85 protein-coding genes and 1 pseudogene are annotated in these 106,028 nt (G+C 73.1%); 55 read left to right on the forward strand and 31 right to left on the reverse strand.

Translation table 11 applies throughout. The annotated features are described in order from the left end of the window. Positions 1–131 precede the first annotated feature (131 nt). The 4 genes from ACFWNV_RS03035 to ACFWNV_RS03050 form a co-directional block, all read right to left on the reverse strand. Positions 132–1,946, reverse strand: a complete 1,815-nt coding sequence (locus tag ACFWNV_RS03035; RefSeq protein WP_383939601.1) for an IPT/TIG domain-containing protein — start codon at positions 1,944–1,946, stop codon at positions 132–134. Positions 1,947–2,285: 339 nt separating this feature from the next. Then, positions 2,286–3,014 (reverse strand): SOS response-associated peptidase, encoded by a 729-nt coding sequence (locus tag ACFWNV_RS03040; protein ID WP_383939604.1) that lies wholly within the window; start codon positions 3,012–3,014, stop codon positions 2,286–2,288. Between the two features lie 129 nt (positions 3,015–3,143). Further along, entirely contained in the window at positions 3,144–6,173 is a 3,030-nt protein-coding gene (locus ACFWNV_RS03045; protein ID WP_383939606.1) for an SGNH hydrolase domain-containing protein, read from the reverse strand. Between the two features lie 17 nt (positions 6,174–6,190). Further along, positions 6,191–7,951 carry a glycosyltransferase family 2 protein gene (locus ACFWNV_RS03050; RefSeq protein WP_383939609.1) on the reverse strand — a complete coding sequence of 587 codons (1,761 nt, stop codon included), beginning with the start codon at positions 7,949–7,951 and terminating at the stop codon, positions 6,191–6,193. A gap of 314 nt (positions 7,952–8,265) precedes the next feature. Between ACFWNV_RS03050 and ACFWNV_RS03055 the strand changes: the two genes are divergently transcribed. After that, positions 8,266–8,838 (forward strand): hypothetical protein, encoded by a 573-nt coding sequence (locus ACFWNV_RS03055; protein ID WP_383939611.1) that lies wholly within the window; start codon positions 8,266–8,268, stop codon positions 8,836–8,838. Positions 8,839–8,970: 132 nt separating this feature from the next. On the opposite strand, the gene ACFWNV_RS03060 is transcribed toward ACFWNV_RS03055, so the two are convergent. Beyond that, the gene (locus ACFWNV_RS03060) at positions 8,971–10,323 is read right to left on the reverse strand and encodes an ROK family protein (protein ID WP_383939614.1); all 1,353 of its coding nucleotides are present in this window, start codon (positions 10,321–10,323) and stop codon (positions 8,971–8,973) included. A 178-nt stretch (positions 10,324–10,501) separates the two neighbouring features. On the opposite strand from ACFWNV_RS03060, the gene ACFWNV_RS03065 reads away from it, so the two are divergent. Both ACFWNV_RS03065 and ACFWNV_RS03070 read left to right on the forward strand, forming a co-directional pair. Continuing rightward, positions 10,502–12,511 (forward strand): hypothetical protein, encoded by a 2,010-nt coding sequence (locus ACFWNV_RS03065; RefSeq protein ID WP_383939616.1) that lies wholly within the window; start codon positions 10,502–10,504, stop codon positions 12,509–12,511. A 146-nt stretch (positions 12,512–12,657) separates the two neighbouring features. Next, positions 12,658–16,065, forward strand: a complete 3,408-nt coding sequence (locus ACFWNV_RS03070; RefSeq protein WP_383939619.1) for an endo-alpha-N-acetylgalactosaminidase family protein — start codon at positions 12,658–12,660, stop codon at positions 16,063–16,065. Between the two features lie 86 nt (positions 16,066–16,151). Here the strand turns inward: ACFWNV_RS03070 and ACFWNV_RS03075 are convergent, their stop codons facing one another. Beyond that, positions 16,152–19,064 (reverse strand): collagenase, encoded by a 2,913-nt coding sequence (locus tag ACFWNV_RS03075; RefSeq protein ID WP_383939622.1) that lies wholly within the window; start codon positions 19,062–19,064, stop codon positions 16,152–16,154. Between the two features lie 505 nt (positions 19,065–19,569). Beyond that, positions 19,570–20,292: an SDR family oxidoreductase gene (locus ACFWNV_RS03080; protein WP_383939624.1), complete on the reverse strand. Its 723-nt coding sequence runs from the start codon at positions 20,290–20,292 to the stop codon at positions 19,570–19,572. 189 nt (positions 20,293–20,481) lie between these two features. On the opposite strand from ACFWNV_RS03080, the gene ACFWNV_RS03085 reads away from it, so the two are divergent. Further along, positions 20,482–21,705, forward strand: coding sequence for a serine hydrolase domain-containing protein (locus ACFWNV_RS03085; protein WP_383939627.1), 1,224 nt, complete (start codon positions 20,482–20,484; stop codon positions 21,703–21,705). A 49-nt stretch (positions 21,706–21,754) separates the two neighbouring features. Then, positions 21,755–22,624, forward strand: a complete 870-nt coding sequence (locus tag ACFWNV_RS03090; protein WP_383939630.1) for an alpha/beta hydrolase family protein — start codon at positions 21,755–21,757, stop codon at positions 22,622–22,624. Positions 22,625–22,743: 119 nt separating this feature from the next. Here the strand turns inward: ACFWNV_RS03090 and ACFWNV_RS03095 are convergent, their stop codons facing one another. Next, positions 22,744–23,397 (reverse strand): TOPRIM nucleotidyl transferase/hydrolase domain-containing protein, encoded by a 654-nt coding sequence (locus ACFWNV_RS03095; protein WP_383939634.1) that lies wholly within the window; start codon positions 23,395–23,397, stop codon positions 22,744–22,746. A 245-nt stretch (positions 23,398–23,642) separates the two neighbouring features. Here ACFWNV_RS03095 and ACFWNV_RS03100 point away from each other — a divergent pair, with 245 nt between their 5' ends. From ACFWNV_RS03100 to ACFWNV_RS03110, 3 genes are read left to right on the forward strand one after another with little or no spacing between them, the layout of a single operon-like run. Next, the gene (locus tag ACFWNV_RS03100; protein WP_383939637.1) at positions 23,643–25,325 is read left to right on the forward strand and encodes an FAD-dependent oxidoreductase; all 1,683 of its coding nucleotides are present in this window, start codon (positions 23,643–23,645) and stop codon (positions 25,323–25,325) included. Positions 25,326–25,336: 11 nt separating this feature from the next. Beyond that, a complete protein-coding gene (locus ACFWNV_RS03105; protein WP_383939843.1) occupies positions 25,337–26,851 on the forward strand; it encodes an ATP-binding protein in 1,515 nt (504 codons plus the stop codon). After that, a complete protein-coding gene (locus tag ACFWNV_RS03110; RefSeq protein ID WP_383939640.1) occupies positions 26,848–27,201 on the forward strand; it encodes a UBP-type zinc finger domain-containing protein in 354 nt (117 codons plus the stop codon). Before ACFWNV_RS03105 ends, ACFWNV_RS03110 begins: the two co-directional genes overlap by 4 nt. A 23-nt stretch (positions 27,202–27,224) precedes the next feature. Here ACFWNV_RS03110 and cynS read toward each other — a convergent pair whose 3' ends face one another. Both cynS and ACFWNV_RS03120 read right to left on the reverse strand, forming a co-directional pair. Further along, positions 27,225–27,695, reverse strand: coding sequence for a cyanase (gene cynS, locus ACFWNV_RS03115; RefSeq protein ID WP_383939643.1), 471 nt, complete (start codon positions 27,693–27,695; stop codon positions 27,225–27,227). A gap of 118 nt (positions 27,696–27,813) precedes the next feature. Further along, complete coding sequence (locus ACFWNV_RS03120) at positions 27,814–28,413, reverse strand: carbonic anhydrase (RefSeq protein WP_383939646.1); 600 nt, start codon at positions 28,411–28,413, stop codon at positions 27,814–27,816. Between the two features lie 123 nt (positions 28,414–28,536). On the opposite strand from ACFWNV_RS03120, the gene cynR reads away from it, so the two are divergent. Continuing rightward, complete coding sequence (gene cynR, locus ACFWNV_RS03125; RefSeq protein WP_383939649.1) at positions 28,537–29,448, forward strand: transcriptional regulator CynR; 912 nt, start codon at positions 28,537–28,539, stop codon at positions 29,446–29,448. Here the strand turns inward: cynR and ACFWNV_RS03130 are convergent. The 3 genes and pseudogenes from ACFWNV_RS03130 to ACFWNV_RS03140 form a co-directional block, all read right to left on the reverse strand. Beyond that, positions 29,433–30,434 (reverse strand): helix-turn-helix domain-containing protein, encoded by a 1,002-nt coding sequence (locus ACFWNV_RS03130; RefSeq protein ID WP_383939652.1) that lies wholly within the window; start codon positions 30,432–30,434, stop codon positions 29,433–29,435. The two genes, cynR and ACFWNV_RS03130, sit on opposite strands and share 16 nt — an antisense overlap. 830 nt (positions 30,435–31,264) lie before the next feature. Further along, positions 31,265–32,452 (reverse strand): low temperature requirement protein A, encoded by a 1,188-nt coding sequence (locus ACFWNV_RS03135; protein WP_383939655.1) that lies wholly within the window; start codon positions 32,450–32,452, stop codon positions 31,265–31,267. Positions 32,453–32,573: 121 nt separating this feature from the next. Then, positions 32,574–32,819: pseudogene (locus tag ACFWNV_RS03140) on the reverse strand (zinc-binding dehydrogenase); the annotation flags it as partial. 291 nt (positions 32,820–33,110) lie between these two features. Between ACFWNV_RS03140 and ACFWNV_RS03145 the strand changes: the two are divergent. From ACFWNV_RS03145 to ACFWNV_RS03160, 4 genes are all read left to right on the forward strand, one after another. Further along, complete coding sequence (locus ACFWNV_RS03145) at positions 33,111–34,379, forward strand: threonine/serine exporter ThrE family protein (RefSeq protein WP_383939658.1); 1,269 nt, start codon at positions 33,111–33,113, stop codon at positions 34,377–34,379. Between the two features lie 111 nt (positions 34,380–34,490). Further along, complete coding sequence (locus tag ACFWNV_RS03150; RefSeq protein WP_383939661.1) at positions 34,491–35,507, forward strand: Dyp-type peroxidase; 1,017 nt, start codon at positions 34,491–34,493, stop codon at positions 35,505–35,507. A 230-nt stretch (positions 35,508–35,737) separates the two neighbouring features. Then, a complete protein-coding gene (locus tag ACFWNV_RS03155) occupies positions 35,738–36,463 on the forward strand; it encodes a DUF4232 domain-containing protein (RefSeq protein WP_383939664.1) in 726 nt (241 codons plus the stop codon). Between the two features lie 106 nt (positions 36,464–36,569). Next, entirely contained in the window at positions 36,570–38,129 is a 1,560-nt protein-coding gene (locus ACFWNV_RS03160) for a serine/threonine-protein kinase (protein ID WP_383939667.1), read from the forward strand. Here ACFWNV_RS03160 and ACFWNV_RS03165 read toward each other — a convergent pair. Then, positions 38,126–38,551, reverse strand: a complete 426-nt coding sequence (locus ACFWNV_RS03165) for a DUF2809 domain-containing protein (protein ID WP_383939669.1) — start codon at positions 38,549–38,551, stop codon at positions 38,126–38,128. The genes ACFWNV_RS03160 and ACFWNV_RS03165 overlap by 4 nt on opposite strands. Positions 38,552–38,739: 188 nt before the next feature. On the opposite strand from ACFWNV_RS03165, the gene ACFWNV_RS03170 reads away from it, so the two are divergent. The 4 genes from ACFWNV_RS03170 (at position 38,740) to ACFWNV_RS03185 (ending at position 43,444) form a co-directional block, all read left to right on the forward strand. Then, the gene (locus ACFWNV_RS03170; RefSeq protein WP_383939671.1) at positions 38,740–39,405 is read left to right on the forward strand and encodes a lysophospholipid acyltransferase family protein; all 666 of its coding nucleotides are present in this window, start codon (positions 38,740–38,742) and stop codon (positions 39,403–39,405) included. Positions 39,406–39,791: 386 nt separating this feature from the next. Next, complete coding sequence (locus ACFWNV_RS03175; RefSeq protein WP_383939674.1) at positions 39,792–41,168, forward strand: M1 family metallopeptidase; 1,377 nt, start codon at positions 39,792–39,794, stop codon at positions 41,166–41,168. A gap of 62 nt (positions 41,169–41,230) precedes the next feature. Next, complete coding sequence (locus ACFWNV_RS03180; RefSeq protein ID WP_383939676.1) at positions 41,231–41,770, forward strand: 2'-5' RNA ligase family protein; 540 nt, start codon at positions 41,231–41,233, stop codon at positions 41,768–41,770. Between the two features lie 111 nt (positions 41,771–41,881). Next, positions 41,882–43,444, forward strand: a complete 1,563-nt coding sequence (locus ACFWNV_RS03185; RefSeq protein ID WP_383939679.1) for a multicopper oxidase family protein — start codon at positions 41,882–41,884, stop codon at positions 43,442–43,444. Between the two features lie 92 nt (positions 43,445–43,536). On the opposite strand, the gene ACFWNV_RS03190 is transcribed toward ACFWNV_RS03185, so the two are convergent. After that, positions 43,537–44,661: an FAD-dependent oxidoreductase gene (locus ACFWNV_RS03190; protein WP_383939682.1), complete on the reverse strand. Its 1,125-nt coding sequence runs from the start codon at positions 44,659–44,661 to the stop codon at positions 43,537–43,539. Positions 44,662–44,697: 36 nt separating this feature from the next. After that, positions 44,698–46,287 carry an MDR family MFS transporter gene (locus ACFWNV_RS03195; RefSeq protein WP_383939686.1) on the reverse strand — a complete coding sequence of 530 codons (1,590 nt, stop codon included), beginning with the start codon at positions 46,285–46,287 and terminating at the stop codon, positions 44,698–44,700. Positions 46,288–46,551: 264 nt separating this feature from the next. On the opposite strand from ACFWNV_RS03195, the gene ACFWNV_RS03200 reads away from it, so the two are divergent. Then, positions 46,552–47,109 (forward strand): hypothetical protein, encoded by a 558-nt coding sequence (locus tag ACFWNV_RS03200; protein WP_383939689.1) that lies wholly within the window; start codon positions 46,552–46,554, stop codon positions 47,107–47,109. Positions 47,110–47,263: 154 nt separating this feature from the next. Next, positions 47,264–47,656 (forward strand): YciI family protein, encoded by a 393-nt coding sequence (locus ACFWNV_RS03205; protein WP_383939692.1) that lies wholly within the window; start codon positions 47,264–47,266, stop codon positions 47,654–47,656. A 59-nt stretch (positions 47,657–47,715) separates the two neighbouring features. Here the strand turns inward: ACFWNV_RS03205 and ACFWNV_RS03210 are convergent, their stop codons facing one another. Continuing rightward, complete coding sequence (locus ACFWNV_RS03210) at positions 47,716–48,693, reverse strand: alpha/beta fold hydrolase (protein ID WP_383939695.1); 978 nt, start codon at positions 48,691–48,693, stop codon at positions 47,716–47,718. A 63-nt stretch (positions 48,694–48,756) separates the two neighbouring features. Then, complete coding sequence (locus ACFWNV_RS03215) at positions 48,757–49,797, reverse strand: VWA domain-containing protein (protein WP_383939698.1); 1,041 nt, start codon at positions 49,795–49,797, stop codon at positions 48,757–48,759. Between the two features lie 258 nt (positions 49,798–50,055). On the opposite strand from ACFWNV_RS03215, the gene ACFWNV_RS03220 reads away from it, so the two are divergent. Next, the gene (locus tag ACFWNV_RS03220) at positions 50,056–50,301 is read left to right on the forward strand and encodes a hypothetical protein (RefSeq protein WP_383939701.1); all 246 of its coding nucleotides are present in this window, start codon (positions 50,056–50,058) and stop codon (positions 50,299–50,301) included. Between the two features lie 73 nt (positions 50,302–50,374). Here the strand turns inward: ACFWNV_RS03220 and ACFWNV_RS03225 are convergent, their stop codons facing one another. Next, a complete protein-coding gene (locus tag ACFWNV_RS03225; protein WP_383939704.1) occupies positions 50,375–51,754 on the reverse strand; it encodes an MFS transporter in 1,380 nt (459 codons plus the stop codon). Positions 51,755–51,846: 92 nt separating this feature from the next. Then, a complete protein-coding gene (locus tag ACFWNV_RS03230; protein WP_383939706.1) occupies positions 51,847–52,827 on the reverse strand; it encodes a hypothetical protein in 981 nt (326 codons plus the stop codon). Between the two features lie 344 nt (positions 52,828–53,171). Here ACFWNV_RS03230 and ACFWNV_RS03235 point away from each other — a divergent pair, with 344 nt between their 5' ends. Further along, the gene (locus ACFWNV_RS03235; RefSeq protein WP_383939709.1) at positions 53,172–54,326 is read left to right on the forward strand and encodes a terpene synthase family protein; all 1,155 of its coding nucleotides are present in this window, start codon (positions 53,172–53,174) and stop codon (positions 54,324–54,326) included. Between the two features lie 11 nt (positions 54,327–54,337). Here ACFWNV_RS03235 and ACFWNV_RS03240 read toward each other — a convergent pair whose 3' ends face one another. Beyond that, positions 54,338–54,949: a GPP34 family phosphoprotein gene (locus tag ACFWNV_RS03240; RefSeq protein ID WP_383939712.1), complete on the reverse strand. Its 612-nt coding sequence runs from the start codon at positions 54,947–54,949 to the stop codon at positions 54,338–54,340. A 187-nt stretch (positions 54,950–55,136) separates the two neighbouring features. Here ACFWNV_RS03240 and ACFWNV_RS03245 point away from each other — a divergent pair, with 187 nt between their 5' ends. Together ACFWNV_RS03245 and ACFWNV_RS03250 are read left to right on the forward strand one after the other, a co-directional pair. Continuing rightward, positions 55,137–55,874 carry a helix-turn-helix transcriptional regulator gene (locus ACFWNV_RS03245; RefSeq protein WP_383939715.1) on the forward strand — a complete coding sequence of 246 codons (738 nt, stop codon included), beginning with the start codon at positions 55,137–55,139 and terminating at the stop codon, positions 55,872–55,874. A gap of 31 nt (positions 55,875–55,905) precedes the next feature. Beyond that, a complete protein-coding gene (locus ACFWNV_RS03250; RefSeq protein WP_383939718.1) occupies positions 55,906–56,469 on the forward strand; it encodes a DUF3291 domain-containing protein in 564 nt (187 codons plus the stop codon). A gap of 655 nt (positions 56,470–57,124) precedes the next feature. Here the strand turns inward: ACFWNV_RS03250 and ACFWNV_RS03255 are convergent. After that, positions 57,125–58,153, reverse strand: coding sequence for a saccharopine dehydrogenase family protein (locus ACFWNV_RS03255; protein ID WP_383939721.1), 1,029 nt, complete (start codon positions 58,151–58,153; stop codon positions 57,125–57,127). Between the two features lie 161 nt (positions 58,154–58,314). Here ACFWNV_RS03255 and ACFWNV_RS03260 point away from each other — a divergent pair, with 161 nt between their 5' ends. Further along, positions 58,315–59,277, forward strand: coding sequence for a helix-turn-helix domain-containing protein (locus ACFWNV_RS03260; protein ID WP_383939724.1), 963 nt, complete (start codon positions 58,315–58,317; stop codon positions 59,275–59,277). A 142-nt stretch (positions 59,278–59,419) separates the two neighbouring features. After that, positions 59,420–61,078 (forward strand): glycoside hydrolase family 13 protein, encoded by a 1,659-nt coding sequence (locus ACFWNV_RS03265; RefSeq protein WP_383939727.1) that lies wholly within the window; start codon positions 59,420–59,422, stop codon positions 61,076–61,078. Between the two features lie 40 nt (positions 61,079–61,118). On the opposite strand, the gene ACFWNV_RS03270 is transcribed toward ACFWNV_RS03265, so the two are convergent. After that, positions 61,119–62,486: an MFS transporter gene (locus ACFWNV_RS03270; RefSeq protein WP_383939730.1), complete on the reverse strand. Its 1,368-nt coding sequence runs from the start codon at positions 62,484–62,486 to the stop codon at positions 61,119–61,121. A 313-nt stretch (positions 62,487–62,799) separates the two neighbouring features. Then, positions 62,800–63,444 (reverse strand): TetR/AcrR family transcriptional regulator, encoded by a 645-nt coding sequence (locus tag ACFWNV_RS03275; RefSeq protein ID WP_383939733.1) that lies wholly within the window; start codon positions 63,442–63,444, stop codon positions 62,800–62,802. Between the two features lie 98 nt (positions 63,445–63,542). On the opposite strand from ACFWNV_RS03275, the gene ACFWNV_RS03280 reads away from it, so the two are divergent. Beyond that, on the forward strand, positions 63,543–64,604 hold the full coding sequence (locus tag ACFWNV_RS03280; RefSeq protein ID WP_383939736.1) for an oxygenase MpaB family protein: 1,062 nt from the start codon (positions 63,543–63,545) through the stop codon (positions 64,602–64,604). A gap of 51 nt (positions 64,605–64,655) precedes the next feature. On the opposite strand, the gene ACFWNV_RS03285 is transcribed toward ACFWNV_RS03280, so the two are convergent. Beyond that, on the reverse strand, positions 64,656–65,195 hold the full coding sequence (locus ACFWNV_RS03285; RefSeq protein ID WP_383939739.1) for an EF-hand domain-containing protein: 540 nt from the start codon (positions 65,193–65,195) through the stop codon (positions 64,656–64,658). A gap of 89 nt (positions 65,196–65,284) precedes the next feature. Then, a complete protein-coding gene (locus ACFWNV_RS03290; protein ID WP_383939742.1) occupies positions 65,285–66,187 on the reverse strand; it encodes an NAD-dependent protein deacetylase in 903 nt (300 codons plus the stop codon). 125 nt (positions 66,188–66,312) lie between these two features. Here ACFWNV_RS03290 and ACFWNV_RS03295 point away from each other — a divergent pair, with 125 nt between their 5' ends. Next, positions 66,313–67,365 carry a redoxin domain-containing protein gene (locus ACFWNV_RS03295; RefSeq protein ID WP_383939745.1) on the forward strand — a complete coding sequence of 351 codons (1,053 nt, stop codon included), beginning with the start codon at positions 66,313–66,315 and terminating at the stop codon, positions 67,363–67,365. Further along, on the forward strand, positions 67,362–67,994 hold the full coding sequence (locus ACFWNV_RS03300; protein WP_383939748.1) for a TetR/AcrR family transcriptional regulator: 633 nt from the start codon (positions 67,362–67,364) through the stop codon (positions 67,992–67,994). Before ACFWNV_RS03295 ends, ACFWNV_RS03300 begins: the two co-directional genes overlap by 4 nt. A 22-nt stretch (positions 67,995–68,016) precedes the next feature. Here the strand turns inward: ACFWNV_RS03300 and ACFWNV_RS03305 are convergent, their stop codons facing one another. Next, positions 68,017–69,051, reverse strand: coding sequence for an aldo/keto reductase (locus tag ACFWNV_RS03305; RefSeq protein ID WP_383939751.1), 1,035 nt, complete (start codon positions 69,049–69,051; stop codon positions 68,017–68,019). 135 nt (positions 69,052–69,186) lie between these two features. Here ACFWNV_RS03305 and ACFWNV_RS03310 point away from each other — a divergent pair, with 135 nt between their 5' ends. From ACFWNV_RS03310 to ACFWNV_RS03320, 3 genes are all read left to right on the forward strand, one after another. Continuing rightward, positions 69,187–69,849 (forward strand): TetR/AcrR family transcriptional regulator, encoded by a 663-nt coding sequence (locus tag ACFWNV_RS03310; RefSeq protein ID WP_383939846.1) that lies wholly within the window; start codon positions 69,187–69,189, stop codon positions 69,847–69,849. Between the two features lie 262 nt (positions 69,850–70,111). Continuing rightward, positions 70,112–70,843 carry a hypothetical protein gene (locus ACFWNV_RS03315; protein ID WP_383939754.1) on the forward strand — a complete coding sequence of 244 codons (732 nt, stop codon included), beginning with the start codon at positions 70,112–70,114 and terminating at the stop codon, positions 70,841–70,843. A 118-nt stretch (positions 70,844–70,961) separates the two neighbouring features. Next, entirely contained in the window at positions 70,962–72,944 is a 1,983-nt protein-coding gene (locus ACFWNV_RS03320) for a DUF2264 domain-containing protein (RefSeq protein WP_383939757.1), read from the forward strand. Positions 72,945–73,009: 65 nt separating this feature from the next. Here the strand turns inward: ACFWNV_RS03320 and ACFWNV_RS03325 are convergent, their stop codons facing one another. Further along, positions 73,010–74,461 carry an amidase gene (locus ACFWNV_RS03325; protein ID WP_383939760.1) on the reverse strand — a complete coding sequence of 484 codons (1,452 nt, stop codon included), beginning with the start codon at positions 74,459–74,461 and terminating at the stop codon, positions 73,010–73,012. 381 nt (positions 74,462–74,842) lie between these two features. On the opposite strand from ACFWNV_RS03325, the gene ACFWNV_RS03330 reads away from it, so the two are divergent. From ACFWNV_RS03330 to ACFWNV_RS03350, 5 genes are all read left to right on the forward strand, one after another. Continuing rightward, complete coding sequence (locus tag ACFWNV_RS03330; protein WP_383939762.1) at positions 74,843–75,505, forward strand: deoxynucleoside kinase; 663 nt, start codon at positions 74,843–74,845, stop codon at positions 75,503–75,505. Positions 75,506–75,585: 80 nt separating this feature from the next. Then, complete coding sequence (locus tag ACFWNV_RS03335; RefSeq protein ID WP_383939765.1) at positions 75,586–77,106, forward strand: peptide MFS transporter; 1,521 nt, start codon at positions 75,586–75,588, stop codon at positions 77,104–77,106. A gap of 98 nt (positions 77,107–77,204) precedes the next feature. Beyond that, positions 77,205–79,403: an FUSC family protein gene (locus ACFWNV_RS03340; RefSeq protein ID WP_383939768.1), complete on the forward strand. Its 2,199-nt coding sequence runs from the start codon at positions 77,205–77,207 to the stop codon at positions 79,401–79,403. A gap of 103 nt (positions 79,404–79,506) precedes the next feature. Next, complete coding sequence (locus tag ACFWNV_RS03345) at positions 79,507–80,517, forward strand: questin oxidase family protein (protein ID WP_383939771.1); 1,011 nt, start codon at positions 79,507–79,509, stop codon at positions 80,515–80,517. Positions 80,518–80,590: 73 nt separating this feature from the next. Continuing rightward, positions 80,591–81,142 (forward strand): GNAT family N-acetyltransferase, encoded by a 552-nt coding sequence (locus ACFWNV_RS03350; protein ID WP_383939774.1) that lies wholly within the window; start codon positions 80,591–80,593, stop codon positions 81,140–81,142. A 49-nt stretch (positions 81,143–81,191) separates the two neighbouring features. On the opposite strand, the gene ACFWNV_RS03355 is transcribed toward ACFWNV_RS03350, so the two are convergent. Together ACFWNV_RS03355 and ACFWNV_RS03360 are read right to left on the reverse strand one after the other, a co-directional pair. Continuing rightward, positions 81,192–81,662, reverse strand: coding sequence for a hypothetical protein (locus ACFWNV_RS03355; protein ID WP_383939776.1), 471 nt, complete (start codon positions 81,660–81,662; stop codon positions 81,192–81,194). A gap of 230 nt (positions 81,663–81,892) precedes the next feature. Continuing rightward, positions 81,893–82,615 carry a dienelactone hydrolase family protein gene (locus ACFWNV_RS03360; protein WP_383939779.1) on the reverse strand — a complete coding sequence of 241 codons (723 nt, stop codon included), beginning with the start codon at positions 82,613–82,615 and terminating at the stop codon, positions 81,893–81,895. 277 nt (positions 82,616–82,892) lie between these two features. Between ACFWNV_RS03360 and ACFWNV_RS03365 the strand changes: the two genes are divergently transcribed. The 6 genes from ACFWNV_RS03365 (at position 82,893) to ACFWNV_RS03390 (ending at position 92,472) form a co-directional block, all read left to right on the forward strand. Then, on the forward strand, positions 82,893–84,308 hold the full coding sequence (locus ACFWNV_RS03365; protein ID WP_383939782.1) for an SWIM zinc finger family protein: 1,416 nt from the start codon (positions 82,893–82,895) through the stop codon (positions 84,306–84,308). Further along, complete coding sequence (locus tag ACFWNV_RS03370; protein ID WP_383939785.1) at positions 84,305–86,962, forward strand: DUF6493 family protein; 2,658 nt, start codon at positions 84,305–84,307, stop codon at positions 86,960–86,962. The genes ACFWNV_RS03365 and ACFWNV_RS03370 overlap by 4 nt, the downstream gene beginning before the upstream one ends. 43 nt (positions 86,963–87,005) lie before the next feature. After that, on the forward strand, positions 87,006–87,128 hold the full coding sequence (locus ACFWNV_RS03375) for a hypothetical protein (protein WP_383939788.1): 123 nt from the start codon (positions 87,006–87,008) through the stop codon (positions 87,126–87,128). A 628-nt stretch (positions 87,129–87,756) separates the two neighbouring features. Beyond that, positions 87,757–89,313 (forward strand): DUF4331 domain-containing protein, encoded by a 1,557-nt coding sequence (locus ACFWNV_RS03380; RefSeq protein WP_383939791.1) that lies wholly within the window; start codon positions 87,757–87,759, stop codon positions 89,311–89,313. A gap of 85 nt (positions 89,314–89,398) precedes the next feature. Further along, the gene (locus ACFWNV_RS03385) at positions 89,399–90,766 is read left to right on the forward strand and encodes a tetratricopeptide repeat protein (RefSeq protein ID WP_383939794.1); all 1,368 of its coding nucleotides are present in this window, start codon (positions 89,399–89,401) and stop codon (positions 90,764–90,766) included. Then, a complete protein-coding gene (locus ACFWNV_RS03390) occupies positions 90,763–92,472 on the forward strand; it encodes a sulfite exporter TauE/SafE family protein (RefSeq protein ID WP_383939797.1) in 1,710 nt (569 codons plus the stop codon). The genes ACFWNV_RS03385 and ACFWNV_RS03390 overlap by 4 nt, the downstream gene beginning before the upstream one ends. 235 nt (positions 92,473–92,707) lie before the next feature. Here the strand turns inward: ACFWNV_RS03390 and ACFWNV_RS03395 are convergent, their stop codons facing one another. Then, entirely contained in the window at positions 92,708–93,577 is an 870-nt protein-coding gene (locus ACFWNV_RS03395) for a DUF4394 domain-containing protein (protein ID WP_383939800.1), read from the reverse strand. Between the two features lie 237 nt (positions 93,578–93,814). On the opposite strand from ACFWNV_RS03395, the gene ACFWNV_RS03400 reads away from it, so the two are divergent. The 13 genes from ACFWNV_RS03400 (at position 93,815) to ACFWNV_RS03460 (ending at position 105,981) form a co-directional block, all read left to right on the forward strand. Then, a complete protein-coding gene (locus tag ACFWNV_RS03400) occupies positions 93,815–94,255 on the forward strand; it encodes a MarR family winged helix-turn-helix transcriptional regulator (protein WP_383939802.1) in 441 nt (146 codons plus the stop codon). Positions 94,256–94,466: 211 nt separating this feature from the next. After that, positions 94,467–96,575, forward strand: coding sequence for an MMPL family transporter (locus ACFWNV_RS03405; protein ID WP_383939805.1), 2,109 nt, complete (start codon positions 94,467–94,469; stop codon positions 96,573–96,575). A gap of 85 nt (positions 96,576–96,660) precedes the next feature. Further along, positions 96,661–97,536, forward strand: a complete 876-nt coding sequence (locus tag ACFWNV_RS03410) for an oxygenase MpaB family protein (RefSeq protein WP_383939807.1) — start codon at positions 96,661–96,663, stop codon at positions 97,534–97,536. A 73-nt stretch (positions 97,537–97,609) separates the two neighbouring features. Next, positions 97,610–98,050 (forward strand): hypothetical protein, encoded by a 441-nt coding sequence (locus ACFWNV_RS03415; RefSeq protein WP_383939810.1) that lies wholly within the window; start codon positions 97,610–97,612, stop codon positions 98,048–98,050. Between the two features lie 154 nt (positions 98,051–98,204). Further along, positions 98,205–98,819, forward strand: coding sequence for a TetR/AcrR family transcriptional regulator (locus ACFWNV_RS03420; protein WP_383939813.1), 615 nt, complete (start codon positions 98,205–98,207; stop codon positions 98,817–98,819). Beyond that, entirely contained in the window at positions 98,816–99,727 is a 912-nt protein-coding gene (locus ACFWNV_RS03425; RefSeq protein WP_383939815.1) for an SDR family oxidoreductase, read from the forward strand. The genes ACFWNV_RS03420 and ACFWNV_RS03425 overlap by 4 nt, the downstream gene beginning before the upstream one ends. Before the next feature lie 207 nt (positions 99,728–99,934). After that, entirely contained in the window at positions 99,935–100,153 is a 219-nt protein-coding gene (locus ACFWNV_RS03430) for a DUF6243 family protein (protein ID WP_383939818.1), read from the forward strand. 187 nt (positions 100,154–100,340) lie between these two features. Beyond that, positions 100,341–101,102 (forward strand): response regulator, encoded by a 762-nt coding sequence (locus ACFWNV_RS03435; RefSeq protein ID WP_383939821.1) that lies wholly within the window; start codon positions 100,341–100,343, stop codon positions 101,100–101,102. After that, the gene (locus ACFWNV_RS03440) at positions 101,099–103,408 is read left to right on the forward strand and encodes a sensor histidine kinase (protein WP_383939824.1); all 2,310 of its coding nucleotides are present in this window, start codon (positions 101,099–101,101) and stop codon (positions 103,406–103,408) included. The genes ACFWNV_RS03435 and ACFWNV_RS03440 overlap by 4 nt, the downstream gene beginning before the upstream one ends. Positions 103,409–103,547: 139 nt before the next feature. Beyond that, on the forward strand, positions 103,548–104,579 hold the full coding sequence (locus ACFWNV_RS03445; protein WP_383939827.1) for a GTPase family protein: 1,032 nt from the start codon (positions 103,548–103,550) through the stop codon (positions 104,577–104,579). After that, the gene (locus ACFWNV_RS03450) at positions 104,576–104,899 is read left to right on the forward strand and encodes a hypothetical protein (RefSeq protein WP_383939830.1); all 324 of its coding nucleotides are present in this window, start codon (positions 104,576–104,578) and stop codon (positions 104,897–104,899) included. Before ACFWNV_RS03445 ends, ACFWNV_RS03450 begins: the two co-directional genes overlap by 4 nt. Continuing rightward, the gene (locus ACFWNV_RS03455; RefSeq protein ID WP_383939833.1) at positions 104,896–105,321 is read left to right on the forward strand and encodes a hypothetical protein; all 426 of its coding nucleotides are present in this window, start codon (positions 104,896–104,898) and stop codon (positions 105,319–105,321) included. The genes ACFWNV_RS03450 and ACFWNV_RS03455 overlap by 4 nt, the downstream gene beginning before the upstream one ends. Positions 105,322–105,528: 207 nt before the next feature. Continuing rightward, positions 105,529–105,981, forward strand: coding sequence for a hypothetical protein (locus ACFWNV_RS03460; RefSeq protein WP_383939837.1), 453 nt, complete (start codon positions 105,529–105,531; stop codon positions 105,979–105,981). The last annotated feature ends 47 nt before the right edge of the window (positions 105,982–106,028 follow it).

Below are 106,028 nucleotides of genomic sequence, written 5' to 3' on the forward strand. Positions count from 1 at the left end.
CCGCGGCTTTGTTAATACCACACTCCCTGCCCCCCCGCGCCCCCCCGCACCGCCGGCCCCCCTCGTGACGAGGCGGGCCGGCGGCAATCACGGGTGCGGGACGCCCCGTTGGCGGGGACGTCCCGGGGGGATCAGGGGCAGGTGGCCAGGAGGATGGAGACCACCGTGCAACTGGCGGTCGCGCTGTCGTTGAGCGGGTTGGGGTCGGTCGGCGCGGACGCCGTACGGGTGGCGGAGACCGTGACGCGCCCCAGCGAGAGCAGGCCCAGCGGTACCCGGAACGTCTTGCTGGCGGTGGCGCCGTTGGCGATCGTCCCGTAGGCGCAGGTCACCGTGGACCCGGCGGACGTGCAGCCCGGGGACAGGGTGTTGGCGGACGCGCCCGCCGGCAGGCTCGCGGTGAGCGTGGCCGAAGTGACGGTACCGGGACCGGTGTTGCGGGCGGTCAGGGTGTAGGTGAGGTAGGGGACCAGCAGGCTGAAGCCGGGCTGTGCGGTCAGGTCCACGTCGAGGTCGGCGGGCGGGATCTGGTACGTGTACCGGCCCGCGCCGGTCACGGCGCTGGTGCCGCCGGGCGTGGTGACCTGTACGTCCACCGGGCCCGCGGAGTGGGCGGGCGCGGTGGCGGTGCAGGCCGTGGGGGTGCAGGAGAGATGGGTGCCCGGGTTGCCGGCCCCGAAGACGATCGCGGTGGCGCCGTCCAGGCCCGTGCCGCCGACGGTGACGACCGTACCGCCGTCCGTCGTGCCGGTGGAGGGGCTGAGCGAGGTCACCACGGGGACGGGGACGTAGGTGTAGCGGCCGGCGGGGGACGGGTCGCTGGTGCCGCCGGGGGTGGTCGCCCGGACGTCCACGGTCCCGGTCCCGGCCGGAGCGGTCGCGGTGCACGAGGTCGCGGTGCACGTGACGCCGGTGGCGGGGTTGCCCGCGCCGAAGGTGAGGACGGCTCCGGTCAGGTTGGTGCCGGTGACCGTCACGGCCGTACCGCCGGCCGCGGGTCCGGCGGCCGGGCCGACGGCCGTGACCGTGGGCGGGAGCGTGAAGGCGAACACGATGCGCCCGTCACCGGAGTTGGCCCCGTCCGCCAGGGTGACGGCGGAACCGGGGACCGTCCCGGAGACCAGGCTGGACCCCCCGCCGCCACCTCCTCCGCCACCGCCGGTGGAGCCGTATCTGCCGCCGGCCCCGCCCCGGCCGCCGCCGCCGTAGCCGGCGCCGCCGCGGCCGCCGCCGCCCGTGGGGCTGAACACGCCCTGGCCGGAGGCGCCGCCTGAGCCGTTCGGGTAGGCGCCCGCGGAGCCGTTCGGGCCCTCGTTGTCCGCGCCGTTCCCGCCCGTCCCGCCGGCTCCGCCGGCCGTGTCGGTGCCCGGGCCGCCGCCGGTCCCGCCTTCGGCGTCGGGGACCAGGCCGTTGCCGTTGGCTCCGGCCCGGCCGCTGTCACCGCCCGCCGCTCCCCGGTAGGCGGGCGAGCCTATGCCGGCCCCGCCCGCCCCGCCGCCCGAACCGGCTGTCAGCAGCGGCACGTTGGTGTCGGTGGTCACCGCGACCAGGGCGCCGCCGAATCCCGGCACGCCGAACTGCGCGCTCGGCGTTCCGTTGGCGCCGCGCCGGCCGACGGTCACGGCGAAGACCTGCCCGGGCGCGGCGGGGAGCGTCGCGACGAGGTGCGCGCCCTTGCCCCCGGCGGTGCCGTCCGCGGCGTTCCCGCCCCCGGCGCCGTCCAGGGTGACCACGCCACTGGAGACGCCCTCGGGCACGGTGACGCTTCCGGAACCCCCCGCCGTGCAAGTGATCGTCGTCGTGGCACCCACCAGGACCGGGGCGCCGCACACCCCCTCCGCCGATGCCGGGGGCGCCAGCACCGTCAGACCGCCCGCGGCCAGCGCCGAGGACGCGGCCACCGCCAGCAGGCGTCGCCGCCACTGGGCGCGCGGACCATGTAACACAGCAGTCGAAGACATCGAAGTCTCCCCCTCTCGCCTCCGCCCGGCAGCGGCCGGAGTCGCATACTCCCGGGAAGCCGCGGCCGGACGCTCCCGTACGACGAACCGGTACGCGGTGTCGTCCGGCGGTGCCGCCCGTTCGCCGGTATTCCAGGGGCCGTTGGAAGGACGGCGGCCCAGTGATACCGGCGGAAGCATCGCAGTGGCCGGGGCGCGACGGGCACCAAATGCCGGATCGTCCCGCCAAACCGTTGGAAACCCCGAAATCAGCCACCGCACTCGTACGAATTTCCGAGAGGATGCGGGGTTGAGGTGTCGGCTTGTCGGGGTCCCGGCGTGTCGTCAGCCGGTGGGATCGACGAGATGGGCGCCGTTGTTGCGGACGTTGTTGACGGCGGTGGAGACCGGGGTCACCGCGAGCCGCCCGCCCGCGGGGGTGTGGAGCAGGGCGCGCAGGTCCGTGGTGTCCTGGTGCGCGGGGTCGAGCCAGGCCTCGTAGTCGCCGGGATCGAGCGCGAGCGGCATGCGGGGATGGATGCGGCCCGCCGCGTCGGTGGCCTCGGTGGTGATGATCGTGGCCGTGGTGAGCCAGGCTTCCGGGTCGTCCCGGTCGGCGACGGCGGGGTCGCGCCAGAACTCGTACAGACCGGCCATGGCCATCACCGAGCCGGTCTCGGGCCGGATGAAGTAGGGCTGCTTGTAGGCCTTGGCCGTACCGGTGGCGGGTACGGCCACCCACTCGAAGAAACCGTCCGCGGGCAGCAGGCACCGGCGCTTGGCCAGGGCCCGCCGGTACGCGGGCTTCTCGTGCACGGTCTCCACCCGCGCGTTGATCATCCGCGACCCCACGGCGGGGTCCTTGGCCCAGGACGGCACCAGACCCCACCGCACCGGACGCAGCTGCCGCCCGAGCTCGCCGGTGTCCCGGTCGGCGCGCTCCAGCACCGCCCACACCTCGTCGGTGGGCGCGACGTTCCACGAGGGCCCCAGCTCCCGGCCGGGATCGAGCCGGGCATCGAAGAGTCCTGCGAGGTCCTGCGGCGCGCGGGAGGAGGCGTATCGACCACACATGCCTCCACTGTCCCACCCTTCGGGGGCGGGGCGGGGCAGAGCCCGCCGATCCGGGGCGGTGCGCGACGGAGAGCCGGCGGAGTGCCGGCGGAGTGCCGTCCTTCCGCGGCTTCGGCGGGGACTGACACCTCACCCCCGGGTGGAGACCGTCACCCGGTCCACCCGCATGGGGTGGCCCGGTTCGGTGTCCGGGCCCGGGGCCGCGCCGTCGGCCAGGGGGAGGCCGCCGCCGATGGCCACGTTGAGGATCAGGAACAGGCCGTGGTCCACCGCCCGCTTCCACGTGTCCGGGTCCATCTGCGAGGCGGCCACCCGGTGGTGCACGCGGCCGTCCAGGTACCAGCGCACCTCCTCGGCGCCGGGGGAGCGGTCGACCTCGACGGCGTACGCGTGGAAGCCCGTACGGCAGTCACCGCACGGTTGCGGGCCCGATCCCAGGCCTGCCGGTTCCCGGCACGGGCCGCCTTCGAGGACGCCGCAGTGCATGGTCGCGAACACGCTGTCCCGGCCGTTGACCGATTCCATGATGTCGAGCTCCCCGACGCCCGGCCAGCCGGTGTACCCGTCGCGCAGCGGGGCCCCGAGGGTCCAGAACGCCGGCCAGTAGCCGGCCGCCTTGGCTCCGGTCACCCCGGGCAGGGCGATCGCGGCCTCGATCCGCAGGGTCCCGCCGGCCGGGGCCGCGAAGTCGGAGCGCCGGGTCTCGATGCGGCCCGAGCTCCACGCGCCGCCGGTGCGGGTGGGGACGATCTCCAGTGCGCCCTTGCCGTCGAGGCGGACGTTGTCGGTGGAGTCGGTCATCGTCTCGATCTCGCCCGTCCCCCACTGGGGGGCGGGGCATCCCGGATAGCAAGTCCCGGTGTCGTGCAGCCAGTTCACGGAGGAGGGAGGGCTGCCCGCGGGGCCGTCGAACTCGTCCCGGAACACCTCGGTCCACCCGGCCGGCCGCGCATCCCCGGACGCCGGCGGCGCGGCCCCCGCCCCGCCGGCGGCGGGCAGCGACCCGGACTCCGTGAGCAGCCGCTCCAGCCGCCGGGTCAGCACGACGACCGCCGCATTGGTCAGGTGGGCGTCGTCCCGGTAGAGCAGGATGCGGTCCAGTACGGCCGGGCAGGTCGGCCCGTCGCCCGGGCACAGGACCGGGTTCACGCTCACGGCGCGCACGCCGGGCAGGTCGCCGGCGGCGATCCGGCGGGCCAGCGGATCGGGCTGCCGGGAGCTCGCACGGCTGAACGCGCAGGCGTCGGGCTCCTCGGGGCTGCCGGAGACGCACGCGGGGACGTCCGTACCAGGTACCGGGGTGTCCTCGATGTAGACGATCGGCGCACCGATCGCCCGCAGGGGTTCGAGGGTCTTCTCCCAGCCCTCGGCGAGCAGTCCGGAATCAGCGGTGTAGCGGTTGAGGGAGGAGATCACGATGAGCCGGGGCTTCGGCTGCTGCCGCAGCCGCTCCAGGCTGTCGGCGCGCCAGGTGTCGCACTCCCGGTAGGCGCGGCCGAGCTGGGGACTGTCCACGGCGAGCTGCGGCAAGGGGCAGCCCTGCTTCACCAACTCCTGTAGCGCCCAGCCCCGTTGCGAGGCCAGGGCCAGCGCCGCGGAGAACCACTGGCCGGCGTGCGAATCGCCGAGCAGCACGATCCGGTCCGGGCTGTCCACCGCGCCGAACAGGCAGTCCGGGCTGCGGGTCACGGCCGGGGCCACCTCGCAGTCCCCGTCCGGCGGGAAGTCCCCCCGCGCCTGCGCGGGGGCGGGTACGACCGGCCCCGCCCCCAGCGGCGCGGAGCCCGTACGGGCGAGCAGGTGCGGGCCTGAATCGGCGCCCGGGGGCAGACCGGCGAGGCGTACGGGCGTCGCCGGACCCAGCAGGTTCAGCGTCGTGGTGCCCACCACCAGCGCGAGCACCACGGGCAGGACCACGGCGGTGATGCCCACCGACAGTCCGCGGCGGGGGAATTCGGAGACGGTGCGGCTGCGGCGCAGCGGCTGCTCGACCCACCGCATGGTGGCGTAGGCGGGCAGGGCGGCGGCCAGGGTGAGCGCGGCCTTCACCGGCCAGTCCTGCGGGCCGAAGCGGGCCTCGGCGAGGACGAGCACCGGCCAGTGCCACAGGTACAGGGTGTACGAGAGCCGTCCGACGGCCCGGGGAACGCGGCCCGCGAGCAGCCGGCCGATGCCGAAGCTGCCCGGCGTGCTGCGCTCGCCCCGGCCGGGGATCGCGGCGAGGATGACGGCGGCCGCCCCCAGGGTCGGGACCAGGGCCGCGTAGCCGGGGTAGGGAGTGGCCTCGTCGTATGCCAGGGCGCTCCAGACGATGGCCGCGCCCCCGGCCCAGCCGCACAGCAGCCGCAGCGGGCGCGGGCCGCGCATGAGGTGCCAGGGCAGCAGGGCCACCAGTGCGCCGACACCGAACTGCCAGACCCGCGAGGGCGTGGCGAGGTACGCGAGGGAGGCCGACTGCTCCGTCCAGAGCAGGGACAGCGCGAACGAGGCGAGCACCAGCGGTACGGCGGCCAGGGCCACGGCGGAGCGCACGGCGCGCCCGCGGCGCACGGCCCGGGCCGTACCGAGCACGATCAGCGCGAGCAGGGGCGCCCACACGAGGTAGTACTGCTCCTCGACGGCGAGGGACCAGAAGTGCAGCAGCGGGCTCTGCTCGTGCCCGGCGGCGAGGTAGTCGGTCCGCTGTGCGACGAACCGCCAGTTGGCGGCGGAGAGGGCCGCCGCGACCACGTCCTGCTCCAGGTCGGCGCGGCGCAGCGGGACGGTCAGCCAGGCCCCGGCCAGGGCCACCGCGGCGAGGACGACGGCGGCGGACGGCAGGAGCCGGCGGGCCCGCCGGGAGAAGAAGTCCAGGAGCCGGATCCGGCCGGTGGTGATCGCCTCACGGGCGAGCAGGCCGGTGATGAGGTAGCCGGAGACGACGAAGAAGACGTCCACGCCGACGAACCCGCCCGCGAGCCCCGGAACCCCGGCGTGGAAGGCGAGGACCGCGAGGACGGCGACGGCGCGCAGCCCCTCGATGTCGGGACGGAACGCGGACCGGTGCGGGCTGGGCCCGGACTCGCCCCCGGAGGGCGCCGCGGAGGACCGGGTGCGGGGCGGCGCGGAGGGCGGGACGGGGACGGGAGCGGGGAGAGGGGCTGGGACGGGGGAGTGCATGGTGTTCGTGGAGCCTTTCAACTCAGCCAGGGAAGCATGGGGTTGACCCACCCGGATGCCACCAGGCCGGTGAGCAGGAGCACCGCCGAGGCGGCGAGGGTCTCGGGCCAGCGGCGCGGCAGCACCCCGCTGGGGGAGCGGCCGGCGAAGGCCCGTACGAGGCTGCGGGCGCGGGCGCGCCCCCCGGCCGGAGCCGCTCCGGCCGCGGCCGAGCCGTCCCGGGCGGTGCTGCGCCGGAGGTCCCGGGAAGCCGCCGCCGGGCGCAGCTCGGAGAACAGGTCCCGGACGAGGGGGCCGTTGATCTGGCACTGGACGAGGAAGTAGAGCAGCAGGCCCCAGTTGGGCTCCCAGCCGTTGCGGACCACGGCCAGCGCCAGGCCCGCCGCGGCGGCGCCGTTGGAGAGGACCAGCCAGACCAGGGAGACGCCCACCACCCGGCGGGCCATGCCGCCGGAACGGGCGGGGCCGCGGGTGCCGGTGGGCACCCAGTCGGCGCTGCGGCCGCGCAGGGTGTGCAGGAAGGCGGTGGCGGCGGCGACGCTCGTGAGGACGTTGGCCCGGATCACCTCCACCCGCCAGCGCGTCCGGCTGATCCGCGGCAGCAGCACGTGCCAGAGCCACAGCGGGGCGAGCAGCGGCAGGACGTGCCAGGGCCGGATGTCGTCCGGGTACCAGAACATCATCACCAGCGGCGGCAGCGGCGCCGCGAAGGTGTTCACGGCGGCGGCCAGGTAGCCGACGACGCCCTCGTAGAAGCACAGCCGCATCCGCCAGGGCGCGCCCATCTTGCGCAGCACGGGCGAGGTGAGCAGGTGCAGGTTGCCCATCGCCCACCGGTACTGCTGGTTGACGAAGGAGGTGACCTCGTCGGGGGAGGTGCCCTTGGCGACCAGCACCGGTACGTACAGGGTGCGGAACCCCTGCGCGTGCAGGGCGAGGCCGGTGTAGAGGTCCTCGCTGTGGTCGAGGCGGGCGAAGCCGCCCGCCAGGTCGATCGCGGCGCGCCGGTAGACGGCGTTGCTGCCGCAGCAGATGGCGGCGTCGCTGGCGTCCCGCGACGGCTGGATCCAGCGGAAGAACCACTCCTGGGCGGAGCCCGCGGCCCGCTGGATCCAGCCCATGCTCCCGTCGGTGTCGAAGCACTGCGGGCTCTGCACGATCCCCACGGCCGGGTCGGCCAGATAGGGCACGAGATGGCGCAGGAAGTCCGGCCGGGGCGCGAAGTCGGCGTCGAGGATGGCGATGTACTCGGCGCTGCTCAGTGTCAGGGCGTGATTGAGGTTCCCGGCCTTCTTCAGGTGCCCCCGGTCCGGCCGTACGACGTACTCGTACCCGTACGAGGCCGCCAGCGCGGCGACTTCGGGACGGTCGGCGTCGTCCAGGACCCAAGTGGTCAGCGCCCCGGGCCAGTCGACGGCCGACACCGCGCGGTAGGCGTTGTCCAGGACCGGCAGCGGCTCGCCACAGGTCGGCAAGTACAGGTCCACACCGGGCAGTCGGGCGGGCTGCCAGGCGCGGACGAGCACCTCGTGCGAGGGCCGGGTCAGTCTGCGCTGGCGCAGGCTGTTCACCGAGGAGAGGACGAGGGCGACGAGGTTGAGCCCGAGGACGGCGAGGAAGGCCCACAGGGCCGGAGTGCGCAGCGCGAAGGTGAACATGGTCGCCGCGGTGAAGACGAAGGCGAGGCTCGTGCTGATGAGGACCCAGCGCCGTTGCGGGCCGAAGTACCAGTAGAGCTCCTCGTCGGACGGAGGTTGCGGAAGATGATGAAAGGTCATAAAGCCCCCCACGGCTGTTTATGCGCCCGTTTCAGATGGCCACCATAGCGCCAGAGGTATAGACCATTTGTTTCTGCACGACCAACACGGGTAATCGGCCACGGGATTGGCGCATCTCGACCGGTCTAGACCTTTGTCTCGGTCATTCCATCGGCAGCGCCGCCTACCGCCGGGAAGATGCAGGTCACGGGGGAGTGAACAGACACCGAAGACTTGCGTGACCGGGCGGCCGCACGTCGCCCTCCCCGTAGGCCTTCCTCCTCGGCCTCCCCTTCGGCCTCCCCCGCGCGGCCCCAACCGGCTACGCTCTGCCCGTGCTTGAGGATCCGGACAGGGGAAGTGCGTACGATCCGCCCGAGTGGCACGCGCCGCCGAGGATGGTCGGTGGACACGTCGCGGGACCGGTGGTCATCGCCCGGACGGACGGGGTCGTGGTGGTGGCCCGGCACGTCCTGGCCTACCCGGCCGGGCTGGAGATCGAGATGGAAGCCCACGCGCGCGGCCCCTCTTCGCCTCCTGACCCGCCCCCTGACCCGCCGCAGCCTCCCGGCGGCCCGGTGTTCGACCCCGCGGACCTCACCGGACCCGCCTGGCCGTCCTTCCGCCTCCGGCTCGGTGACGGCGCTGTCGTGGAGCAGGACGACGAGACCGGACTGCGGGACGGGCGCGGCCCGGTGATGGTCGTCAGTGGGTACGAGGGCTCCTGGGGCGGCCCGGAGGGCGGCGGGGACGTACGCATGACGCTGTGGATCTGGCCGCTGCCGCCGCCGGACCCGCTCACGGTGTCGTGCGCCTGGCCGGAACGCGGACTGCGGGACGCCGCGCTGGTCCTGGACGGGGATGCGGTGCGCGCCGCGGCCCTCCTGGCCCGGCCGTTCTGGACCTGAGGGGCGCGAGACGCTGCCGGGTGCACGAGACGCCGCCGGGTGTGCGAGACGCTGCCGGTCGCACATTGCCTGAGGCGCCTGTGACCCGGTGCGTGAGCCGCCGCCCGTGCCGCGGGCGGAACCCGGGGGGTCTCAGGCCCCCTTGGCCATCGCCACCGTGTGGGCCGGGTCCTCGTACACCGGGTCGAGGGCCAGGAGGGCCCCGCCGCGGGCCGGAGCGGTGAAGCCGAGGGTGGACAGGAGGAGGCGGCAGCCGCCCGTGTCCGGGGCCATCACCCGTTCGGCCATCAGCCGCTCCACCCGCGGGGCCAGCCGGTCGCCGAAGTAGGTGAAGTAGCCGCCGAGCACCACCGCGCGCGGGTTCAGGACGTCCGCCAGCAGCGCCAGCCCGAGGCCGAGACCGTCGGCGACCCGGTCCAGGGCCTCCAGGGTGCGGGCGTCCCCGGCGGCCGCCCGGCCCTGGAGATCCGTCAGCCGGGCCTCCAGGTCGAGGGAGGGGTCGTGGACCGGATCCCCGGGGGCGGCGGCGTGCCGCAGCAGGGCCGTGAGCCCGACCATGGTCTCCCAGCAGCCCCGGCGCCCACAGGCGCAGAGCGCGCCGCCCGGGTCTAGCGGCATGTGGCCGATCTCCCCGGCGAACCCGGCGGCGCCCCGGTGGAGCCGGCCGCCGCTGATGATGCCGCCGCCCACGCCCGTCTCGCCGGTGACGTAGATGAGGTCGTGGATGCCGGCCGCGGAGGCCTCCAGGTACTCGGCCACCGCGCCGAGCTTGGCGTCGTTCTCCAGGCGCACCGGGGGAGCCCCGCGCCCCAGCCGGGCGCGGATCCCGCTGACCGCCCGGACGTCGTGCCAGCCGATGTTCGCGGCGTAGACCACGGTTCCCGCGGCGATGTCGACGACTCCGGGGGCGGCGACGGTGACCCCGGCCGTGCCGATCGCGGCGGCGTCGAGCACGTCGAGGGCCTCGCGGACCAGTCCGGCGGCGCAGTCCAGAACGGCCTCGGGGCCGGCGCCGCGGACGTCCATGGCGACCCGCCGCTCGAAGACGGTGTCCCCGCCCAGGGTCAGGGCGACGGCGGCCAGGTAGTCGACGTTGATCTCCAGCCCGATCCCGCACAGCGCGCGGCCGTCGATCCGGACGCTCTGGCCGGGACGGCCGACCGAGCCGTCCCGCTCGGCGTCCCCCTCCCGGATCAGGCCGAGTTCGATGAGCTCGGTGACCAGGCCGGTGACCGTCGGCCTCGGCAGCCCCGCGTCATCGGCGATCCGCGCGCGCGACCGCGGCCCGGCGTCGCGCAGGAGGCGCAGCACGAGGCCGAGGTTGGCCCGGCGGATGGAGGCCCTCCCGGCGGGCCGGGCCGGGCCGTTGATCACGACGGGGCCGAGGCCTGCGTCACCGCGTCCGCCTGCGTCACCGCCCCCGCGGCCGTCACCGCGCCCGCCGTCGTCGCCGCTGCGCTGCATGCTTCGCGGATCAGTCCTCACCGGTACTCCTCACTGCCGTCCCCGAGAGTCTGCCACCCGTGGGCCCGGGCCCCGTCTCCCCGTTCCGGAGCGGATCCGGCACGCGGGGTTGACGGGACCCTCATTAATTCAGATCCTAACCAAACTAATTGCTCGGCGGTGAGTCCGGCCGCGAGACCACGGTGAGGAGGCCGACGGCGTGAGCGCCCGGTACCACCTGAGGTTCCAGATCCATCCGTACGAAGGCACCGACGCCGTCGCGGCCACGGCGGCCGAACTGGCCAAGACCTGCACCGGCGCGGGCGTGGCCGAAGTGGTGCTGCTCCTCGGGGCCGAGGAGCATTTCACCGGACACCTCTCCGGCCCCGAAGAGGACCTCTGGTACGAAGCGGCCGCTCTCGCGCGGGAGATCCTCCTCGGCGCCGGCCTGGAGGTGAGCCTCAACCCCTGGGTGACCACCGGCCACGCCGACCGGGGCCGGTGCGACGCCCACGGCTTCGCCCCGATGGTCTCCCCGACCGGGCAGGTCTCCGCGGCCCAGGCCTCCTTCGCCTGCCCGCGCTGGCGCGCCTGGCTGACCGGGCACTACGGGCGCTTCGCCGAGCTGGGCTTCCGCGTGCTGTGGCTGGAGGACGACTTCCGCTTCCACAACCACGCCCCGCTGGACTGGGGCGGCGGCTTCGAACCCCTCATGCTGGACCGGCTGGCCGCCCTGACCGGACGCCCGGTCCCGCGACCGGAGCTGGTCGCCGCACTCACCGCCCCCGGACCCCCGCACCCGCTGCGCGCCCTGTGGCAGCAGGTCTGGCGGACCGCGCAGCAGGAGGTGGCCGCGCAGGTGGCCGCCGAGGTGCACCGCCGCTCGGGCGGCCGCTCGCGCACCGGGCTGATGAGCTCGGGCCTGGACGCCGCCTCCGTGGAGGGCCGGGACTGGGGCGCCCTCTTCGGGGCGCTGGCCCCCGGAGGCCGCGCCGTGCACCGCCCGCACTTCGCCCCGTACGCGGACGCGCCGGGCCGCGAGCTCGCCCGGCAGCTGTGGATGCCGGAACTGCAGCGCTCCCTGCGCCCGGAGTTCGTCGAGAGCGAGCCGGAGATCGAGAACTGGCCGCACACCGCCTGGTCCAAATCCGATGTCCAGACCTGGTCGGAGATGGTCGCCGCCCAGCTCTCCGGGGCCGACGCCCTCCTCCTCAACCTGCACCCCCTGCACGGAGCGCACCCCGCCCGCCACCCCCGGATCACCGAACTCCTGCGCCGCGCCCGGCCCGCACTCGACCTCGTCCACCGGCAGCACCCCCGCGGGCAGCGCACCCTCGGCGTCGGCCTGCCCTTCGCCCAGGACGCCGCGGCCCACGTACGGGCGCACGGCGGAGACCTGACCGAGCTGGCCGTCGACCCGGGCCCGGCAGCCGAGTTCCTGCTGCGCTACGGGGTACCCGTGACGGCGGAACCCGCCCCGGTCCAGGCCCTGTTCGGCCCGTCGGCCTGGGCCTTCGACGATCCGGCCGTACGGGACCTGCTGGCCGGGGGCCTGCTGCTCGACGGGACCGCCGCGGAGATCCTGCACCGGCGCGGCTTCGGCCCCCTCATCGGGCTGGCCGGGGCCGAACCGGTGCACCGCGAGGCCCCGGCCACCCCCGGCGAGCCGGGCCCGTACGCCACCGAGCACCTGTGCCCCGCCGCGGGCGAGGACCTCGCGGGGCTCCTCCTCAGCGTCAACACCCAACCCGCCCTGACCCGGCTCCGGGAGGCGCCCGGGGCGCAGCGGTGGAGCGAGGTCCGCACCCCGGACGGCCGCGCCTGGGGGGCCGGCCGCACCGTCTTCACCAACGCCCTCGGCGGACGCGTCGCCGTCCTCGCCGCGACCGAGCCCCACACCCTTCCGGCCGACGACCACGCGCAGCTGCTGCTGCACCGCACGGTCCGCTTCCTGGAGGGGGACGCGGCCCGGCTGCCCCTGGTGAGCGGCGGCCCGTACCTGATCCCGCACCTCTCGCACGCCGACGGCGTCACCACCCTCACCGTGGCCAACGGCTGCCAGGACCCCGCCCGGCCCGCGGTGGACCTGCCGGGTCTCCCGGGCACGGTCACGGCCACCGTTCTGGCGCCCCTCGCCGAGCCCCGCCCGGCGGGCACCGGCCGGCAGGGTCACACCCTGCGCCTGGACCCCGAACTGCCGCACCGGGGCTGGGCCGTCCTGCGCTGGTGACCCCGGGCCCGGCCCCGGCCGGGCCCCTTCCCGCCCCCTCGCAAGGCTCCGTACCGCCGCGCGAGGACCCGTACAGCGCCCCCCGCAAGGCCCCGTACCGCCCGCCCCGCTAGGACCTCGTACCGGACCCGCCACCAGGGAGCCCCATGAGACCGCTCCGCCCCACGTCCCTCCTCTGCGCCGCCGTCCTGGGCCTCGGCACCACGCTGATGGCCGGTACCGCGCCGGCCACCGCCACCGCCGCCGGGACCGTCACCATCGCCTCACCCGCCCTCGCCGTCCAGGTCGACACCGCCTTCCCCCGGGTCGTCCAGTACACCGACCAGGCCACCGGCGCCGTCCTCTACGGCAACGAGGACCCCCTCACCCAGGTCAGCCTCAACGGCTCCGCGCAGACCCCGACCGTGACCAGCAGCGTCGCCGCCGACCACGTCGACTACACGATGGCCTTCGCCAACGGGGACACCGTCAAGGCCACCCTCTCCGTCAGCGGCAGCGCCCTCACCTTCGCCGTCACCTCGATCGCCGACAGCGCCGTACCGGTCACCTCGCTGTCGATCCCGCAGCACAACCTCGTCTCGGTGCGCAGCTCCCAGCCCGGGGCCGCCGTCGAGACCACCCGGATGAACACCAACACCACCGGCACCGGGGACACCTTCACCCCCCTCACCTCCACCGCGGCCGCGGACACCGCCCCGCAGGGCGCCATGTACGCGATCCTCAACACCGGCTCCCTCGCCGCCTCGATCGCCACGAACTCGTACTACGACAGCCCCTCCGGCCAGAACGCGGCCGACAGCGGCCGGATCCAGAAGCAGACGGTGGCCAAGTCCGGCTACCGGCGGGCCGGTCTGTGGAGCGGGGACTGGCTGCACCGGGCCGCCGGAGCGCCGGGCACCGAACCGCTGCCGTACGCCAAGGTGGTGGTGACGGGCGACCGCAACGCCGACACCACCGTCGACTGGCAGGACGGAGCCATCGCCTTCCGCTCGATCATGACCAGCCCCCAGGGCTGGCAGGACACCGCCCGCCGCGTGGTGCAGCGCATCCCGTACAACTTCGCCTCCCAGGCCACGCACCCCTTCCTCCAGACCCTGGACGAGACCAAGCGCGTGGCCCGGGCCACGGACGGGCTCGGCCAGTTCGTCCTGCTCAAGGGCTACGGCTCGGAGGGCCACGACTCGGCCCACCCCGACTACGGGCTGGTCGGCACCCGGCAGGGCGGCGCCGCCGACCTGAACACCCTCATCGCGGCGGGCGCCGGCTACAACGCCGACATCGGCGTCCACATCAACGACACCGAGGCCTACCCGGTCGCCCGCAGCTTCGACCCGGCGCTCCTCAACAACGGCGGCGCCGACAAGGGATGGGACTACCTCGACCAGTCCTACCACCTGAACTACCGGCTCGACGGAACCAGCGGCAAGCGCCTGGCCCGCCTCCAGGAGCTCAAGGCGGTCGCCCCGGACCTGAAGTTCCTCTACGTGGACACCTGGTACGGCGACGGCTACACCTCCCAGGCCCTGGCCCGCGAGATCAACGGCCTCGGCTACCAGCTCACCACCGAGTTCCCCGACAAGTTCGAGGACCAGTCCCTCTGGTCGCACTGGGCCAACGACCTCAACTACGGCGGCAGCAACTACAAGGGCGTCAACTCCCAGGTGGCGCGCTTCATCCGCAACCAGCAGCGCGACGACTGGATCGCCGGAGACCCGCTCCTCGGCGGCGGCACCCTGACCGCCTACGAGGGCTGGCAGGGCACCAAGGACTTCACCAACTTCCTCACCACCACCTTCACCACCAACCTGCCCACCAAGTACCTCCAGGGCTTCACCATCCGCAAGTGGGCGGCGAACCGCATCGACTTCGACGGCGGGGTCAGCGCCACCCTGAGCGGCACCACCCGCACCATCAGCAAGGACGGCCACCCCGTCCTGATCGGCGACACCTACCTGCTGCCCTGGAACCAGGGCGGCGAGTCGAAGCTCTACCACTGGAGCGGTACGGGCGGCGCCTCCACCTGGAACGTGCCCGCGTCGTGGGCACAGAACGGCACCGCCAAGCTGTACCGGCTCACGGACCAGGGACGGGTCCTGGTCGGCGACCTCCCGGTGACCGCCGGCAAGGTCACCCTGACGGCCACCGCCAAGACCCCTTACGTGGTCTACCCGTCGGCCGCCCCCGCGCAGGCGGATGCCGGCTTCGGCGAGGGCGGCCCGGTCCGGGACCCCGGATTCACCTCCGGCGACCTCTCGAAGTGGACGGTCACCGGCTCCGCGTCCGTCACCCGCAACGCGGTCGGCCAGTCCCAGCTGACCATCGGGCAGGGCGCCACCACCGTCGCGCAGCAGCTCAACGGACTGACACCCGGAACGTACGCGGCGAGCGCGTACGTCTCCACCGCCACCGGACGCACGGCCACCCTGGCCGTGGCCCCGGCCGGCGCCGCCGAGCAGAGCGCGTACGCCACGAGCTCCCCGTACCGCAACAACGTCGGGGCGGACGAGAAGAACGGCAGCACCATGCAGCGGATGCGGGTGCTGTTCGACGTCCCGGCGGGACAGTCCACCGCCACTCTGGCCCTGCGCGCCGACGGCGCGGCGGGAACGGCCGCCTTCGACGACGTGCGCGTGGTGCGCACGGCCCGCAGCCCGCAGGGCGGCCACACCTTCGCGGAGGACTTCGAGAACGTCGACTCCGGCTGGTACCCCTTCGTCGTCGGCCCGGCCGGCGGCAGCACGGCTGACCCGCGCACGCACATCGCCCAGCGCAACGCCCCGTACACGCAGGCCGGCTGGAACGGCAAGCTGATCGACGACGTGCTCTCGGGCGCCAACTCCCTGAAATCCCACGAGGAACGGCCGGGGCTGCTCTACCAGACCATCCCGCAGACCCTGCGCTTCGAACCGGGCCACCAGTACAAGGTGACCTTCGCGTACCAGCAGTCGGTGGCCGGGGACTACGCCTTCACCCTCGGCGCCGGCACGGGCCAGGTCTCCTCCGATACGTTGCCGCAGGCCCGGACCACGAACACCTTCACCAAGACCTTCACGGCCGGGGTGGACGCCTGGATCGGCATGCGCAAGCTCACGGCGGAGACCTCCGACAGCGACCGGGACCTGGTGGTCGACGACCTCACCGTCGACGACCTCGGGGCCACGCTCTCGCCCGACCTGGCCCTGAACCGGCCGACCACGGCCTCCTCGGTCCAGTCGGCGGACTACCCGGCCACGGCCGCCACCGACGGCAGCCCCACCAGCCGCTGGTCCTCGGCCTTCGCCGCCGACCCGCAGTGGATCCAGGTCGACCTCGGCTCCGTCAAGAACGTGAACCGGGTGGTCCTCAACTGGGAGGTCGCCTACGGCAGGGCCTACAAGGTCCAGCTGTCGGACGACGGCACCACCTGGCGGGACGCGTACTCCACCACCACCAGCGACGGGGGGACGGACGAACTGACCGGGCTGAACGGCAGCGGACGCTACCTCCGGGTGACCGGCACCCAGCGGGCCACCGGCTACGGCTACTCGCTGTGGGCGGTCGAGGCGTACTCCTGACGGCGTCCGGTCCGCACGGCACGGAACCGGCCCCCATCCCCGCGAAGGGGGTGGGGGCCGGTTCGGTGTGGCGTTCGGGCTCGGGATCAGAAGCGGCTGGTGACCGTGGCTCCCGCGAAGACCTTGGCGGCGTGGAGGCTGATGTAGACGTAGCCGGCCGGGGGGTTCTTGATGGTGAGGGTTTCGGTGTTGGCGGCCTTGACGGAGCGGGCCGTGTAGTTGCTGGTGGTGGCCCAGGAGTCGGGGCTGTAGTAGAGGTCGGCGTTGCCGGTGCCGCCCGAGACGGAGATCTGGAGCGAGGTCGTGCCCGCCGGGACGTCCACGTAGAAGTGGCGGTAGTCGCCCGCGGCGGCGGCCACGCCCGAGCGCAGGCAGTTCTCGCCCAGCACCCGGGTGTCGGCGGCGACGCACTCGACCGGCGGCGGCAGGAGCCGGGCGGAGACGGTGGCTCCGGCGAAGGCCTTGGCGGCGTGGAGGCTGATGTAGACGTAGCCGGCCGGGGGGTTGTCGATGGTGAGGGTTTCGGCGTTGCCGGCCTTGACCGAGCGGGCGGTGTAGTTGGTGGTGGTGGCCCAGGAGGTGGGGCTGTAGTAGAGGTTGGCGTTGCCGGTGCCGCCCGAGACGGAGATCTTGAGCGAGGTCGTGCCCGCCGGGACGTTCAGGTAGAAGTAGCGGTAGTCGCCCACCGCGGCCGAGACGCCGGAGCGCAGGCAGCCGTCGCCCAGTACCCGGACGTCCGGGTCGGTGCACTCGGCGGGCCCGGAGGTGCCCACCGTCACGGCCTTGCTGGTGGTGGCGGTGGCGCCCTTGTTGTCAGTGACGGTGAGGGTCACGGTGTAGGTGCCGGCCGAGGCATAGGTCTTGGACGGGTTGGCGGCGGTGGAACCGGCACCCCCGTCACCGAAGTTCCACGAGCGCGAGGCGATCGTGCCGTCAGCGTCGGTGGAGGTGTCGGTGAAGCTGACCGCGAGGGCGTTCACCGCGGTGGTGAACCCGGCCACCGGGGCCTGGTTGGCCGGCGGGTTGGTGGTGCCGCCGCAGTCTCCGCCGGCGCACTTGGCCAGCCAGGCGGCGAAGTCCGCGTCGTAGCGGGTCCCGATGGTCGAGGTGAGCAGGGTGCGGGCGGCCGCCCAGTTGCCGGTGCGGTAATGGCCGAGCAGCGTGGCCACGTCCTGCGGGTGCGACTGCAGCAGGTAGCGGACCGCCAGGTAGCCCCACTGGTAGACGCGGGTGGAGTCGGAGTTGTCGTAGGTGGTGTCGAACAGCGTGCTGAGCTTGTAGGTGTTCTTGCCCGCCTCGGTGACGGCGCGGTCGTAGGTGACGCCCCGGTACGAGTACGAGATGTACTCCGCGAAGCCCTCGACCCACATCACGGTCGGGGTGGTCATGCCGGCGTCGAAGTCGCCGAACATGTCGAACCGGCCGTCGAGGTAGTGGGTGTACTCGTGGTTGAGGTTCCAGATCTGGAACTCCGGGCGGACCCACTCCGCCTCGTAGGCGATGAAGCGCGGCTGGTTCCCGGCGACCGACGGGTCGCCCTCCAGGTACATGCCGCCGTTGTCGGTGCTGATCCCGAAGATGACGCCGGCGTAGGTCTGGTAGTCGGCGCTGGAGTCGAAGGCCACCACCTCGAGCGTGGTGTTCTTGTCGTTCGCGACCGGGCCGCCGTCCTTGACCACGTTGTGGAAGAAGGCGTCCTGGTTGGCGAGGCTGGTGCAGCTCGCGGCGAGCTCCGCGGTGTTCATCTGCTGGGCGACGATGCGCAGGCTCGGGCTGCAGGTGTGATTGACCGTCAGGACGGCGGCACGCACCCGGGCCGACAGGTCACAGGTCCCGTAGGAGGAGCAGTTGGCCGCGTCGTACTCGGAGGTCATCTCGGCGAGCGGCACCCAGAGGGAGGCGGTCCGGCCGGTGATGGAGGTGCGGTCGAGCAGCTGCTTCACGAGCGGCCGGACGGTCGGCTGGAGCGCGGAGTGCTGGAGGAAACGGCCCAGTTCCCGTGCGGCGTTGGCAGTCAGGTAGGCCTTGTCCGTGCCGAGCAGGTTGTCGTGGGCGACGGCGAAGTCGCGCAGCACGGTCAGGATGCTCGGGTCGGCCTGTACCGCGGGCAGGAACTCGTCGGTCTGGTGGCCGCGGAACAGCACGGTGTAGGCGTTGTTGACCGCCGCGACCATCGACCAGGAGCTGTCGTACGAGGAGTTGTAGCCGGTCAGCAGACGCTTGACCACGGAGAGGTAGCGGGCGTTCTCCTGGGAGCTGTCGATCAGGATGACGGCCTCGGACAGGGTCGAGCCGTTGGCCTCGGTCACGTCGGCCGCGCGCGGAGCGGCGAAGAAGGTGTCCAGGGCGCCCTGGATGGAGCTCTTCAGGGCCGGGCCGTAGGAGCCGACGGTGGACTCGTTGTACCACTGCACGTAATAGCCGGCGCGCAGGAAGAGCACGAGCTGCCCGGTCTTGGAGCTGTTGTCGCCGGGGTAGCTCGCGGCGGAGGTGCGCAGGGCATCGGCCACCGAGACCATCTGCGCCTCGCGGAAGGCGGCCTTCGCGTCGTTGCCCTTGAGCAGGAACAGCGAGTTCACGCAGTCCATCTCGGAGGCCTTGATCTGCTGCACCAGCGCGGCGCCGGTCTTCGACGTGAAGTCCGCGACGTTGCAGGCCGCGGCCAGTGCCTCGGCGGCGGCAGCGGCGCCGGGCGTCAACTTGACCTTGGCCGAACGCTGTTCGGTGCGCGCAGGCTCCTTGGCTGCCCGGAGCGGAACGCGCTCGGACAGGTTCGCGTCCGGGCGCGACGCGTGCTCGGCCCGGAGGGCCGCAACGGCGGCGGCCTCGGTCGAGGGTTGCGGGGCGGCGCCCGTCTTGAAGACCGGCGCGGGGGTGGCGGGTTTCGGTTCGCCGGCGAAGGCCTGGCCGGCGGGGGCGAGCAGCGTCAGGCCCAGACTGCAGGCCAGTGCGGCTATCAGGGGCCGGGTGCGGCCCTTCGTGGTGGGGGTACTTCGCATGAGGGGTGGGCCTCCGAGCCGGTCTGCGGCCGCGCTGGCGACGCGGCGAGTGTGAGTGCGGACCGTGACGTCGACGGGAGTTGGTCGGGAGGTCAACTCTGTCGTGTACACGGCTATGCAGTGTGCGATGTAACATGGCACACATCACATGGCCCTGAAAATCCCCTGGGGGGAACTTTTCGGCAACAGCCCGCCCGCCAGGGCCGGATCCGGCAAGGTGTCCATCCGGTTCGCCCGGTCTCGTCCGTTTCGCCGCCGGGAGGCCGTTGGCTCCGTGGGAGCGGCGGTGGCTCCGTGGGGGCGGGCGCTGTTGACGCGGCGTCGGCGGGGCCGGCCCGCGGCCGGGGCTGCCGTACTGGTGCACCGGAGTGTGCGGAGGTGTCGTTCAGGTCTCCGCCGGAAACATCACGGGACCGGCGCGAAGCCGGCCCCGGTCACCTGCTCAGCTCGCCGGACGGAGCCCCACCCCCGGGGAGCTCCGCCGTGCGGCCGTGGGGCGGCCGGGTCAGGCCTCCTGGCCCGTCGAGGCGAGGACGATCTCGCGGATGGTCACGTTCGGCGGCTGCCGGTAGGCGTAGGCGATGGCCTCGGCCACGGCGCGGGGATCCAGAGCCCCGCCGGCGGACTTCTTCCAGACCTCGTAGTCGCTCTTGATCCGCTCGTCGCTCGTGTGGGAGAGCAGCTCGGTCTCCACGGCCCCCGGGGCGATGGTCACCACGCGCACGCCGGAGGAGGCCACTTCCTCGCGGAGGTTCTCCGACATCGCGTGCACGGCGAACTTCGTTCCCACGTAGGCGACGTGGTTCGGGAAGGTCTTGCGCCCGGCCACCGAGCCGACGTTCACGATCGTGCCCCCGCCCCGGGCGATCATGCCGGGCAGGACGGCCCGGGTGGCGTAGAGCAGCCCCTTGACGTTCAGGTCGATCATCCGCTCCCACTCCTCCACGGGCTGGTCCTCGATCCGGCCGAGCAGCATGGAGCCGGCGTTGTTCACCAGGCCGTCCACGGGGCCGAACCGCTCCTCGCCGTCACGGACCGCCGCCTCGACCGCCGCCCGGTCGGTGACGTCGACCTTCCGGCAGAGGGTGTCCGGCAGCCCGAGCTCCTCCAGCAGCTCCAGGCGGCGCGCCAGCAGCAGCAGGGGGTGGCCCTCGGAGGAGAGCAGGCGCGCGGTGGCGGCGCCGATGCCGGAACTGGCACCGGTGATGGCGACCAGGGGCTTCGTCATGGGAACTTCGTCCTTTCCTGATGACTACAGGCGAATCGCGTGAATGAGATGAATCGTGCCGTTTTGCGAATACCCAGGAGAGCACCCCCGGGCCCTCCCCACGCGCAAGCCCACGCGCCCGGCCACGCCACGTCGAACGGGCCCGGCCACCGCATGCGGCGTACTCCGGCCGGCGCCATACTGGGCTGCGTGAGGCGTACTCGTACGGTCTTGCTGTGCATCGCCGGTCTGATGGGCGCGGCCCTCCCGGCGGGGACGGCCGCGGGGACGGCCGCGGGCCTGGAGCCGGCCGCCGCACCCCCGGGGGCCTGCGTGAAATCCCCCGGCCCCGCCCGGGGCGACGCGCTGAAGGTCCTCACCATCGCGCAGCAGGCCCAGAAGGAGTTCGGCCTGAACTCCGTGGTCCTGCGGGTGTCCTCCGGCGACGGCGAGGTGCTCACCACGGCCCTCGGTGAATCGATGACGGGCGTCCCGGCCGAGCCGGCCATGCGGTTCCGCACGGGGTCCGTGGCCATCGTCTACATGGGCGCCGTACTGCTCCAGCTCGTCGACGAGGGCAAGGCCTCCCTCGACGACCCGGTGTCCCGCTGGCTGCCGGACGTGCCGCACGGCTCGGAGATCACCCTGCGCATGCTGGGCAGTTCGACGTCCGGCCTGCACGACTACGTCACCGACCCGGCGTTCCTCGCCGAGCTGGAGGCCAAGCCGTTCCGTGCGTGGACGGCGGCCGAGGTCATCGGCATCGCCACGGACAAGCCGCTCCTCTACGAGCCGGGCACCAACTGGAGCTACTCGCACGCCAACTTCAACCTGCTCGGCGAGGCCCTGGAGAAGATCAGCGGCCTCCCGCTGGACCGGCTGCTGAAGGAGCGCGTGTACGCGCCGCTCGGCCTGACCGGCACCAGCAACCAGTCCACCCCGCAGATCCCGGAACCGGTCCTGCACGCCTTCACCTCGGAGCGCGGCACCTACGAGGAGTCCACCTTCTGGAACCCCTCCTGGACCACCACGCCCGGTGCGGTCCTCGTCCAGAACATCTGCGACCTGGACCGCTCCGCGCGCGCCATCGGGACCGGGCAGCTGCTGTCCGCGAAGTCCTTCAAGACCCAGCTCGATCCGGGCACCATCGGCCTCGGCCACCCGACGACCTCCTGCCCGGACACCGTCTGCCTCCTGACCAACACGGCGGCCCACCACTTCGGCCTCGGCGTGATCGTCGTCAACGACTGGATCCTGACGAACCCGTCCTTCTCCGGGTACGCGGCCATCCAGGCCTACCTGCCGTCGGAGAAGCTCGCCCTCTCCGTCACCGTCACCCAAGGCCCCAAGAGCCCCGCGGGCAACTCGGCCCAGACCATAGCCGAACGCATCTCCGCGGCCCTCGCCCCCGGACACGAGCTGAAGATGCGCTGAGCCACCGGGGCTTGGGGTTGGCCCGGCACCGGATCGCTACGATGCCGCCATGATCCTCTCCGCGCCAGAGCCGCTCATACGGGTCCTGTACGACGCGTCCCGTCCGGACCTGCGCGACGCGTCCCGTCCGCGACCGGTCCGCCTCTACGTCTGGGAGCCGAGCCGTACGGAGCCGGACGCCCCCGCCCCGCTCGTCTTCGTCTCGCACGGCACCGGCGGCTCGGGCAGCGAGATGCGGTGGCTGGCGGACCCCCTGCACGCCGCGGGATTCCGGGTGGTGGCCCTCGACCACCACGGCAACAACTTCGTCGACGGCTACGAGCCGGAGGGCTTCCTCCACGTCTGGGAGCGCCCCCGGGACATCTCCTTCGCCCTCGACGTGCTCGCCGGGGAACAGCCCCTCGGCCCGGTCGGCGTGGCGGGCTTCTCCATCGGCGGCTACACGGCCGCTGCGCTCGCCGGAGCCCGCGTCGATCCGCGGATCCTGTGGGCCGTGCTGACGGGCGAGCTGCCGCTGCCGGAGATTCCCGAGTTCCCCGGCGTACTGGAGGCCCTGCGCGCGAAGTACCCGCAGGAGGAGGCCGCGCGGCGCACCCTGGAGGGCGCCGGGGGAGACCTGTCGGATCCCAGGATCCGGGCCGTCTTCCAGGTGGCCCCGGGAGTCGGCTCCCTCGTGACCCGGGAGAGCCTGGAAGCCGTGACGGTTCCGGTCTCCATCCGCTGGGCCGGAGCGGACACGATCACCCCGTACGAAGCCGACACGCGGCCCTACCTGGAGGGCATCCCCACCGCGACCGGCCGCTCGATCGGTGTGGCCGTCGTGCACGACGACTTCTTCGCCCCGGAGCCCGCAGACCCGACCGCCAAGGTCCGGGCCGGCGAGGAGGCCGCCGCCTTCTTCCTGGAACAGCTCGTCTGACCGCTTCCTGGAGCAGATGGTCTGACCCGCTTCCTGGAGCAGATGGTCTGACCCGCTTCCTGGAACAGCTCGTCTGACCCGGTCCGCCGCCGCCCGCGGACGCTGCCGGACCGGGTGGGTCACAGGCTCGCGAACAGGCCGTCGAGCGGCTCCGGCACCTGACCGGGGCCGAGGGCCTCGACGAGGACCCGGCCGTAGCGGATCTTGCGGCCCTTCTTCGTGCCGAGGAAGCGCCGCACCTGCTGCTGCGCCGCGCGGCCCTGCTGTGCGGGCTGGCGCAGGAAGGTCTGCAGGGCCCGGTGGTCCCCCTCCTCCCGGACGAGCTCCTCCACCCGGGGCACGCCCAGCGCACGGATGAGCTCGTCCTCCAGATCCGCCGCGCAGACGAAGAACCCCTGCGGCCGCGCACCGGCCCGCTCCCAGCCGCGCACGTAGAAGCCGCACTCCGCCTCGTCGCACAACCCCGTGAGACGCAGCCCCAGCCCCCGCGGCCCGAGGAACCCGGCGAAGCGCGCGACGCTCATCGCGCCGCCCATCGGCAGGACGCAGACCCCCTCGGCGGCCAGGTCCCGGCCGCGCCGCGCCGCCAGCGCGTCTACCGCTTCGGCGTCGCTCGCCCCTTCGAGGAGCACGACGGTCCGTACGGGCAGCCGCACGGCCAGCTCGCGCGCCACGGCCGCCGCTTCCCCCGCGACCCCCACGTCACCGAGCCCACCCGCGTCACCGGCCGCCCACGCGGTCACCGCATCCCCGAACGCCGCCATGTCTCCCATGGGGGCGAGTCTGGTCCCCTTCCCGCCGGCGCGGTACACATTTTTCCCCCGGGGAGGCCGCCCGCCTGCGGGGACCGCCCGCCGAGACCACCGGCATCCCACGCCCACGCCCCCGCACCGCCCCCGCACCGTGCACCCTCCGCCCGTCCGCGCGGACCCGGACGATCGACCCTAGGATGGACGGGAACCGGGCGCGGGCGGCCCGCCGCGACGCCGCCAGTCCAGCCCGCCCGGGTGGGAGAGCCATGACAGAGGCCGTCGTCACCGACACGGCGAGGACCGTGATCCTGACCGTGGACGACGATCCGGGAGTGTCCCGGGCCATCGCCCGCGACCTGCGACGACGCTACGGCTCCGGCTACCGGATCGTGCGGGCCGAGTCCGGGGAATCCGCACTGGAGGCCCTGCGCGAGCTGAAGCTCCGCGGCGACCTCGTGGCCGTGATCCTCGCCGACTACCGCATGCCGCAGATGAACGGCATCGAGTTCCTCGAAGAGGCCCTCACCATCTACCCGGGCGCGCGCCGCGTCCTGCTGACCGCCTACGCCGACACCAACGCGGCGATCGACGCGATCAACGTCGTCGACCTCGACCACTACCTCCTCAAACCGTGGGACCCGCCCGAGGAGAAGCTCTACCCGGTCGTCGACGACCTCCTCACCGCCTGGCGCACCGGCGACCACCGGCCCGTGCCCGCCACCAAAGTGGTCGGACACCGCTGGTCGGCCCCCTCGTCGGCCGTGCGGGAGTTCCTCGCCCGCAACCAGGTCCCGTACCGCTGGTACTCCTGCGAGGAACCGGAGGGACAGCGACTGCTGCGTGCCGCAGGCGCCGACGGACAGCGGCTGCCCGTGGTGATCACCCCCGGCGGCAGCGTGCTGATCGAACCGGACGCACCCGACCTCGCCGCCCACGTCGGACTCGCGACCACCCCGACCGCCGAGTTCTACGACCTCGTCGTGATCGGCGGCGGCCCGGCCGGCCTCGGCTCCGCGCTGTACGGGGCCTCCGAGGGGCTGCGCACCGTACTGGTCGAGCGCTCGGCGACCGGCGGACAGGCGGGGCAGAGCTCCCGCATCGAGAACTACCTCGGCTTCCCGGACGGGGTCTCGGGCGCCCAGCTCACCGAACGGGCCCGCCGCCAGGCCGGCCGGTTCGGCGCCGAGATCCTCACCGCACGCGAGGTCACCGGACTGGAGGTGAACGGCGCGGCGCGCCTCGTCCGCTTCTCCGACGGCTCGGCGATCGGCGCCCGGAGCATCATCCTGGCGACCGGAGTCTCCTACCGGCAGCTCGTCGCCCCGGGCTGCGACGGCCTCACCGGCCGCGGCGTCTACTACGGCTCCTCCCTCACCGAGGCCACCTCCTGCCTGGAACAGGACGTGTACATCGTCGGCGGCGCCAACTCCGCCGGACAGGCGGCCATGTACCTCGCCCGCGGCGCCAAGTCGGTGACGCTCCTGGTCCGCGGGGAATCGCTGGCCGCGTCCATGTCGTACTACCTGATCCAGCAGATCGAAGCGATGCCGAACATCACGGTGCGCACCCGCACCACCGTCGAATCGGCGCACGGAGACGGCCACCTGGAGCAGCTCACGCTGCGCGACGTGGACACCGGCGCGACCGAACTAGTCGACACCCAGTGGATGTTCGTGTTCATCGGCGCGGCCCCGCTCACCGACTGGCTGGACGGTACGGTGCTGCGCGACGACCACGGCTTCATCCTCGCCGGACCGGACCTCACCCCGGACGGGCGCCCGCCGGCCGTATGGGAGCTGGACCGGCCGCCCTACCACCTGGAGACCAGCGTGCCCGGAGTCTTCGTAGCGGGCGACGCGCGCGCCCGGTCGGCGAAGCGGGTCGCGTCCGCCGTCGGAGAGGGAGCCATGGCCGTGATGCTCGTCCACCGGTACCTGGAGGAGTCGTGAGCGGGCAGGCGATGCCGTGCTCCCCGCAGGAGATCGGCTCGCTCTTCCTGTTCGAGAAGCTCACCCCGGAGCAGCTCGGGCGGCTGTGCGCCGAAGGGTGCGTGGAGCGGTTCGACACCGGCCCCGTCTACACCGAGGGCGACCCCGCGACCTGCTTCTACGTGATGATCGAGGGAACCGTGGTCCTGTCCCGCCGGGTCGGCGGCGACGAGGTGGAGGTCGGCCGGACCTCCCAGCGCGGGGTGTACGCGGGAGCCATGCAGGCCTACCTGGGCGACCGCGTCCCCCAGACGTACAACAACTCGATGCGGGTGACCGAACCGACCCGGTTCTTCGTCCTGCCCGCCCAGTCCTTCTCGGACGTCATGCGGGAATGGTTCCCCATGGCCGCGCACCTGCTCGAAGGGCTGTTCTTCGGCTCCCGGAGCACCCAGCAGGCCATCGGCCAGCGCGAACGGCTCCTCGCCCTAGGCTCCTTGTCCGCCGGGCTCACCCACGAGCTCAACAACCCGGCCGCGGCAGCCGTCCGGGCCACCGCCACCCTGCGCGAACGCGTCGGCAAGATGCGGCACAAGCTGGCCCACATCTCCCAGGGCAACTACCCCCGGGAGGCGATCGCCGAGCTCATCGAGATCCAGGAACGCACCGTCGAACGGGTGGCGAAGGCGCCGGCGTTGAGTCCTCTGGAGGCCTCCGACCGGGAGGACGAACTCGCCGACTGGCTGGAGGACCACGGCGTCCCCGAGGGCTGGCGGATCGCACCCGTCTTCGTCCAGGCCGGCCTGGACACGGACTGGCTGGAGCACGTCGCGGCGAGCGTGGCCGAGGACCTCCTGCCCAGCGCCATCGGCTGGCTCAACTACACCGTGGAAACAGAACTGTTGATGGACGAGATCGACGACTCCACCACCCGCATCTCCCACCTCGTGGACGCCGCGAAGCAGTACTCGCAGCTCGACCGCGCCCCGCACCGGGTCGTTGACGTCCACGAACTCCTCGACAGCACCCTGCTGATGCTCTCCGGGAAGATCGGCCCCCGGATCCGGGTGGTCAAGGAGTACGACCGCTCCGTGCCCGAGGTACCGGCCTACCCCGCGGAACTCAACCAGGTGTGGACCAACCTCATCGACAACGCGGTCTTCGCCATCGGGAGCACCGGCCGCGAGGGCACGCTGACCGTCCGCACGGCCCGGTCGGGCGACCGGCTCCTCGTGGAGTTCCGCGATACGGGGCCCGGCATTCCGGCCGAGATCCGCAGCCGCATCTTCGACCCCTTCTTCACCACCAAACCCGTCGGCGAGGGCACCGGTCTCGGCCTGGACATCTCCTGGCGGATCGTCGTCAACAAGCACCACGGAAGCCTCCAGGTGGAATCCGCCCCGGGCGACACCCGCTTCCAGGTACTGCTCCCGCTGACCGCACCGGAGTCCGACCCCGGTCCCGATTCCGACCCGGATCACGGCCCCGGCACCGATGCCGGTACCGACCCCGCAATCGATCCCGAGCCCTCCGAGGAGCCCGCATGACCGCCATCGACGGAGTCGACCCGAGCGTCCCGCCCAGCGGCAGCGGCTGCGTCGATTGCGACGCCGCGGGCGGCTGGTGGTTCCACCTGCGGCGCTGCGCCCAGTGCGGCCACATCGGCTGCTGCGACTCCTCGCCCGGGCAGCACGCCACCGCGCACTGGAAGTCCACCGGCCATCCCCTGGTGCAGAGCTACGAACCGGGGGAGGACTGGTTCTGGGACTACGCGGCGAACGAGCTGTACGAGTCCGGCCCCGAGCTGGCCCCGCCGTCCGGCCACCCGGCCGACCAGCCGGCCCCGGGCCCGTCCGACCGGCTCCCCGAGGACTGGAGCCGACGGCTCCACCGCTGATCCGCGCAGCCCGGGGGGCTACATCAGAAGGGCTTGGTCGGCAGGTACTTGCCGTCCAGGGTGATGACCGCGCGCTCGCCGCCTTCGGGGTCGGCGACCTTCTGCACATCGAGCTTGAAGTTGATCGCGGAGACGATGCCGTCGCCGAGCTGCTCGTGCACCAGCGCCTTCAGGGTGGTGCCGTAGACCTGGAGCATCTCGTAGAAGCGGTAGATCGTCGGGTCGGTGGGGACACCGCCGGGGACCGAGCCGCGGGTCGGGATGGTCTGCAGCAGCAGCGCGTCGTCGGCGTCCAGCCCCAGCAGGGCGGCCACGGCTTCCGCCGAGGCCCGCGGCAGCGGGTGCTGGCCGAGGACGGCCGCGGTGACGAAGGCGACCGACAGGCCGGCGGCGTCCGCGATCCGCTGCCAGGTCAGGTCCTCGCGGATCTTGGCGTCCACGGCCTTGACGGCCAGGGCCTGACGGGCGGAGTTGTCGAACTGGGCGTGCACCATGAGAGGGCTTCCTTCCGGGGTGAGCCGCTCACCCCGATGGGGGTGGGGCGAGCGGCGGATGTCGTGTGTGTGGGTACTGCGGGTCGGGGCGGGTCGGGGACCCGAGGGGTGGCGGCGGTCAGGCCGCCGGGGAGGCGGGCCGGGCGGAGCCGAGTTCCTCGACGCCCCCGGCCCCGATGTCGTAGACCCAGCCGCGCAGGGTCAGCGACCCTGCGGCCAGGGCGCGGGCCACCGACGGATGGGTGGCCAGGTTCGCCAGCTGCGCGAGCACGTTCTCCCGTACCAGGGCATCGACGCGCTGCGCGTCCTGCGCACCCCCGGTACGAGCGAGCGAGGCGTCCGCTTGGCGCAGCCAGCCGGCGACCGCCGGGGCGGCGCTGAGGTCGTGCCGCTCGGCCAGAGCCGTCATCGCACCGCAGGCGGAGTGCCCGCACACCACGATCTCGCTCACGCCCAGGACCGCGACGGCGTACTCGATGCTCGCCGCCACCCCGTCCGTGCCGGGGGCGTGGGCGGGCACGAGGTTCCCGGCGGTACGGACGACGAACAGCTCGCCCGGCTCGCTCTGGGTGATCAGCTCCGGCACCACCCGGGCATCGGAGCAGCTGATGAACAGGGTGCGCGGCCGGTGGGCCGTCGCCAGCCGGGCGAACAGCTCCGCCTTGGCCGGGTAGACCTCTCGACGGAACTGCGCGACGCCCTCGATGAGGTCGTGCATGGTCACTCCCTTCGCTCACTGCCGACCCGTGGGGCCGACGAGATCCACCATGCACGACCTGCACCTATAGCGTCCAAGACGCATTACTCATCCCTCCTATAGATGCCATCTATACTTGCTTCCATGGCCCTGGAACTACGTCACCTGCGCTACCTGCTCGCCGTCGCCGAGCACGCCGGATTCACCCGCGCCGCCGAAGAACTGCGCATCTCCCAGCCGACCCTGTCCCAGCAGATCAAGCAGCTCGAGCACACCGTCGGCGTCCAGCTCCTGGACCGGACCGGCCGCAGCGGCGTCCGCCTCACCGACGCCGGCGAGACCTACGCCCGGTACGCCCGCCGGGCCCTGCGCGACCTCGCCGCCGCGGAACGCGCCGTCCACGACCTCGCGGACCTCTCCCGGGGGCACCTGCGGCTGGCCGTGACGCCCACCTTCACCGCCTACCTGGTCGGACCGCTGGCGGCAGAGCTCCACGCCCGCCACCCCGGCATCACCCTGGACGTCAAGGACATGGCCCAGGACCGCATCGAAGCCGGTCTGCTCGCCGACGAACTCGACCTGGGAGTCGCCTTCGACGGTCCGCACCTGCCCGGCATCTCCGCGACCCCGCTGTACGCCGAGACCCTCAGCCTCGTCACCGCCGCCGCCGCGGTCCCGGCCGCCGGCCCACTCCCACCCCTGCCCGTGGCGGCGTTGGCGGACCGTCAACTAGCGCTGCTGAGCGGGGATTTCGCCACCCGAGGACACATCGACGCCTACCTGGCCGGCCAACGGGTACGGCCGCGCATCGCCGTTGAGGCCAATTCGGTCCAGACCCTCACCGAAATCGTCCGGCGCACCGACCTCGCGACCGTCCTGCCCGACGCGGTCACGGAGGACCACCCGCACCTCGCCCCGCTCGCCCTCGAACCGCCCCTGCCCACCCGCACGGTCGCCCTGCTCCGGCGCGAGAACGCCTACCGGAGCGCCGCCGGAAGCGCGTTCACCCGCCTCACCCACGATCACGTCCTGGCCCGCGGCTACACCCCGGCCTGAACCTCCCCGGCGCGCCCGGCGCGACGCAGGGCGGCGGGCGTGGTCCCGTACCAGCGCCTGACGGCCCGGCGCAGGGCGCGGGCGTCGGCGTAACCGCTCCGGGCGGCGATCGAGTCGACGCTCAGGTCCGTGTCGTGGAGCAGCCGGCCGATGCGCTCCCGCCGTACGGTCTCGACCTCCTCGCTCCACGTCGTGCCCTGCTCCTCCAGGCGGCGCTGGAGGGTCCGCGCGCTGATCGTCATGCGCCGGGCCACCGAGGACAGCGTCGGCGCGCCCTCGTCGTGCGCGGACGCGAGGGCGGTGCGGAACAGGGCAGTCCAGTCGTGCAGCGGGATCGCACTCGCGAGGTTCTGCTCGGCGTGCCGGCGCAGTACGGCCGACAGCCCGGGCTGGGCGTGCGGCGTCGGGGAGTTCAGCTCGGCGGTGCGGAAGGTGATCGAGCTGGCCGGGGCCTCGAACTCGATGTTCCGGGTGCCGTAGAGCTCGGCCAGGGCGTCGTGCCGCGGGGGCGCCGTGGCGGCGAGGGAGACGTGCAGAGGAACGAGGTGCCGCTGCGCGGCTTCGCCGAGCCGGCGCCGGTACAGGCCGAGGGCGTAGCCGCGGATGCCGCAGGCCGCCTCGTGGGTTATGTCGGCCTGGTTCAGGTGGCTGATGGTGACGCGTTCGCCGTCCTCGGTGATCTGCATGCCGTCCGTCATGGGGTCGGCGACCGTGGCGAAGTAGGCCGCTGCGTCCCGGATCCCTTCGAGCGGAGTGGGCGCGGAGGTGATCAGGTAGTCCCAGACCCCGAGGGTTCCGATGCCCGACTCCCGTTCCAGCAGCACGGACATGTCGGTCCAGGGGGCGTGGACCGTCGTGAGCTCCGCGATCCGGATGGCCGTCGCCGAAGGAGTGCGGCACAGGTCGTCGTTGAGGTGCTGGGGCGCCGTGCCGAGCAGGTGGGCGTAGCCGTGCGGACGGATGCCGACCAGCCGCGCGACGTTCACGCTCAGACGGGCGAGGGCGGAGGAGGTTGTCCCCGGATGTGCGTGCGAGACCACAGCGGACGAGCATAGTCCAGCGTGAAATGCCAGGTCATCGTGGGGGTTAGGGGCTTGCTGTCCCCAACATGACGGCCAGGGAACCCTGGTGGCGCGGTCGGTCCCCTTGCTGGCGCGTGCGGCCCTGGGTGGGCGGTCCTCCCGCCCATAGTGTGGCGTTCGTTCCCGCGCGGAAGGGGCGGTAAGGACGGCAGGAGCGGTACGGGCGGCCCCGGCCGGAGCGGAGGAGTCCCCCCACGGGGGTGGGGGGCTCCCGACCCGGTCGCCAGGACACCGCCTGCTGCCGCACGCGATCCGGTCGAGGTCTTCGAGGAGGCCGGTCAGGCGTTCCTCGGGGATCGCCGCGACCATGCGTGCCTCGATGGCGTCGCGGGACGGCGGATGCACGCCTTCCCCGACCCGCCGAGCTGCGGCGGATCGGCGCCGGCCCCGGGCTGACCGACATCAAGGTCGAACGCCCACGCACTGGCCGACGCGGCCCTCGACGGACGCCTCGGCGCCGCCCGGCTCCGCGCCCAGCCGGCCGAGTCCGGCCTCACCGACCTCAGGGAGCTCCCGGGCATCGGCCCCTTCTCCGCCGAGCTGATCCTCACCCGCGGCGCGGGACACCCCGACGTCTTCCCCGCCGCGGAGCCCCGCGTCCACAAGGCCATGGCCGCCGCATGCGGCCTCGCCCCGATCGCCGCGGCCGACACCGCCCGCCTCGCCAGGATCGCCGACGGCCGGCGCCCGCCCATGAGGAGGGCTGGCCGGCTGGCCGGGCAGGACCGGTGCGGTCAGGTCGCGGACCGTAGCAGCGCCGGTGCTCGCTGCCGTCCGCCGAAGAAGAGCGTCAGGGCGAGCTGGCAGGTGAGGATCGCGAAGACGGCACCGGGGTGGAGGTGGTCGGCGGCCAGCCAGACCGCGGCGAGGACCAGGGTGTCCGGTACCCACCAGGCGGCGGTGCTGCGTGCCGTGGCGCCCAGTTCGGTGAGGGACAGGACCGCGTTGTTGGTGTGGTGGACCCACAGGCCGGCGCACACCAGGCGGCTGTCGGTGGTCGGGGTTCCGTGTGCGGCGCCGCCGGAGGCGTCGGTGACCGCCGAGCCGAGGCCGGCGTCGATCGCCAGGATCGAGGCCACGAGCAGGAAGTGCCCGAGGGTGAAGATGTGCACCGCCAGCCGGTACGCCGCCCGGGGGCGGGCCGCGACGACGGCAGCCGCGGCCTGGTTGCCGAAGTCGAAGTAGCCCCACCAGATCGCCGCCGCCAGCGCGAACCCGGCCACGGCCGTGAGCACCGCGACATGGGTCGGCCCGGGGCTGGAGCCCAGTGCGCCGACGATCTGCGCGATCCCCTCACCGAGGGCGATGATGACGAAGAGGCCGAACCGCTCGGCCATGTGCCCGACATCGATCGGCGGCTTCGCGTACCGGGCGGAGATCATGGCCGAGGTGATCTCGGCGGCGATCCCCACGGCCCACAGGAGATAGCAGACCGGGGCGGACAGTGCGGCCGAGACCGCCCACAGCACGATCGACAGGAAGTTCAGGCCGTAGGTACGCAGCGGAGGCAACCCGCCCTTGAGCCGGCGGACGGCGATGAGCCACTCGACGGTGCGCGCGGTGCGGCTGAGGGTGTATCCGATGGCGAACAGGGCGGGGTTGCCGTGCAGGGCCCCGGCCACGCCGCCGCCCATCACGACCAGGCAGGCCATGTTCGCCAGTACCGAGAACCGGCGTACGGGTCCGTCGTCCTGCGCGGAGTTGGAGAAGTAGGTGAAGGCCACCCAGGCCCACCACGCCGGCACGAACAGGGCCAGCACCTCGCCGATCCGCGCGAGGGTGACGTGTCCGAGCAAGCCGTGCGCGAGCTGGGCGACGACCGCCACGAAGAGGAGGTCGAAGAAAAGTTCGAGCCAGCTGGCGTGCCGCTCTTCGACCGCCTCCGAGTCCTTCTCGGCCGTCTCCCGGACCGCCTTGGCCATGCGCCCGCCCTACTGTGCCGTGATGCTCGGCCGTCGTGCCGATCCGGCCGCCATCCGTACCCCGTCCACCCGCACCGCTACCGTCCACGGGCCCGAACAGCTCAGCGTTCCCAAGACACTCCTAGAGGTCGATGACGACCTTGCCCTGCACGTGGCGGCCGGCCTGGAGCTCGACCGCGCGGCGGATCTCCTCGACCGGGAAGCTCGCCGCGATGGGCACCCGGAGCAGGCCCGCCGCGACCAGGCGGGAGATCTCCTCCAGGGCGCCGGGAGCGGGGGCGCGGACCCGGTCGGCCAGGCCGTCGCCGTAGGCGACCGGCTCGGCTCCGAGTGCGCGCAGGAAATCGATGGACGGGCTCCGGCCCGTCGCCCGGCCGTCCTGAGACCGGATCGAGCCGGTGGGTGGCCCGGCGGGTGGCGTGACCTCGAGCGACGGGCGTCACCGGTAAGGCCCACACCGCGCGCGCATGATCGGCGTCCGCAGCAGAGTGGCGGGTGTGACCAGTTCGAGTCGTCACCGTTGTCGAACTGAGGAGGGTCCAGGTGCCGTGCGGCGTGGGGGTGGACCGTGGCCGACGCTGAGGCGGCCGATACCGGCCGGCGCAGGAAGTGGCGGCGTCGGGCGCCCGGGCCGGGTGTGCCGGTCACGGTGCCCGGTGTGCTGGCTCCGGAGCGGGAGTGGACCCGGGAGCTGGCCCGCACCTTGTGCGAGCTGGGCGTGGAGCTGTTGCGGGCCGGCAAGCGCACCGAGTCGGTGGAGACGGACCTGGCCGAGGTGGCCGCCTGCTACGGAATGCTGGCGCGCAGCTTCGTGGTGCCCACCGGTGTGTTCGTCCGGGTGGAGGGCCTGTCGCCACAGGCGGTGGGCGAGCTGGACTTCGTCCTCCTGAAGGGGGGCGACCTGAGGCTCGATCAGGCCGAGGCGCTGGAAAACCTGCTGACCCGTCTGAGAAACCAGGAACTGCCACTGGAGGAAGTGCGCGCCGCACTGGAGGGCGTACGGTCGATGCCGCCGGGTCTGAGTCCCGCGGTGTCCGTATTCGGGTACGCCGTGGCGACCGTCGGGCTCGGGATGGTCTTCCACGCCACGGTGCCCGCCATGATCGGCTACTTGGTCCTCGGTTTGCTCGTGGGCCTGCTGCGGGTACTGACGACACGGTACTGGCCCGCATTCGGCCCGGCGCTGCCCGTGGTCGCAGGAGTACTGGCGGCGGGGCTGGCCCAGGGCTTCGCCGGACCGCTGCTCCACGAACAGCCGCAGTACCTGTTCATCGCCCCGCTCGTCGGCTTCCTGCCCGGCGTGGCCCTCTCGATGGGCCCCATCGAACTTTCCCTGGGCTCCACCCTGTCCGGCATGTCCAGGCTGGCAGGAGCCGTCAACGTCCTCCTTCTCCTGGCCGTCGGAATCCTGGTCGGTGTCCAGTCGGTCGACGCGCGCCCCACCGGGCATCCGGCACCCGAGCTGCTGGGGGAGTGGGCGGGATGGGCCGGCGCGGTGTTCTTCCTCGTCGGATTCGCCCTCCACTTCTCCACGCCGCTGCGCGCCATGCCGTGGATGGTCGCCGCACTCCTGCTGGCGCGCACGGTGCAAACGGCGGGCGAGGCCGTGGGCGGGGTGGCCCTGGGAGCTCTCGCGGCGGGCATGCTGCTGCCGCCGATGGCCGGCTGGGTTCACCGGCGCCACCACATGCCGGAGCTACTGATCTTCCTGCCCTGCTACTGGGTCCTGGTCCCGGGCGCGAGCAGTCTCGAAGGGGTCTCGGAGCTCCTCAACCACCAGACCGCAACAAGCCTGGGCACGCTCGTCAACGCCCTGGTCACCCTGATCGCCATCGGCTTGGGCATCGTGATCGGAGCCCATCTGGGCAGCCGCCCACGGGTCCGCCTGGGCCCGGCCCGAGAGCCGCTGACGGACCAGGGGCAGTAGCCGGACGTGGCTCAGAAGCGAAGGCTCACCGGCGCGGGTGCCGGGGAGCCCGCCACCAGTTCGGACAAGACCTTTCGGACATGACCTTCCGCACTCACGAACGGGGACACCGTGGTCGAATCGCAGGCCGTGATCATTCCGCCGGCCGAGGCCGCGATGTTCCTTGTCGTGACTCTCACGCCGGGGCGCGAGGAGGCGGTCCGAGAGCTGCTGGCGGACGTCTCCGGGCTGTACCGCTCGGTGTCCTTCCGGGCTCCGCACGACGGGCTGAACTGTGTCGTCGGCATCGGCTCGAAGGCCTGGGACCGGCTGTTCGGCGGACCCCGCCCGCAGGGACTTCATCCGTTCGTGGAGCTGGCCGGTGACCGCCACAGGGCCCCGGCGACCCAGGGGGATCTGCTGTTCCACGTACGGGCCCGGCGCATGGACCTGTGCTTCGAACTCACCCGGCTGATCACGGACCGGCTGAGGGACGCCGTGAAGGTCGTCGACGAGGTCCACGGCTTCCGGTACTTCGACGAGCGCGACCTCCTCGGGTTCGTGGACGGCAGCGAGAATCCGGAGGGCGCGACGGCGGCCGACGCGGTGTTCGTCGGCGAGGAGGACCCCGAGTTCACCGGAGGCAGCTACGTGATCGTGCAGAAGTACGTGCACGACATGCCGGCATGGAACGCGCTTCGGGCGGAGGACCAGGAGGCTGTCGTCGGGCGGACGAAGGCGGACAACATCGAGCTCTCCGACGAGGTCAAGCCCGCCGATTCCCACGTGGCCCTGACCGTCGTCACCGACGCGGACGGCAACGAGCGCAAGATCGTGCGCGAGAACATGCCGTTCGGATCCCTCGCCGAGGGCGAGCTCGGCACGTACTTCATCGGCTACGCGAGGACCCCCGACGTCACCGAGCAGATGCTGCGGAACATGTTCCTGGGCGACGGCGAAGCCGCGTACGACCGCATCCTCGACTTCTCGACAGCGGTCACCGGCTGCCTCTTCTACGTACCGACCGCCACCTTCCTCGACGACCTCCCCGCCGCCCCCGGCTCGACGACCGCACAGGCGGCGGATGATGGCGGGCATGGAGAGCGTGGTGGGGAGGATCAAGATCTGGTTCCGGTCCGTGCCCCGTGAGGGGTGGTTCCCGCAGGAGACCGAGGCGTGCCGTTCTTGTCCCTGGTTCGTAACAGGCGTCTGAGACCCGCGTGATGTGGGAAATCCGGTACTGCAGGCCGACGGGAGCGTTGGCAGGGAGCAGGTGGAGGCCATGACGGCCCGCTGCCGGATTCCCCGGAGGCGCCGCGGTCTGCGTTCATCATCGGGAGTCGACAGCGGCCGCTCAGGGCCGACAACGGGGGAACACCATGAACACTGCTGCCCGTACGAGCCACAGGGGCTGGAAGTCCTGCGTCCTCGGGGCCGCGACGGTCACCGCACTGCTCGCGTCGGCGGCGTGTTCGCCCAGCGGGGGCGACGGGCCGGGCGACGGCAAGCCCACGGCGCAGCCGAGCACCACGGGCACGCCCGGCGCGACCGCCTCCCCGAGCGCGACCGCCTCCCCGGGCACCTCGAAGCCGGCCGCCACGCCCTCGGCGAAGCCGACCCCGGGAGCGACCGGTACCGGTGGCAGCGGCGACGGCGCCGTCGCCCTCTGCGCCCCGGGCGACGTCTCGATCACCTCCAGCACCGAGGACGACAAGAGCCAGAGCGTCCGGCACATCCTCCTCACCCTCACCAACACCAGCAAGAAGGCGTGCAAGGTCTACCGCTACCCCCTCATCCAGCTCGGCGACGCCCAGCGGACGGTCCCCGAGATCAAGGAGAGCGCCCCGATGCCCGGGACCCCGTACGAGGCCATCGCCCCGGGCAAGCAGACGCACGCCGCACTGCTCCTGAACGGCCCCATGGACGAGGCCCCGGCGAAGACCATGACCGTGCAGCTCCAGGACACCGAGGCCGGGAGCAAGAAGGGCGCGCCGATCAAGGTCGCCTTCCCGGGCGTCGACACCGTCTACTACAACGACTTCGCCAAGGTCACCCACTGGATGACCGCCTCGGGCCTGGCCCTGCGCTTCATCATGTCGTCCTGATGCCGTCCCGGCGATCCAGCCCCCGGGCCGTCCTCTAAGGTGACTCCACCGGCCGGTCCGTGCGCGCCCTGCGCACGGACAACGGCCTTGTGGACAGGGGGAGTCGGTGGAGCCACTGCGGCCGGGCGACCCGCCGGAGACCGGCGGGTACCGCCTGCTGGCACGGCTCGGCGAAGGGGGCATGGGCGAGGTCTTCCTGGCCCGGACGGCGTCCGGCCGGCCGCTGGCCCTGAAGACCGTCCACCGGGAACTGAGCCGGGACCCCGCCTTCGCCGACCGCTTCGCGCGGGAGATACGCGCCAACGACCGCGTGCGTTCCGCGTGGACGGTCTCGGTGGTGGACTTCAGCGCTCCGGGCGCCTCCCCGCAGTGGCTCGCCACGGAGTACGTGGCGGCCCCCTCCCTGGGCGAGTGGGTGCACCGGCACGGACCGCTGACCGGCCCGGCGCTGTGGAGCATGGCCCGGGAACTGTTCGCCGCGCTCGTGGCCGTACGGGCGGCGGGCGTGGTGCACCGCGACATCAAGCCGGGGAACGTGCTGCTCGGCCGGGAGCGGCCCTTTCTCATCGACTTCGGCATCGCGCGCGCCGTGCACGACCCGCGCCACACCCGGACGGGAGCGGTCATCGGCACGCCCGGCTTCCTCGCGCCCGAGCAGGCGACCGGAGCCCTGGCCGAGGCCCCCGCGGACGTGTTCTCGCTCGCCGCGGTACTCGCCTACGCGGCCACCGGGCGCAGCCCCTTCCTCGCCGACGGCGAGCAACTGGAACTCCCCGGCCTCCTCTACCGGATCGTGCACGAGGAGCCCGCCTTCGACGGCGTCCCGGAGGGGCTGCGCCCCTTGCTCGGCCAGTGCCTGGCCAAGGATCCGCGGGACCGCCCGACCGCCGACGAGGCACTGGCCCGCATCGGAGCGGCGGCGCAGGAGTGGAACGCCGCCGTACCGCCCTCGCTGGTGGCGGACGCCGCCCGCCGGGAGACCGAACTGCACCGCCTCCTGGCCGCCTCCCAGCCGCTCCCGCTCCCCGCGCCCGTCCCCGTGCCGCAGGCGCCCCAGGCACCGCCCCCGGCCCTCCCCGCGACCCCGCCGCTGCACTCCTCCCCTCCCGCCGGAACCCGGCGCGTGCCCTGGGCGGCGGGGGCGGCCGTCGCCGCCGCCCTCGTCGTCGCGGCCACCCTCGCGATCAGGATGCCCTGGGACGGGGACGGAACCGGGGGCGGCGGATCACCGTCCCCGACCCCCTCCCCTTCGGCGTCGGCGATACCGCGGGCGTGGATCGGCACGTGGACCGGCACCGGACCCGGAACCCCCGACGCGGACGGCATCACCCGGGCCAGGACCGGCGAGTTCTCCGTCACGGTCACGCTGAACGCGGGCTCAGTCGGAGACCTCGTGGGCCGCCAGGTCAGCGAGGTGAAGGAGACCGCCACCGGGCGGAACCTGGGGTGCACGGAGGCCCTGGAACTACGGCAGACGAGCGGTGACCGGGCGGTCTTCGCCGCGGCGACCAGCCACCCGACCGACCCCTCGGCCACCTTCGACTGCCCCAGGGACAACCTCTACGTCCTGACCCTCGCGGACCCCGACCACCTGACCCTGGAGACCGAAGGCGCCCAGTCGGCCGGCGCCCCCGGCACGCTGACCCGCAGCAGCAGCGGCAGCTAGCGCCGCCCCGCCAGGCGGGCCGCCGTGGTGTGGGCCAGCCAGCCGGCTGCGGCGCCGACTGCGTACCAGAGCAGGTCGGGCGGGTTGAAGGTGGACCCGAGGACCAGGCGGGCGAGCGTGCTGTGCCGGGAGAGCTCGGCCGGTACCCCGGTGAGCTGGAGGAACTCCACCACCCAACTCACCGCGAGAGCGCCGGCGGCGGCCCTCAGGGCCGTCACCCGTGGCAGGACCAGCACGATGAGGGCGAAGATCAGTACCGTGTACAGCGCGTCTCCGCCGTACTTGGCCGCGCTCCCCGTCGCCACGGCCCGCAGACCCAGCCCCGCGCCGACCGTCACGACCACCGCCGAGGCCGCCGCGAGACGGGTGCGGGCCCGGCCGGTTCCGGTACGGGCACGGCTCGCAGGTACGTAGGCGGTCATGGGACCACCCTGCCAGACGGCCTGCGCCCCCTCGCGTCGCGGTGCGGCGGAGAGGAGGGCGCGGGGGGCCGCGTACCCAGGCGGGTTGAGTAGCGCGACTCATGCCGGACCGGGCGACGGCCGACAGGCTGGGGGTACGAAGACCGCACGCCCCGTCCCGCCCCGCCCCGTCCCGGAGGTTCCATTCCATGATCAGCCACGTCGCGGCCGCCCTGGCCCCGGTGTTCGGGCGGATGACCGTCTCCGCGGACGCCACGGAGCCCGTCGTCGGCGGGACCATCCTGGCCGCCAACCACACCAGCATGGTCGACCCCGTCGTCGTGGTGGCCGCCCTGCGCCGGCTCGGCGTCGAACCGGTGATCATGGCCACGGCCGGGCTGTGGCGGGTCCCCGTGCTCGGTGGGGCGCTCGCCCGCGAAGGGCACATCCCGGTCCACCGGGGAACCGCCCGCGCGGCGAGTTCGCTCTCCGACGCCGCCCGGGCACTGGAGGCGGGACGGTGCGTCCTGATGTACGGGGAAGGCGGGATCCCCGCCCGCCGGGACTCCGGGGAAGCCGCGCCCCTGCCCTTCCGCAGCGGCCTGGCCCGCCTCGCCCTGGCCACGGGAGCACCCGTCCGCCCCGTCGGCCAGGCGGGCTCCCGCCGGGTGAGTTCCGGGACGACGGCCAAACAGCTCGCCGGAGTCCTGACGGCCCCGGTCCGCCGGCCGCGGCTCCACGTACACGTGGGCGCGCCCCTGTTCCTGCCGGAAGACCTCCCCGAGGCGACGGCCGCGGCCCACGGAGCGGTCACCTCGGCCTGGCACACCGCCCTGTCCGGCCTCACCGGGCTCACCGGCACCCGCTCCGCCTAGGCTGGGCGCAGGGCGGGCAGCGGCTGCTCCGCGACGGCGTACAGGGCTGCCGGATCGGCGAGCACGGGATCACCAGGTCCGCCCCGCGGACGGCCTCGGCAGGGGGGGCGACGCCCCGGTCGGCCGAGTTCGCCGGGGAGGCGCGGATCGCAGCGAGCAGCCGCGCCGAGGAAAGCCTCATGCCCGGCACCCGGCACCCGGCGCCCTCGCCCGCGGCGACCGCCTTCCGTCCGTCCCTCCTGCCCCCAGTGGCCGCCGAGTTGACCGCATGGCCGGAGAAGTCCGCGCACGCGGCGGGCCAACGGCCTTGCTGCGCACCGGTGTCGGCGGGGCGGCTGCTCTGGAACTCTCCCCTCCGGCCGTACGGACGTTCTAGCGTGCCTGCCATGATCTCGCTCAGGCTCCGGCGGGCCCTGCTGCTCGCCCTCGCATCCGTCCTGCTGACCGTCCCCCAGACGGCCGCGGCCCAGCCCCCTCCGGCCCCCGCGGCCACGCCCGACCGCCCCTCCTACGAGGTGTCGCTGCGCAGTGACGGCGACGGCTCGCGCTGGACCGGCCGCCAGACGGTCTCCTTCCGCAACTCCTCCCGTACTCCGCTGCGTTCGCTCGACGTCCGCCTGTGGGGCAACGGCACCGACGGCTGCGGAACCCCCGAGGCGCCGTCGCCGGTCCGGGTGGGGCGGGTCACCGGAGGCACCCCGCGACCGCTCACCGTCGACTGCACCGCCCTGCAGATCGACCTGCCCGCGCCGCTCCCGTACGGGGCGCGGACCAGCATCTCCTTCGACGTGGAGATCACCGTCCCGGACCGCGTGCACCGCTTCGGCAAGGACGGCGCGCACCGCTACCTCGGCAACGCACTGCCCCTGCTGTCCGTACGCGACGCCCAGGGCCGCCACCTCGACCCCGACTTCGGTTTCGGCGAGAGCTTCTACACCCTGGCCGGAGACTTCCGCGTCCGCCTCGACCACCCCAGCGACCTCGTCGCCCCCGCGACCGGCACCACCACGCGCCGTGCGGGCGCACCCGGCCGCACGGTCACCACCAGCGTCGCGCACGGGGTACGGGACTTCGCGTGGGCCGCGGGCCCCTTCCGGTCGAAGACGGTCACCACGCCGGGCGGAGTCCGGCTGAACGCGTACTGGACGGCTGCCACCCCTGTCGAGGGCGTGGACCTCGCCCTGAAGGACGGCGCCGGCTCCGTCGACGCGTTCGGGAAGCGGTTCGGGCGCTACCCGTACGGTGAGCTCGACCTCGTCATGAGTGACAACCTCGACGGTTTCGGCAGCATGGAGTTCCCGGGCCTCGTCCTGCTGTGGACCGAATCGGACGGCTCCGGCGCCGTCCACGAGATCGCCCACCAGTGGTTCTACGGCATCGTCGGCAACGACCAGTTCGCGGCACCCTGGCTGGACGAATCCTTCGCCCAGTACGCGAACCAGTCGTACTCCGGGGAGGACACCACCACCTGCTGGGAGGACCAGCCGATGTGGCCCAGTACCACGGCCGAGATCACCCGGCCCCTGTCCTACTTCGCGGACGGCCACCGTTCGGAGTACGGCCGCGTCGTCTACCACCGCGGCGCCTGCGCCCTGCACGACCTGGAACGCGCCCTGGGCACCCCGGCGATGACGGCCATGCTGCGCGGCTACGTCCGCGACCGCTGGCAGGGCGTGTCCACGACCGCGGACTTCAAGCGCGCGGCCCAGGCGGCAACGTCACGGGACCTCACCCCGTTCTGGACGGAGCACAGGATCAACTGACCGCGTCCGCCGACGCGAACCCGCGTGCGCGAGCGGATCGTCCCGTGACACCCTGTCGTGTCATGGCAGACGACAGCAGCAGCACGTTCCAGGTGGGCCAGACGGGCCTCGTCGTCAGGATTCCGGAGGCGGAGCCGGCCGTCCGCGGGTGGCGCGAGCGACTCGACCCTTCGGCCCGGGCCGGGGTTCCCGCACACGTCACCGTGCTCTTCCCGTTCCTCGAGGAGAGCCGTATCGATCCGCTCGTCCACGCCGCCCTTGAGGACGTGCTCCGCCGCCACCAGCCGTTCGACCTGCGGTTCGAGAGGACCGGGCGCCTCCCGGAGGTCCTGTACCTCGTTCCGGAACCGGCCGCGCCACTGATCCGTCTCACGGAGGCCATCGCCGGCCGGTGGCCCGAGGCCCCGCCGTACGGCGGCCGGTTCGCCGAGATCGTGCCGCACCTGACCATCGCCCAAGGCCAGGAGGACGCCGTCCTGGAGGAGATCGAGGCCGACCTCGCCGCCGGGCTCCCGTTCACCTCGCGGGTGACGTCGGTCGAGCTCATGGTCCACGACGGCACGGCGTGGCGGACGCTGGCTTCGTTCGCACTCGGAGACTGACCCCGAGTCCACCCCCGACACCGCCCCCGAACCCTCTCGGGGGTGGAGTCGGGGTCGGACCCGGGTCGGTCCCCGATGTCCGGGGCGAGCACCGTCCGTAGCGTCGGTTCCATGGGGAGAAACGCAAAGAACGGAACCGTCGGCAAACGCCGGATGTCGCCTTGGAAGCGGGCGCTGCTGATCCTCGGCTCGCTGGCCGCCACCTTCGCCTTGGTCATCGGCCTGCTTTTCACGTGGCTCTACACCGGGGCCGAGGTGTCCACCGTCGGCGCGGTGGACTTCCGCAACGCCCTCGCGGTGCCGCCCCTCGCGCCGTCCATCGTGGAGGCCGACGGAACGCGTGTCTTCGACCTGCGGATGCAGGCGGGAGAAACCGAGTTCACCCCCGGGAGCAAGACCCCCACCTGGGGGTTCAACGGCAGCCACCTCGGCCCCACGCTCCGCGCGGCCAAGGGGGAGAAGGTCCGGGTGAAGGTGGCCAACGCCCTGCCGGAGGCCTCATCCGTGCACTGGCACGGCATGCACCTGCCCGCCGCGATGGACGGCGGCCCGCACCAGATGGTGCCGGCGGGCGGCAGCTGGGCTCCCGAGTGGACGGTCGACCAGCCGGCCTCGACCCTCTGGTACCACCCGCACCCGCACGGCGAAACCGAGTCCCACGTCCAGCGCGGCCTCGCGGGCCTGTTCCTCCTGGACGACGCACCGTCGGCGGCCCTGCCCCTGCCCAGGACCTACGGGGTCGACGACATCCCGGTCATCGTCCAGGACGTCTCCTTCGACGGCGCGAAGTTCGACCACGACCACAAGCTGATGCGCAACGTCGGCTTCCTGGGCGACCGGACGATGGTCAACGGCACCCTGGACCCGTACGTGACCGTCCAGGACGAACTGGTCCGGCTGCGCCTGCTGAACGCCTCCACCGCCCGCGTCTACACCTTCGGCTTCGACGACGGCCGGGAGGTCCGGCAGATCGCCTCGGACGGCGGCCTCCTCGAAGCCCCGCACACGACCGACCGCCTGCGCCTGTCGCCGGGGGAGCGCGCGGAGGTGGTCGTACGCATACGACCGGGCGAGCGTACGGTGCTGCGCTCCTACCCCCTGGACGCCGGACTGGACTTCTGGAACCAGCGCTTCGGGGGAGGCGACGACTCCTTCGACGTGATGCAGCTGCGCGCGGCCCCCACCCTGAGACCGTCGGCCGAGCTGCCGGCGGCGCTGGTGGCCCCGACGCTGCCGACCGGCGAGGACTCGGTGCGCGGCCGCTTCTTCGAGCTGAAGATGTCCGGCATCAACGGCCGCAAGATGGACATGTCCCGGGTGGACGAGACGGTCACCCGCGGAACGGCCGAGACCTGGACCCTCCGCAACAACGACGGCATGCCGCACAACTTCCACGTCCACGACGTCCAGTTCCGCGTCCTCGACATCAACGGCATAGCCCCGCCGCCACCGTTGCGCGGGCCGAAGGACACCGTCTTCATCCCGTCCGGCTCGACGGTCCGCATAGCCCTGCGCTTCGACGGCCCCGCGGACCCGGACACCCCGTACATGTACCACTGCCACCTCCTCTACCACGAGGACGAGGGCATGATGGGCCAGTTCACGGTGACCGACCCGGGCCAACCGCCCACGACCCCCAAACTCCCGCCCACCTCCGGCGCACACCAGCACTAGAGGTCGCTAGCCGACGGAAACAACCCGGTCGGGCCGACGGTTTGAGATATCGAGTGAAGCCCATGATCCCGGAGCGATGTGGATCACGCAGCCTAGTCCGTGGCGAAGTCCGGGAGTTCGGTGGACAGGAGTTCCTCGGCGCCGTTGTCGAGGAGTTCCTGCATCCGGGTCGAGCGGGGGAGCATGGTCTTCTCGTAGGCCTGGACGGCGGCGCCGATGGTGGCGTTGTCGGCGAGGGCGAGGGCCAGTTCGCAGGCGTCCAACATGGCCAGGTTGACGCCTACGCCGAGCGGGGGCATGAGGTGGGCGGCATCGCCCAGCAGGGTGACCGCGGGGTGGTGGTCCCAGAGGTGGGGTACGGGCAGGGCGTTGATGGGGCGGTCGACGTAGGGTCCGTCGTTGTCGGTGAGCAGGCGGCGCAGGCGGGGCGACCAGTGGCGGTAGCGCTCCAGGAGCAGGGTGCGGATGCCCTCGGTGTCCTGGACGGTGAGGCCGCTCGCGGCGATCCAGTCGGCGGGCACGCGCTGGATGACGTACACGCGGATGTGGCCGCCGCTGCCGCGCTGCGCGAACAGGCCCCGGGCGCCGTCGGCCGCGGCGGCGCCTCCCTGGCCGACGAGGTCGGCGATCTCGGCGTGCCGGTCGTCGACGTCGTGGAACCAGGCTTCGAGGAAGCTGACGCCGCTGTACCGCGGGGTGGCCGCAGAGACGGCGCGGCGGACCTTGGACCAGGCGCCGTCGGCGCCGATGACGAGGTCCGCCTCGGTGGTGGTGCCGTCGGCGAAGTGCAGCCGCCGCGGGCCCTCGGCGGGGCCGTCGAGGGAGCGGAGGGTGTGGCCCCAGCGGACGGTGCCGGGCTCCAGCGAGCCGAGGAGGAGCTCGCGCAGTCGACCGCGGTCGATCTCGGGCTTGAAGCGCTCGCCCTCTTCGGGGGTGTGGTGGAAGAGGAGCGTCGCGGCGGGATCCAGCTGACGCATTTCCTGCCCCTCGGGCCGGGACAGCCGGAAGAACTCCTCCAGCAGTCCGGCTTCGCGCAGGGCGATCTGGCCGTTGTCCTCGTGCAGGTCGAGGGTGCCGCCCTGGTCACGGACCCCGGGCCCGGTCTCGTGGTCGTAGACGGTGGGGAAGATGCCGTGCCGCTGGAGGATGCGGGCGCAGGTCAGTCCGCCCGGGCCGGCGCCGATGATCGCGATGCGGGGAGAGGGGTTGGTGTTCATGGTCGTGCTCCGTTCGTGTCGGGCAGAACTGCGCTGTCAGGCGGTCGTGGTGGCGGAAGAGGGCTGGTGGGCCGCCGCGCCCCCAGGGGCCTCGGTGCTCCCGGCGGGTACGGGCGGGCCCGCCTTCTTCAGCGGAACCTCGACGACGAAGAGCGCGGCGAGGAAGGCGAGGCCGCAGAGGATCGCGGCCGTCAGGAAGATGTGGCTGGTGCCCGTGGCGACGGCGCCGAGGTAGGCGTCCTTGGCCCCGGCGGGCAGAGCGCGCAACGCGTCCGGGTCCCCTTCGGCGCCCGCGGGCAGGTGCGGCTGTACGGCCCGGGTGAACAGCGAGCCGAAGACGGCGACGCCGAGCGAACCGCCCAGGGTGCGGAAGAGGCTGACCGAGCTCATGGCCGCGCCCATGTCGCGCAGGGAGACGCTGTTCTGGGCGATGGTGCCGGCCATCTGCAGGGTGAATCCGAGGCCGATGCCGACGAGGACCATGTAGAGGCTGGTCAGCAGGGACGAGGTGCCGGCGTCCATGGTGGCCAGCAGCCCCAGGCCCGCGGTGAGGAAGAGGGTGCCGACGACGGGGAACACCTTGTACTTGCCGGTGGCGGACATGACCTTGCCGGCGATGGTCGAGACGATCACGACGGGGATCATCATCGGGAGCATCAGCAGGCCGGAGTTGGTGGCCGAGGCGCCCTGGACGGTCTGCTGGAACAGTGGCAGGTAGAGGCCCGCGCCGAACATGACCACACCGGCGGCCAGGACCAGGACCATCGCGAGCGGGTAGTTGCGGTGCCCGGTGAACACGCTCAGCGGCAACAGCGGCTCGCTGACGCGCTTCTCGACCCGGATGAACAGGGCCAGGCCCACGAGCGCGGCGGCGCCCAGCGACAGGATCTGCCAGGACCCCCAGGCGTAGGTGCTGCCCGCCCAGGTGGCGGCCAGGACGACCGCGGTGATGGAGAGGGTCAGCAGGGCGATGCCCGCCCAGTCGATCTTCGCCTGGATGCGCCGGGCGGGGATCTGCAGCTTGCGCCACAGCCACACCAGGGCGACCAGGCCCAGCGGAAGGTTGATGTAGAAGGCCCAGCGCCAGTCGAAATGCCCGGTGACGAATCCGCCCAGGAGCGGTCCGCCGATGGTGCCGATCGCCATCACGGAGGCGGTCATGCCCTGGTACTTGCCGCGCTCCCGCGGCGGTACGAGGGCTCCGATCAGCGCGAAGGCGCCCGCGCCGATTCCGCCGGCGCCGATGCCCTGGACGACGCGGTAGGCGATCAGCTCGCCCATCGAGCCGGACGTCCCGCAGAGCGCGGATCCGATGATGAACACGGCGATCGAGGCCAGGTACAGGGGCTTGCGGCCGAAGAGGTCGCCGAGCTTGCCCCAGATCGGGGTGGTGACGGCGGTGACCAGCGTGTAGGCGGTGACGACCCAGGAGATGTGCTCCAGGCCGCCCAGGTCGCCCACGATCGTGGGCATCGCGGTGCTGACGACCATGTTGTCGAGCATCGACAGCAGCATCGCGAGCATGACGCCGAGCAGCACCCAGCGCACGTTCTTGGGCACGGCCGTGGGGCCCGCGGAGGGGCTGGCGGAGGGGCCGGCGGAGGGGAGGGATGCGGTCGTGGGCATGACTGATCACCCCTTTCGGGCGTAGAGGAACGAGAAGGAGACGGAGCGGGGGAGCGCTGTGGGGCGGCGGCCCGGCTCACCTCTCCAGAAGACCACAGCGGTTCAATAAGTGCAACAGGTCAACTTATGGATCCGTGAACCTTACGCATGGGAGCGAGCCCCCGCGGAGTGACGAAAGGCCAAGCGGGCAACCGCCGTCCTGCGGTCCGTCTACTGTGCGGACAAAGGCGAGCCGCCCATCGCGGCGGCCTGAGGAGGAATCCCGTGGCATCGCAGTACGACCCCGAGCACGCTCCCGCGGGTGATGTGGGCGCGGCGCTGTTGATGATCGATTCCCGGCTCAAGGGCATCCACGACGGCAAGGCCGGCACGGATCCCGAACAGCAGGCCCTGATCGACCAGTACGCCTCGTCGCTCGGCCCCAGGGAAGCCGACGACCTGCTCGACGGAGCGTGCACGCTCATCTACATGTTCATGATGTGGCTGCGCAGGGCGCACGAGGAGCACGGCAAGGACGTGATCGAGTACGTCGTGCCGAACATCGTGGCCACGCTGCGCATGATGCCCAGGAGCGTGCGCCCCGAGGCCATTCCCACCATGGCCGGCCTCGTCATCGCCGCCGGCACCGGCCTGAGCCCCACCCTGTGGCGCAAACAGTACGGAGACTGGACCGAGGCCGAGATGAATCCGCTCGAAGCCACGGCCTTCCTGCTCGCGGAGTACATCAACCGCATGACCGGCGACCCCGACTTCGCGACCCGCCTGATCACCGAGGCCCTGGCCGGTGCGGAAGAAGACTGGGCCGGTGCGGACGAAGACTGAGGCGCGTCACCCGTCCCTCGTGCGAGCCGCCCTGAGGGCGATCATCAGGTTTCCGTGATGTGGTGCTGGGGGCACCGATGAGTTTTCCGGCGACCGGCTGTCTAACCCTGTGGAAGACCGAAACCCCAGCAGCCGCCCCGAAAGGGTGAGGAACATGAAGTACATGATCCAGATGAACGTGCCTGCCGCCGAGTGGGACGCCATCATGTCCGGGTACTCCGAGGAGGACATGAAGGCCATGTTCGCCCACATGGGAGCCCTCAACGAGGACATCGTCGCCGCCGGGGAATGGGTGGACGGCCAGGGCCTCGGAGGACCCTCGCTGGTCAAGACCGTACGGGCCGGAAGCGACGGGCAGCCGCAGGTGACCGACGGCCCGGCCCGGGAGGGGCAGATCCTGGCCGGCTACTGGCTGGTCGACGTCAAGAGCCAGGACCGGGCCCTGGAGATCGCCGCACGGGCATCGGCCTGTCCCGGCCCGGGAGGCAAGCCCGGCAGCGACCCGGTCGAAGTGCACCCGATCCCCGAGGGCCCGCCCCAGGCCTGAGCCGAGGCCCGGACCGGCGGGCCGAACGCGTCACCCCGGCGCGAGCGGCCCGCCCGGCACTACGGCGAAGCCGACGCCGGGCCCTGCGAGCCCGTCCCTGACGGGGCCGGGTCCGGAGCCGCCGCCGGGGCCGAGGCCCGGTCCGCGACGAGGCGGACCGCCGCCACGGTGAGGTCCGGATCGTGGAGCTGCACGTAGTGGTCGCTGCCGGTCGCCAACAGGTGCGGGGTCTGCGGCCGCAGACCCACCAGGGCCTGCTGCGCCGTCGGCCAGGCCTTCTCCAGCTTCGCCACCAGATCCTTGGCCATCGTGGGCGGTACGGCGAAGGGCTCGGTCTTGCTGAGGACCGCGACGGGAACCGGCGGCAGCGGCCCGCCGCGGTCGATGGCGGTGACCCCGCCCTCGATGTCGACCTGCTCGAACTCCGGATCGGCGTCGAAGGGCGTACCGGGATGCCGCAGTGCCTCCACGTACGCCGCCCAGTCCGCCCCCATCGCGGGCTTCAGCGCCGGCCCCAGTGCGTCGACCAGGACGAGCCCGCGGGTCCGCTCCGGATGCTCCTGCGCGTAGCGCAGTGCGAGCATCCCGCCGAAGGAGTGCCCCACCAGCAGGTACGGGCCGGGCACGTGCCCGGCCGTCAGCAGCCGGTCCAGGTCCTCGACCATGGCGGGCAGGGCCCGGGTGCCGCGGACGGGCGTGCTGCGGTCGGTGAGTTCCGGGGGCTGCGTGTAGCGGAGCGTCCCCGGCCGGTCGTAGGTGCACACCCGGGTGAACGCCGCGACGCCCGGCAGTACCGCGGGAGCCTTCGGCACGGGTGGGGTGGTGTCGGTCAGGGTCCAGGAGTCGGAGGACTCGTGCAGCCCGGCCAGCAGCACCACGGTCGGACTTCCCGAGCCCGAGCAGTGCAGGTACAGGCTCCGCCCGTCGCCGATGGACACCCGCTGCCCGGTGTCATCGCCGCCGGGCGGCGGCGCGGCGGCCACCAGCAGTACGGCGGCCGCCGCGGCCACCGCCGCAGCCGGCACACGTCCTCGCATACCCCAAGCCTCCTCCGCCGCCCTCCACCCCGCCATCCGGGGCCGGCGCCCGGGAAGGGCCGGTCAGACCATCAGCAGCAGCCGGGTGTTCGATACGAGCTTGCGGTTGACGCTGGTGCTCTGGACGAAGATCGTGAACTCGTCGTTGTGGTCCGGCTTGACCCGTGCCTCCACGGCGGGCAGTCCGAGCAGGGCCCGGGCCTCCGGCCCCGTGTACACCCGGTCCGTCTTCTTCTCCAGCACCGCGATCTGCTTCTTCGCCTGGATCTTCTCCGGCTTGCTCAGCTGGTAGAACGCCCCACCGGTGCGGTAGGTGTGCCCGGACTCGACGACCCATTCCCGGATCGCCGCGTCGCGGGCCACCGGGATCAGCTCGTACGCGGAGGGGTCCGCCGGAGTGAGACCGGCCGCCTCGATGGTGTCCTTGTTGACCACCTCCGCGCCCGTGGAGAACACGGCCCGCGAACCGCGGATGCCCTTCGCCCGGCCCACCATGAACTTCTCGGTGGCCTCCTTGATGACCTGCCCGGCCTCCTCCAGACCCTGCGTGCTCGTGGCGTCCCAGATGGCGATGTTCTCCTTCGGGAACCCGCACTGCATGGCCTCGCGCTTGCCCATCTGGTCCGGCACGAGGACGGCCAGGGTCCAGTTGTCCTCCTGCGTCTCGATCATCTCGGCCACGGCCTTCACCAGGGCCTGCGGATCGCGGGAAGGGGCGTCCGGGGAGCGGTGGCTGGCGTTCTCCTGACCGTCGGTCAGCACGAACGTCAGGAAGCTGTGGTCGCCGTACAGCTGGGCGGTCTGCGCCAGCTCGCGCTGCGACTTCAGCGAGGCCGCCAGCAGCGCCGTCATTCCACCGGTCCGGTACAGCTGCTTCAGGGACGGCATCCGCAGCACGTCCTTGTCGTAGACGACGCACTCCACCTTGTCCGCGAAGACGTACACCGTGACGCGGGTCTCCTGGTCCAGTTCGCCCGACCGGCGGGCCAGGTACGCGATCTGCTGATCGGCGACCTCGACGACCTTGCGGCTCAGGTGCGACATGGACGAACTGGCGTCCAACACAAGAGCGACGTGGTTGATGTAGTTCTGGTTTCCGGACATGGAAGCTCCCCCTCGTTTCCGACTGGATGCTCCTACCGTCTCATCCACCACTGACAATCGGCCGGGGCTCCGAGCCCGGACGAAAGCCCCCCGCCCGGGCGCGAACGGGGGCGCACGGAAGCCCATGTGACGTGTCGAAACGTTACGCCAGTGGCGTTCGAGTGAACGGTCGTTCCTGGCGGCTCCGCCGGGCGTTGAATCCGCTGACGCATCCGCCCATGGGAGCGTCGAGAGATCTTTGAGTCCTTAGGGGAACCAATGCGTATTCGCTCTGCCGTCACCGCCTCCGTCCTCGCCGCCGGCATCCTGCTGGGCGGCGCCGGCGCGGCCCTCGCCAACGACGGTGTCGACATCGACTACTTCTCGGGCGGCCACAAGGCCTTCTCGTCCAACTGCTCTTCCGCGGCCGCCGTTCCGGCGCCGTTCGGCCCCGCCTACACCTCCTCCTGTGCCAAGGACGGCGAGGCGGAGTGGCTCAAGGGCGGCCACCTCGGCGCCAACTAGGACCCTCCGGCCCCGGCCGGCATGCGGGGGCGGTCGGACGGCAACGTCCGCCGCCCCCGCGGTGTCTGCGCCGTCAGCGCGGCCGGCCCCGCACCGCGAGCCCGTGGCGCACGGCCAGGACGAGCACCGCCGCGGCGAGGACCGCCACACCGCCCAGCCGCAGGATCGCGTCGTAGGCCTCCTCGGGCGAACGCCGCGGAGTCATCGCCGAGATCCCCGCGGCAGCTCCGGCCAGCGCGATCGCACCACCGGTGACCAGGAACGTCAGGAGCACCCCCGATGCCTCCCCGGCCCTGGCCGGAGGGACGAGCTGCTGGGTCGCCACGCTGGCGTAGGTCCAGCCCAGCCCGAGACCCAGCCCGCACCACGCGAACACCGGTACGTACAGCCACCAGGCGGTGACCTGGGTCAGCGCGTACATCCCCGTGCCCGCGCCGATACCGGCCAGGGCCATCACCGTGGTCGGCCGCAGGTGCCGGCCCAGCCGCGCCCCCAGCGGCCCGCTCAGCGCCACCAGCAGGGCCGGGGCCAGGAAGACCGTGCCGGCCAGCAGCGGCGAGAGCCCCCGTACGCCCTGGAGGTAGAGGGTGGCGAGGAAGACGGTGACCCCGTAGCCCATGTTCGTGAGCGTGCCCATCCCGGTGACCAGGACGTACGGGACGTCGCGGAACAGCCCCAGATCGATCAGCGGATGCCGGGCCAGCCGCTCCCGTACCAGGAACAGCCCGCCGCTCACCACCGCCACCGCGAAACCGAGGAACACGCGGCCACTGCCCCAGCCCCAGGCGTCACCGCGCTCCACGGTCAGCGTGACGGCGGCCAGCGCGCCGACGATCAGGGCGCAGCCGAGCACATCGAGCTCGCGCGGCGCCGAAGCGTCGCGCGAGTCCGGGACGTACGCGAGGGCGATGAGCAGCGACAGCAGGCTCAGCGGGGCCATCAGCCAGAAGATCCAGCGCCAGCCGGGCCCCTCGGTGAACCCGCCGCCCACGAACGGCCCGATCGCGGTCCCGATGTTGGCGACGCCGAACACCCCGCCCAGCGCCCTGGCGCGCGACTCCTCGGGAAAGGTGTTGGTGATCACCGAGACGGCCACCGGGAAGACGAACGCCGCCCCCACCCCCTGGGCGATCCGGGCCGCGACCAGCGAACCCAGGCCCGGAGCCAGCGCGCACCCCACGGTTCCGACGGTGAACAGGGCGGTTCCCGCCAGCAGAGTGCCCCGCCGGCCGAAGACGTCGCCCACCCGGCCGCCGATGATGAAGAAGCAGCCGATGGCGAGCATGTACGCGGACAAGGTCCACTGCGCCGCCGACACGGTGACGCCGAGCTCCGCCGCGATACCGGGGATGGCGAGGTTGAGCGCGAAGAAGTCGAGCTGGATGCAGAACAGGGCCACGGCCACCGCGATGAAGGCCCCTTTGCGCGCTGCCGTGGACGCTTCTGCGCGCATGAGGGGCGTTCCTCTCTGCGGTCTGCGGTCTGCGGTCTGCGGTCTGCCGTGCGCGGTCGGTGGTCTGCGGCGCGCTGCGTGCGGTCCCGCGGTCAGCGGGGTGCCACGGCTCCGGAGTCCGGGGACTGCTGGAGCCCTGACGCGTCGACCGCCTCGAAGTCCGAACCCTTGAAGGCCTTGAGCGCATTGAGCTGGGCGTTGTCCCAGCCGGGGTTCTCCTCACCGGTGAGGTACCAGGGCGACCCGTTGTCGGCGACGATGGCCCCGTACTTCTTGAGCGCCTCGGCGACGGCCAGGGCCTGGGGCCCCAGGGCCGAGGTGTCCACCGAGCTCTTGAGCCGCAGCCGCAGTCCCATGGGCGGCAGCGAAGGGTCCGCCGCGGCGCCCGCCTGGTGCCGCGCCGGCCAGACGTAGCGCTGATCCGTGCGGGGCACGGTCATCCGGATCGCGTGGTCGACCTGCCCGGCGGCGGCCTCCTCGTAGCGGACCAGCCCGGGCAGGATCGCGAGGCCGGCGGCGTCGGCCGAGGTCCAGTCGGCGGGTCGCAGCGCGTTGCTCCGCAGGTCGAAGACCGCGCCCGAGCCGGCCGTCCAGGCGTGGTCGCCCTGCTGCCGCGCGTTCCAGAGCTCGTACGACTTGCAGAGCGCGCGGTCCCAGACGACGACGTGGCGGTCCCCGGTGCTCGCCGGACCGTTCTCCACCGCTGCGTCCTGCGGAATCCGGTACCCGGCCGTGTCGCTCTCCTCGGCGATGTCCAGCGAGACCTCCGCCTCCGGCACCGTGGTGTCCGAGACGGTGATGGGAATGCCGAAGGGCTGACCCTCGACGAGCCCTGCCCCGAAGTCCGGGTGCAGGGGCTCGGCGGCGCCGATCGAGGAGACGTACCGGGCCGAGTCCGGGTGCACGGGCAGCGCGTCCACGGGAGCGTGCCAGAAACTGTCCGGGGGAGCGGTCCGGCAGGAGCCGTCCTGCGGGGCGGCGGCGATCAGACACCCGGCGGCCAGGGCGGAGACCACGGCGACCACGGGCATCCGGCGCCTCGAGCGGAGTGCGGCTCCGTGCACGGTCGTCATGGCCTCACCTCATCCGGAGGATGCGAACCGGCGTCCGCTGCCCGCGCCCGCTGTTTTCCCGGTGATCCCTTCCAGCGTAGGCACGTTCCGGCTCCGCTGCCCGGCCGCCCGCGGAAACCTCGGGTACGGGTGCTCCCGGCGGAGCGGGTCCCGGTCTGGGTCCGGTCCGGGTCAGGACAGGGCGGGACAAGGCGGGGCGGCAGGCGGCCCGGGGGGTGTGCGTCGCGCTCCTGGCGCCCCACGAGTGCTCCCGATGGTCCGTTGTGGCCAGGGGAGCGTCCTGCGTTGAATGAGACGGGCCGGTCACGGCCACGACTGCGACCACGACCACGAGGTGATCACTCATGCCCGGACCGCGGACGTACGAAGCCGGCCAGGCCGACGGCAGTGGCCGACAGGCCCCGCCCGAACGCCCGCCCCTGCCGAGAGCCCCGGGCCCGGACAGCGGCCCCGCGCACCCGGGCGGCGCGGACTTCGACGCACGCTCGGCGGAGTTCATGAGCCGGTTCGGCCTGGGCGGGGGACCGGAGCGCAGAGCGCGGATGACCGCGGGGCTGAACCGGATCGCGGTGAGGATCGCGCCGCACGCCGACCTGTTCGCGACCCAGTTGCTCAGCGACCTCGCCGCGTGGGTGTTCGCCTTCGACGACCTCTGCGACGAGGAGCTCCCCACCCTCACCCCGACGCGGGTGCTGACGATGGTCGCCCGCCTCCAGCGGACGATCGAGGCCCCCGGGATCCCCCTCGGCGAAGACCCCTTCGGCCTGGCCCTGCGCGACATCAGGCTCCGGGTGGATGAGATCGCCACCCCGGTACAGGCCCGGCGGTGGGTCGACGCGATGCGCGGCTATTTCCTCGCAGAGGCCCGCATCGGCGCCGCGCCGACGACGCCGGGAAGCCCGCAGGACGTGAGCGACTACCTGCTCACCCGCCTGCACTCCGGAGCGGCCCTGGCGGTACCCGTGCTCCTGGACGCGGTCGGCTCCGCGCTGCCCGCACCGCTCTGGGAGGACCCGCGGATCCGTGCGCTGACCGAGATGGCGGCGGGGATCGTCGTGGTCGACAGCGACATCCACTCCTTCGCGAAGGAGAGCCGACGCGGCAGCCGCAGCGGCAACCTGATCGCCCTCCTGGACAGCCCGGACGGACCGGAGCCGGGAGCGGGGCAGGGCGCGGGGCGGGGGCTGCGTGCCGTCTCCGCGCTCCGGGACTCGATCATGCGCCGCTTCCTGTACCTGGGTCGACAGACGGCGAAGGCCCCGGCAGACCCGCGGGTCCAGTGGTACCTGGACGCGCTCACCCAGTACGTCTGCGGCGCACGGGACTGGTCCGAGGCGACCTCCCGCTATCACGCGGGCCGGCCGGAAGGCAGTCGGCACCAGCCCCGCGGAGCCGCAACCGCGGCCGGCCCTTCGGAGGAGACCCTCCTCGCACCCCCGCCGATCGCATCGATCGCATGGTGGTGGGCCGTCGACGGAGTCCCGACGGCGTCCTCCTGAGCCTTCCGCCGTCAACCGCCGCTGCCGCGCCAGATGTTGTCGAAGGCCGCGTTCTCGATGGCCCGGCGCTGCCGTACGCCCGCCAGCTCCACCAACGCGTCGTTGACGGCGGCCAGCACCGTCGCGACGGCGTCGTCGGCCACCTCCGGAGCGTCTCCGTCCTGTTCGCCGCCGCCCCCGAGCGAGTCCACCAGGAGCACGAGCACGGGATCCTCCGCCCGCCACCGCTCCTCGGCCCGCCGACGGGCCGGCGAGTCGGCCGGCAGCAGCTCGCCGGCCCGGAAGGAGAACCCGCGGCGGCGCTGCCGTACGAGCTGCCCTTCCTCCTCGAGGACGGCCTCGTAGTGCGCGGACAGGCCGAGCCCCCTGCGCCACAGCCAGTCGGCGAGGGACTCGTAGGGCTCCTCCCGGACGAGCAGTGCCGCCGCCGCGTCCAGCAGGGGATCATCCAGCGCCGCCCGTTCACCGGGCACGAGGAGATCGCCGTCCAGCCCGACGGCCCGGGCGGCGAGGAGGTCGACGACCTCGGCCCCGGCGAGCGCGAGCGACAGCTCGCCCTGCTCGGCCTTCCGGCCGGACTCCACGTCCATGGCGATCATCAACAAGTCCCGCGGTGTGGTCATCAGGGGCTCCTCTCAACCGTGCAGGCAGGGCGCTGATCCATTGTCGATCACCTCGACCGCGTAAGGGCGAGACCGTCCCCGGCCGTTCGAAAGACGTCACATTCTCGCTCCGGCGCCGGGCGGCCGTGGCGGCTGCGCCGGATTCCGGCTTTCTATCTCCAACCTGCGCTGTTTCTAGAATGGCCCCGTGAAGGACATCGATGTGATCGCGTTGTTGCAGGAACCGGTACGACGCCGCCTGTACGAGTACGTGGTGGCGCAGGGCCGAGAGGTCGGCCGCAACGAGGCCGCCGAGGCGGCCGGGGTCGCCCGCACGCTTGCCGCACACCATCTCGACAGGCTGACCGAGGCCGGGTTGCTGGAGAGCGGCAGCCGCCGCCTGACGGGCCGTTCCGGGCCGGGGGCGGGCCGTCCCGCCAAGGTGTACACGCGGGCGCGGGTCGAGCGCTCGGTGTCGCTGCCCGCTCGGGACTACCGCACGGCCGCCGAGCTGCTCGCCGAGGTCGCCGAGCAGGCGGGGCTGGACGCCGGGCTCTGCGCGGCCGCCCGCCGCCGGGGCGAGGCCCTGCGCGGCGCGGCGGCGCCCTGTGGAGGCCTCGAAGAGGCGATGGAGATGCTGGCCGCCCGCGGCTACGAACCGCACCTGGAAGACGCCGAAGGGGCCGAGGGAGCCGGGGACGCCGGGGATTCGGAGGGCGCGCAGGGCCCCGAGGGTGCCGCGGCCGGGGCATCCGCACGCGTCGTTCGCATGCGCAACTGCCCCTTCCATGCCGTCGCCGAACGCTTCCCGCCACTCGTCTGCGGCATGAATCTCGCCCTGCTGGAAGGGCTGCTCGGCGCGGACGGTCCCGTCCGCGCCCGGATGGACGCCAGGCCGGGAGAGTGCTGCGTGGTGGTCGAGCCTTCTAAAAACAATGAGGATTGACATAGAAAAGCGAGTCGTGTGGGATGAGCCCATGACCGCACCAGCGCATGCCGCCCACCTCGCCCAGCTCAACGTCTCCACGCTCCGACACCCCTTGGACGACCCGCGCATTGCGCCCTTCGTCGAGATGCTCGACCCGGTCAACGCCGCCGCCGACGGCACGCCCGGTTTCGTGTGGAGGCTCGTGGAGGAGGGGGAGGCCGACGCCACCGGTCTGCGCCCGGCGGGCGAGAACGTCATCGTCAACCTGTCGGTGTGGCAGACCCAGGAGGCGCTGTGGGACTTCGCCTACCGCAGCGGGCACCTGGAGGTGGTGCGGCGGCGCCGCGAATGGTTCCAACGGCACGTAGAGGCGCACATGGTGCTCTGGTGGGTCCCCGCCGGGCACATCCCGACCGTCGGTGAGGCCCTGGAGAGGCTGGCGGACCTGCGGGCGCAGGGGCCGTCCCCGCTCGCGTTCACCTTCGCCTCCTCCTACACCGCCGCCGAGGCCGCCCAGCACCTTCGGGCCGCGCGGCCGGCGCCGCCGACGCAGCCGGAACAGGCCGCCCAGGGCGCGTGGCCGACGGCCGTCGGGGAGTCGGCGACGGTCTGAGGCTCCGCCGCGGGGCAGGTTCTTCGAGTGGAGCCGGAGCGCCAGGTGACCGTGGGCCTCCTGGTCCGCCGGATGCGGCCGCCTCGGCCGAAGGGGGAGGGGTGCCGGCCCAGGTCCCGCTCCTCAAGCGCCTCGACTGTGAGGCCTTCGTACACACGGCCACCGAGCGGGCACGGGCCGAACGCGTCCGCCCGTACTCGGTCATGGCCGCGGTGGACGCGACGCGCTTCTGCGGAGGTCTGCGCCGCGTGCACCGCCCATCCTGCGGAGGGCTGCGCCGCCCGTACCGCCCATCCTGCGGACGGCCGCTGTCGGCTGGTCTCCCGCACCGACGGGAGCCGCTTTCTCCTCGCTCACCGCGAGGGCGTGGGCACGGGTGCAGCCGGTTGCGCGGGCCTGTGGAGGCGGTCTCCGGCTCGCCGAGGCCCTTCGCGCGGCTGGACCTTGGGGAAGATCCCCCTGAAGGTGTCCGCGTCAGCGTCCAGGTCCGTGAAGGCGTCCCAGCGCCGCTCGGTGACCACGATGTCGTGGGCGCCGGTGCCCGGCTTGGCCGGGACCACGGAGAGCGCGGCCGCAGGCGCGGCGGGCGGACCCGGCCGGTCCCCGCGGGCCGGGGCAGGTCTCCGCCCCGGCAGCGGGCGACGGCACCACAGGGCTACGGGAGCAGCTCCAGGGTGATGTGCGGGGACAGTGCGCGCAGGAAGTCGGGCGCGTCGAAGATCTCGCCGGCGGAGGCGACGCCGACCGTGCGGGTGCGGCCGGTCAGGACCCGGTCCAGGGCCTCCACGACGAGCGGGGCCGTGACGGCGTAGATGTCCTGGCCGCGGGCCACGGCGCGGCGTTCGGCGCCGCCCGCGCGTACGACCACGTCGACGAGGAACGTCTGGTCGGACCGTCCGCTGTCGTCGGTCGCGGAAGGCTCCGGCGTGCCGGGGGCCGCGATGTCGCGGACCGCCTCCACCGTCATGTAGGTGGTCACGTCCGGGATCGCCAGGTGGCTGGGCACGGTCACCACATCGGCCATCGTGAACTCCCCGATCACCTGTCGTGCACCCATCGGCTCGGGGAACGTCCACGAGACGGTGGGCGCGGCGTCGGTGCGGTACTCCCACTGCCCGCCCGTGTAGCGCATGCGCCGCTCACCGCGCCGCTCCCGCGAGACCGCGCCCGAAAGCCTGGTCCCGGCGGTGGGGTGCCAGCTGCTCAGGGCGTACGCGATGTGCGCCTCCTCGGCCTCGGACCAGTCGCCCATCGCCGCGGTGGCCAGCAGGTCGCCCAGGCCGCCGAAGAAGGCCATCGCCGGGACGATCACCGCCCCGGCCTCCCGTGCCCGGTCGGCGAAGTGCGCGAAGGTGTCGATGTTGGCCTCGAGCTCGGCGGCCACGTCCAGGTAGGGGATCCCGGCCCGCAGGGCCGCCTCGATCACGGGGCCGGTCGTCGAGGCGAAGGGCCCCGCGCAGTTGATCACGGCGGCCGTGCCGGCCAGCGCGCGGTCCAGCGCGTCGGGGTCGCCCACCGTCGCGGGCCGGGCCTCCAGGCCGGTCTCGTAGGCCAGCGCCTTCAGCTTCTCGCCGTCGCGGCCCGAGAGGACCGGCACGAAACCGCGCTCCACCAGCTCCGCCACCACGAACCGTCCGGTGTGCCCGTACGCGCCGAACACCGCCACCGTCTGACCTGATCCCATGGTCCCGCTCCCCGTCGATCGCCTGTACCCGGATGACCCGGATGACCCGGATGACCCGCCGCGGGCCCTCGGGGCCCGCCGCTCCCTGTCGTGAACATCCTGTCGCGGAAGACCGTCCGCACACCACTGTCCGGAACGACATGACCCGTACACTTCCGGACATGACCACCGTCGCACTGGCCGTCACCGACGGCATGCTGCACTTCGAGCTGGCCCTGGCCTGCGAGGTCTTCGGCTCCGACCTGACCCATCTCGTGGACCCCTGGTACGAGTTCTCGCTCTGCGGACCGGACGCCGTACGGATCGACCGCTTCCGCCTGGAACCCGACCACGGACTCGACCACCTCGCGCAAGCGGACACCGTGATCGTCCCCGGCTGGGCCGACGTGGACCGGGACCCGCCGGCCGAGCTCGTCGACGCGGTGCGCGCGGCCCACCGGGCCGGCGCACGCGTGGCCTCCCTGTGCACGGGCGCCTTCGTGCTGGCCGCCGCGGGCCTGCTGGACGGCAAGCGCGCGACCACGCACTGGGCGCACACCGAAGAACTGGCCAGACGCCATCCCCTCGTCACCGTGGACCCCGACGTCCTCTACGTGGACAACGGCAGCGTGCTCACCTCCGCGGGCAAGGCCGCCGCCATGGACCTGTGCCTGCACCTGGTGCGCCTCGACCACGGCTCCTCGGCCGCCAACAAGATCGCCCGCCGCCTGGTCGTCCCGCCGCACCGCGACGGCGGCCAGGCCCAGTTCGTCACCACCCCCGTGCCCGCGCCCGGCAACCACCCGCTCGCCGACCTCTTCCCCTGGGCGCTGCAACGCCTCGACGAGCCGCTCACCGTGGAAGACCTGGCCCGCCGGGCCCGGATGAGCTCACGTCATCTGGGCCGGCACTTCAAGTCGGTGACCGGTACCACCCCGTTGCAGTGGCTGCTCACCCAGCGCATCCGCCACGCCCAGGAACTGCTGGAAACCACCGACGACACCGTCGACACCATCGCGACGGCCACCGGCATGGGCACCGCCACCACCCTGCGCCGCCACTTCGCCCGCACGGTCGGCGTCGCGCCGGACGCCTACCGCCGCACCTTCCGCTCCCGGACCGCCCCGGCCCCGGTGACGGCGTGAGCCCGATCCCGATCCCGATCCCAAGCCCGATCCTGTGCCCGAGCCCGAGCCCAAGCCCGATCCTGTGCCCGAGCCCCGATGGCGATCATGAGTTTCCGGCGCACCCGTTGACGTCGTAGAAAGCGCTCTCTAGATTCGCCGCATGCAGACCCCCGAGGCCCGTACCGAGGCACTCCCCGCGGCTACCGAACCCACCGAACCCCCTTCCCCGGCAGCCTCCGCCTGGTGGCGGAGTGCCGCGATCTACCAGATCTATCCGCGCAGCTTCGCGGACGGCAACGGCGACGGGATCGGCGACCTGGCGGGGATCCGCGCGCGCCTCCCGTACCTGCGGCGGCTCGGTGTGGACGCGGTGTGGATCAGCCCCTGGTACCCGTCCCCGATGGCGGACGGCGGGTACGACATCTCCGACTACCGGTACATCGACCCGGTGTTCGGCACCCTGGCGGAGGCGGAGGCGCTGCTGTCCGAGGCGCACGCCGCGGGCATCCGGGTGATCGTCGACATCGTCCCCAACCACTGCTCGGACCAGCACCCCTGGTTCCGCGCGGCCCTCGCGGCCGGCCCCGGCTCGCCCGAGCGCGCACGCTTCTGGTTCCGCCCCGGCCGCGGCGAGCACGGCGAACTTCCGCCCAACAACTGGCAGTCCGTCTTCGGGGGCCCCGGCTGGCGGCGGGTGACCGAGGCGGACGGCACGCCCGGCGAGTGGCACCTGCACCGGTTCGCCCCCGAACAGCCCGACTTCAACTGGGAGAATCCCGAGGTCCACGCGGAGTTCGAGTCGATCCTGCGGTTCTGGCTCGACCGGGGCGTGGACGGCTTCCGCATCGACGTCGCCGACAACCTGGTCAAGGACCCGGAGCTGCCCGACCACGACAGCGGACCCAGCCCCTGGGCCGACCAGGACCGCGTCCACGACATCTACCGCGCGTGGCACGAGGTCCTCGACGGATACGACCACGACCCCGTCTTCGTGGGCGAGGTGTGGACCCCGGACCCGGAGCGCTTCGCCCGCTACCTGCGCCCCGACGAACTGCACACCGCCTTCAACTTCCCCTTCCTCCAGAGCCCCTGGGACGCGACCGCGCTGCGCACCGTCATCGAGGAGACCCTCGCCGCGCACGCCCCCGTCGGCGCCGCCGCCACCTGGGTCCTCTCGAACCACGACACCACCCGCCACGTCACCCGCTACGGGCGCCCCGACACCTCCTACGCGCTCGACGGCCGCCGCGTGCACGGCGTCCCCGCCGACCTCCCGCTCGGGCGCCGCCGGGCCGGGGCCGCGGCCCTGCTGACGATGGCCCTGCCCGGCTGTGTCTACGTCTACCAGGGCGACGAGCTGGGCCTCGAAGAGATCGAGGACATCCCGCCGGCGCTGCGCCAGGACCCGACGTTCTTCCAGACCGGAGGCGAGGACCTCGGCAGGGACGGCTGCCGGGTCCCCCTGCCGTGGGGGGACGAGGCGCCGGACGCGCGGTCCTGGCTGCCCCGGCCGGCCGAGTGGGCCGGCCGGAGCGTGCGCGAGCAGAGCGCGGACCCGGACTCGATGCTCGGCTTCTACCGCCGGGCGCTCGCGCTGCGCTCCGCCCGGCCGGCCCTGCTCGACGGGGGATTCGCCTGGCTCCCCGCCCGGCCGGGCGTGCTCGCCTTCGCCCGCACCGCGGCCGGGACCTCCGTACGCTGCCTGGTGAACCTTTCGGGCGCCCCGGTCCCGCTGCCGGAGCACACGGAAGTCCTCATCGCCAGCGGCCCCGTGGATGACGGCCTCCTGCCCGGGGACACCGCGGTCTGGCTGCGCTGACGGAGCTGCACTGACGGAGCTGCGCTCAGGGGGGCTGGCCTCAGGGAGCCGGGCTGACGTGGTTGCGTCCGCCCGTACGAGGCCTGCGCGGCAGGGCGACGGCCGCCAGCGGCAGGGTGACGGCCAGGACGCAGCTCGCGACCGTGAAGGCCGCCGAGGTCGCGGCGACGGTGATGACGCCCGCGGCGTCGGCGGCGTCCGCGTTGGCCGCCAGCGCGAAGGCCCCGGCCGCCGCCAGGCCGACGGCTCCGCCCAGTTGCCGGATGCTCTGGCGCAGTACGGAGGCGTCCGGCCTCTTGTCCGCGGGCACCACACGCATGAGTTCGGCGCTCAGAGCGGGCACCGGAAGCCCCGTCCCGAACCCCGCGAGGAGCATCGCGGGGACCTGCCACGCGTACGCGAGGGACGGCAGGGCGGCGGTCCAGGCCGCCGCGCCGAGCGTGGCGGCGGTCAGGCCGAGCAGGACGGGCACCCGGACCGACCGGTAGCGGTCCAGCAGGTACCCGGAGAGGAAGGTGCCCGCCGCCGAGGCCGCGACCAGGGGGAGCAGGCAGGTTCCGGTGGCGAGCAGCGAGAGGCCCATGGCCTGGCGCAGGTACACGGTGCCGTGCACCAGCACGATCAGCTGCGGTCCCTGCACCAGGAAGGTGAGCGCCACGGCCACGGCGTACGGGCGGATGCCCAGGAGCCGCAGGTCGAGGAGGGGCCGGCGGGACCGCAGGATGAGCCGCACCGCCACGAGCATCGCCCCGCCGCCGATCGCGAGCGCGGTCAGCGTCCGCACGTCGGTGACGCCCCAGACACCGCACTGGTAGAGCCCGAGGACGAGCACCACCAGGGAGAAGATCACCAAGAGGGGCTGGACCACGGACAGCGCGCCGCCGCCGGCGCGGTTGCCCAGCCGTGACCGGGCGATCATCCAGAGGCACGCGGCGCCGACGGGCAGGTTGACGAGGAAGACGGAGCGCCAGCCGAGGAGTTGGGTGAGGACCGCGCCCACGATCGGGCCGAGGACGAGGAAGAGCTGCGCCAGACCGGCGTAGACGGCCAGGGCCCGGCCGCGGGACTCCTCCTCGTACACGTCCGTGATCACTGACGTGGCCACCGGCATCATGAGCGCGCCGCCGACGCCCTGCACGGCCCGTACCGCGACCAGGTACGGCTCGGCGGCGCCGCCCGGCGGGGCCAGGGCGCAGAGCCCCGAGGCGACGGCGAAGAGGGCGGTGCCGGCCCGGAAGGTGGTCAGCCGGCCGAACCTGCGGGCCAGCATGCCTCCGACCGGTACGAATGCCGCCAGCGCGAGGACGTAGACGAGCACAACGCCGTGCATCGTGAAGGTGGTGAGCCCGAGGCTGTGGGCCATCGGGTCGAGGGCGACCGCGACGACGGTCTGGTCCAGGGAGACCATCCCCGCGGCGCACCCCACGGCCGCGACGACGTAGCGCCTGCGGGGCGGAGGCGGGCCTTCAGGTGAGGGACGCAGTTGCGGAGTCGACTCCTGCTCCCGACGGGTCTAGCACCCCCGGCGCACGGGGTGGGGCGGGCTGCGGGCCTGGTCCCGGGGCGTTCGGGCGGATCGCGCGGCCAGGATCCGCGCCCGCCCAGTATGGGCGGTGAAGTCCGGTCCGCCGTGGACCGGAGGACCGGGCGTGGCGCCGCCGGGTGCCCGATGGCCACGTACCTCCGCGCTCATGCGCCTCTGCTCCTACGGTCCTGCGTGCCTACGGCGTGGCCCAGATGCCGCCGAGCAGGAGCCGCAGTTGGCCGGCGAGCCGGGTGGCGTCGATCGCGTCGGCGGAGGTCAGGGCGAGGCGCGCGAAGTGTTCCGCGGAGGCGACCAGGGCGTGGGCGAGGATCTCGGGGTCCGGTGCGGGCCCTGCGCCGGGCGGCGCGGACGCGATCCAGGCGGCGACCCTGCGCCGGAACCGGTCCCGGTCGGCCTCGATGCGGGCGTGGACGGCCGGGGGAGTGGCCGCCGGAGTCAGCAGGATCAGGCGCCAGGTGTCCGGGTCCTCGCGCAGCATGGCGGCCATGCTGCGCACGGCCTCGCAGGCGAAGTCGACCGGGTCGCGGGTGCGCAGGACGTCGGGAACGCTCGCGAGCAGGCGGGTGAAGGCGCGTTCCTGCTGCCGGTCGAGGAGGGTGAGCAGCAGGTCGTCGAGGCCGTCGAAGGCCCCGTAGACCACGGAGCGGGCGACGTGCGCCCGTTTGGCGATCGCGTCGATCGACACCCGGCCGTAGCCGTCGCTCACGATCACGGCGAGGGCCGCGTCGAGCAGTTGCTCGCGGCGTTCGGCGATCGGGACGCGCGGAGCGTAGGGACGCCGCCTGCGCGGCCTGTCGGTGGGAGACGTCGGTGTCGACACCTTGGCATCTTACGACAGTCGTGTCTTAATTTAAGACAGTCCTGTCTTATTGGGGGAGCGGTACGCACCCGCTGCCAGGCACACGAGGGAGCGGCCAGATGGCCCGACTGAACGGCACAGAGGTCGAACCGCACGCGGACTACGGGTTCTTCGGTCCCGGATCCGTGGTCTGGAAGGTCTGGAGCTACCCGACCGCGCCCACGGTGGGCTTCCAGCGCTCCGTGGTCGTGGAGGAGCTCGACCCGCCGCTGGTGGCCGCGGTCCACGGCACCCAGGGCATCTACGAGCGCACCCGCACCCGCTACGACCGCACCCTGCGCTACTTCGCCATGGTGGCCTTCGCCGGCTCGGACCAGGTGTGCAAGGCGGCGGACATCCTGGTGAAGGTCCACTCGAAGGCCATCGGCCACCTGCCCTACGGAGAGGGCACCTACGACGCCAACGACCCCGCCTCACAGCTGTGGATACAGCTCACCGGCTGGCACTCGATCCTCTACGCCTACGAGAAGTACGGGCCGGGCAAGCTCACCGCCGAGGAGGAGCAGGAGTACTGGGAGTCCTGCGCCCTCGCCGCGGAGTTCCAGACCTGCTCGCCCGAGGACGTCCCGCGCGACCGGGCGGGGGTCCGGGCGTACTTCGCGCGCATGCGCCCGCAGCTGGAGGCCAGCCCGATCGCCCGCCAAGCCATGAGCCACCTCCTCGACACCGACCTGGTCCTCCCGCCGACACCGTGGTGGATGAAGCCCGCCCGGACGGTCGTCGCGAGGACGCAGCGGATCGCCACCATCGCCACCATGCCGCGCTGGATGCGGGAGATGGCGCAGATCCGGCAGTCGCGGCTGCTGGACGCGCTCGTCGTCCCGGTGATGCGGGTGTCCTTCGCGCTCGCCCACCTCAGCCCCCGAGTCGAACTGTTCCTCCTGGGGATGCTCTCCCCGTCCACGGTGAAGGTGGTCGCGCCCGTCAAACTGAACGTCCCTCCCCGCACCAAGGAGGTCCTCACCCCCGAGCAGGCCCGCATCCGGCACGGCTACGTGAGGCCGGCCGAGGCGCACGCCGAGTTCAGGGCCCGCCAGGCGGCACGCGTCTTCGGCGACGGAAAGCCCCCGAGCGACCAGGGCCTCATCGAATCCCAGGAAGTCCTGGGCCCCCTTGCCTGACTGCACGGCAGGGCGCGGCCGGTTCCCCGGCTGCGCCCGACCGTGTCGGCCCTACTCGGCGAAGCGGCCGCAGAGCCAGTTGCCCGGTTCCTCCGGGTCGTCGCTCATCCAGAACTGCCGCCACAGCAGGGCGAATTCCTCGCGGCTGAGGTGGCCGTCGCCGTTCAGGTCGAGGAGTTCGAAGACGCCCGTCACGTCCACGGGCTGCCCGTTCCAGGTCTCGACGAGCCGGTGGTGCTCCTCCGGCGAGATGCGGCCGTCGCCGTTGGAGTCCACCGCGGCGAACACGGTGTCGGCGGTCGCGGTGACCTCCGTGACCATCGCGGGCAGCCTGTCGACGAGGGAGAGCAGCTCGCCCATGTCGACCGCGCCGTCCCCGTTCGCGTCCCCCGCTTCGAGGAGCGCCGCCCACCAGCCCATCAGCAGCGCCTCGACCCGTACGCGCAGTTCGGTACCAGGACCCACGCCGGGGAGCCGGCTCCAGCGGTCCACGAGGGCCGTGAAGTCCTCCTCGCGCAGGTAGCCGTCCCCGTCGGCGTCGAACGCCGTGAACATCCCCCTGAGCTTTCGCTCCTGAAACGCGCTGGCCATGAGCTGCCTCCCTGGTAGCGGACAGCGCGTAACTCTAGGCGGGGGCGCGCTCCCGCCTCCACGGGCACATAGGGGCGAACGATCCCCCGTCAGGGGTGTGCGGCCCGCTCGTCGAGGGGGACGCCCAGGCCGTCGGCCAGGGCGGTCAGGGTCGTTCCGAGGGGGAGCGCGACCCGGGTGACGGCGTGGCGGTCGCCGCGGGTCGGGTCGCGGTTGACGATCAGCACGGGCTTCCCGGCCTGCGCCGCCTGGCGGACGAACCGGAGCCCGGACATCACCGTCAGCGAGGAACCCAGGACCAGCAGGGAGGCCGCCCCGTCGACCAGATCGCGGCAGTGCCCGACCCGCTGCGGTGGGACGCTCTCGCCGAAGAACACCACATCCGGTTTGAGGATGCCGCCGCACACCGCGCAGGGCACCGGGTGGAAGTCCGCGACCTGCTCGTCGGTGAGGTCGGCGTCACCGTCCGGGTTCAGCGCCACGGGCGTCGGCTCGAAGCCCGCGTTGGCCTCCTCCAGCCGCAGGGCCAGTTCCCGGCGGGAGCCGAGGGCTCCGCAGGAGAGGCAGACGACCCGGTTCAGGCTCCCGTGGAGCTCCACCACCCCTTCGCTGCCGGCCGCCTGGTGCAGTCCGTCGACGTTCTGGGTGATCACCCCCGCGAGCATCCCGGCCCGCCCGAAGGCCGCGACGGCCCGGTGGCCGGCGTTGGGTGCGGCGTGCCCGAACGTGCGCCAGCCGAGGTGGCCGCGCGCCCAGTACCGGCGCCTGGCCCGGGCGCTGGCGGTGAACTCCTGGTAGGTCATGGGGGTGTGCCGGCGCAGGCTGCCGCGCTCGCCCCGGTAATCGGGGATGCCCGACTCCGTGGACATCCCGGCCCCGCTGAGCACCACTACCCCGCCGGCCCGCAGCGCTTCGGCGACCGGCCCGGGGTCCGTGGTGCCGGGCGGCAGGTCCGCGGTCGGGGTCCAGCTCAGAGTGGGGCGCGTACGCATGCCGCCAGCGTACGGAAGCGCCCGGACATCGGCACGGGTCGCCGGTCCAAGACCTTGCCATCCTGTGAATAACAGTGTTATTTTCTCATCACGAAGTTTTCTCCACGAGTGCAGCGGGGGTTCTCATGGACAGCACGCACGTCACGATCCTGGACGACGGCAGGGAAACCGTCGTGGCCGCCCGGACGGACCCGGCGGGCCGGGTCCTCCTGACCCCCGAGGCGGCAGAAGCGGCCCTCGGCTGGGTCCGCAAACCGCACGGATGGTGCCGCGGCGACCTGTGCGTGCCCTCCTCCGCCGCCGCCCGGGCCGAACACCAGGGTCTGCTCGACCCGGTGGCCTTCGCCGGACTCCTCGACCGCCCGGTGGCGGCCGACAGCGGGGTGATCGCCCTCGGAGTCTCCGCGCAGGAACGCTCGCAGGCCCTCGCCGGCGCCACCGCCCCCGACTTCACCCTCCCCGACGCCGACGGCGTGCCCCACTCGCTGAGCGAGCTGCGCGGCCGCAAGGTCGCCCTGGTCTTCTGGGGCTCGTGGTGCGGCTGCCGCTACGACCTCCCCGAATGGGAGCGCCGCCACGCCGCACTCGCCGAGCACGGCTTCAGCGTCCTCAGCGTCGCCGTGGACCGCCGCGCCGCCGACGCCGCGCCGTGGATCGCCGAGGCCGCGGTCACCCACCCCGCACTCATCGACACCGACGGCATCGTGGCCGACCTCTACGACGTCCTGAACGTCCCGACCGTGCTGTGGATCGACGAAGAAGGGAAGGTGGCCCGTCCCCACGACACCCAGTTCGCGACGGACCTGTTCCGCGAACTGTCGGGCCTGGACTCCGGCGCGGCGCTGGCCGCACTCGACCGCTGGGTCCTCACCGGCGACAGCGGCCTGTCCGACGAGGACGTCACCCGGCACACCCGCCGCGCCACGGCCACCCAGCAGTCGGCCCGTACGGAAGCGGCCCTGGCCCTGTGGCTCCACCGGAGCGGCCGCACGGCGGAAGCCGAAGCGCACTTCGCCCGGGCCGAGGAGCTCGCGCCGGAGGACCTGACCATCTGGCGCGGCACCATGCCCCTGCGCGGAGTGGACCCGATGGGCGACGAGTACTTCGCCAAGCGCACCGCGCTCACCGAAGCGGGCATCCCGATCTACCGCCCCCTCGGCGACTGGCAGCAGGCATGACCGGCGACCTCTTCGCCCGCACCCAGGCCCAGGGCCAGGACGCGCTGCGCACCGCCCTCCTCGACCTGGCCGCTCAGCTCCTCGCCGCCGAGGGAGCGGCCGCACTGACCATGCGCCGCATCGCGACGGCGGCCGGCTGTTCGACCACGGTCCTCTACCGCCACTTCGGTGCGAAGGACGGCATCGCCGAGGCCCTGTACCAGGAGGGCTTCGCCCGCCTGCGCCGCAGCCTGGAGGCCGTCCCGCCGTCCGCGGACCCGCCCACCCACCTGGCCGACCTGGGCCGCGCCTACCGCACGAACGCCCTGACCGAACGCAACCTCTACCAGGTCATGTTCGCCGGCCTCATCCCCGGTTTCATCCCCACCCCCGAGGCCCGCGCGGTGGCCGCCGCCAGCCTGGAAGTCCTCCGCGAGGCCGTACGGGGCTGCGTGGCGGCCGGGGTCTTCCGCCCGGACGCCGACGTCGAGGAGGTCACCGACATCATCTGGGCGGCCGCCCACGGCTGCATCACCCTGGAACTCGCGGGCCACTTCACGGCCGAGACCGCGGAGCGCCGCTACCAGGCGCTCACCAGGGCCGCGGTGGCCGCGTTCCTCCAGGCGCCGGGGGAGCCGAGGCTCGGCTGAAGGCCGGCCCGCAGGGCGTACGTCAGACCATCGGAGGATTGAGGCGGGCGAAGCCCTCCTGCCGGTGGTACGGGAAATAGGGGTAGGGGGCCGTCCGGCTGCTCGCCGCGTCGAGCTTCGCCATCTGCTCGGGGGTGAGCGTCCAGCCCACGGCGCCGAGGTTCTGGCGCAGCTGCTCCTCGTTGCGGGCGCCGATGATGACGGAGGACACGGTCGGCCGCTGGAGCAGCCACCGCAGGGCGATCTGGGGTACGGCCCGGCCCGTCTCCCCGGCGACCTCGTCCAGGGCGTCGACCACGCGGTAGAGGTACTCCTCCTCCACGGGCGGGCCGTAGTCGGCGGTGTCGTGCAGCCTGCTTCCGGCGGGCAGCGGCTGACCGCGGCGGATCCTGCCGGTGAGCCGGCCCCAGCCGAGCGGACTCCAGACGATCGCGCCCAGCCCCTGGTCGGCTCCGAGGGGCATGAGCTCCCACTCGTAGTCGCGGCCCACGAGGGAGTAGTGCACCTGGTGGGCGACGTAGCGCGGGCGGCCGTGCCGGTCGGCCGCGGCGAGGGACTTCATCGCCTGCCATCCGGAGAAGTTGGAGATGCCGGTGTAGCGGATCTTTCCCGCCCGGACCAGGTCGTCCAGGGTGGACAGCACTTCCTCGACGGGGGTGCCGGCGTCGAAGGCGTGCAGCTGGAAAAGGTCGATGTGGTCGGTGCCCAGGCGGCGCAGCGCGTCGTCCACGGAGGTGATCAGGCGGGACCGGGAGGTCCCCGCGTCGCCGGGTCCGTCGCCCATGGGCAGACCGGCCTTGGTGGAGATGAGCACCTGGTCCCGGCGCCCCTTGAGGGCGGCTCCGAGGACCTCCTCCGAGGCGCCCGCGGAGTAGACGTCGGCGGTGTCGAACAGGGTGATCCCGGCGTCGATGCAGATGTCCACGAGGCGCCGCGCCTGCTGCACGCCGGTGTCGCCCCAGGCGCCGAACAGCGGTCCCTGGCCGCCGAAGGTGCCCGCCCCGAAGCTCAGTTCCGGTACCAGAAGCCCGGACGTACCCAGCCGCCTGTACTCCATGACGCATCCCCTCATCACCCGCAGCTCCACCTAATGGGGCTGTGGTTCCGTTAAGATGGCCCGAGCGTACCAAGTCCCGAGGCTTAATGGAACTGGAGTCCCGTTATGGAGTTCGCCGCAGCAGGGCCGGACGGCATGCCCGGATCAGCCGACCCGGGGGCCGGGCCGGGAGCCGACCCGGGGGCCGACCCGGGAGCCGGGCCGGGGAGCGCGCGCCCCGGAGGGCGTACGGCGCGGGTACGGGAGGCGGTGCTCCGGGCCGCCGAGGACGTCCTGGCCGAGCGGGGTTTCGCACACCTGGACCTCGCCGACGTCGCGCGGCGCGCCGACGTCGGGAAGACCACCGTCTACCGCCGCTGGGGCACCGTCGCCGGCCTCATGGCCGACGTGCTGCTGGACATGGCGCAGCAGTCCGTCCCGCGGGCGCGGACGGGTTCGCTCCTCGGAGACCTGACGGCCAACGCCAGGCTGGTGTGCCGCACCCTGGCCGACCCCCGGCAAGGGGCCCTGTTCAAGGCCGTGATCGCGGCCGCCACCTGCGACCCGAAGGCGGCGGAAGCCCTGCACGGCTTCTACGCCGTGCGCGTCGAGGAGTGGGCCGACTGCGTCCGGGAGGCCGAGGCCCGCGGAGAGGTACCCGGCGGTACCGACCCGCACGAGGTGATCCGCGCGGTGTCCGCCCCCCTCTACTACCGCCTCCTGACCACGCCCCTCCCGCTCGACGACGCCGCGGCCGACCGCTCGGCGGCCGCGGCGGCGGCGGCCGCCCGAGCCGGGGCGTACGTACGGGAGGCATAGGCAGGGGCATGGGAGGCGAGCGGCGTCTGGGAGGGTGCGCGTGCAGGAGCGCCCGCCGCGGCCCGGGCGCAGGTTATGGGTAGATTGCCGGATGCGGGGAAAGTGCTCGACAACCGCGCGCCGCCGCATAGAGTCCCAGCTCAGGAAGCCGGTTCCTGCGGCTGCGGGGACGAACCGGGGGCCGCTGGGTCCGGCCTCCCCGACAACGCCCGGTCACAATGAAGTGCTGGGCGGTGCGGTGGCCGAGAACGGAGAGGATCTGATGAGCGGGGCCGACGAGGGACGGCAGTGGCCGGACGAGATCAGTGTCGACAACGCGAGGACGACGCTCCTGCAACTCCTCGCGCGCGCAGGGGTCCCCGCCGATGACGCGGGCGAACTGATCGGTCTGCTGGAGGCGGGCGCGCTGGCGCTCGCGCACGAGGAACTGAGCGGCCGGGACCTGAGCGCGCCGGGGGACAAGGGCGAGCCGTACGAGTCGGGATGGCTGGACGGAGCCGGGAACCTGCTGGCGGAGCTGGGCGCCGTCACCGAGCGGACCCTGGTCCGGGTGGTCAGCCCGGAGGGGGAACAGGACGCGGCCGGACAGCGCCCGCGGGCCAGGCGCATGGAGGTCGAGCGGACGCAGGTCGCCCTCACGCCCCTGTACCTGGCGTTCACCGAGGTCTCGGAACTGGACCCGGAGGCCACCGAGGAGGTGCTCACCGCCGTCCTCGCCACGATGAGCCCGAGGCAGCGGGCCCGCTACGCCGGTCGGCTGACGGAGTTCGCCGAGGACCACCGGGCCCGGCTGCGGCGGCTGTTCGCGACGTTCGGGGCGGGCAGCGCCATCACGGTGCACGGCCGCTTCTCGCTCGTCCACTCCGCCACGAGCATCGCCGTACTCGAACGGCTCACCGCCGAGCCGCGGGCCCTGCGGGAGGAGTGGGACGCGGCGGAGCTGCCACCCGCATGGCTGGACGGGCTGACGACGGCCTGGGACGCCGCGGGCTGACGACGGCCTGGGACGCCGCGGCCTGACACCTGGTCCGAAGTTCCGGCCCGCCGCCGCCCGGGGGGCCACCGTGATCCGCTCCCTTGACCCGGTGTGGCCGGTCGATCAAGATCCCCGCATGGACCTTCCCGGACTGCCCGCCGAAGACCGCGAGTTGAGCCCGTACACCGGCTACACCCGCGCGCACTGGGAGGTGGTGGCCGACGGGCTGCTGCGCGCCGCCTGGCGGTGGGCCACGCCGCGCGGGGCCCTGCTCGACCTGCCGGGACGGCCGTCCGCCTCGGGCGTGCGCTCCGACGGACTCGAAGGCTACGCACGGACCTTCCTCGCCGCGGCGTTCCGGGTGTCCGGGGCCGGGGGAGCGGACCCGGACGGCTGGCTGGAGCGGTACGGGGAGGGGCTGGCGGCGGGCACCGCGACGCCGGGCCGCGACGACGCGGAGTCCTGGCCGGTCATCCGCGACGTCCACGCGGGCGGCCAGCCGATGGTCGAGTCGGCGTCGGTGGCCCTCGGGCTCCGGCTGACCCGGCCGTGGCTGTGGGACCGCCTCGACGGCGGGGTGCAGGACCGCGCCGAGGAGTGGCTGCGCGGCGCCCTGTGCCATGTGCCCAGCCCCAACAACTGGTACCTCTTCCCGTACACCGTGGCCGGATTCCTGGAATCCGTGGGCCGCGGCGACGCCGAGACGGCCAGGGCCCGCAGCCGGGCGCTCGACCTTCTGGAGGGCTGGTACGCGGGCCAGGGCTGGTACGCCGACGGCGACGGCCGGGCCTTCGACCACTACAACGGCTGGGCGCTGCACCTCTATCCGGTGCTCGACGCCCACCTCTCCGCCGGGCCGGACCACTCCGGCCAGCCCCACCACGCCGGCCACCCCGACCATCCGGCCCCGCACGGCGACCGCCTGCGGGAGCACCTGGACGGCTTCTCCCTCCTCTTCGGGGCGGACGGGGCGCCGATCCACTTCGGGCGCTCCCTCACCTACCGCTTCGCCGCCGCGTCCGCCGTCGGCCTCGGCGCGGTCACCGGCCACACCCCGCTCACCCCGGGTACCTCGCGGCGCCTGATCAGCGGATCGCTGCGCTACTTCCTCGACCGGGGCGCAGTCGGCACCGACGGCCTGCTGGGCCTCGGCTGGCACGGCCCGCACGGGGCCACCCTGCAACGCTATTCCGGCCCGGCCTCGCCGTACTGGGCCTCCAAGGCCTTCGTCTGCCTGCTCGCCCCGGCGACGCACCCCCTGTGGACGGCGACGGAGCAGCCGGCGCCCAGCGAGGGGCCCGACCAGGTGCTCGCCCTGCCTGCGCCCGGCCTGCTGATCCAGACCACCCGCGCCGACGGGATCGTACGACTGCACAACCACGGGAGCGACCACGTCGGGCCGGACCAGCCGGAAGAGGCCCGCGACGAGGACCCGCTCTACTCCCGCCAGGCCTACTCCACCCGCAGCGGCCCCACCGGGAGCGCCAACCCCGCGGACAACCACCTCGCCCTGGTCCTGGCGGGCGCCCGCAGCGTCCGGCGGCGCATCCACCCGCTGGGCAGCGGTCAGGGCAACGGGTGGGGCTGGGCCGCGTCCTGGCACCGGCCGGTCTTCCCGGGCGGCGCGCCCCACGTCCCCGGCCTGCGCGTGGAGAGCGTCACCTTCGTCCGCGGCCGGTACGAACTGCGCGTGCACCGGGTCTGCGGAGCCCCGTACGGAGCCCGCGTGGAACAGACCGGCTGGGCCACGGGTCCCGAGGAGCCCCTGCACTCGGAGCTCCACCCGGTGCACGGCTGGGAGGTGCGGGACGAGGCGAGGGCGCCGGCCGGTACCGCCTTCACGCGGTGGGCGACCGTGCCCCGCCTGACGGCCGGGACCGGGGGCACGGGCCTGTACGCGGCGCTGGCCGCGCTCACCGGCGAGCCCGGTTCGGCGCCGGTGAGCGAGGCGGTCACCGAAGCAGTCCCCGAGACGGTCACCGGGCCGGTCACCGAAGCGGTCACCGAGGTGACGGCGGGGCCGGGATCCATCGAGGTGCGATGGGCGCAGGACGGGGCACGGACCCGCATCACCTTCGAGCCCCTGCGCGTGGAGCACCTGCCGCCCGCCGCCGGGTAGCGACCGCGAGCCCCGCCCCCGCTCCCCTCCTCGTACCGGGGTACCGGGGTACGGGTGTGCCGGTGCTACTGGTCCTGGATGCGCCGGAAGGGCCGGTCCGCCTCCAGCTCGAAGGCGATCTCCAGCAGCTTGCGCTCGGCGCCGGGGCGCGCGGCGAACATGACACCGACGGGCAGCCCGTCCGGCGTCGCGCTCGCGGAGGGCACCGAGATCGAGGGAGTGCCGACGACGTTGTCGACCGGCGTGAACGCCACGTACGCGAGGATCCGCTCCATCAGCTTCGCATAGGGAACGGTCGGGCTGAGGTGGCCGATCGGCGGCGTGGTGTGGGCGAGCACCGGCGACATCACGAGGTCGAGCCCGCGGAAGGATGCCGCGTAGGCCTCCTTCGTGCGCTTCAGCCGCCGCAGCACGCCGGGAGTGCGCCGCCAGTTGCGCAGGTACTCCTCGCGCAGTCCCTGGCTGAGGCCGTCCATGCGGCGCCGGTCGAAGTCGGCGCCGAGGGTGCGGCCCGTGACGCCGAGGAGGAAGGACATCATCCCCCAGTAGGTGAGGAAGTCGTCGGTGAAGCTCGGATCCATGTCCAGCTCCACCGGCGCCACGGTGTGTCCGAGCCGTTCGAGCGTCGCCACGGTCTCCGTGACCGCCGTCCGGGTGGAGGCGTCGGCGTGCACGCCGTTCGGCGAGTCCAGGAGGAACCCGATGCGCAGCCGTCGCGCCGAGGGTCCTTCGACCAGGCCGACGGGCGGCAGTCCGGGACTCCGCTGATACGTTTCCGCAGCGGCGAGGAACGCTGCGGCGTCCCGTACGGAACGGCTCACGACCCCGTCGGAGATGATGTCGAGGGGCAGTTGGCGGCCCAGTGCGCTCGCCACGACCCGTCCGCGGCTCGGCTTCAGGCCGACGAGTCCGCAGCAGGCCGCGGGTATGCGGATCGAGCCGCCGCCGTCGTTGGCGTGTGCGATCGGTACCGCGCCGGCAGCGACCAGTGCCGCGCTGCCGCCCGAGGAGCCGCCCGCCGAGTAGTCCGTGTGCCACGGGTTGCGCACCGGCTCCGCGCCGTCGTACTCGGTGGTCGGGCTGAAGCCGAACTCGGGCAGCCGGGTCTTGCCCAGGACCGTGACACCGCTGCTCAGGAGCTGCCGGGTGAACGGCGCGTGCTGTTTGGCGGCCCTCGGCCGGAAGGCGGCGCTGCCGTGCCCCGTCGGCAGGCCCTGGTAGTCGGTGTTGTCCTTGACGAAGGTCGGAACCCCGGAGAAGGCACCGCCCGTTCCGGCCGCTTGCACCGTTCCGTCCGCGGGCCCCTGGCCGGCCGCGGGCCCCGTGCCGTCGGCGTGCACCTGGACCGCACCCAGCCGTGCGTCGACCGACCGCACCCTTTCCCGGGCGTCCCGGGCGGCCTCGGCGGGGGAGACCGCGCCCCGCCGGATCGCCGCGGCGAGACCGACGGCGTCGTGCTCTCCCAGGGCGTCGTCCCGGAACGTGTGCACGATGGTCGGTTCGTCGAAAGTCGTCACCGCTGCCTCAGCCTCCGCCGTGTGGATGGTCGCCCGCCATCATTGCCTACCGCCAAGTAACACGCGAGGACTTCTCCGGCCGAACATCATTTATGCTTCATGGCGGCCGCGGGGCGGTGGCTCGTCGCTGTCCGCGGCACCTACGGAACGGCCGGTCAGGCCCGTCGAGGAGGGCGTCCTGCGTCCGGGCCCAGGCCCGGACGGGGACCGCATGACGCTGATCATGAAGATCCGGGTTCCGGGATCGGAAGATCCGGGATCCGAGGTCCGGGGATCCCGAAGGTCATGGGGAATCGAGCGACCGCCGAAACGCGTCTCAGTGGGGTGGGGGCGCCCGGCCCACGCGCCCGCGAACAGAAGACCCCCAGGGAGAAGTGAGGAATGCCAGTGATCTGCGTCGGAGGCATGATCGGAATCGGCAAGACGAGCGTGGCCGAGCTGCTCGCCAAGGAGCTGGGCAGCGAAGTCTTCTACGAGAGCGTGGAAGACAATCCGATCCTCCCGCTCTTCTACACGGCGAGCCCCGAGGAGATCGAGGCGAAGCGCTACCCCTTCCTCCTCCAGCTGTACTTCCTCCAGACGCGCTTCGCCGCGATCAAGGAGGCGTACAAGCAGGGCGACAACGTCCTGGACCGGTCCATCTACGAGGACTGGTACTTCGCCAAGGTCAATCACGACCTGGGCCGGATCAGCTCCCTCGAGATGCGGGTGTACGAGGGTCTGCTGGGCGAGATGATGCGCGAGATCGACGGCCTGCCGTACCGCAAGGCGCCCGATCTCATGGTCTACCTCAAGGCGGACTTCGAGACGGTGCTGCACCGCATCGGGCTGCGGGGTCGCGATTTCGAGCAGGACGAGGGCCTCGTCGAGTACTACCGGACGCTGTGGTCCGGCTACGACGACTGGGTCAACAAGCACTACTCGGCCAGCGAGGTCCTCGTGATCGACATGAGCCGCACGGACGTGGTGAACAACCCCGAGGACGCGGCCCGCGTGGCGCGCGAGGTCAGGGAAGCCCTGGTGGCGGGCCGACTCCGGGGCTGACGACCGGATGTCACGATTCGCCCCCGATTCCGCCAAATACGGGCAAATCGACATGGCGATGTGGCGAGAGGGGACCGGCGGTGCCTTCCCCGGCACCGCTCCGGGACCATCCCCGCGGCCTGGCGACGCTCGCCCTGACGGAGATGTGGGAGCGGTTCAGCTTCTACGGGATGGTCGCCATCCTCGTGCACTTCTTCGCGGCCTCGAAAGCGGCCGGGGGCATGGGCTTCGACCCGAACCGCTCGATGGCGGTCGAAGGGGTCTACATGGCGGCGATCGGCCTGCTCGCGCTGCCCGGCGGCTGGGTCGCCGACCGCTTCCTGGGGGCCCGGCGGGCCGTGCTCTGGGGCGGCCTTGTGATCATGGCGGGCCACCTCTGCCTGTCCGTACCCGGCAACGCCGGCATCTGGCCCGGGCTGCTCCTGATCACCCTCGGCACGGGCCTGCTCAAGACCAACATCACCGCGATGGTGGGCTTCCTCTACGCCAAGGGCGACGGCGACCGGCGGGCCGCGGGCTACTCCCTCTCCTACATGGGGATCAGCTTCGGCGCCCTGGTGGCCCCGCTGATCGTCGGCTACCTCGGCGAGCAGATCGACTGGCACCTCGGCTTCGCCGCCGCCGCGATCGGGATGGCCTTCGGTCTCGCGCAGTTCGTCCGGGGCGGGCAGCGGATGGCCGAAACCTACGAGGAGCCGCGCGCCGTCCCCCTCACCCGGCGCGAACGCCGCAACCTGCTGCGCGCCGCCGGCATCGCGGCAGTCGTCCTCGCGGCGCTCGTCCTGCTCGCCGCGGACACCGGACTCCTCGACCTCGACACGGGCACGTACGCGCTCACGGTCACCGGAGTCGTCGTCCCGGTCGGCTACCTGGCCCACATGTATCGCAGCCCCGCCATCACGCCGGAGGAGCGGATCCGGCTGAAGGCGTACATCTGGTTCTTCGCGGCCGCCGCGCTCTTCTGGATGATCTACGACCAGGCGGGCAGCGCGCTGAACCTCTTCGCCGCACAGAAGGTCGACCTGAACCTCTTCGGCTGGGCGGCGATGCCGCCGAGCTGGACCCAGTCCATCGCCTCGGTGTTCGGGATCGCGCTGGCGCCGCTGTTCGCGCTGTTCTGGGTGCGCGGAGGCCGCAGGTTCTCCACCCCCGTCAGGTTCGCCGCGGCGCTTGCCCTGGTGGGCCTCTCCTTCCTCGTCATGGCCCTCGCCTCCTCGTTCGCCGCCGGCGGCGCCAAGGTCTCGCTCGGCTGGCTGATCGGCGTCTACTTCCTCCAGGTCGTCGGCGAGCTCTGCCTGAGCCTGGTGGGCGTGGTGATGACCATGGTCCTGTCGCCGCGGGCCTTCACCAACCGGATGATCGGCATCTGGTTCCTGGCGGCCGCGACCGGCGACGGCATCGGCGGCCAGCTCCCGCGCCTGGACCACGTCCTCGGACAGTCCGCCAACTTCACCTGGCAGGGCGCCCTGCTGATCCTCGCGGGCCTGGCCATGCTGGTCCGCTCGAAGTGGCTGCGCTCCCTGATCGGCGAGCACCGGCCCGGCGAGATCCCGGCCGCGGCGCCGGTGGCGGCGCAGGCCGCGGTGCCGGCCACCACCTGAGGCTGCGTACGGAGCTGCGTACCGACGTGGCGCGGACGCCATTCCACGCGGGGGAGTTTCGCGGAGGTAGCGGCATGTTTGCGACATGTTCTCGCCCCATGGGCTGGACGAGCACACTGAAGGACACCGCCCGCGCCGGCCTGCGGATCGAGCGGACCAGACTCGAACCACTGGTCACCCTGCGCGCGACGGCGGGCCTGGCACTCTCGGGATCCGTTGCGCTGTGGCTGTTCGGCGGCACCGCGGCCGCGGGAGCCGCCTACGGCGCCCTGCTGGGCGGGATCGCGGTGTTCCAGCGCAGCTGGCGGCCCGACCCCGTGCTCCCAGTGGTCTCCGCCCTGACCCTCGGCGTCACGAGCTTCCTGAGCTACCTCACCGGCGGCTACCTCCCGCTCTTCCTCCTCCTGGCCGCCCTGTGGACCTTCCTGGGAGGCATGGCCTGGTCGCTGGGCGCCAACGCGGGCAGCCTCGGCACCACCAACGCCGCCGTGATGCTGGTGACCGTCACCCTGCCGGCCACCGTCACGCAGTCGCTCGGGCAGGCCGCGCTGATGACCGCGGGCGGACTCGTGCAGGCGGCCCTGGTGGTGCTCTTCCCCATCCGCCGCTGGGGGCGGCACCGCGACGCGCTCGCCGACGCCCTGGCAGCCGAGGCCGGCTACGCCCGCCGGCTCTGCGAGGACCCCGCCGCCCCGTTCACCCCGGGCCCCTTCGCCCAGGCCAGGGAAGCGGCCTCGCTCAGCCCCCGCCAGATGCGCCGCCGCCCGGCACAGCTGCACGGCGCCCGGGGCCTGGCCGAGCGGATGCGCCCGGTCCTCGCGTCGCTCGCCGACCCCGCCGACCCCGCCGACCCCGCCGTCACCGGCGGCGCCCAGGACGGCCCCGCCCGCGCCCGGGCCCACGAACTGCTCGCCGCAGCAGCGGAGATCCTGGACACGGCGGCCGACGCGATCCGCCGCGGCCGGCCCGCGGAACTCCCGCCCCGGGCCCTCGCCGCCATCGAGGTCCCCCAGGACGGTCCCGTGCTCGTCGGCGCGGCCGAGCAGTCGGCCGCCCGGCTGCGCGCCCTGCTGCGCGACGTGGCCGAGGCGGCCCGCAGTGACGACCGCCGCCCGGCCCGCAGCGACGACCGCCGCCCGGTCGGCGGCAATGCCGGCGGCCCGGCCGGCGAGGACAGCCGCCCCGACGACGGGGGCACGCTCGTCCGCCCGCCCCTGCGCGCCGAGGCCAAGAGCGCGGTCCGGACCGTCCGCGGACAACTGCACCACGACTCCCCGGTGTTCCGGCACGCGGTCCGCGCCACGGTCGTCGTCGTGGTGGGCGACCTCATCGGCCGCGCCCTGCCCTTCGGCCACGGCTACTGGGTCCCGCTGGTCGCCATCCTGATCCTGCGCCCGGGCTTCTCCCACACCTACAGCCGGGCCGCGGCCCGACTCGGCGGCACCCTCGTGGGCCTGGTCATCGCCGGCGCCGTCGTGCAGTTCGCCCACCCCGCGCCCCTGGCCTCCGGGACCCTCTCCGTGATCTGCGGCGGCCTGATCCTGCTGTTCATGTACACCGGCTACGCGCCCGTCCAGGCGGCCGCCTCCGCGTACACCGTCTTCACCCTCGCCATGGCCGGCGTAGGCCTCGACCAGTCGGTGCCCGCACGCCTCGTCCTGACCCTCATCGGCGGCGCCCTGGCCATGCTCGCCTACGCCGTCTACCCCGCATGGGAGACCCCCAGGCTCCGCACCCGCCTGGCCGACTGGATCAAGGCGGACCTCGGCTACGCCGCCACCGTCGTGCGCCACTACGCCGACCCCACCGGGCAGAGCGCCCGCGAGACCCGCGAAGCCGTCCTGTCCGCCCGCGTCTCGATCCTCGCCTGGCGGAGCGCCGTGGCCATGGCCGAAAAGGAACCCGTACGACAACGCGGCCTCTCCCGCACCGCGGAGGCCGGAGCCGAACAGGCCCTCGCCGAATTCGCCCACGTCACCATGCTCCTGGAAGCCCACCTGCCCGCCCCCGGCAGCCCCCGCCGCCCCTCGGCGGCCACCCTGGCCACCGCATTGCAGCAGTCGGCCGAGGACGCGGACCGCGGGGTACGGGACCACCGCTTCCCCACCTGGGAACCGGTCCGCACCGCCCTCGACGCCTGGAACGCCGAGGACCCCGGGGACGAGGCCGACCGCATGCTGCACCGCGCCGGAACCCTCCTCCTCACCGCCCTGGACGACCTCTCCACCGCCCTGGAGGTCGCCTCACCCCCCATGACCACCACCAGCGCGGGCCCCCGCGCGGAGGCGCCGGCCTGAGGACCCTCACCCAACCCCCCTCTACGACGCCGCGTAGTCCTAGGCCGGGTCCTAGGTCTCCCGGCCGTTACGGCCTCCCGGCGTCTCCCTTAGGGTCGTCGTCATGGACACGACGGGCATTCTCGACGAGGCGCTTCAGCGGTTGCACAGTTCCGGCCCCGAGCGGCTCGGACGGCTGACCAATCACGCGCCGATGGCCGTCGAGGCCCTGTCCGCGCACGGGCAGGCGGCTTCGGTACACCGCTGGCTCGATCTCTACGCGGGCAAGCTGGAGGAGTTCCCGATGCGCGTCGAGCCGGTCACCGCCACCAACTGGCAGGCTGCCCTCGGCGACCCGCGCCGCTCCGCCGACTGGATCGGCCACTTCGAGCGGGAGATCGCCGACCGGCCCTGGCGGGAGGTGCTGGCGCAGTGGTGGCCCCGCCTGCTCCCCGGCATGTACGGCGGCTCGACCCATCCGCTGATCCGGGTCGGCCACGCCGTGCGCACCCTCCTCGCGGGCGAGAGCACCGAACCGCGCCTGGCCGAACTCGCCCACGGCCTCGGCTACTGGGCCGCCCGCCACCACCCCGTCGCGGAACTCGCCCCGCTGCCCGGCGCCGCGAGCGCGGCCGCCGCCCTCGACGCGGTGCCTCCCCTCGCCGAACGGCAGGGCGGCTTCCCCGACCGGCTCGGCCGCGTCACGGCCCTGCCGGTGTGGGCGGCCACGAGCACGGACCCCGACCGGGCACGACTGCACCTCACCGAGCTGGTGCGGGCGGCCACCCACCGCTACGCCAGCCACGGCCACGGCGACGAGGTCATGCTGGTCCACGCCGCCACCGCCCCCAACGCCGTGCTGCGCACCCTGCCCGCCCTCCCGCCCGCCCTGTGGGCACCCAGCCTGCGAGCCGCCTGGACGGCCTCCGCGGCCGTCACCGCGATGTACGCACCCGACACCCCCGTCAGGTACACCCCGCCGGGCACCCTCACCGCCGACGAGGTCTTCGAACGGGCCCGCGCGCACGGCGACGAACACGTCATCAAGCTCACCGACACGGCGCTCGACATCGCAGACGAGCAGGCCCTGGCGGCAGCACTGCGCTCCATGGAACTGAGCGAACCCCTGCGCTAGCAGGAAGTCGCTCCGCTTCCCCGACCGGAAATCCGATCACCTCCGAACCGGTGGTCGTTCTAGTCTTGGGATCATGTTCGAGCTGCGCACCGATCGCCTTGTACTCCGCGGGTGGCGGGACTCCGACCTGGGCCCGTGGGCGGCCATGAACGCCGATCCCAAGGTCCGCAGGTACTTCCCGAGCGTGCTCTCGCGCGAGCAGAGCGAGGCGTCCGCAGCTCGCTTCCAAGCCGACCTCGACCGGCGGGGCTGGGGCTGGTGGGCGGTGGAGGCCGCGGCGACCGGCGAGTTCATCGGACTCACCGGCTTGGCTCCCGTGGCCGAAGACGTACCCGTCGCGGGGGTGGAGGCGGGCTGGCGTCTGACGCGCTCGGCCTGGGGACACGGGTACGCGACCGAAGCCGCCCGCGCGGCCGCGGCCTTCGCCTTCACATCCCTGGAGTTGCCGCAACTCCTGGCGCTGACGACGGCCACCAACCTCCCGTCACAGGCGGTGATGCGCCGCCTCGGCATGACCCACGACCCCGCCGACGACTACGAGGACATGACCGTCCCGGCCGGCCCCCTGCGCCCCAGCGTGATCTACCGCCTCTCCCCCGGAGCCCAGCGCCCCGCCGCACCCTAGATCGGCCACCTCGGCCGATCCCCGAGCCCGGACCCGGTGGTCCTGCTGCTCAACGCCGGGCGCGCCTCAGGTACTGGGCTGCGGCCGTCTCGAAGGCGACGTGCGCCTGACGGCTACGGTTCCCCGAGCCCGCGACGGGAGGATGGTCGTCGCGCGGAGGGTCGCCCACCTCCCGCGACGCCTCCACCAGCTCCCTTGCCCGTCGCAGAAGCTCCGGATCGTCCGTCTCGAGGGTCACCGCAGTCAGTGCCTTGGTCATCGCCGACTTCGCCTCCCACCGCGCGGCCCGGGTTTCGGCGGCCTCAGGAGGCGGGGCCTCGCCGCCGGCTCTGCGACTCGCCTGCTTCAGGTAGTGGTGGCGGCGATGGTCGGTCGCGGCACTGAGCAAGCCGGCCACGGCAGCCGCGAGGGCCCGCCGGTCACGGTCACGGCGGGCAGAGAGAGTGATGCGATGCTGCATCAGTCCCGCCGCAAAGGCACCGAGCAGAGTGCCCAGCACTGCAATGATCGCGGTCGCCACAGGATCCCCCTTCGCAGGACTCTTCCCGTCATACCGGATGCGTCCGAACTGTGGAGCCCGTGTTACCGAACCGGATCGAAGTCGAATTCCCGCAAGGCGCTGCGGTGTTGGAGCCTCTGAGTGGGCGCCGCCCCGACCGGACGGTACCGCCGGAGGGCGGTTCCGTGGCGGTCGGGGCGGATCCGATGGGGCCGGCTACCGGTTGCCGGTGGTCCGGTGCCGGGCCGGGGTTACTTCAGGTGCCGGTCGAGGAAGCGGTTGCCGTCCTCCACCTCGAACCACGGGGTGCCGGTGTGGCCGCCCAGGTTGGCGTGCAGGGTCTTCTCCTTGCTGCCGAAGGAGTCGAACAGGTCCAGGGCCCGCTGCCGGGGGTTCCCCTCGTCGTCCCACTGCAGGAGGAAGAGCAGCGGAACGGTGACCTGCCGGGCCTCCTCGCGCTGGGCGCGCGGCACGAAGCCCCCGGCGAAGAAGCCCGCGGCGGCGATCCGCGGATCGAGCACCGCGAGGCGGATGCCGAGGGCGGTCCACCCGGAGTACCCGACCGGGCCGCCGATCTCGGGCAGCGCGAGGAGGGCGTCCAGGGTGGTCCGCCATTCCGGGACCGCCCTTTCGACCAGCGGGCCCACGAGGGACTCGAAGATCTCCTCGACCGGCTCGCCCGCCCGCATCGCCCGGCGAAGGCCGTCACGTGCCTGCTCGTCGGCGGCGGATCGGGGCCGCTCACCGCAGCCGGCCGCATCGATGGTGGCCACCGCGTAGCCGGCCGCCGCGCAGTGCCGCGCCCGGGCGATCAGGCGGGGCTGGTTCTTGGGCAGGCCGTTGTTGTGGGCCATCAGGATCAGCGGGGCCGGTGCGGCGGATCCGGGCGTCCACAGGGTGCCGGGGATCTCGCCGAGGGTGAACTCGCGCTCGATGACGCCGTCGTCGAGACGCTGCTCAGAAGTGAATTCCATGGTCGTGCCTTTCGGGAGTGCTCAGAGAGGCGCTCCCGGACGACCTATCGTCCGACCGTGACCCCGGAGGGGAGCACCCATGTCGATACTGCGTTCACGGGTACCACCTCCTCGTTCTTCTGCACGGCCTCCGGGAACGTACCAGGGGCCGCCGCGGCCCGTAAAACGAATTTCGCGCGCCGCCCATGCAAGCCCGTCGTGTGTACGGGCGCCGCCGGTTCCCGCCCCGTCCACGGTCCCGGCGGCGTTGTCAGTGGCTCCCCCTAACGTCCCGTTCATGACGCGAACCGCACACACCTTCGCCTATGCCCGCGCCTCCTCACTGACCTCCGCCGGGGCGGGCCGGTCCCTCGGACTGGAGACCGCGGGCGGTCTGACCCCGGCCGGGGCCGAGGCCCACCCGCAGTTCTTCGCCGGGTTCCTGAGTGCCCCTCAGGCAGCCGCCCGCGCACTGCTCGCCGTCGCGGACGTGGCCGCGGCCCGCTATCACCGCCGCACCCTACGGGCCTCCCTCGACCCGGTCGTCACGGGCAACGGGGACCGGCTGCGCTTCGAATCCTTCTCCGGCTGCTGCGGCGTGTACGCCCGCCTCGACGTGCTGCCCGAGGGCCTGCGCGGCGCCGACACCGGCCACGGCACCACGAACGTCGACGTCAACAACCCGCTGCGCGAGGCGCTGTCCCGGCTCACCGGCGACGATCCGCTGCACCTGCGGGTCGGCCCCGACGAGATGGCGGTCACCACCCTGGACGGCCCGGTCGTCGAGAAGAAGGTGCCGCTGCCCGACCGCTGGCTGCGCGGTTTCGCCGAGTCCCAGGCCATCACCACCGGGTTCGACCTGCGTGCCGAACTGGGCCCCGCCGAGACGGCCCGCTTCCTGCGCTCCCTCCCGCGCACCCCGGCGGGCGGCGGAGCCGCGGGCGGCCCGCTCTGGGTGGTCCCCGCGGGCCGCGCCCTGCGCCCCACCACCCGGCCCGTCCCCGGCGCGGTCTGCCTGCCCGGCCCCGAGCGGCTCGCCGCCCTCCAGCGGGTCCTGCGTCAGGCCACCGGCCTGCGCGTCTACGGTCCTGCGGCGGACGGCGCCAACCCCACCGCCTCCGCATGGGAGATCGGCCTGCCCGGCATGCGGCTCACCCTCACCCTCTCCCCGGAAGCGGACCGCGGATTCTCCGGCGAAGGGGCCGTCCTGGAGGCCCTCGAGACCGATGCGGCGGCCGAGGACGCCGAGCTGATCTCCGTCCTGCTCGCCTGGGAACCGCGCATCGACCCCGCCGACCTCGCCGACCAGTCGGGCCTCCCGGCCGAGCGGGTCCGGGCCGCACTCACCCGCCTGGGCACCGCCGGACGGGTCGGCTACGACATCGCCGAAGCCGCGTACTTCCACCGGGAACTGCCCTACGACGCCCGCCGCGCCGAACGCCACAACCCGCGCCTCGTCGCCGCCCGCGCGCTGCTCGAGGCCGGCGCGGTCACCCTGGACGGGACCGGCACCTCCGTCGTGGTCTCCGGTGAACGCCGCTACCAGGTGCGCGAGTCCGGAGGCGCCCTCAGCTGCACCTGCCAGTGGTGGGCCGACCACCGAGGCCGCCGCGGCCCCTGCAAACACGCACTCGCCACCCGGATGGCCCTCCGCGCCGCCGCCACCCCCGCTGCCCCTGCGACCAGCACCGTTTCCACCGGAGCCGCCCGATGAACAGCACCTCCACCCCCGAGCAGGCTCCCGCCGCCGGCGTCCTGGAGGCGGTACGCAGGGGCCGTACCGCCGAACTGCCCGGACTCCTGAAACCGCTGGACCGCACGCAGCGCCGCGACCTGCTCGCCGGCCTGAAGGAGCTGCGCGGTGAACTGCGCGCCCAGGGCTGGGACGGCTGGCAGCAACGGGACCTGATGTACCCGGCCCTGGTGGTCGCCGGAGCCCGCTGCCACACCGGTTCGGCAGCGGCCGCCGCCTGGATCGGCGCCCGGGACATGCGCCGCTGGCAGCAACTGCCCCTGGGCATCCTGCTCGACGTCCTGGCCGACCGGGACCCCGCGTGGCTCGGCGACCTCGCCCACCGGCTGGCCGCCCGCGCCGCCACCGCCGAGCAGGACTACCCGCTGATCAGCGAACTCGTCCGGATCGCCCGCTGCCCGATGCCCACCACCGACGGCTGCGTCGAAGGCTGGGCGATGGCTTTGGGTACCTCCCGCGCCCCGCTCGCCCACGCCCTGCGCAACGACCCGCACGTCGCAGCCCTCGTGCCGTGCCTCTTCGAGACCGCGGAGCCGGTCCGCTCCCTCGGCTGGCGCTGCGACCCGGACGATCCCCACCAATGGCCGGCGGTCCTTACCGGCCTCGCCGCGGACGGCATCGTGGACCGCGCCGTCCTCCTCGACGGATGCACGGCCCGCCTCCTGCGCGGCGGCAAGTACCACCACCTGAAGCCCTACCAGGCCATCTGGCAGGCGCTGCGTCCGACCGAGGACGAGGAACGCGAGCGCGCCGCCGACTGGATCGCGCTGACCGCCGACGCCCCGTCTCCGGTGGCCGGGTACGCCCAGCAGACACTGGCCCGGCTCGCCGCGGCCGGCCACCTCACCCCCCGACTGCTCGCCGAGATGTCGGCGGCCGTCCTCTTCCGACCCGAGAAGAAGCTCGTCCGCGCCCAGCTGGTACTGATCGGCAAAGAGCTCCGCCGCGACCCGGCCACCGCCCCCGAGCTGCTGCCCGTGCTCGGCGAAGCCTTCGGGCACACCGACACCGACATCCAGGAGCGGGCCCTCAAGCTGGCCGCCCTCCACCTCACCGGCGACCCCGCACTGCGCGCCGAACTCGCCTGGCAGGCCCGGTCGCTGAGCCCGGCCCACCGGACCCGTGCCGTGGAACTCCTCGGACAGGACGCCGCCGCCCCCGCCGAGGACACCGCCCCCTACCAGGAGCTCCTTCCGCCGCCCCCGGTCGCGGTCCCGCTCGCCCCGGCTCCTGGAACGGTCGCGGAGACCGTGGAACTCGTCACCGCCGTCATCAACTCCCGTACATCGACGGTCGAGGAGTTCGAGCGAGCCCTGGACGGCCTCGTCCGGCACGCGCACCGGGACCGCGCGGCCCTCGCCGCGGCGCTGCGTCCGGCGCTCGCCGGCCAGTGGTGGCTCGACCCCGCCCGCGCCCACTGGTACACCGGCGAACTCGCCGGACTGGCACACGTCGCCGCCGCCGTCCTGGACGCGAAGCAGACGGGGGAAGAGCCGGAGGCGCTCGGGAGCTGGCGCAGCGACTGCCACCACACGGCGTTCACCGTCGCCGGCCACGCCCGCCTGACCGAGGCCGCCCGGCACATCAGGACCCGGCCGCTGCCCTTCCTGCTCGCCGCGCCCACCGAGCAGACCGGCACCCTGGACCCCCGGGTGCTCGTCGAGCGCCTCGCCGCCTACGGGCACCTCGGCGAGCAGCCCGCCCCGGTGGACTTCGCGCAGGCCCTGCTACGGGTACGCCGCGACCCCGCCGCCGCTCCCGCCGCAGCAGCCCTCGGCACACCGGAGGGGGACAGGCTGGCCGCCTGGCTCGGAGAGGCCGGAGCACCCGCGGCGATCACCCGCCGCACCGCGCCGGCCGTGCCGTACGCGTACGGCGAGACCCCCGCGCACCTCGTACTCGACACGGCCCCACGCGCCACCGTGCTACGGGAGTTCCCGGACGCCTTCCACGAGCTCGCGCAGGCCCGCAAGGCCGCCCACCGGTGCTGGGACGGAGGGGCGCACACCGACGGCCTGCTGATCGCGGCCATGCCCGAGGACCGCGAGACCCTGGCCGCCTGGTGGCTCCCCGAGGTCACGGCCTGCGCCGTCCACGAAGGGCGCGGCGGCCTCAGCGCCCTCCCGGGACTCGCCGCGGCCGGCGGACCCGCCGGTCCGGCCCTGCACCTCGCCGTGGCCACCGGGCTCGGCGCCCGCCACGCCGAGGACCGGCTCCGCGCCGTGGACGCGCTGCTCACCCTCGCGGCCCGGGAGGAACTGGACGCAGAACGCCTGGGCGGGGACCTGGGCGAGCTTCTCAACCTGGGCACGGTCAAACCCAACCGGCTCGCCGACTCGCTGCGCACCGCCGCCGCGACCGGCGCCTGCGCGACCACCTGGGCCGTCCTGGGCGCCGTGCTCCCCGTGCTGCTGACCGGCAGGGCCGACCCCCGGGGCGCCGGCGACCTCCTCGCGACGGCCGCCGACTGCGTGGAGCAGTCGGGAGCGTCGTCACCCGAGCCCGCGGGCCTCGCCGAGACCGCGACCCGCCCCGGCCGCTCCCGGCTGGTCACCCAGGCCAACCGCCTCCGCGACGCCCTCCACCGCAACGCACCGGCTCCGGCATACGGGTGATCTCGTACGGGGGGTCGTCACGGAATCACGGACGGATTGTCCTATGAGCACGACGTCTTCGCGCATGCTGTCCCGGCGGTTCCTCCAGGGGCTCGCCCAGCGAGCGGACCCGGGGGAGCGCGAGGCCTTGCTGCTGGGCATGCACCTGCCCGGATGGACCAGTTGATCCGACCGGAGCCGTTAAGACGATCCCGATCACGGTGACGGTGACCGGGACCGGCTGCGCCGTCGACGGGTGGAGGGCCTGCACGGCGGTGCGACCGGCCCGGGTCACGTCCAGCACCCGGTGGCCGCGCAGCACCACGACGTGGATCTCCACCGCGGGTCCCGTGTGCGCGCTCCGGGTGAGGCGAATGCCGGCGGCGCGATGGGGCGAGGCGCCCGGTGGTGGACGTCAACCCGCCCCGGAGGTGACGCCGGTGACCGCGGAGCGCAGCAGGTCTGCCAGTGCGGTCCTGAGGAACGCGACGCCCTCGACGCCCGGCACGGCGGTGCGCCCCGGCGCGGGCAGGGGTGAAACGGTCGGCCAGATGCACTAGCGGGGTCAGCCCTTGGAGGGAACGGACCTGCGCAGGCCAATCCGCCTGTGGTGCCCCGGCGAAGAGGCAGGTGCGGGCACCGGTATCGGTCCCGCCGGCCCGCACGCGGCGCCGTGGCGGCAAGGCGAGTGCCCCTCGCAGATGCCCCGCGGGGCCGCGCTGCCTGTCCGACCGAGTGGGCACCCCACCTGAATGTCCCTGTCCGGCCGTGCCGGTGTGTGCGGCGGCCAGGGTTCGCAGTCGAGAGGAACACCCTTGAAGTCCCTTTCCGCACGGCCCCGTTCGCGGCGCGTGCTCGACCAGTCCCTGCTCGTCCTGGGCGCCGGCGCGCTGGCGACCGGCCTTGCCGTCCTCACCCTGGCCCCGGGAGTCAGCGCCGCGTCCAGCCACCGCGAGGCCCCGCTGATCGCCGGCGACCCCCGGGCGGACAACACCGACGTATACGCGTACACCAGCTTCGACCGCCCGGACTCGGTCACCTTCCTGGCGAACTGGATCCCGTTCGAGGAGCCCAACGGCGGCCCGAACTTCTACGCGTTCGGTGAGGACCTCCGCTACAACATCAAGATCGACAACACGGGTGACGGCGTCTCCGACATCACCTACACCTGGCGCTTCCGCAACAGCTACCAGGACTCCGCGAACCAGTTCCTCTACAACACGGGCCCGGTGACCTCGCTGACCGACCCGGACCTCAACTTCCGGCAGGTCTACGACCTGGTGGTCTCCCACGGCAACGAGAGCAAGGTCCTGCTCTCCAACGTGCCCGCGGCCCCTTCGCGGGTCGGACCCGCGTCGATGCCGAACTACGCCGCCCTGCGCAACCAGGCCATCCGCAACGTTCCCGGCGGCGGCAAGACCTTCGCGGGCCAGGCCGAGGACCCGTTCTTCGCGGACCTGCGGGTCTTCGACCTCCTCTACGGCGGCAACCTGTCCGAGCGCGGCCAGGACACCCTCGCCGGCTACAACGTCAACTCCGTCGCCCTGCAGATCCCGAAGTCGCAGCTCGCCCTGAAGGGGAACACGACCCGAAACCCGGTCATCGGGGTGTGGTCGACGACCGACCGCCAGGGCGTGCAGGTCTCCGACTCCCGCGACAAGCAGCACGGCGACAAGTGGAAGCAGGTCTCCCGCCTCGGCAACCCGCTGGTCAACGAGGTCGTCGTCCCGCTGAAGTACAAGGACGCCTTCAACACGCTCAACCCGGACCAGGACCGCACCGTGCAGCCGGTCGTCGACAAGGTCCTCGACCCGATCCTGCCCAAGCTGATCCAGCAGGTCTACGGCATCCCGGCCCCGCCCGCCCCGCGCAGGGACCTCTTCGAGATCTACCTGACGGGCATCTGCAAGGCGTGCGGTCCGATCCAGGCCGATCTGAACGCCCACAGCCTCAACAAGGACGCGAAGCGCCGGGACATCGTGCCCGCGGAGGAGCTGCGCCTGAACATGGCCGTGCCGCCGACCGCCAACCCCAACCGGTACGGCGTCCTGGCCGGTGACCTCGCGGGCTTCCCCAACGGCCGGCGACTGACCGACGACGTCATCGACATCTCCCTCCAGGCCGTCGAAGGCGCCGCCCAGACGGGCCAACTCGTCCCGGCCCTCGCCGACGGCGACAAGGTCAACGCCAACGACGTGCCGTTCGGCACCTCGTTCCCCTACCTGGCGCTCCCGCAGACCAAGTCCGTGAACAGCGGCCCCGCCGCGATGCAGAGGTCCGGGGACTCGAAGGCCGCGGCCCTGGGCGGTCTCGGCGCGCTGCTCCTCGGTGTGGGCGGTTTCCGCCTGCGCCGCGGTCGTAAGACCAGCTGATCCGACGTGTTCCGGGCGGGGCCGAGGCGGGTCCTCCGGTTCCCGCCCGGAACCCGTACTGCCGCACTTCCCCGGGGAGGATCCCGTGCAACGGCCCGAAGACGAACCCGCTCCCGCGATCCGGAGCAGTAGCAGCCGCCGCAGTCGCAGCCGCCGGCATCTGCGCAGCACCGCGATCACCCTCGCGCTGGGCGTGGTCATGTTCACCGTCGGCGCGATCGGCCTCTCCCCGTCCGGCCCGAGCGGCCCGGACACGGAGGCCACGGCATCACCCGCCTCCGGCCCGGCACGCGGGATCGCGGCGCTGCGCGAACGCGTCGTACGCCTGCCGAAGGACCCGGTCAGCTGGGCGGACCTCGGCCTGGCGCTGGTCGAGCAGGCCCGCACCACCGCCGACCAGGCCACGTACGCCCAGGCGGAGAAGGCCCTGCGCCACTCCCTCCGGCTCCAGCCGGCGGAGAACCTGCACGCCGAGATCGGCATGGGCGCCCTCGCCGCCGCCCGCCACCAGTTCCGCGAAGCCCTCACCTGGGCCGAGAGGGCGATCGCGACCAGCCCCGCCACCCCCGCCCCCTACGGGGTGCTCGCCGATGCCCGCACCCAGCTCGGCCGGTACGAGGAAGCGGAGGAAGCAGTCCAGGAGATGGCCGACCTGCGACCGGACAGCGCCTCCCTGGCCCGCGCCTCCTACACCTTCGAACTCCGCGGTGACACCGGCCGGGCGACCGCCTTGATGGAACGCGCGCTACGGGCTGCCGGCACCCCGGGTGAGCGCGCCTTCGCCCTCACCCACCTGTCCTCCCTCGCCCTGGAGAACGGCGACGCCGCCACCGGCCTGCGTCGGGCGGAGGCGGGGCTGGCCATCGCGCCGCAGGACGCGGGCCTGCTGGAAGCCCGGGCCAAGGCCCACGCGGCCCTGGGGCAGTCCGGTCGGGCGGTCGCCGACTACACCGCGGCCATCGCGAGGGCCCCCCTGCCCCAGTACCTCCTGGCACTAGGGGAACTTCAGCAGTCTCTCGGCCACCGCGACCAGTCCGAGGCCCAGTACGCGGTCCTGCGCGCCCAGGAAACGCTCCGCCGGGCAGCCGGCGCGCCCGCCGACACCGACGCGATCCTCTTCGAAGCCGACCACGGCAGCCCCGGCCGGGCCGTCACCATGGCCGAAGCCGCCCTGCGCGAAAGGCCGTTCATCGCCGTCCACGACGCCTACGCCTGGGCCCTGCACCGGGCCGGCCGTGACCGGGAGGCCCTCGGCCAGACCGGCGAAGCCCTCGCACTCGGCACGCGCAGCGCGCTCTTCCTCTACCACCGCGGAGCCATCCACCAGGCCCTCGGCGACCCGACGGCCGCCCGCCGCGACCTCCGGCAGGCACTGGCCGTCGACCCCTCCTTCCACCCGCTCCACGCCCCCGCGGCGCGCGACGCCCTCCGGCGAATCGACGGCACCCCATGAACCCCACCATCCGCCGGCGCCTGACCGCCGCCCCGCTCGCAGCAGCCCTCCTCACCCCGCTCGGGCTCCTCGCCTCCGCCCACCCCGCCGCCGCACACCCCGCGCACCCGCTGGGCAACTTCACGGTCAACTACGCGACCAGCCTCATCCTGCGCCCCGACGCGGTCGAGGCCGAGATCGTGGTCGACCGTGCCGAGATCGCCGCCGCACAGGAGCGCCCCCTCATCGACCGCGACCACGACGGATCCCTCACCGCCGGCGAGCAGGGCGCGTACGCGGAGTCGGCATGCAGCGCACTGGCCGGGCAACTGGCCGCGGACGTGGGCGGCATGAACCTCTCGTGGAAGCGGAGAGCGGACCGGCTGACCTTCCACACGGGCGAGGCCGGACTCGAGACCAGTCGCCTCACCTGCGGCCTCACCGCCGACGCGCACCTCACCTCACCGTCCGGGGTCCACGTGGTCACGCACTACGACACCCGGCGCATCGGCTGGCGCGAGATCACCGCCCGCGGCGAAGGCGTCACCCTCACCACCTCCACCGTCCCGGAGGCCTCCACCACCGACCGCCTGCGCCGCTATCCGCAGAATCCGCTCTCCGACCCGCTCGACCAGCACACCGCCGACCTGCGGACCGCGCCCGGACCGGGACCGGCGGCCCGGATCTTGCCGCCCGGACTGCCCGGCGCGGGCCCCGTCACCGCCGTGCTGAACAGGGTCTCCGCCCTCTTCGACTCACTCGTCGGCCGCCGCGAACTGACCGTGCCCGTCGGCCTCCTCGCCCTGCTCCTCGCCGTGGTCCTCGGCGCCTCCCACGCCGCCCTGCCCGGCCACGGCAAGACGATCATGGCTGCCTACCTGGCCGGGCGCCGCGGAACCCCGCGCGACGCCGTCACCGTCGGCGTCACCGTCACCCTCACCCACACCGCAGGCGTGCTCGCCCTCGGCCTGGCCCTCCCGCTCGCCACCCACCTGGCCGGTGAAACCGTCCTCGGCTGGCTGGGCCTGGCCAGCGGCCTCCTCGTCACCGCCATCGGCGTGCGGCTCCTGCACTCGGCCCTACGCGGCCGCCCCCTCCAGCACGGCCATGGCCATGGTCATGGCCACAGCCACGCCCACGGCCATCACCACCACGGCGATCACGCCCACGATCACGCCCACGATCACGACCACGACGACGCGCACGGAGACGACGCGCACGGACACGCGCACGACGAACACCCCGGCCGTGCCCACGAGCCCCCGACGACCCTGCCGTCCTCACGTCGAGCACCCGACACGACACCCGCCGCCCCCACCGGCGACACCGTCGTCCTGACGAAAACCGCCACGGGACGCCCGTACGCCCACCCGCACCACCACACCCCGCCTCCGGCACGTCGAGGGCGCTGGTCGCTCCTCGCCGTCGGCGTCGCGGGCGGCCTCGTCCCCAGTCCCTCGGCGCTGGTCGTCCTCCTCGGCGCCGTGGCCCTCGGCCGGACCGCCTTCGGGATCCTCCTGGTCATCGGCTACGGGATCGGCATGGCCGCCACGCTCACTCTGGCCGGCCTCCTCCTCGTACGGCTGCGCGACCGCATCAGCGCCCGCACCGCCGAACGGGCCTCCACGCGGCTGAAGGTGTTCGGCCGCATCGGACCCGCCGCCACCTCGGCACTCGTCCTCCTGGTCGGCGTCGGACTCACGGCCCGCGCCCTCACCGGCCTGTGAGCGGAACGCGCCTGCGCGGACGCCGCCGTGCCGGGCACGGAGCCGCCCGCTGCGGGTAGCGCCCCCGCGGCGGGCGGTGGCATGCTCGGGAGTTCGATGCGGTGCTGCTGCTCGGACCCACTCGCCGTGACCAGCATGCACGTGCTGGCCCTGGCACGCCGGCCGCTCGGCTGAAACACAGGCCTGCGCGCCGTGCGTCCGGGGCCGCACCCTGTGTACGGCCCCGGACCGTGGGTCAGTGCTGGTCGAGCGGCAGGGCGATGTCGGTGACCGGGCGGTTCTTCGGGAAGGCGCCGAGGTCGCGTGCCGCGCCGGTCAGCAGGTTGATCCCGTACAGGCGCCGGGCGCCGGCGGTGCCGAGGGCCGCGTAGCCGCTGTTGGCGGACTTCTCGGCGCTGTAGTGGATGTCGAAGCCGGCGGCGGGCCCCGCGTCGACTCCGAGGTTCCCGGTGGGGGAGAGGCTGCCCGCGTTGGCCGGGGACTGGAGGGAGATCCGGTCGGCCATGGTGTCGAGGTCGAACAGGGTGGTCGCGGTCGCCGCGTTCAGGTCGTTGTTGGTGTACGCGGCCCCGGTCACCCCGAGCGCGGTGGAGGGCGGCACGGTCGGGTTGGTGAGCGTTCCGTCCACGGTCGTGGTGAGCGGCGCGGCCGTGTCGTCGATGTTGTGGCGCAGGTTCTGGCCGGTGTCGCTGATGACCCGCAGCCGGTTCGCCGCCGGGTTGAAGTCGACGCCGAAGTAGCTGCCCGTGAGGGCCACCGTCAGCTGGGACACCTTGACCGCGCTCGCGGACTCGGTGCTCAGCGTGTAGACGCCGCCCCGGTCGCCCACGCCGTAGAGCTTCTCGTTCTGAACGCGGAAGTCGATGCCGACGATCTTCATGTCGCCGGACAGGCCGGACACCTTCCCCAGGTCCCAGGTCCTGCCCGGCTTGTCGACGGCGAACTCGACGAGCCGCTGATCCGACGTCAGACCGATCGCGTGCAGCGCCGGGCCGGACGCGGTCCGTTCGGCGGGCCGGTGGCCGTCGGCGCCGGCGAGTGCGGGCGCGGCCAGCACGGCGGCAGCCGCGGTGCAGACGAGGGCGGGGAGGAAGCGAGCGTGCATGAGCACTCCTGGAGGAGACGTCGGCGGCGTGTCACGACATCCGCGACACGTCCACGGCGTCTTCGGTGCGCACGCCCTACCGAATGGGTCCCGGCGGCGAAGACCACTCGAATGCGCCGGGGAAAGCTCGCGCACCACGCGACCTGCGGTCCGGCCGCCCGCCTTCTATACGCTGACCCGGTGGCCCATACGAATGTGCGGAATTCCAGCGGAGGCGTCCCGGAAGGGAACGGGGAGGTGAGCCTCCATGCGTTCGCCGTGCAACTGAGGCGGTTGAACGGGGAGATCAACCGTCTGGTCCACGGATTCGCGCACGGCCAGGGACTGCACCCGACGGACGTACAGGCCCTGTCCGTCATCCTCGACAGCGCCGAGCCCCTCACCCCCGGCCGGCTGCGCGAGCACCTCGGCCTCACCTCGGGCGCCGTCACGGCCTGCCTCGACAGGCTGGAGCGCGCCGGGCACATCACCCGCTCCCGGGAGAGCGAGGACCGCCGGGTCGTCCACATCCGCTACGCGGACCAGGGCAGGGCGGCGGCGCGTTCCTCGTTCATGCCCCTGGCCGAGGCCACCGACAGCGCCCGGCAGCGCTTCAGCGAGGAGGAACTCGCGGTCGTCCTGCGGTTCCTCGCCGCCATGAACGAGGAACTCGGCGACCTGCGGGCACCGGGGCGCTGAATCCCCGGCCGGTCCGCATGCATCCGGACCGGCCCTTCCCGGCGAAGACGGGGTACGGACGAACACGTCGGCCCCGGCCACGGCCGGCAGCAGAGCCACGGCCGGCACCGCAGCCACGCCCTCCTGGCAGACGCACCGCCCGTCGTCTAATCTATCTCGATCATTGAGATTGTTAATCGTCGAGATAGATCGATGGACACCCAGGAGCGCCATGCCTGCCTCACCCCGCTTCACCCGATGGCTGATCCCGGTCGTCCTGCTCGTCGCCTGGCTCCTCATCGGCGGCGGGCTGGGACCGTACGCGGGCAAGCTCGGCGAGGTGGCCACCAATGACCAGACCGCCTTCCTGCCGCGCAGCGCCGAGTCCACCCGGGCCGTCGAGGCGCAGAAGGCCTTCCGGCAGGAGGAGAGCCTGCCCGTGATCGTCGTGTGGACGGCGAAGACGCCGGGCGCGAAGCTGGGACCCCGGCAGCAGGAGGAGGCCACACGGGCCCTGGCCGGCCTGAGCGGCGCCGACCGGTCTACGGGTTCCTCCGCCCCGGCGTCACCCGCCGTCCTCTCCGCCGACGGCCGCGCCCTGCAAGGCGTCGTACAGCTCCCGCCCGACCTGGGGGAGGAGCTGCCCCGCACCCTGGAGGAGATCGCGGCGGCCGCGGCGCAGGTCCCGGGCACCGTCGCCCAACTGGCAGGCCCCGCCGCGAGCCAGGCCGATCTCGCCGACGCCTTCGCCGGAATCGACGGACTCCTGCTGGCCGTTGCCCTCACCGCCGTCCTGCTGATCCTCCTGCTGGTCTACCGCAGCCTGCTGCTCCCCGTAGTGATCATCGTCGGGGCCGTCTTCGCCCTGGGACTCGCCTGCGCAATCGTCTACGTGCTCGCCGACCACGGGATCGTCCGCGTCGACGGGCAGGTGCAGGGCATCCTCTCGATCCTCGTCATCGGCGCGGCCACCGACTACGCCCTCCTGCTCACGGCACGCTTCCGCGAGGAGCTCCAGGCCCGCCCGGACCGGTTCGCCGCCGTGCGGGCCGCCCTGCGCCGCTCGATCGGACCGATCACGGCGAGCGCGGGCACCGTCGCCCTCGGCCTGCTCGCCCTGCTGCTCAGCGACCTCACCAACAACCGCGCCCTCGGCCCGGTGGGGGCGATCGGCATCGTGTGCGCGGTGCTGAGCACCCTCACCTTCCTGCCCGCCGTCCTCGTCCTGCTCGGCCGCGCCGCCTACTGGCCCGCCAGGATCGGCCACACCGCCGAGGCCGGCGCCGGGCACGGAATCTGGAAGAGCGTGGCCGCCGTGGTGGACCGCGCCCCGCGCAAGGTCTGGGCCCTCAGCCTCGCCGTCCTCCTGGCCTGCGCCGCCTTCGCCCCCACGCTCAACGCCAAGGGAGTGCCGCTGGACGAGATCTTCGTGCACGACGCCCCGTCGGTGGCCGCCCAGCAGACCCTGAGCGAGCACTTCCCCGGCGGATCGGGCAACCCGGCCGTGGTGATCGCGGACGCCGGCCGGCTCGACCAGGTCGTGCGGGCGGCCGAGCGCACCGAAGGCGTCGCCGCCGTCACCCCTTTCACCGCACCCGGGCCGCCGGGCGGCGCACCGCTCGTGGCCGACGGGAGGGTCCGCCTCGACGCCACGCTCGCGGCGCCCTCGGACAGCAGGGCGGCGCAGCAGACCGTCGTACGACTGCGCGAGGCGGTCCACGCCGTACCGGACGCGAACGCCGTCGTCGGCGGCTACAGCGCGCAGCAGTACGACACCCAGCGCACCGCCGAGCAGGACCGCATGCTCATCATCCCCGTCGTCCTGGTGATCATCCTGATCATCCTCGTCGGGCTGCTGCGCTCGGTCCTGATGCCCGTCCTCCTGGTCGCCACCGTCGCGCTCAGCTTCGTCGCGACCCTGGGCATCTCCGCGCTCGTGTTCCAGCAGATCCTCGGGTTCAGCGGGACCGACTCCTCCGTACCGCTCTACGGCTTCGTCTTCCTCGTGGCCCTCGGCGTCGACTACAACATCTTCCTCATGACCCGGGTCCGCGAGGAATCCCTTCTGCACGGCACCCGCCAGGGAGTACTGCGAGGACTGGTGGCCACCGGAGGCGTGATCACCTCCGCGGGCGTCGTCCTCGCCGCCACGTTCGCCGCGCTCGGTGTCATCCCGCTGGCGTTCATGCTCCAGATCGCCTTCATCGTGGCCTTCGGCGTGCTCCTCGACACCCTCGTCGTCCGGTCCCTCCTCGTACCGGCCCTCGTCCGGGACATCGGCCCGGCCGCATGGTGGCCCGGCACGCTCAGCCGCGCCACCGAAAGGGACGCACAGCACTGACCCCGTCCACCCGGGGCGCTCCGCCCGGACCCGCCCGGACCCGGCCGAAGCATTGAACCGGGCTCCGGGCGGGCAGGACACCACCATGGACAAGCCCTCTGCCGGCGACCGGAACCTGCGGGAACGGCTCGGCTCGACGCTGTTCAGCCGCGTGGCGGGACCATCCGGTCCCGCCAACCGCGTACGCATCCACACCGCACCGGGGCCTCGCTGGTTCGGCCCCGACCGCCCCATCCGCACGGTCCACGGCGACGCCTCGATGTTCATCGGAGGCCTCAGCGCCCTCCTGCTGCAGTCCCTGCACCCCCTCGCCATGACCGCCGTGGCGGCGCACTCCGGCTTCCGCGGCGACCCGTGGGGAAGGCTCCAGCGCACCAGCACCTTCCTCGCCGTCACCACCTACGGCACGGCGCAGGACGCGCAGCTCGCCGTCGACCGCGTCCGGGCGGTCCACGAGCGGGTGCGCGGCACCACGGCGGCGGGGACGCCCTACCGCGCCGCCGATCCGCACCTGCTGGGCTGGGTGCACGCGGCGGAGGTCGACAGCTTCCTCCGCGCCCACGAGCGCTTCGGCGCGCACCCGCTGGACGCGGCCGGATACGACGCCTACGTCGCGGACGCCGCGCGGGTGGCCACGGCCCTCGGCGTGCCGGACCCACCCCGGGACCGGTCCTCGCTGCTGGCCCTGCTGACCGCGTACCGGCCGGAGTTGCAGGCCACGCCCGAGGCGCTCGAAGCGGCGCGCTTCCTGCTCCGCCACCCGCCCCTGCCCTGGCCGGCCCGTGCTCCGTACGCGCTGCTCGCCGCGAACGCGACCGCCCTGCTGCCTTCCTGGGCGTCGGGCATGCTCGGCCTGCGGCGCGCGACCGCCCCGGTGGACGGCTGCGTACGGCTGTCCGGCCGGGCCCTGACCCGGTCGATCCGCTGGGCGATGGCCCCACCGCCGGGCCGGGCCTCGTAACCCCGTCCGCCGGGTCGCGCCCCGGCCGACGCCCTGGTACGCGGGGTGGCGGCCGGGCAGGTACTTTGCTCGGATGAGTCTTCTTGATGATGTGGCCGAGCGTGACGGCTGGCGGTGCTGGGTGTGTGACGAGCCGGTCGACCCCGACGAGTCGGTGAACGACCCGCGGGGTCCCAGTGTCGACAGCCGGACCGCCGACCGGAAGGCGAAGGTCGCCGAGCGGCTCGCGCACCGCGGATGCAACACCCGCAAGGGCGCGGTCAAGGTGGTCATCGCCTGGCCCGAGCGCCTGTACGTGGTCGAACCCGCGCCGCTGATCGCCGTCGCCGAACGGCTGGAGCGCAAGGGGGGCCGCGAGATGGTGGGCCGCTGCCCGACCAAGAAGGACGCCCAGGAGGCGGCGGACTGGCTGGTGGACCGCTTCTCCCGGCTGGTACCGGGGATGCCGGTGACCACAGACATCCAGCCCGGCGGCGGCCAGTTCCTCGTCGTCCTGGCCGCCGGCCGGCGCTGACCGGGGAGCACCCACACCGCCGCCCGCACCACCACCGCCCGTCCCGCTGTCCGTCGCGCTGTTCGGGCCCGCCCTCATGGGCGGGCCCTTCCGTTCGAAGGTCCTGTCCGCTTTAATAAATGCACGTGCATTTATTAAAGCGAGGGTGGCGGTGATGGGACGACCCCGAGGGATCGAGGACGCGGTGATCCTGCGTGCGGCGGCGCAGGTCATGGGCCGGGTGGGTCCGGCGGGTCTGACACTGGCCGCCGTGGCGCACGAGGTCGGGCTGGTGCCGGGAACCCTGGTGCAGCGGTTCGGCTCCAAGCGCGGTCTGCTCCTGGCGCTGGCCGACCAGTCCGAGAAGGACGCGAGAGAGACGGCCGGGCGCGTGCGCGAGTCGTACGACTCGGCGCTCGCGGCCCTGGCGGCCCTGACGGTGGAGTCGGCGGCCGTGATGGCCACGCCGGAGACCTTCGCCCATCATCTGGCGTTCCTGTGCATGGATCTCGCCGATCCGCAGCTCTACGAGCGCGCCCTCGCCATCCACCGCACGCACCGGCGCACGATCGAGGACCTCCTGACGGAGGCGGCCGACACGGGCGAGCTCCGGCCCGGAACCGATACTGCGGCGCTGGCCCGCACTGTGCAGGTGGTCATCGCCGGCGCGGGCCTGACGTGGGCACTCGAACGCGAAGGCACCCTCGAAGCGCGGCTCCGGCAGGAACTCGCCTACGCGCTGTCCCCGCACCTTCCGCCGCGCGACTCCCAGCACCTGGAGGAATCATGACGACCGACGCACGCCCGCTGGCCGGAAAGGTGGCCCTGGTGGCCGGCGGTACCCGGGGCGGCGGCAGGGGCATAGCCGTCGAACTCGGCGCCGCCGGCGCCACGGTGTACGTCACCGGCCGCAGCAGTACGGGTGGGCGTTCCGACCTGGACCGCCCGGAAACCATCGAGCAGACCGCCGAGCAGGTCACCGCGGCAGGCGGCCTGGGCATTCCCGTACGAACCGACCACAGCAGCCCCGAGGAGGTCCGGGCCCTCGTCGAGAAGATCGCAGCCGAACAGGACGGGCGGCTCGACATCCTGGTGAACTCCGTCTGGGGCGGAGACCCGCTGACCGACTGGGAACACCCCTTGTGGGAGCAGGACCTGGACACCGGTCTGCGGCTGCTGCGCCAGGCGGTGGAGACCCACGTCATCACCAGCCGCTTCGCCCTCCCCCTCATGGTCGCCCGCAAGAGCGGCCTGGTCGTGGAGGTCACCGACGGCAACACCGCCCGCTACCGGGGCACGTTCTTCTACGATCTGGCGAAGTCCGCGGTCATCCGCCTCGCCGTCGCCCAGGCCGCCGAGCTGAGGCCCCACGGCGTCGCGGCCGTGTCCCTCACCCCCGGCTTCCTGCGCTCGGAAGCCCTGCTGGAGCACTTCGGCGTCACCGAGGCCAACTGGCGCGACGCCGCGGCCCAGGACCCGAACTTCGCCCACTCCGAGACCCCGGCCTACCTCGGCCGGGCCGTTGCCGCACTGGCCGCCGACCCCGACGTCATGGCCAGGACCGGACGGGCCCTGGCCACCTGGGACCTGTACAAGGAGTACGGCTTCACCGATGCCGACGGCACACAGCCGGACTTCGCCGCCCACTGGGCGGAGAACCTCCAGGAGGAGTTCGGGCCCCTCGGAGACTCGCTGTAGTGGCCAACGGCGCACGTGAGATGTCTCATGCCGCCCGTGTGGTGGTCCGCGGGGCCCAAGGAACCGGGTAACGTCTTTGTATGTTCTTCCAGACGCCGATTTACGAGTGAGAGCGTGATGGGCCTCTGCTGACGTTCGTCGTCGACGTCGCCGCCCGTCCCTCACCGATGCAGCCGTAGATCATTCACATCATTACCTGGAGAACCCGTGACCGTGAGCAAGAACATCAACAACCCTATTGGCCAGGGCGGCGGCCAGCGCAAGCGGCTGTCCCGTGCCGAACGGGCGAACAACGGTCCGCACCGCAACCTCGACCGCCAGGGTGCGGCCGACCAGAAGGCGGAGCTCGTCCGCAAGATGCGCGAGAAGGCCGTCGGCGAAGCCGAGGGCGCCGCTCAGACGGACGACGACTCCGCACAGAGCTGACGCAGCGCCGCCCCTGGGCGGCACCGCACGGGGCAGCGCACGCGCCTCGACGCGGGGTGCGGGCGCTGGGGCCGGTGCAGAGCGGTCCGCCCGCGCGGTCGCGGTCCGAGGCGGAACGGACGAAAGCACCGCGGGCCGGACCGGCGGAGCATACGATTCCGGCACGAGCCGGGCCGTGGGGGGAACCGTGGATCCATTACACGCGCAGGACGCGCCTGCCCAGAACAAGCCCGCCCAGGATGCGCCCACCCAGGACACGCCCACCCCCATCAGGGTGGCCGCGGTCGACGACCATCCCATCGTCCTGGTCGGGCTGCGCGCGTCGTTGGCCGGTACCACCCCCGACATCGCCCTGGTGGCGATCGCGGAGGACGTGGACTCCCTCCTCGCCCAGGAGGACGGAGCCACCGCCTCCGTCGTCCTGCTCGACCTGCGGCTGCGCGACGACAGCGACATCGGCGAGAACGTGCGACGGCTCCGGGCCACCGGCGCCCGCGTGCTCGCCTACACCACCGAGCAGCGGCCCGCCCTGATCCGCAGGGCGCTCGACGCGGGCGCCCTGGGCCTGGTCCTCAAGGAGGACCCGCAGGCCAGGCTCGCCGAGGCGGTCCGGGCCGCGCACGCCGGAGAGGCGTACGTGTCCAGCCGGCTCGCCCACCAGATCGTCAACGACCCGCGCGGCGGCATCCGGCTCTCCCGGCAACAGCACCGGGTGCTGGAACTGATAGCGCGGGGCCTGCCGCACGGGCAGATAGCCAAGCTCCTCCACATCACCGAGGACACCGTCCGCACGCACCGCAAGCGGGCCATCGAGGCCTACACGGACGCCGGCGACGGTCTCCTCGGGAAGAACACCGAGATCGTCTGGCGGGCCGTCGCCGACGGCCACATAGACATCGGTCCGGAGCGGCCCGAAGCCCCGGAGCGGCCCCACACCCCGGGGCGATGACCGGGCACTCCTACCGGGACGGGGTCGAAGCCGGGCTGTCCCGCTCCGTGGCCGCCGTCTCGGTCCTGTTCGCCGTCAACTGGGCGACGGTCCCGCTCTCGGGCGACCGGCCGCCGCCCGGGGTGACGGCCGTGGCGGTCGCCTTCGTCGCGCTGTGCCTCCACCTCGTGGTCCGGGGGATACGGGTCCGGCTGAACGGGGCCGACGCCCTGGCGGCCGTCGCCGTCGCCGTCGTCGCACACCCGGTCCTCGTCCTCGCCGGCGGAGCGCCGTACGTCGTGATCGGGCAGCGTTGCATGCCGACCGTGTCCGCCGTGCTCCTCGCCGCAGGCTTCCTGCCCCGGACGGCCGGCCGTTGGGCCTGCCTCGCCGCCCTCGCCGCCCAACTCGGCACGAGCTGGCCCGCCGACGGTCCGGCGGCGGCCGCGGAAGGCATCTGGCCGCCCGTGGCGACCGCGGTGGCCGCCACGGTCCTCGGCCCGCTCATGCGCGCCGCCGGCGAAGGCGCGGACCGCTCCGAGCGCCGGGCCGCGGCGGCCCGTGCCGAGGCCGCACGGGCGGCCGCCCGGCGCGAAGCCCACCGGGACTTCCAGGGCATGCTGCACGACGAGGTCAGCGCCGCCCTGCGCGCCATCGGCCAGCCGGGGATCGCGGCCGAGCGGGTACGGGAAGCGGCGCGCGGGGCCGTGGCCGCCATCGCCGGGGCCCGGGCCCCGGGCGGCGAGGAGGGCCGCACCGATCTGGCCTCCCTGGTCCGCGCCCTCGTGCCGCCGCAGGGGATCCGGGCGGGCATCGCGGCCGACCGCGTCGCCCCCGTTCCGTACGAGGTGGCGGAGGCCGCGATCGGCGCGGCCCGGGAGGCCCTGCGCAACGTGGCCGACCACGCCCGTGCCCGGACCGTACGGGTGGACCTGACGGCCCACGAACGCGGCACGGGCTTCGTCCTGTGCATCACCGACGACGGCTCCGGCTTCGTACGGGAGGAGCTGAGGGGGTCGTCCGTGGGCGTCCGCCGCTCGATGATGCGGCGCATGGAGGCCGTGGGCGGGCGCGCGGAGGTCCTCAGCACACCGGGACGCGGAACGGCCGTACGCCTGGAGTGGCCGGCCCCCGCCGACGGGGAACGACAGGGTGTCCGGGACCGGGACGCAGCCGGGCGGACGGGCGCGACGGGCGGGACGGCGGACAAGGCGGAGAAGGCGGCCCGGCCGGTTCCCCTGAAAGTGCAGCAGATGAACGCCGCCATCGGCGACGTCCGGCGCCCGCTGGCAGCCGTCTGTCTGCCCTTCCTCCTGGTCATGGGCATCGTCGCGGTGATCCACACCCGGCACGTCCCCGGGGCGCTCTGGCTGACGGCCTGGTACGCGGTCCTGGCCGCCGTCACCGTGGCCCTGCTGCTGCGGGCCGGCAGCGGGATCGGTCGCGGCGCCGCCTGGGCGGCCTGCGCGTTCGCCGTCGGGGGAGCGCTCGGGAGCTTCCTCGTGCTGCCCCTGGCCGGCCTCGCCGACTACACCTCCTGGCCGGTCGGCGCGGTGACACCGCTGCTGACGCTCCTGGTGATCGTGCGGCCCGCACGGGAGGCGCTGACGGCCATGGCGCTGGAGCAGGCGGGCGTCGTCCTCATCGTGCTCACCGGCCCGCCCATCGCCCCCACCTTCGGCGGGACGGTCGCCCTGGCCCTCCCCGCCCTGTCCGCCCCGGCCCTCGGCGTGTTCATGGGCCTGGCGATCGGCCGCACGGTCGCCCGCCTCGGCGGGGTGACCACGCGTGCGAACGCGGACCGCGCCGCGGCCCTCGCCGGCGAAGCCGTGCGCGACGCCCGCGCGGCCCTGCACCGCCGACGCCTCGCCGATCTGGGCGAGGAGGTCCTGCCCTTCCTCGACGCCACGGCCACCGGACTGCGCTCTCCGCAGGACCCCGAGGTCCGCGACACGGCCCGGCTGCTCGGCTACGCCGTCCGCGACGAGATCCACATCCCCGGGGTGCTCGACCGCCCGGCACGCGACCTCCTGAGCGCGGCCCGCACCGCGGGCTGCGTCGTCACCATCCAGTCGGACGCGGACGACCCGCACCCGCCCGCCCTGCTGCGCCTGTTGCTGACCACCGCCCTGGGTACCGGGCCCACCCCCGCGGAGCTCGTCCTCAGCGTGACGGCGTCGGCGGACACCGTCGACGCGGCCCTGGTCGTCCTGCCGGGGGACGGGCCGCGGGCCGATGCCCTGCGCGAGGCGGTGGCCGGGCTCAGCGCCGTCGTGGAGGACGCCACGGAGTCCACCTGGGTCGAGGCCCGCGTCCGTACGGTCTGAACGGGAGCCGGGGCGAGCGGTGTTGTCCCCATCGATGGGGACAGCCAGGAGGGGGTCCGGGCCGCGAGCATCGAGGGGCGCCGAAGGGCCGGGGAGGAGCCCCGGATCCCGCCCCGGCGCACCTCACCAGGGAGACACCGTGAAGAGGCTCGTCCACACGTTCCGCAAGGAACTGCAAGCGGCGTCGGGTCGGTCCGACGCCCTCACCGCGGCCGAACAGGAAGCGCTGCTACGGGGGTACGACGCGGCCCTCGACGCGGAGCGCCCGCCGCGCCTGGTCCTCATCGGGGAATCCGGAGTCGGCAAGTCGACCACCGTCAACGCCCTCTTCAACGCGGGCCAGCCGGTCGGGCACACCCGGGCGACCACCGACCACGCCTACGCCATCCAGGTCGAGGAGGTCAGCGGCCGGCGGGGCATGCTGGAGGTGGTGGACATGCCGGGCATCGGCGACGACGTGGCCAACTACCGCCGCTACATGGACCTCTACCTGCGGGTCCTGCCGACGGCCGACGCGATCGTCTGGGTGCACCCGGCCGAGGACCGCAGCGTCCACCTCGTCCAGCAGGCGCTCACGGACCTCCTCGGCCAGAGCGCCCCGGACCTGTCCGAGCGCCTCGTACTGGCCCTGAACAAGGCCGACGAGATCGATCCGCACGACTGGAACCGGAGCGCCAACCTGCCGTCCGCACGCCAGCTGGAGGCCCTGCGGGAACGGGCCGCCGACTTCACCGAGAAGATCGTCCGGATCCTGCCCGCCTGGCACGGCGGGGCGGTGACCTACTCGGCGCGCCAGCACTACAACCTGACGGCGCTCTTCAAGGAGATGATGCGGGCGGTCCCGCAGGAACGGCGCTGGGTGCTGGAGCGGCGCATGGACCTCGCGGACTTCACGGCCAAGGTGGACCGGAAGCTGCTGAAGGCCGCCTCGGCCCGCATGCTCGCCGAAGTCCGGCCCCAGGCCGCCGTCGAAGCCGCGCAGGCCGCGCAGGCCGCACCCGCCGCACCCGCCGCCGCCACCGAGCCGGTCGCCTCCGCCGCCGCGGCCACCGGCACCCGCCTCTCCGAGGCGTTCGCGGCGCTGCCGGAGGCGAAGTGGCGCGAACTGGTGGAGAACCGGGCCCTGTTCCTGGAGTTCACCCGGCGCGTGGAGCAGGAGAGCGGCCGATGAACACGGAACCGGCGGGCGCCGAGGTCGACTTCGACGCACTCCTCGACCGCGTGTGGGCCGCCATGACCGAGAACGAGGAGAACCGGCGCGAGATCGTCCGGCTCTCCGACGTCTCCTTCCGCCTGTGGGTCGACAGCGTGGCCCAGCGCCTCTCGGCGGCGCTGGGGCTCTCCCTGGCACGGGTCCACGCGTTCTTCGACGACGTCGGCTCCATCGCGCGGCGCGCGGGCCACACCTTCGTCGGCGCCTACCACGACGGGTACCGCAGGGCGCGCAAGGTGCCGTCGCCCGGCGACCGGCCGTGGGGGGCACGCGCATGACGTGGGTGGAGTTCCCGTTCCCCGCGTGCCCGGCCTGCTCCCGCGCCTGGAGTGCGAGCAGGCACCGGGACTGCCCGGCCGGCGGCCGGGACGGCGGGACGCTGGACGTGGACCCGGACGCGGCGCGGGTGCGGTGCGCGGGCTGCCGGGGGACCTGGAGCGTGTGGGAGACGCGGTTCCACTGCAGTTGCGGGCGCCGGTTCGAGGCGGCCGAGGTGGAGGCCGCCCTGAGGGAGATCATCCGGGTGGCCACCCTGCTGGTCGAGATCCTGGTCCAGCAGGGCCGCGACCTCGCCGAGATCCGCCGGTCGGGCGAGGCGTCCTTCCGCGCGTGGCTCGGACACCTCACCGACGCGCTGGCCGGCGCGCTCGGAGCGGCTGCGGGACGCGTCGTCGGGAGCCTGGTACGGACCCTGTTCTGAGGGTCCCGCGGACCCGGCCCGGTGGGGGACCGGAGCCGGGATCCGCGTCCGGGCCCGGGCTCGGACGCGGGGAGAGTGTCGTGATGTGGCCCGGTGGAGTTCAGGCGGGGAACACGTTCCGTTCTAATGTAATGTGAAATATCACATGTCATAAGCGTTGGCCGAGAGCCCTCGGACGGCGCTCCCCCAGAAGGAGAACGAACCGCGATGAACCGCTTAGCCCTGCTCGCAGCCACTGCCCTGAGTCTGGCCGTCGGCACGATCACCCCGGCCGTCGCCGCCGCGCCGGCGGACCCGATCGAGACGGTCACCTCCTGCGGGAACTCCGGTCTCCAGGCGGGACTGGCCACACGGGTGTGCGCTGAGATCACCGGCACGGCCATCACGTTCTACGGCAAGGTCGGACTTGCCGGCCCGCCCTCCCCGGGCAGCCCGCAGCCCGCGGCCAAGGAACTGCTCACCACCCTGTCCGTGGAGGTCGTCGGCACCGCGGCACCGCGGACGCAGGTCAAGCCGCTCCTCTTCACCGGCGCCACCCTCGAGGTGCGCGCCACCGCCGTCACCGTTCGGTGCGGTGCGACCGTCCGCGGCACCTTCGGCGTGACCGCGTACCCGCGCCCGGCCGCCCCGGTGGTCCACGAGCTCACCCTCGCCTGCTGAACCATCTGGGACCGGCGGGGTCCTCGCCATCCGCGACCGGATGGCGA

Source organism: Streptomyces sp. NPDC058401 (genome assembly GCF_042722885.1).
Lineage (GTDB): Bacteria > Actinomycetota > Actinomycetes > Streptomycetales > Streptomycetaceae > Streptomyces.

Coding starts and splice junctions, on each gene's coding strand:
- ACFWNV_RS03280 (WP_383939736.1), top strand. CDS start 63,543: ATGGCCCGACTGAACGGCACAGAGGTCGAACCGCACGCGGACTACGGG.
- ACFWNV_RS03460 (WP_383939837.1), top strand. CDS start 105,529: ATGAACCGCTTAGCCCTGCTCGCAGCCACTGCCCTGAGTCTGGCCGTC.
- ACFWNV_RS03420 (WP_383939813.1), top strand. CDS start 98,205: ATGGGACGACCCCGAGGGATCGAGGACGCGGTGATCCTGCGTGCGGCG.
- ACFWNV_RS03395 (WP_383939800.1), bottom strand. CDS start 93,577: ATGCACGCTCGCTTCCTCCCCGCCCTCGTCTGCACCGCGGCTGCCGCC.
- ACFWNV_RS03250 (WP_383939718.1), top strand. CDS start 55,906: ATGACCGCACCAGCGCATGCCGCCCACCTCGCCCAGCTCAACGTCTCC.
- ACFWNV_RS03220 (WP_383939701.1), top strand. CDS start 50,056: ATGCGTATTCGCTCTGCCGTCACCGCCTCCGTCCTCGCCGCCGGCATC.
- ACFWNV_RS03265 (WP_383939727.1), top strand. CDS start 59,420: ATGCAGACCCCCGAGGCCCGTACCGAGGCACTCCCCGCGGCTACCGAA.
- ACFWNV_RS03455 (WP_383939833.1), top strand. CDS start 104,896: ATGACGTGGGTGGAGTTCCCGTTCCCCGCGTGCCCGGCCTGCTCCCGC.
- ACFWNV_RS03090 (WP_383939630.1), top strand. CDS start 21,755: ATGATCCTCTCCGCGCCAGAGCCGCTCATACGGGTCCTGTACGACGCG.
- ACFWNV_RS03180 (WP_383939676.1), top strand. CDS start 41,231: ATGGCAGACGACAGCAGCAGCACGTTCCAGGTGGGCCAGACGGGCCTC.
- ACFWNV_RS03310 (WP_383939846.1), top strand. CDS start 69,187: ATGCCCGGATCAGCCGACCCGGGGGCCGGGCCGGGAGCCGACCCGGGG.
- ACFWNV_RS03330 (WP_383939762.1), top strand. CDS start 74,843: ATGCCAGTGATCTGCGTCGGAGGCATGATCGGAATCGGCAAGACGAGC.
- cynS (WP_383939643.1), bottom strand. CDS start 27,695: ATGGTGCACGCCCAGTTCGACAACTCCGCCCGTCAGGCCCTGGCCGTC.
- ACFWNV_RS03195 (WP_383939686.1), bottom strand. CDS start 46,287: ATGCCCACGACCGCATCCCTCCCCTCCGCCGGCCCCTCCGCCAGCCCC.
- ACFWNV_RS03175 (WP_383939674.1), top strand. CDS start 39,792: ATGATCTCGCTCAGGCTCCGGCGGGCCCTGCTGCTCGCCCTCGCATCC.
- ACFWNV_RS03105 (WP_383939843.1), top strand. CDS start 25,337: ATGCCGTGCTCCCCGCAGGAGATCGGCTCGCTCTTCCTGTTCGAGAAG.
- ACFWNV_RS03205 (WP_383939692.1), top strand. CDS start 47,264: ATGAAGTACATGATCCAGATGAACGTGCCTGCCGCCGAGTGGGACGCC.
- ACFWNV_RS03295 (WP_383939745.1), top strand. CDS start 66,313: ATGGACAGCACGCACGTCACGATCCTGGACGACGGCAGGGAAACCGTC.
- ACFWNV_RS03365 (WP_383939782.1), top strand. CDS start 82,893: ATGACGCGAACCGCACACACCTTCGCCTATGCCCGCGCCTCCTCACTG.
- ACFWNV_RS03425 (WP_383939815.1), top strand. CDS start 98,816: ATGACGACCGACGCACGCCCGCTGGCCGGAAAGGTGGCCCTGGTGGCC.
- ACFWNV_RS03190 (WP_383939682.1), bottom strand. CDS start 44,661: ATGAACACCAACCCCTCTCCCCGCATCGCGATCATCGGCGCCGGCCCG.
- ACFWNV_RS03040 (WP_383939604.1), bottom strand. CDS start 3,014: ATGTGTGGTCGATACGCCTCCTCCCGCGCGCCGCAGGACCTCGCAGGA.
- ACFWNV_RS03300 (WP_383939748.1), top strand. CDS start 67,362: ATGACCGGCGACCTCTTCGCCCGCACCCAGGCCCAGGGCCAGGACGCG.
- ACFWNV_RS03165 (WP_383939669.1), bottom strand. CDS start 38,551: ATGACCGCCTACGTACCTGCGAGCCGTGCCCGTACCGGAACCGGCCGG.
- ACFWNV_RS03405 (WP_383939805.1), top strand. CDS start 94,467: ATGCCTGCCTCACCCCGCTTCACCCGATGGCTGATCCCGGTCGTCCTG.
- ACFWNV_RS03390 (WP_383939797.1), top strand. CDS start 90,763: ATGAACCCCACCATCCGCCGGCGCCTGACCGCCGCCCCGCTCGCAGCA.
- ACFWNV_RS03215 (WP_383939698.1), bottom strand. CDS start 49,797: ATGTCCGGAAACCAGAACTACATCAACCACGTCGCTCTTGTGTTGGAC.
- ACFWNV_RS03255 (WP_383939721.1), bottom strand. CDS start 58,153: ATGGGATCAGGTCAGACGGTGGCGGTGTTCGGCGCGTACGGGCACACC.
- ACFWNV_RS03410 (WP_383939807.1), top strand. CDS start 96,661: ATGGACAAGCCCTCTGCCGGCGACCGGAACCTGCGGGAACGGCTCGGC.
- ACFWNV_RS03225 (WP_383939704.1), bottom strand. CDS start 51,754: ATGCGCGCAGAAGCGTCCACGGCAGCGCGCAAAGGGGCCTTCATCGCG.
- ACFWNV_RS03075 (WP_383939622.1), bottom strand. CDS start 19,064: ATGCGAAGTACCCCCACCACGAAGGGCCGCACCCGGCCCCTGATAGCC.
- ACFWNV_RS03270 (WP_383939730.1), bottom strand. CDS start 62,486: ATGGTCTCCCTGGACCAGACCGTCGTCGCGGTCGCCCTCGACCCGATG.
- ACFWNV_RS03135 (WP_383939655.1), bottom strand. CDS start 32,452: ATGGCCAAGGCGGTCCGGGAGACGGCCGAGAAGGACTCGGAGGCGGTC.
- ACFWNV_RS03340 (WP_383939768.1), top strand. CDS start 77,205: ATGGGCTGGACGAGCACACTGAAGGACACCGCCCGCGCCGGCCTGCGG.
- ACFWNV_RS03290 (WP_383939742.1), bottom strand. CDS start 66,187: ATGCGTACGCGCCCCACTCTGAGCTGGACCCCGACCGCGGACCTGCCG.
- ACFWNV_RS03210 (WP_383939695.1), bottom strand. CDS start 48,693: ATGCGAGGACGTGTGCCGGCTGCGGCGGTGGCCGCGGCGGCCGCCGTA.
- ACFWNV_RS03260 (WP_383939724.1), top strand. CDS start 58,315: ATGACCACCGTCGCACTGGCCGTCACCGACGGCATGCTGCACTTCGAG.
- cynR (WP_383939649.1), top strand. CDS start 28,537: ATGGCCCTGGAACTACGTCACCTGCGCTACCTGCTCGCCGTCGCCGAG.
- ACFWNV_RS03100 (WP_383939637.1), top strand. CDS start 23,643: ATGACAGAGGCCGTCGTCACCGACACGGCGAGGACCGTGATCCTGACC.
- ACFWNV_RS03345 (WP_383939771.1), top strand. CDS start 79,507: ATGGACACGACGGGCATTCTCGACGAGGCGCTTCAGCGGTTGCACAGT.
- ACFWNV_RS03095 (WP_383939634.1), bottom strand. CDS start 23,397: ATGGGAGACATGGCGGCGTTCGGGGATGCGGTGACCGCGTGGGCGGCC.
- ACFWNV_RS03230 (WP_383939706.1), bottom strand. CDS start 52,827: ATGACGACCGTGCACGGAGCCGCACTCCGCTCGAGGCGCCGGATGCCC.
- ACFWNV_RS03320 (WP_383939757.1), top strand. CDS start 70,962: ATGGACCTTCCCGGACTGCCCGCCGAAGACCGCGAGTTGAGCCCGTAC.
- ACFWNV_RS03370 (WP_383939785.1), top strand. CDS start 84,305: ATGAACAGCACCTCCACCCCCGAGCAGGCTCCCGCCGCCGGCGTCCTG.
- ACFWNV_RS03120 (WP_383939646.1), bottom strand. CDS start 28,413: ATGCACGACCTCATCGAGGGCGTCGCGCAGTTCCGTCGAGAGGTCTAC.
- ACFWNV_RS03110 (WP_383939640.1), top strand. CDS start 26,848: ATGACCGCCATCGACGGAGTCGACCCGAGCGTCCCGCCCAGCGGCAGC.
- ACFWNV_RS03440 (WP_383939824.1), top strand. CDS start 101,099: ATGACCGGGCACTCCTACCGGGACGGGGTCGAAGCCGGGCTGTCCCGC.
- ACFWNV_RS03155 (WP_383939664.1), top strand. CDS start 35,738: ATGAACACTGCTGCCCGTACGAGCCACAGGGGCTGGAAGTCCTGCGTC.
- ACFWNV_RS03305 (WP_383939751.1), bottom strand. CDS start 69,051: ATGGAGTACAGGCGGCTGGGTACGTCCGGGCTTCTGGTACCGGAACTG.
- ACFWNV_RS03050 (WP_383939609.1), bottom strand. CDS start 7,951: ATGACCTTTCATCATCTTCCGCAACCTCCGTCCGACGAGGAGCTCTAC.
- ACFWNV_RS03170 (WP_383939671.1), top strand. CDS start 38,740: ATGATCAGCCACGTCGCGGCCGCCCTGGCCCCGGTGTTCGGGCGGATG.
- ACFWNV_RS03375 (WP_383939788.1), top strand. CDS start 87,006: ATGAGCACGACGTCTTCGCGCATGCTGTCCCGGCGGTTCCTCCAGGGG.
- ACFWNV_RS03045 (WP_383939606.1), bottom strand. CDS start 6,173: ATGCACTCCCCCGTCCCAGCCCCTCTCCCCGCTCCCGTCCCCGTCCCG.
- ACFWNV_RS03080 (WP_383939624.1), bottom strand. CDS start 20,292: ATGACGAAGCCCCTGGTCGCCATCACCGGTGCCAGTTCCGGCATCGGC.
- ACFWNV_RS03315 (WP_383939754.1), top strand. CDS start 70,112: ATGAGCGGGGCCGACGAGGGACGGCAGTGGCCGGACGAGATCAGTGTC.
- ACFWNV_RS03360 (WP_383939779.1), bottom strand. CDS start 82,615: ATGGAATTCACTTCTGAGCAGCGTCTCGACGACGGCGTCATCGAGCGC.
- ACFWNV_RS03350 (WP_383939774.1), top strand. CDS start 80,591: ATGTTCGAGCTGCGCACCGATCGCCTTGTACTCCGCGGGTGGCGGGAC.
- ACFWNV_RS03070 (WP_383939619.1), top strand. CDS start 12,658: ATGAGACCGCTCCGCCCCACGTCCCTCCTCTGCGCCGCCGTCCTGGGC.
- ACFWNV_RS03235 (WP_383939709.1), top strand. CDS start 53,172: ATGCCCGGACCGCGGACGTACGAAGCCGGCCAGGCCGACGGCAGTGGC.
- ACFWNV_RS03285 (WP_383939739.1), bottom strand. CDS start 65,195: ATGGCCAGCGCGTTTCAGGAGCGAAAGCTCAGGGGGATGTTCACGGCG.
- ACFWNV_RS03450 (WP_383939830.1), top strand. CDS start 104,576: ATGAACACGGAACCGGCGGGCGCCGAGGTCGACTTCGACGCACTCCTC.
- ACFWNV_RS03415 (WP_383939810.1), top strand. CDS start 97,610: ATGAGTCTTCTTGATGATGTGGCCGAGCGTGACGGCTGGCGGTGCTGG.
- ACFWNV_RS03240 (WP_383939712.1), bottom strand. CDS start 54,949: ATGACCACACCGCGGGACTTGTTGATGATCGCCATGGACGTGGAGTCC.
- ACFWNV_RS03185 (WP_383939679.1), top strand. CDS start 41,882: ATGGGGAGAAACGCAAAGAACGGAACCGTCGGCAAACGCCGGATGTCG.